At 62.1% G+C, this 111,455-nt stretch carries 107 protein-coding genes and 2 pseudogenes (2 of these 109 only partly in view); 47 read left to right on the top strand and 62 right to left on the bottom strand.

Annotated features, from left to right (window positions below):
- The 6 genes from bigR to PZN02_RS16040 all read right to left on the bottom strand — a co-directional run.
- A protein-coding gene (gene bigR, locus PZN02_RS16065) for a sulfite-sensing transcriptional repressor BigR (protein WP_280658946.1) crosses the window boundary here: on the bottom strand, positions 1 to 212 show its 5' portion. The gene continues 121 nt to the left of window position 1, outside the view; 212 of the gene's 333 nt are visible here — the first part of the coding sequence; its start codon is at positions 210 to 212; its stop codon lies beyond the left edge, outside the window.
- 11 nt (positions 213 to 223) lie between these two features.
- The gene (locus PZN02_RS16060) at positions 224 to 1,114 is read right to left on the bottom strand and encodes an MBL fold metallo-hydrolase (protein WP_280658945.1); all 891 of its coding nucleotides are present in this window, start codon (positions 1,112 to 1,114) and stop codon (positions 224 to 226) included.
- 291 nt (positions 1,115 to 1,405) lie between these two features.
- Positions 1,406 to 2,227, bottom strand: coding sequence for a sulfite exporter TauE/SafE family protein (locus PZN02_RS16055; protein ID WP_280658944.1), 822 nt, complete (start codon positions 2,225 to 2,227; stop codon positions 1,406 to 1,408).
- A 260-nt stretch (positions 2,228 to 2,487) separates the two neighbouring features.
- Positions 2,488 to 3,729, bottom strand: coding sequence for an extensin-like domain-containing protein (locus PZN02_RS16050; RefSeq protein WP_280658943.1), 1,242 nt, complete (start codon positions 3,727 to 3,729; stop codon positions 2,488 to 2,490).
- Positions 3,730 to 3,989: 260 nt separating this feature from the next.
- Positions 3,990 to 4,493 carry a Kazal-type serine protease inhibitor domain-containing protein gene (locus tag PZN02_RS16045; protein ID WP_425336293.1) on the bottom strand — a complete coding sequence of 168 codons (504 nt, stop codon included), beginning with the start codon at positions 4,491 to 4,493 and terminating at the stop codon, positions 3,990 to 3,992.
- Between the two features lie 322 nt (positions 4,494 to 4,815).
- Positions 4,816 to 6,627: a methyl-accepting chemotaxis protein gene (locus PZN02_RS16040; protein ID WP_280658941.1), complete on the bottom strand. Its 1,812-nt coding sequence runs from the start codon at positions 6,625 to 6,627 to the stop codon at positions 4,816 to 4,818.
- Positions 6,628 to 6,838: 211 nt separating this feature from the next.
- Here PZN02_RS16040 and PZN02_RS16035 point away from each other — a divergent pair, with 211 nt between their 5' ends.
- The gene (locus PZN02_RS16035; RefSeq protein WP_280658940.1) at positions 6,839 to 7,225 is read left to right on the top strand and encodes an acyl-CoA thioesterase; all 387 of its coding nucleotides are present in this window, start codon (positions 6,839 to 6,841) and stop codon (positions 7,223 to 7,225) included.
- Between the two features lie 8 nt (positions 7,226 to 7,233).
- Complete coding sequence (locus PZN02_RS16030; RefSeq protein ID WP_280658939.1) at positions 7,234 to 7,824, top strand: hypothetical protein; 591 nt, start codon at positions 7,234 to 7,236, stop codon at positions 7,822 to 7,824.
- A gap of 36 nt (positions 7,825 to 7,860) precedes the next feature.
- Here the strand turns inward: PZN02_RS16030 and PZN02_RS16025 are convergent, their stop codons facing one another.
- A complete protein-coding gene (locus PZN02_RS16025; protein WP_280658938.1) occupies positions 7,861 to 8,214 on the bottom strand; it encodes a DMT family protein in 354 nt (117 codons plus the stop codon).
- A 79-nt stretch (positions 8,215 to 8,293) separates the two neighbouring features.
- Positions 8,294 to 8,473, bottom strand: coding sequence for a hypothetical protein (locus PZN02_RS16020; protein WP_280658937.1), 180 nt, complete (start codon positions 8,471 to 8,473; stop codon positions 8,294 to 8,296).
- Positions 8,474 to 8,649: 176 nt separating this feature from the next.
- Here PZN02_RS16020 and uvrB point away from each other — a divergent pair, with 176 nt between their 5' ends.
- On the top strand, positions 8,650 to 11,598 hold the full coding sequence (uvrB, locus tag PZN02_RS16015) for an excinuclease ABC subunit UvrB (protein WP_280658936.1): 2,949 nt from the start codon (positions 8,650 to 8,652) through the stop codon (positions 11,596 to 11,598).
- 6 nt (positions 11,599 to 11,604) lie between these two features.
- Here uvrB and PZN02_RS16010 read toward each other — a convergent pair whose 3' ends face one another.
- Positions 11,605 to 13,122 carry an anti-phage dCTP deaminase gene (locus PZN02_RS16010; RefSeq protein WP_280658935.1) on the bottom strand — a complete coding sequence of 506 codons (1,518 nt, stop codon included), beginning with the start codon at positions 13,120 to 13,122 and terminating at the stop codon, positions 11,605 to 11,607.
- Positions 13,123 to 13,176: 54 nt separating this feature from the next.
- Between PZN02_RS16010 and PZN02_RS16005 the strand changes: the two genes are divergently transcribed.
- Positions 13,177 to 13,359: a hypothetical protein gene (locus PZN02_RS16005; RefSeq protein ID WP_280658934.1), complete on the top strand. Its 183-nt coding sequence runs from the start codon at positions 13,177 to 13,179 to the stop codon at positions 13,357 to 13,359.
- Between the two features lie 73 nt (positions 13,360 to 13,432).
- Here PZN02_RS16005 and PZN02_RS16000 read toward each other — a convergent pair.
- Positions 13,433 to 13,916, bottom strand: a pseudogene (locus PZN02_RS16000) (molecular chaperone DnaJ); the annotation flags it as partial.
- Positions 13,917 to 14,236: 320 nt separating this feature from the next.
- Here PZN02_RS16000 and PZN02_RS15995 point away from each other — a divergent pair.
- Complete coding sequence (locus tag PZN02_RS15995; RefSeq protein WP_280658933.1) at positions 14,237 to 14,944, top strand: hypothetical protein; 708 nt, start codon at positions 14,237 to 14,239, stop codon at positions 14,942 to 14,944.
- 339 nt (positions 14,945 to 15,283) lie between these two features.
- Here the strand turns inward: PZN02_RS15995 and PZN02_RS15990 are convergent, their stop codons facing one another.
- Positions 15,284 to 15,871 (bottom strand): J domain-containing protein, encoded by a 588-nt coding sequence (locus tag PZN02_RS15990; RefSeq protein WP_280661522.1) that lies wholly within the window; start codon positions 15,869 to 15,871, stop codon positions 15,284 to 15,286.
- Between the two features lie 531 nt (positions 15,872 to 16,402).
- Between PZN02_RS15990 and PZN02_RS15985 the strand changes: the two genes are divergently transcribed.
- Positions 16,403 to 16,615 carry a cold-shock protein gene (locus PZN02_RS15985; protein WP_280658932.1) on the top strand — a complete coding sequence of 71 codons (213 nt, stop codon included), beginning with the start codon at positions 16,403 to 16,405 and terminating at the stop codon, positions 16,613 to 16,615.
- A gap of 444 nt (positions 16,616 to 17,059) precedes the next feature.
- Here the strand turns inward: PZN02_RS15985 and dusA are convergent, their stop codons facing one another.
- The gene (gene dusA / locus PZN02_RS15980) at positions 17,060 to 18,199 is read right to left on the bottom strand and encodes a tRNA dihydrouridine(20/20a) synthase DusA (protein ID WP_280658931.1); all 1,140 of its coding nucleotides are present in this window, start codon (positions 18,197 to 18,199) and stop codon (positions 17,060 to 17,062) included.
- A 398-nt stretch (positions 18,200 to 18,597) separates the two neighbouring features.
- Here dusA and PZN02_RS15975 point away from each other — a divergent pair, with 398 nt between their 5' ends.
- A complete protein-coding gene (locus PZN02_RS15975; RefSeq protein ID WP_280658930.1) occupies positions 18,598 to 18,843 on the top strand; it encodes a hypothetical protein in 246 nt (81 codons plus the stop codon).
- Positions 18,844 to 18,866: 23 nt separating this feature from the next.
- On the opposite strand, the gene PZN02_RS15970 is transcribed toward PZN02_RS15975, so the two are convergent.
- Positions 18,867 to 19,295 (bottom strand): DUF4174 domain-containing protein, encoded by a 429-nt coding sequence (locus PZN02_RS15970; protein ID WP_280658929.1) that lies wholly within the window; start codon positions 19,293 to 19,295, stop codon positions 18,867 to 18,869.
- A 416-nt stretch (positions 19,296 to 19,711) separates the two neighbouring features.
- Between PZN02_RS15970 and PZN02_RS15965 the strand changes: the two genes are divergently transcribed.
- The 4 genes from PZN02_RS15965 (at position 19,712) to PZN02_RS15950 (ending at position 21,885) form a co-directional block, all read left to right on the top strand.
- Positions 19,712 to 19,951, top strand: coding sequence for a DUF982 domain-containing protein (locus PZN02_RS15965; RefSeq protein ID WP_225107129.1), 240 nt, complete (start codon positions 19,712 to 19,714; stop codon positions 19,949 to 19,951).
- 263 nt (positions 19,952 to 20,214) lie between these two features.
- Complete coding sequence (locus PZN02_RS15960; protein ID WP_136510096.1) at positions 20,215 to 20,421, top strand: hypothetical protein; 207 nt, start codon at positions 20,215 to 20,217, stop codon at positions 20,419 to 20,421.
- A 222-nt stretch (positions 20,422 to 20,643) separates the two neighbouring features.
- Positions 20,644 to 21,330 (top strand): fumarylacetoacetate hydrolase family protein, encoded by a 687-nt coding sequence (locus tag PZN02_RS15955; protein ID WP_280658927.1) that lies wholly within the window; start codon positions 20,644 to 20,646, stop codon positions 21,328 to 21,330.
- 24 nt (positions 21,331 to 21,354) lie between these two features.
- Positions 21,355 to 21,885, top strand: coding sequence for a gamma carbonic anhydrase family protein (locus PZN02_RS15950; RefSeq protein WP_280658926.1), 531 nt, complete (start codon positions 21,355 to 21,357; stop codon positions 21,883 to 21,885).
- 18 nt (positions 21,886 to 21,903) lie between these two features.
- Here PZN02_RS15950 and PZN02_RS15945 read toward each other — a convergent pair whose 3' ends face one another.
- Genes PZN02_RS15945 through PZN02_RS15935 form a run of 3 tightly spaced genes read right to left on the bottom strand, consistent with a single transcriptional unit; the run spans position 21,904 to position 24,030 of the window.
- On the bottom strand, positions 21,904 to 22,302 hold the full coding sequence (locus PZN02_RS15945; RefSeq protein ID WP_280658925.1) for a Fur family transcriptional regulator: 399 nt from the start codon (positions 22,300 to 22,302) through the stop codon (positions 21,904 to 21,906).
- Entirely contained in the window at positions 22,302 to 23,129 is an 828-nt protein-coding gene (gene znuB, locus PZN02_RS15940; protein ID WP_280658924.1) for a zinc ABC transporter permease subunit ZnuB, read from the bottom strand. The genes PZN02_RS15945 and znuB overlap by 1 nt, the downstream gene beginning before the upstream one ends.
- Entirely contained in the window at positions 23,122 to 24,030 is a 909-nt protein-coding gene (locus PZN02_RS15935; protein WP_280658923.1) for an ATP-binding cassette domain-containing protein, read from the bottom strand. The genes znuB and PZN02_RS15935 overlap by 8 nt, the downstream gene beginning before the upstream one ends.
- A gap of 149 nt (positions 24,031 to 24,179) precedes the next feature.
- Between PZN02_RS15935 and znuA the strand changes: the two genes are divergently transcribed.
- Positions 24,180 to 25,199: a zinc ABC transporter substrate-binding protein ZnuA gene (gene znuA / locus PZN02_RS15930; RefSeq protein WP_280658922.1), complete on the top strand. Its 1,020-nt coding sequence runs from the start codon at positions 24,180 to 24,182 to the stop codon at positions 25,197 to 25,199.
- Between the two features lie 139 nt (positions 25,200 to 25,338).
- Entirely contained in the window at positions 25,339 to 26,541 is a 1,203-nt protein-coding gene (locus PZN02_RS15925; RefSeq protein ID WP_280658921.1) for a GTP-binding protein, read from the top strand.
- A 651-nt stretch (positions 26,542 to 27,192) separates the two neighbouring features.
- Here the strand turns inward: PZN02_RS15925 and PZN02_RS15920 are convergent.
- Together PZN02_RS15920 and PZN02_RS15915 are read right to left on the bottom strand one after the other, a co-directional pair.
- The gene (locus PZN02_RS15920) at positions 27,193 to 27,573 is read right to left on the bottom strand and encodes an RcnB family protein (protein WP_280658920.1); all 381 of its coding nucleotides are present in this window, start codon (positions 27,571 to 27,573) and stop codon (positions 27,193 to 27,195) included.
- A 129-nt stretch (positions 27,574 to 27,702) separates the two neighbouring features.
- Positions 27,703 to 29,325 carry a glycoside hydrolase family 43 protein gene (locus PZN02_RS15915; protein ID WP_280658919.1) on the bottom strand — a complete coding sequence of 541 codons (1,623 nt, stop codon included), beginning with the start codon at positions 29,323 to 29,325 and terminating at the stop codon, positions 27,703 to 27,705.
- Positions 29,326 to 29,798: 473 nt separating this feature from the next.
- On the opposite strand from PZN02_RS15915, the gene PZN02_RS15910 reads away from it, so the two are divergent.
- Both PZN02_RS15910 and PZN02_RS15905 read left to right on the top strand, forming a co-directional pair.
- Positions 29,799 to 30,374 carry a TRAP transporter small permease subunit gene (locus PZN02_RS15910; protein ID WP_280658918.1) on the top strand — a complete coding sequence of 192 codons (576 nt, stop codon included), beginning with the start codon at positions 29,799 to 29,801 and terminating at the stop codon, positions 30,372 to 30,374.
- Positions 30,371 to 32,173: a TRAP transporter large permease gene (locus PZN02_RS15905; protein ID WP_280658917.1), complete on the top strand. Its 1,803-nt coding sequence runs from the start codon at positions 30,371 to 30,373 to the stop codon at positions 32,171 to 32,173. Before PZN02_RS15910 ends, PZN02_RS15905 begins: the two co-directional genes overlap by 4 nt.
- 491 nt (positions 32,174 to 32,664) lie before the next feature.
- Here the strand turns inward: PZN02_RS15905 and PZN02_RS15900 are convergent, their stop codons facing one another.
- The 10 genes from PZN02_RS15900 to PZN02_RS15855 form a co-directional block, all read right to left on the bottom strand.
- Positions 32,665 to 33,771 carry a TRAP transporter substrate-binding protein gene (locus tag PZN02_RS15900; RefSeq protein ID WP_280658916.1) on the bottom strand — a complete coding sequence of 369 codons (1,107 nt, stop codon included), beginning with the start codon at positions 33,769 to 33,771 and terminating at the stop codon, positions 32,665 to 32,667.
- 287 nt (positions 33,772 to 34,058) lie between these two features.
- Positions 34,059 to 35,087 carry an L-glyceraldehyde 3-phosphate reductase gene (gene mgrA / locus PZN02_RS15895; protein WP_280658915.1) on the bottom strand — a complete coding sequence of 343 codons (1,029 nt, stop codon included), beginning with the start codon at positions 35,085 to 35,087 and terminating at the stop codon, positions 34,059 to 34,061.
- Positions 35,088 to 35,270: 183 nt separating this feature from the next.
- Positions 35,271 to 36,407: a Gfo/Idh/MocA family protein gene (locus PZN02_RS15890; RefSeq protein WP_280658914.1), complete on the bottom strand. Its 1,137-nt coding sequence runs from the start codon at positions 36,405 to 36,407 to the stop codon at positions 35,271 to 35,273.
- A gap of 14 nt (positions 36,408 to 36,421) precedes the next feature.
- Entirely contained in the window at positions 36,422 to 37,183 is a 762-nt protein-coding gene (locus tag PZN02_RS15885; protein WP_280658913.1) for a sugar phosphate isomerase/epimerase family protein, read from the bottom strand.
- A gap of 58 nt (positions 37,184 to 37,241) precedes the next feature.
- Complete coding sequence (locus tag PZN02_RS15880; protein ID WP_280658912.1) at positions 37,242 to 37,940, bottom strand: D-lyxose/D-mannose family sugar isomerase; 699 nt, start codon at positions 37,938 to 37,940, stop codon at positions 37,242 to 37,244.
- Positions 37,941 to 37,945: 5 nt separating this feature from the next.
- Positions 37,946 to 40,420, bottom strand: coding sequence for a beta-mannosidase (locus PZN02_RS15875; RefSeq protein ID WP_280658911.1), 2,475 nt, complete (start codon positions 40,418 to 40,420; stop codon positions 37,946 to 37,948).
- A 108-nt stretch (positions 40,421 to 40,528) separates the two neighbouring features.
- Positions 40,529 to 41,614: an ABC transporter ATP-binding protein gene (locus PZN02_RS15870; RefSeq protein WP_280658910.1), complete on the bottom strand. Its 1,086-nt coding sequence runs from the start codon at positions 41,612 to 41,614 to the stop codon at positions 40,529 to 40,531.
- Positions 41,615 to 41,620: 6 nt separating this feature from the next.
- Positions 41,621 to 42,505, bottom strand: coding sequence for a carbohydrate ABC transporter permease (locus PZN02_RS15865; RefSeq protein WP_280661521.1), 885 nt, complete (start codon positions 42,503 to 42,505; stop codon positions 41,621 to 41,623).
- A gap of 52 nt (positions 42,506 to 42,557) precedes the next feature.
- A complete protein-coding gene (locus PZN02_RS15860; RefSeq protein WP_280658909.1) occupies positions 42,558 to 43,466 on the bottom strand; it encodes a carbohydrate ABC transporter permease in 909 nt (302 codons plus the stop codon).
- Between the two features lie 297 nt (positions 43,467 to 43,763).
- A complete protein-coding gene (locus PZN02_RS15855) occupies positions 43,764 to 44,999 on the bottom strand; it encodes an ABC transporter substrate-binding protein (protein WP_280658908.1) in 1,236 nt (411 codons plus the stop codon).
- A gap of 523 nt (positions 45,000 to 45,522) precedes the next feature.
- On the opposite strand from PZN02_RS15855, the gene PZN02_RS15850 reads away from it, so the two are divergent.
- Positions 45,523 to 46,584 carry a LacI family transcriptional regulator gene (locus tag PZN02_RS15850; protein WP_280658907.1) on the top strand — a complete coding sequence of 354 codons (1,062 nt, stop codon included), beginning with the start codon at positions 45,523 to 45,525 and terminating at the stop codon, positions 46,582 to 46,584.
- Positions 46,585 to 46,645: 61 nt separating this feature from the next.
- Here PZN02_RS15850 and PZN02_RS15845 read toward each other — a convergent pair whose 3' ends face one another.
- Positions 46,646 to 47,002 carry a YciI family protein gene (locus tag PZN02_RS15845; RefSeq protein ID WP_280658905.1) on the bottom strand — a complete coding sequence of 119 codons (357 nt, stop codon included), beginning with the start codon at positions 47,000 to 47,002 and terminating at the stop codon, positions 46,646 to 46,648.
- Positions 47,003 to 47,168: 166 nt separating this feature from the next.
- Between PZN02_RS15845 and PZN02_RS15840 the strand changes: the two genes are divergently transcribed.
- Positions 47,169 to 47,474 (top strand): antibiotic biosynthesis monooxygenase family protein, encoded by a 306-nt coding sequence (locus PZN02_RS15840; protein ID WP_280658904.1) that lies wholly within the window; start codon positions 47,169 to 47,171, stop codon positions 47,472 to 47,474.
- A gap of 26 nt (positions 47,475 to 47,500) precedes the next feature.
- Here the strand turns inward: PZN02_RS15840 and PZN02_RS15835 are convergent, their stop codons facing one another.
- Both PZN02_RS15835 and gndA read right to left on the bottom strand, forming a co-directional pair.
- Positions 47,501 to 47,767, bottom strand: a complete 267-nt coding sequence (locus PZN02_RS15835) for a hypothetical protein (RefSeq protein WP_280658903.1) — start codon at positions 47,765 to 47,767, stop codon at positions 47,501 to 47,503.
- A gap of 124 nt (positions 47,768 to 47,891) precedes the next feature.
- On the bottom strand, positions 47,892 to 49,322 hold the full coding sequence (gene gndA, locus PZN02_RS15830) for an NADP-dependent phosphogluconate dehydrogenase (protein ID WP_280661520.1): 1,431 nt from the start codon (positions 49,320 to 49,322) through the stop codon (positions 47,892 to 47,894).
- A 483-nt stretch (positions 49,323 to 49,805) separates the two neighbouring features.
- On the opposite strand from gndA, the gene PZN02_RS15825 reads away from it, so the two are divergent.
- The 3 genes from PZN02_RS15825 (at position 49,806) to PZN02_RS15815 (ending at position 51,542) form a co-directional block, all read left to right on the top strand.
- The gene (locus tag PZN02_RS15825; protein ID WP_280658902.1) at positions 49,806 to 50,645 is read left to right on the top strand and encodes an AraC family transcriptional regulator; all 840 of its coding nucleotides are present in this window, start codon (positions 49,806 to 49,808) and stop codon (positions 50,643 to 50,645) included.
- Positions 50,646 to 50,756: 111 nt separating this feature from the next.
- Positions 50,757 to 51,161, top strand: coding sequence for an SRPBCC family protein (locus tag PZN02_RS15820; RefSeq protein WP_280658901.1), 405 nt, complete (start codon positions 50,757 to 50,759; stop codon positions 51,159 to 51,161).
- A gap of 27 nt (positions 51,162 to 51,188) precedes the next feature.
- Positions 51,189 to 51,542, top strand: coding sequence for a VOC family protein (locus tag PZN02_RS15815; protein ID WP_280658900.1), 354 nt, complete (start codon positions 51,189 to 51,191; stop codon positions 51,540 to 51,542).
- Between the two features lie 554 nt (positions 51,543 to 52,096).
- Here PZN02_RS15815 and PZN02_RS15810 read toward each other — a convergent pair.
- Positions 52,097 to 52,555: a GNAT family N-acetyltransferase gene (locus PZN02_RS15810; RefSeq protein WP_342394703.1), complete on the bottom strand. Its 459-nt coding sequence runs from the start codon at positions 52,553 to 52,555 to the stop codon at positions 52,097 to 52,099.
- A 286-nt stretch (positions 52,556 to 52,841) separates the two neighbouring features.
- On the opposite strand from PZN02_RS15810, the gene PZN02_RS15805 reads away from it, so the two are divergent.
- Together PZN02_RS15805 and PZN02_RS15800 are read left to right on the top strand one after the other, a co-directional pair.
- Complete coding sequence (locus tag PZN02_RS15805) at positions 52,842 to 54,761, top strand: hypothetical protein (RefSeq protein ID WP_280658899.1); 1,920 nt, start codon at positions 52,842 to 52,844, stop codon at positions 54,759 to 54,761.
- A 31-nt stretch (positions 54,762 to 54,792) separates the two neighbouring features.
- On the top strand, positions 54,793 to 55,011 hold the full coding sequence (locus PZN02_RS15800; protein WP_280658898.1) for a hypothetical protein: 219 nt from the start codon (positions 54,793 to 54,795) through the stop codon (positions 55,009 to 55,011).
- A 195-nt stretch (positions 55,012 to 55,206) separates the two neighbouring features.
- Here PZN02_RS15800 and PZN02_RS15795 read toward each other — a convergent pair whose 3' ends face one another.
- The 13 genes from PZN02_RS15795 to PZN02_RS15735 form a co-directional block, all read right to left on the bottom strand.
- Positions 55,207 to 55,917 carry a PAS domain-containing protein gene (locus tag PZN02_RS15795; RefSeq protein WP_280658897.1) on the bottom strand — a complete coding sequence of 237 codons (711 nt, stop codon included), beginning with the start codon at positions 55,915 to 55,917 and terminating at the stop codon, positions 55,207 to 55,209.
- Positions 55,918 to 56,327: 410 nt separating this feature from the next.
- Positions 56,328 to 57,251 (bottom strand): lipid A biosynthesis lauroyl acyltransferase, encoded by a 924-nt coding sequence (locus tag PZN02_RS15790; RefSeq protein ID WP_280661518.1) that lies wholly within the window; start codon positions 57,249 to 57,251, stop codon positions 56,328 to 56,330.
- A gap of 11 nt (positions 57,252 to 57,262) precedes the next feature.
- A complete protein-coding gene (locus PZN02_RS15785; protein WP_280658896.1) occupies positions 57,263 to 58,291 on the bottom strand; it encodes a zinc-binding dehydrogenase in 1,029 nt (342 codons plus the stop codon).
- 108 nt (positions 58,292 to 58,399) lie between these two features.
- A complete protein-coding gene (locus tag PZN02_RS15780; RefSeq protein ID WP_280658895.1) occupies positions 58,400 to 59,683 on the bottom strand; it encodes a beta-ketoacyl-ACP synthase in 1,284 nt (427 codons plus the stop codon).
- Positions 59,684 to 59,696: 13 nt separating this feature from the next.
- Positions 59,697 to 60,899 (bottom strand): beta-ketoacyl-ACP synthase, encoded by a 1,203-nt coding sequence (locus PZN02_RS15775; RefSeq protein WP_280658894.1) that lies wholly within the window; start codon positions 60,897 to 60,899, stop codon positions 59,697 to 59,699.
- A gap of 2 nt (positions 60,900 to 60,901) precedes the next feature.
- The gene (locus PZN02_RS15770; protein ID WP_280658893.1) at positions 60,902 to 61,378 is read right to left on the bottom strand and encodes a 3-hydroxyacyl-ACP dehydratase FabZ family protein; all 477 of its coding nucleotides are present in this window, start codon (positions 61,376 to 61,378) and stop codon (positions 60,902 to 60,904) included.
- 225 nt (positions 61,379 to 61,603) lie between these two features.
- Positions 61,604 to 61,891: an acyl carrier protein gene (locus PZN02_RS15765; protein WP_280658892.1), complete on the bottom strand. Its 288-nt coding sequence runs from the start codon at positions 61,889 to 61,891 to the stop codon at positions 61,604 to 61,606.
- Positions 61,892 to 62,152: 261 nt separating this feature from the next.
- Positions 62,153 to 62,890: a glycerophosphodiester phosphodiesterase gene (locus PZN02_RS15760; RefSeq protein ID WP_280658891.1), complete on the bottom strand. Its 738-nt coding sequence runs from the start codon at positions 62,888 to 62,890 to the stop codon at positions 62,153 to 62,155.
- A gap of 50 nt (positions 62,891 to 62,940) precedes the next feature.
- A complete protein-coding gene (cbiB, locus tag PZN02_RS15755) occupies positions 62,941 to 63,924 on the bottom strand; it encodes an adenosylcobinamide-phosphate synthase CbiB (RefSeq protein WP_280658890.1) in 984 nt (327 codons plus the stop codon).
- Complete coding sequence (cobD, locus tag PZN02_RS15750) at positions 63,925 to 64,926, bottom strand: threonine-phosphate decarboxylase CobD (RefSeq protein WP_280658889.1); 1,002 nt, start codon at positions 64,924 to 64,926, stop codon at positions 63,925 to 63,927.
- The gene (locus PZN02_RS15745; RefSeq protein WP_280658888.1) at positions 64,923 to 66,227 is read right to left on the bottom strand and encodes a cobyrinic acid a,c-diamide synthase CobB; all 1,305 of its coding nucleotides are present in this window, start codon (positions 66,225 to 66,227) and stop codon (positions 64,923 to 64,925) included. Before PZN02_RS15745 ends, cobD begins: the two co-directional genes overlap by 4 nt.
- On the bottom strand, positions 66,224 to 67,066 hold the full coding sequence (gene cobA, locus PZN02_RS15740) for a uroporphyrinogen-III C-methyltransferase (RefSeq protein WP_280658887.1): 843 nt from the start codon (positions 67,064 to 67,066) through the stop codon (positions 66,224 to 66,226). The genes PZN02_RS15745 and cobA overlap by 4 nt, the downstream gene beginning before the upstream one ends.
- Positions 67,067 to 67,202: 136 nt before the next feature.
- Positions 67,203 to 67,658: a cobalamin biosynthesis protein gene (locus PZN02_RS15735; RefSeq protein ID WP_280658886.1), complete on the bottom strand. Its 456-nt coding sequence runs from the start codon at positions 67,656 to 67,658 to the stop codon at positions 67,203 to 67,205.
- A 683-nt stretch (positions 67,659 to 68,341) separates the two neighbouring features.
- Here PZN02_RS15735 and PZN02_RS15730 point away from each other — a divergent pair.
- The gene (locus PZN02_RS15730) at positions 68,342 to 69,127 is read left to right on the top strand and encodes a TSUP family transporter (RefSeq protein WP_280658884.1); all 786 of its coding nucleotides are present in this window, start codon (positions 68,342 to 68,344) and stop codon (positions 69,125 to 69,127) included.
- Positions 69,128 to 69,253: 126 nt separating this feature from the next.
- Here the strand turns inward: PZN02_RS15730 and cobO are convergent, their stop codons facing one another.
- From cobO to PZN02_RS15700, 6 genes are all read right to left on the bottom strand, one after another.
- Positions 69,254 to 69,898 (bottom strand): cob(I)yrinic acid a,c-diamide adenosyltransferase, encoded by a 645-nt coding sequence (gene cobO / locus PZN02_RS15725; RefSeq protein WP_280658883.1) that lies wholly within the window; start codon positions 69,896 to 69,898, stop codon positions 69,254 to 69,256.
- Between the two features lie 12 nt (positions 69,899 to 69,910).
- A complete protein-coding gene (gene cobN, locus PZN02_RS15720) occupies positions 69,911 to 74,170 on the bottom strand; it encodes a cobaltochelatase subunit CobN (RefSeq protein WP_280658882.1) in 4,260 nt (1,419 codons plus the stop codon).
- An 11-nt stretch (positions 74,171 to 74,181) separates the two neighbouring features.
- Entirely contained in the window at positions 74,182 to 75,246 is a 1,065-nt protein-coding gene (cobW, locus tag PZN02_RS15715; protein ID WP_280658881.1) for a cobalamin biosynthesis protein CobW, read from the bottom strand.
- A gap of 3 nt (positions 75,247 to 75,249) precedes the next feature.
- Positions 75,250 to 75,777, bottom strand: coding sequence for a bifunctional adenosylcobinamide kinase/adenosylcobinamide-phosphate guanylyltransferase (cobU, locus tag PZN02_RS15710; protein WP_280658880.1), 528 nt, complete (start codon positions 75,775 to 75,777; stop codon positions 75,250 to 75,252).
- Between the two features lie 631 nt (positions 75,778 to 76,408).
- Positions 76,409 to 78,166 (bottom strand): adenylate/guanylate cyclase domain-containing protein, encoded by a 1,758-nt coding sequence (locus tag PZN02_RS15705; protein WP_280658879.1) that lies wholly within the window; start codon positions 78,164 to 78,166, stop codon positions 76,409 to 76,411.
- Between the two features lie 105 nt (positions 78,167 to 78,271).
- Positions 78,272 to 79,744 carry a cobyric acid synthase gene (locus PZN02_RS15700; protein WP_280658878.1) on the bottom strand — a complete coding sequence of 491 codons (1,473 nt, stop codon included), beginning with the start codon at positions 79,742 to 79,744 and terminating at the stop codon, positions 78,272 to 78,274.
- A 247-nt stretch (positions 79,745 to 79,991) separates the two neighbouring features.
- Here PZN02_RS15700 and PZN02_RS15695 point away from each other — a divergent pair, with 247 nt between their 5' ends.
- From PZN02_RS15695 to PZN02_RS15675, 5 genes are all read left to right on the top strand, one after another.
- Positions 79,992 to 80,135, top strand: coding sequence for a hypothetical protein (locus PZN02_RS15695; RefSeq protein ID WP_280658877.1), 144 nt, complete (start codon positions 79,992 to 79,994; stop codon positions 80,133 to 80,135).
- Positions 80,136 to 80,438: 303 nt separating this feature from the next.
- Positions 80,439 to 80,681, top strand: a complete 243-nt coding sequence (locus tag PZN02_RS15690) for a hypothetical protein (protein ID WP_280658876.1) — start codon at positions 80,439 to 80,441, stop codon at positions 80,679 to 80,681.
- Positions 80,682 to 80,923: 242 nt separating this feature from the next.
- Positions 80,924 to 81,922 carry an ABC transporter substrate-binding protein gene (locus tag PZN02_RS15685; protein ID WP_280658875.1) on the top strand — a complete coding sequence of 333 codons (999 nt, stop codon included), beginning with the start codon at positions 80,924 to 80,926 and terminating at the stop codon, positions 81,920 to 81,922.
- Positions 81,923 to 82,293: 371 nt separating this feature from the next.
- The gene (locus PZN02_RS15680) at positions 82,294 to 83,202 is read left to right on the top strand and encodes an ABC transporter permease (protein ID WP_280658874.1); all 909 of its coding nucleotides are present in this window, start codon (positions 82,294 to 82,296) and stop codon (positions 83,200 to 83,202) included.
- Positions 83,195 to 84,241, top strand: coding sequence for a quaternary amine ABC transporter ATP-binding protein (locus tag PZN02_RS15675; protein WP_280658873.1), 1,047 nt, complete (start codon positions 83,195 to 83,197; stop codon positions 84,239 to 84,241). The genes PZN02_RS15680 and PZN02_RS15675 overlap by 8 nt, the downstream gene beginning before the upstream one ends.
- A gap of 71 nt (positions 84,242 to 84,312) precedes the next feature.
- On the opposite strand, the gene PZN02_RS15670 is transcribed toward PZN02_RS15675, so the two are convergent.
- Positions 84,313 to 84,723, bottom strand: a complete 411-nt coding sequence (locus PZN02_RS15670; protein ID WP_280658872.1) for a tautomerase family protein — start codon at positions 84,721 to 84,723, stop codon at positions 84,313 to 84,315.
- Positions 84,724 to 84,828: 105 nt separating this feature from the next.
- On the opposite strand from PZN02_RS15670, the gene PZN02_RS15665 reads away from it, so the two are divergent.
- The 3 genes from PZN02_RS15665 (at position 84,829) to PZN02_RS15655 (ending at position 87,531) form a co-directional block, all read left to right on the top strand.
- On the top strand, positions 84,829 to 85,698 hold the full coding sequence (locus tag PZN02_RS15665) for a LysR substrate-binding domain-containing protein (protein WP_280658871.1): 870 nt from the start codon (positions 84,829 to 84,831) through the stop codon (positions 85,696 to 85,698).
- A gap of 160 nt (positions 85,699 to 85,858) precedes the next feature.
- Entirely contained in the window at positions 85,859 to 86,878 is a 1,020-nt protein-coding gene (gene bmt / locus PZN02_RS15660) for a betaine--homocysteine S-methyltransferase (RefSeq protein WP_280658870.1), read from the top strand.
- A 305-nt stretch (positions 86,879 to 87,183) separates the two neighbouring features.
- Entirely contained in the window at positions 87,184 to 87,531 is a 348-nt protein-coding gene (locus PZN02_RS15655) for a hypothetical protein (RefSeq protein ID WP_280658869.1), read from the top strand.
- 330 nt (positions 87,532 to 87,861) lie between these two features.
- Here PZN02_RS15655 and PZN02_RS15650 read toward each other — a convergent pair whose 3' ends face one another.
- From PZN02_RS15650 to PZN02_RS15640, 3 genes are all read right to left on the bottom strand, one after another.
- A complete protein-coding gene (locus tag PZN02_RS15650; protein WP_280658868.1) occupies positions 87,862 to 89,868 on the bottom strand; it encodes a VWA domain-containing protein in 2,007 nt (668 codons plus the stop codon).
- Between the two features lie 2 nt (positions 89,869 to 89,870).
- Complete coding sequence (locus tag PZN02_RS15645; RefSeq protein ID WP_280658867.1) at positions 89,871 to 90,398, bottom strand: RNA polymerase sigma factor; 528 nt, start codon at positions 90,396 to 90,398, stop codon at positions 89,871 to 89,873.
- 76 nt (positions 90,399 to 90,474) lie between these two features.
- Entirely contained in the window at positions 90,475 to 91,224 is a 750-nt protein-coding gene (locus PZN02_RS15640) for a phosphodiester glycosidase family protein (RefSeq protein ID WP_280658866.1), read from the bottom strand.
- 161 nt (positions 91,225 to 91,385) lie between these two features.
- Between PZN02_RS15640 and PZN02_RS15635 the strand changes: the two genes are divergently transcribed.
- Positions 91,386 to 91,904: an Imm42 family immunity protein gene (locus PZN02_RS15635; protein ID WP_280658865.1), complete on the top strand. Its 519-nt coding sequence runs from the start codon at positions 91,386 to 91,388 to the stop codon at positions 91,902 to 91,904.
- A 137-nt stretch (positions 91,905 to 92,041) separates the two neighbouring features.
- On the opposite strand, the gene PZN02_RS15630 is transcribed toward PZN02_RS15635, so the two are convergent.
- Both PZN02_RS15630 and PZN02_RS15625 read right to left on the bottom strand, forming a co-directional pair.
- Positions 92,042 to 92,740, bottom strand: a complete 699-nt coding sequence (locus tag PZN02_RS15630) for a ferredoxin (protein WP_280658864.1) — start codon at positions 92,738 to 92,740, stop codon at positions 92,042 to 92,044.
- A 107-nt stretch (positions 92,741 to 92,847) separates the two neighbouring features.
- Positions 92,848 to 94,422, bottom strand: a complete 1,575-nt coding sequence (locus PZN02_RS15625; RefSeq protein WP_280658863.1) for a trimethylamine methyltransferase family protein — start codon at positions 94,420 to 94,422, stop codon at positions 92,848 to 92,850.
- 529 nt (positions 94,423 to 94,951) lie between these two features.
- Here PZN02_RS15625 and PZN02_RS15620 point away from each other — a divergent pair.
- The gene (locus tag PZN02_RS15620) at positions 94,952 to 95,650 is read left to right on the top strand and encodes a corrinoid protein (RefSeq protein WP_280658862.1); all 699 of its coding nucleotides are present in this window, start codon (positions 94,952 to 94,954) and stop codon (positions 95,648 to 95,650) included.
- A gap of 119 nt (positions 95,651 to 95,769) precedes the next feature.
- On the opposite strand, the gene PZN02_RS15615 is transcribed toward PZN02_RS15620, so the two are convergent.
- Positions 95,770 to 95,928, bottom strand: a complete 159-nt coding sequence (locus PZN02_RS15615; protein WP_280658861.1) for an entericidin domain-containing protein — start codon at positions 95,926 to 95,928, stop codon at positions 95,770 to 95,772.
- Between the two features lie 39 nt (positions 95,929 to 95,967).
- On the opposite strand from PZN02_RS15615, the gene PZN02_RS15610 reads away from it, so the two are divergent.
- Positions 95,968 to 96,588 (top strand): DUF1638 domain-containing protein, encoded by a 621-nt coding sequence (locus PZN02_RS15610; RefSeq protein WP_280658860.1) that lies wholly within the window; start codon positions 95,968 to 95,970, stop codon positions 96,586 to 96,588.
- Between the two features lie 14 nt (positions 96,589 to 96,602).
- On the opposite strand, the gene PZN02_RS15605 is transcribed toward PZN02_RS15610, so the two are convergent.
- Both PZN02_RS15605 and PZN02_RS15600 read right to left on the bottom strand, forming a co-directional pair.
- Entirely contained in the window at positions 96,603 to 96,866 is a 264-nt protein-coding gene (locus PZN02_RS15605) for a DUF2798 domain-containing protein (RefSeq protein WP_280658859.1), read from the bottom strand.
- Positions 96,867 to 96,913: 47 nt separating this feature from the next.
- Positions 96,914 to 97,789, bottom strand: a complete 876-nt coding sequence (locus PZN02_RS15600) for an NmrA/HSCARG family protein (protein WP_280658858.1) — start codon at positions 97,787 to 97,789, stop codon at positions 96,914 to 96,916.
- A 110-nt stretch (positions 97,790 to 97,899) separates the two neighbouring features.
- Between PZN02_RS15600 and PZN02_RS15595 the strand changes: the two genes are divergently transcribed.
- The 9 genes from PZN02_RS15595 to PZN02_RS15555 all read left to right on the top strand — a co-directional run bounded on the left by PZN02_RS15595 (position 97,900) and on the right by PZN02_RS15555 (position 105,658).
- A complete protein-coding gene (locus tag PZN02_RS15595) occupies positions 97,900 to 98,793 on the top strand; it encodes a LysR family transcriptional regulator (protein WP_280658857.1) in 894 nt (297 codons plus the stop codon).
- Between the two features lie 243 nt (positions 98,794 to 99,036).
- The gene (locus PZN02_RS15590; RefSeq protein ID WP_280658856.1) at positions 99,037 to 99,234 is read left to right on the top strand and encodes a hypothetical protein; all 198 of its coding nucleotides are present in this window, start codon (positions 99,037 to 99,039) and stop codon (positions 99,232 to 99,234) included.
- A gap of 236 nt (positions 99,235 to 99,470) precedes the next feature.
- Positions 99,471 to 99,653, top strand: coding sequence for a hypothetical protein (locus PZN02_RS15585; RefSeq protein ID WP_280658855.1), 183 nt, complete (start codon positions 99,471 to 99,473; stop codon positions 99,651 to 99,653).
- A gap of 525 nt (positions 99,654 to 100,178) precedes the next feature.
- On the top strand, positions 100,179 to 100,481 hold the full coding sequence (locus PZN02_RS15580; RefSeq protein WP_280658854.1) for a virulence factor: 303 nt from the start codon (positions 100,179 to 100,181) through the stop codon (positions 100,479 to 100,481).
- Positions 100,474 to 101,061 carry a methylenetetrahydrofolate reductase C-terminal domain-containing protein gene (locus PZN02_RS15575; RefSeq protein ID WP_280658853.1) on the top strand — a complete coding sequence of 196 codons (588 nt, stop codon included), beginning with the start codon at positions 100,474 to 100,476 and terminating at the stop codon, positions 101,059 to 101,061. Before PZN02_RS15580 ends, PZN02_RS15575 begins: the two co-directional genes overlap by 8 nt.
- Positions 101,058 to 102,149: a methylenetetrahydrofolate reductase gene (locus PZN02_RS15570; protein WP_280658852.1), complete on the top strand. Its 1,092-nt coding sequence runs from the start codon at positions 101,058 to 101,060 to the stop codon at positions 102,147 to 102,149. The genes PZN02_RS15575 and PZN02_RS15570 overlap by 4 nt, the downstream gene beginning before the upstream one ends.
- Positions 102,150 to 102,282: 133 nt before the next feature.
- Positions 102,283 to 103,251, top strand: coding sequence for a methyltetrahydrofolate cobalamin methyltransferase (locus PZN02_RS15565; protein WP_280658851.1), 969 nt, complete (start codon positions 102,283 to 102,285; stop codon positions 103,249 to 103,251).
- Positions 103,252 to 103,253: 2 nt separating this feature from the next.
- Complete coding sequence (locus PZN02_RS15560) at positions 103,254 to 103,589, top strand: hypothetical protein (RefSeq protein ID WP_280658850.1); 336 nt, start codon at positions 103,254 to 103,256, stop codon at positions 103,587 to 103,589.
- A gap of 20 nt (positions 103,590 to 103,609) precedes the next feature.
- Positions 103,610 to 105,658 carry an ASKHA domain-containing protein gene (locus PZN02_RS15555; protein WP_280658849.1) on the top strand — a complete coding sequence of 683 codons (2,049 nt, stop codon included), beginning with the start codon at positions 103,610 to 103,612 and terminating at the stop codon, positions 105,656 to 105,658.
- A 60-nt stretch (positions 105,659 to 105,718) separates the two neighbouring features.
- Here PZN02_RS15555 and PZN02_RS15550 read toward each other — a convergent pair whose 3' ends face one another.
- Positions 105,719 to 106,216: an Lrp/AsnC family transcriptional regulator gene (locus PZN02_RS15550; RefSeq protein WP_425336251.1), complete on the bottom strand. Its 498-nt coding sequence runs from the start codon at positions 106,214 to 106,216 to the stop codon at positions 105,719 to 105,721.
- Between the two features lie 165 nt (positions 106,217 to 106,381).
- On the opposite strand from PZN02_RS15550, the gene PZN02_RS15545 reads away from it, so the two are divergent.
- The 3 genes and pseudogenes from PZN02_RS15545 to PZN02_RS15535 all read left to right on the top strand — a co-directional run bounded on the left by PZN02_RS15545 (position 106,382) and on the right by PZN02_RS15535 (position 109,145).
- Positions 106,382 to 107,596 carry a diaminopropionate ammonia-lyase gene (locus tag PZN02_RS15545; protein WP_280658847.1) on the top strand — a complete coding sequence of 405 codons (1,215 nt, stop codon included), beginning with the start codon at positions 106,382 to 106,384 and terminating at the stop codon, positions 107,594 to 107,596.
- A gap of 155 nt (positions 107,597 to 107,751) precedes the next feature.
- A pseudogene (locus PZN02_RS15540) lies at positions 107,752 to 107,994 on the top strand (M20/M25/M40 family metallo-hydrolase); the annotation flags it as partial.
- Positions 107,991 to 109,145, top strand: coding sequence for a M20 aminoacylase family protein (locus tag PZN02_RS15535; RefSeq protein WP_280658846.1), 1,155 nt, complete (start codon positions 107,991 to 107,993; stop codon positions 109,143 to 109,145). The pseudogene PZN02_RS15540 and the gene PZN02_RS15535, both read left to right, overlap by 4 nt.
- 92 nt (positions 109,146 to 109,237) lie before the next feature.
- Here PZN02_RS15535 and PZN02_RS15530 read toward each other — a convergent pair whose 3' ends face one another.
- Positions 109,238 to 111,226: a BTAD domain-containing putative transcriptional regulator gene (locus PZN02_RS15530; RefSeq protein WP_280658845.1), complete on the bottom strand. Its 1,989-nt coding sequence runs from the start codon at positions 111,224 to 111,226 to the stop codon at positions 109,238 to 109,240.
- A 171-nt stretch (positions 111,227 to 111,397) separates the two neighbouring features.
- Here PZN02_RS15530 and PZN02_RS15525 point away from each other — a divergent pair, with 171 nt between their 5' ends.
- Positions 111,398 to 111,455 carry the 5' portion of a YjiS-like domain-containing protein gene (locus PZN02_RS15525; RefSeq protein ID WP_280658844.1) on the top strand. Its footprint extends 194 nt past the window's final position, so only the first 58 of its 252 coding nucleotides appear in the window; the start codon lies at positions 111,398 to 111,400; its stop codon lies off the right edge, out of view.

Below are 111,455 nucleotides of genomic sequence, written 5' to 3'. Positions count from 1 at the left end.
GCCTCGCGCAACACCGTCAGTTGCTGCGACAGTGTTGGCTGATGTATCCCCAGCATCTCTTCCAGTTCGCCGACGGAATGCTCGCCCTCGACGAGCGTGCACACGATCATCAGCCGGTTCTGGTTCGCAAGCGTCTTGAGCAGCGCCGCGGCATCGCCCGCTCGCGTGCTCATGTCGGGACGGACGTTTCGAAATTTCATTACCGTTCCCATGTTCACCTCCTTCAGCCCCACGTCGCTCCCTTGAGCGCGTTAAGCGGAAATTTCAGATAGCGGGCGCCATTCGCTTCCGGCTCCGGCAGGCGGCCGCCGCGAATGTTGACCTGCAGCGCATGAAGGATCAGCTTCGGCATCGGCAGCGTCTTGTCGCGCGCCTGACGCAGCTCGACAAATTGTTCCTCGGTCACGCCTGCGAGATGGAGATTGCAACGCTTCTGTTCGCCAACCGTGCTTTCCCAGCGCGGCTCGCGGCCGTTCGGCTGGTAGTCATGGCCGGTAAAGACCCGCGTTTCGTCCGGCAGGGCGAGGATTGCGCTGATCGAACGCCAGAGCTGACGCGCGTCGCCGCCGGGGAAATCCGCCCGCGCGGTGCCGCTATCCGGCATGAAAATCGTATCGTGCACGAAGGCGGCATCGCCAATGACATAGGTGACGGAAGCGAGCGTATGGCCAGGCGAATAAATTACGCCCCCCTCGATCGAGCCAACCGAGAAGCGCTCGCCGTCAACGAAAAGATGGTCCCATTGCGATCCGTCTGTCGCAAAGTCCGGCCAATTGTAGATGCACTTCCAGAGCTTCTGGACGCCGACTACCTCTGATCCGATACCGGTTGACGCGCCGGTCCTCTCCTTCAGATAGGCCGCGGCCGAAAAATGATCAGCGTGCGGATGGGTGTCGAGGATCCATTCGACCGTCAGGTCGTTCTCGGCAATGTAGTCGAGGATGCGATCGGCCTGCACGGTCGCTGTCGCTCCCGATTTCTCGTCGAAATCGAGGACCGGATCAATGATGGCGCAGCGCTTCGCCTGCGGGTCCGAGACGACATATTGAACGCTTCCGGTGCGGGCCTCGTAAAAGCCTTTGACATCTGGTCTTGCAGTCGCTGCTGCAGGCATCGTTGCCTCCATCTGGATCATTATACAATTACATATATTATATATTGTTAACGTCAACAAGCGGGTTCGAACTGCGGCGAACTCCGCGTTTCATGGAGTTCCGAGAAGCGGAATTATCGCACAGCTTCTGCCACACATGCGATGTCTGTCACGCGGCAATCGAGGATGCCGCGCAAACCTCGGGTCGGGACCGCCGCACAGACGAAATCATACAGTAATTCAAAAAATTACGGCCACGTGCTCACATCTGAAGACGCGCTGCAGCAAGCAAGCAGCGACGGCCGTGTCTGCCTACCCAAGAAGGCTGTAGAAGAACCGGGCGGCGATGAGCACCATGAAGATGCCGAAGCCCGCCTCGAGCTGTCGCCGGCCCATCGCGTGGGCAAGCCGCACGCCGAGCGGCGCGACAAGCAAGGTTATAGGGATGATCAGCGCCACGGCAATCCAGTTGATGAAGCCGGTCGAAAGCGGCGGAAGGCCCGGCGCACCCAGCCCCGCCCAGACATAGCCGAAGAGCCCCGGAATCGAGATCAGCACGCCAACGCCGGCGGAGGTGGCCACAGCCTGGTGAATTGGTCGGTTGTGCAGCGTCATGAAGGTGTTGTTGAGCACGCCGCCGCCGATCCCCATGAGACCGGAAAGAATGCCGATCCCGACGCCGACCAGCCATTTGATCGGGTTCTTCGGCAGGTCCGCGCCGATGTGCCAGCTCGCACGGTTGAAGATCATCCGGAACGCCAGGGCGAGCGCGATCACGGCGAAGATCAGACGCAGCGTCTCGCTGCCGACATGGGCTGCGATCACCGAGGCGAGGATTGCACCGAGCGGTACCGCCACGATCCAGCTGCGCAACAGGTCGATATCGACCACTCCGCGGCGGTAGTGCGACAGGAACGAACGGACCGAAGTCGGAACGATGATAGCAAGCGAGGTGCCGACGGAAAGATGCATCCTGACCGCGTCATCGATGCCGAGCAGGCCGAAAACCTGATAGAAGACCGGCACGAGGATCGCCCCGCCACCGATGCCGAAGAGGCCGGCGAGCACGCCGGCAACAACGCCGGACGCCGCCAGCGCCAGTGCAAACATCATCAATTCCGAGACAGGCGGCATGAAGAAACTCGATTTTGCTGGAATCCCGCGAAGAAGAATCCGAATCAGGGCTGCGTGCCTATCACTGTCATGAAACGGTGATGCTTTTCAATCACTTTGACCCCGCGTGGAGCCCTCGCTTCCCGTGATTTGCACTCCGGAGTCTCCCCCTATTCTCCGGTGTTTGGCCGGCTTTCCCCGCCGGCCTCTTTTTTTGCCTGCCAACAGTTCCAGGAAAAGTGCATAGCGGTTTTCCGTCCGGAACTGCGTAAATTCAGAAGTCAATCGCAATGCCGATAGCCGGACTTTCGCGTCCTCAGGTCGAAGTGGAAGTGGTCCTTGTGGAACGGATCGCTGCCGGGGCCGAGCACGGTGTTGAAATACTTGCAACTGTCGGAGCGCACGGCCTTCAGCAGGCCGCGTTCGCGGAACGCGAAGAAGCCCTTCCTGCGCACGTCGATCTCCTTGCCGTTCTTCAATACAAATTTGCCGACATCGATGGCATTGCCGCGCGCATGCTCGGACATCGGGTTGCCGCGGCGCGAATTCATCGTGCGGCAGGAATAGCCGCCGAGCGGCTTGATCGTCTTGACGCCGGACCAGTAGCGGTAGCGCGATGACGGAGCGAGTTCGTATTTGACCCACTTGGCGAAGGCTTCGGTCACCTGGCAATTCAGCGTTACCGCCGGCTTGACGGCGATGCCGCCGGAAAGGCCACCAAGCTCGATCGGATAGTCGATGCCGCAGGACGGTCCGTTGCTGATGCGCGGGACGTCGCGGAAGACGACGCCGAGCTTTTTCAGGCGCTGGCGGCAGGCAATTTCCGAGCGAGGCACCTCACCGGTAAATTCCGGTGCGGACATCGGATTGCGCACGCGCGGCAGGAAGGCGACCTGCTGTGGCTCCTGCGTGGGTCGGACACTCCGTTGCCGCTCGATGTAACGCGGCTTTTTCGCCTCCTCCGCAGAGCTCCGCTCCGGCGTCAGCGGCGGCAGGTCAGGGTCGTAGCCGAGGTTCGGGTCAGATGCGGGCGCTCGCCCCGGGGATCCGCCGAGTTGATGCACACTGTCCTCGCCGATGCCGGCGACCACCGGCTGACTGGCGTTGCCTTCGGCAATCTCGTTGCTCTGCTCTTCAGCTAGCCCGACGACTGGCTGGACCCCCAGCATGGCGTCCATGTTAACCCCTTCGGGTGGTATCGTTATTGGAACAGCGCTTGCCGTCTGCGTTTCGGCAGCCGGCATCGGCTGGCTGTCAATCATCGGTAGATCGCCGCCCGTCAGCATGCCGGGATTGGCGGTGACGACATTTCCGCTGGAGGCCGCAATCGGTTCACCTGAAGGATAGGCGGCCGCCATCTCCTGCCGTGGGCGGGCGTCGGTCCGCACCGGCACTATTGCGCTGACACGGGCGCCGCTGTCGACCCTGGCAGACGGCGCGAGCACGTCAGTCGTGCAGGCGACCAGGGAAGCGGACAGCACCATCGCAATCAACGGTCGATGGAGAAGAGAAACATACGCCATACTCACTGCCGCCTTCATCCACGACAAAACCGAAGTGTTGTCGATGCGCCATTCCCGAACCGTGGCTGCCGCCTGTGTCGCCAAGCGGGCGCACGGCCGGTAAAATCGGATCTCGGGCGGAGTTTATGCAAACACGGTAAATGAAGCCTTTCCGGAAGCATGCCAGATCCGGCGGAGAAACGCTGAGGGCCGATACGGAAAAGGCCCGCATGCATTCAAACGCGGGCCTAAGATTCTGGGTCAGCGTCCTTACCGGGATGTCAGCGGCATTCGCCGCCGTGCACAATCCTGGCCCCTTCGGCACGTGCCTCACAGGCATTCGGGAAGGTGCGCATGCGCCCGGCGCGCAGACCGCAGACGGGGGCGAATTCACGCGTGCAGGCCTGCTGCAGCGGCGGGCGGACGCTGCCGACACGGCATTCACCCGGCGCGATTACACTGAAACCTTCCGCACGTGCCGTGCAGGCATTCGGGAAGGTTTGCCTCCGTGCGCCGCGCTGGCCGCAGACGGGCGCGAATTCACGCGTACAGGCCTGCTGCACCGGCGGGCGGCTGGTGGCGCGGCACTCACCGCGATGCACGACCCGGAAGCCGTCAGCCCGCGCCAGGCAAGCATTCGGGAAAGTCCGCAGTCGGTTGCCGCGCTCCCCACAAACCGGCGCGAACTCCATCGTGCACATTGGCGGACCCGGACGTATGGGACCCGGACCGGGTCGCGGTTCCTCCACGACCACCGTGCACGCCGATAGGAAGCCGATCGCCATCAAGATGACAGCGGACGACCGCGAGATGAAAGGCTTGAGAAGCGACACAGGTATACTCCTCCGGATCTAACGCTTGGCAACTACGCAAGGGCGGACGGAAAAAACCAATCCCAGGAAAGTGTAACGTGCTTTGGCCCCAAGCGACCGGCCTGCCACGGCCAATCCCCGCTGCCACGCCATCTCACGCCGCCCGCGGCATTACGTCAAGTCCCGCGAGTCGCACGCCTTCGCATACAACCGTCGATAGGGTTGCGATCCGATGCAAAAAAGCCCGCGTCCGTGTGAACGCGGGCCAGTCTTTGCAAGCAGTCTTTTTTCTGTGTTAGGCCGCCCTACCGTAGGCCGTACGACGATTTTCCTGCAGGCGGAACTTCTCGAGCAGCGCCTTGAGTTCGCGACTCTCCTGTGCGAGCGTCTGGCTCGCGGCAGTGGTTTCCTCGACCATCGCGGCATTCTGCTGCGTCATCTGGTCCATGCTGTTGACAGCCGTGTTGACCTCCTGAAGGCCCGTCGCCTGCTCGCGGGCGGCCGTCGCGATCGAGGCCACCTGCTCGTTCACACGATTAACCAGGGTTTCGATCTCCATCAGGGCGTCACCGGTGGAACGCACGAGTTCTACCCCGGCGCCGACTTCCTTGACCGAGGCGCCGATCAAATCCTTGATCTCCTTGGCCGCACCGGCCGAACGTTGCGCAAGCTCGCGCACTTCTTGGGCGACGACGGCAAAGCCGCGGCCCGCCTCGCCTGCCCGCGCCGCCTCGACGCCGGCATTGAGCGCAAGCAGGTTGGTTTGGAAGGCGATTTCGTCGATGACGCCGATGATCTGGCTGATCCGGCTGGAGGACGCTTCGATACGTCCCATGGCGTCGATCGCATTGCGAACGATGCCGCCGGATTTCGCCGCGCTCGCCTTCGTCTCGTTGACCATGTCACGCGCCTCGTGGGCACGGTCGGAGGCATGGCGAACGGTCGAGGTGATCTCGTCGAGCGCTGCCGCAGTCTCTTCGAGGGCAGCCGCCTGCTGCTCGGTGCGGCGGGACAGGTTGTTGGCCGCCTCGGAAATATCCCCGGCGCTGCCGTGGACGACCTCGGTCGACTGCGAGATGGCGCCGATGACATCGCGAAGTGCCGCCACGGCCGTGTTGAAGTCCTGCTGCAGCTTGGCATATTCCGGAGCGATCTGTTCCACTTCGGCAGTCAGGTCGCCGCTCGCCAGCCGCTCAAGTGCAGCGCCGATCGTGTCCATCGCTTCCGCCTGCGCCTCGGAGGTCGCACGCTGGCGTTCCTCGTTGCCGCGGCGTTCCGCGTTCAGTCTGTGCTGCTGCTCCTCCTCGCGCGAGCGCAATTCGAGCCGCTCCCTAACCGAATCGCGAAGCACGACCAGCACCTTGGCCATCTGGCCGATCTCGTCTCCACGATCGGTTTCCGGCACGTCGGAGGAAAGATCCTCGTCGGCAATCGCACGCATCGAGACTTTCAGCTTCTCGACCGGCCGCACGACGCTGCGTACGATCGCCAGCGCCGCCATCAGGATTGCCAGCGCCGCTGCAGCGAGAATGCCGGCCATCTGCCAGGCGCGCTCACGGAACATCGCGGCGAGATCATCGGCATAGACGCCAGTACCAACCACCCAGCCCCAGGGCTCGAAGCCGGCCACATGCGAATATTTCAGCACAGGCTCGTCGGCTCCGGGCTTCGGCCAGTAGTAGTCGACGAAACCCTTGCCGTGGGCCTGCACCGTCTTGACGAATTCGACGAAGAGATACTTGCCGTTCGGGTCCTTGTTGGCGGTCAGGTCCGCCCCGTCAAGCTCCGGCTTGATCGGGTGCATGACCATGGTCGGATGCATGTCGTTGACCCAGAAATAGCCGCTGCCCTGATAACGCATCGCCTTGACGGCTTCGAGCGCACGCTTCTGCGCCTCCTCGCGCGAAAGCGTTCCTGCCGTCTCCTGCTTGTGATAGGCGCCGAACACCGTGATGGCGTTCTCGTTCATCGCCGCAAGCATGGCCTTGCGCTCTGCGACCAGCCTATCCTGCGCCTGCACGAGACCAAATGTCAGCGCCGCCGCCATTGTCAGCAGCGCAAACCCCACCAGCGCGTAGAGACGCGCCGAAATCCGAAATTTTCTCATCCCCAGCCTCCAATTTGAGGCTGCAGGATAGAAGCAGGTCTTTGCAAAGCCCCTAACAAAGGATCACTAATTTTTGCGGTACTCAATTAACGATTTGAAAATCACTGAAGCCATCACGGCGCTTTCGCTCCACGCGAAATTGTCGGCAGATACTCTTTTCTTGCCGACCGACCATGCGGTAGACCTTGTTCGACAACAGGGAGACAGGCTGATGACCGACGCGATCAAGCCGAACGGCGAGCTTACCTTGCGCACACTTGCCATGCCCGCCGACGCCAATGCCGCCGGCGATATCTTCGGTGGCTGGGTCATGGCCCAGATGGACCTTTCCTGCGGCATTCGCGCCGCCGAACGCGCCAGAGGCCGCGTGGTGACGGCTGCCGTCAAGGAAATGGCCTTCGCCCTGCCGGTGAAGATCGGCGATACGCTTTGCATCTATACCGATATCGTCAAGGTCGGGCGCACGTCGATGACGTTGAAGGTGGAGGCCTGGGCGCAGCGTTACCTCTCCCATGTCATGGACAAGGTCACGGACGCGATCTTCGTGATGGTGGCACTCGATTCCACCGGCAAGCCGACGCCGGTACCGGAAGAATAGGCAACCGGATGGATGCGCCCGCGCCAGATCCGGCGATCTTCTCCCATATTCGCATCGTCATGGGCATGATCATCAGCCTCAGCCTGGCGCGGCTCTTGAGCGGCGTGGCACTTTTTGTTCAGCACCCCGGCAAGACCAAGGTCTACTGGATCCACCTTGGCTGGGTGCTGTTCATGTTCGTATTCCTGCTGCATTTCTGGTGGTGGGAATACTACCTGCACTCGCTCGCGGTGATCGACTTCAGCGTCTACCTCTTTGTCATCCTCTACGCCTGCATCTACTTTTTCCTCTGCGTGCTGCTCTTTCCAACCTCGCTGGACGAATATGCCGGCTACGAGGAGTATTTCCTGTCGCGGCGGGCGTGGTTCTTCGGCTTCCTCGCGATCGCGTTTGCGGTCGACCTCCTCGATACGGCTCTCAAGGGCAAAGCCCATTTCGAAAGCTACGGCCTCGAATATCCGCTGCGCAACGCGGCCTACATCATCCTGTGCGTCGCCGCCGCCTGGACGCCGAACAGGCGCTTTCATGCGATCTTCCTCGTCGGTGGCCTGCTCTACCAACTGATCTGGATCTATCGCGCCTTCGACCTGCTTAGCTGACCGCGCTGAGGATGAGCGGCAAATTGCGAACCGACCTCACCCCTTGAAAATGAACGAGGCGCCGGCGGCGATCAGCGCGAAGCCGATGACATGGTGCCAGCCGATCGACTCCTTCAGCCAGAAGACCGAGAAGATGACGAAGATGGTGAGCGTGATCACCTCCTGCATCGTCTTCAGTTGCGCCGCCGAATAGACCGAGTGGCCGATGCGATTGGCCGGCACAGCCAGCCAATATTCGAAAAAGGCGATACCCCAGCTCGCGACGATGACGATGTAGAGCGGCGAGGACGTGAACTTCAGGTGACCATACCAGGCGAAGGTCATGAAGACGTTGGAGACAAGCAGAAGCAGCACCGGCCACACATAGGCGGGATTGATGGCGAATTGCATGAAGACCTCGGGGAAGAGCGCGAATCGTTTGCCCGAGGATGAGCCGATCGAGATCGCCACCGCAAGCGGTTCACCGTACTCAAACCGCGCTTTCTAGGGTCTCCCCGGATAAAAGCCCTTCCCAACCAATCTGGCCTGCGAGTTTCGCAGTCGCGAGCAATACGAGAAGTTCGCGGACATTCGCCAGAGCTTCGCCGCTCGGCGCCAGGGCGATTTCGTCGAAAGCTGTTCTGGCAGTGTCTTGCTGCGTTGCTTCCACCCTTGCCTCCGGAATCCGATCCCGAGCGATCTTGCACAGCCGATGTGGCGGCGCAATCGCCGCGTGCATGCGCCGGTAAACAAAGCCGGTCGTTCCGTCGGAAAAACACCCGTTTCGTTTCCCGTTTGTACTCATTCCCCCTTCACATTCGACCTGACTCTGTCCATATTCCGGCCATGGCCCAAAATCCGAAGAACTCCTCGAAGAAATCGTCAGCACCCAGCGGTTTCGAGGAAGCCCCGCAGGCGCCGCTTTCCGGCACGCCGCTGTCCGGCAATGTCTCCGACTGGGTGAAGCAACTCGAGGCGGAGGCGGAGGCAAGCACCTTCGAAAGCCAGCGCCAGCTCGCCTCCAAGGCGGGCAAGCATCGCAAGAAGGTGGAGTTTGCTGCTTCGAAGAAGACAGCCACGGGCAAGGCGGACAGCCCGCGCAGCGGCAAGGGCAAGGCCGAGACCGTCAGCGGAAAAACGGCACGCGGCACTTCCATGGGTGGCTCGACCGATCCGAAGACACGCGCCGCCGCGGGTCTCAATCCAGTCGCGGGCCTCGATGTCGCGCTGGAGGATGCCGACAAGCTGACGGCCGGTTCCGGCGTAACCGCCACCGTCGAGGCGCTCTCCAAGCTGATCGAGAGCGGCAATCCGCTGTTCAAGGACGGCAAACTCTGGACGCCGCACCGCCCGTCCCGGCCGGAAAAGTCCGAAGGCGGCATCGCCATCCGCATGCAATCGGACTACGAGCCTGCGGGCGACCAGCCGACCGCGATCGCCGACCTCGTCGACGGCCTCTCCTCCGGCGAGCGGAACCAGGTGCTGCTCGGCGTCACCGGCTCCGGCAAGACCTTCACCATGGCCAAGGTGATCGAGGCAACGCAGCGCCCGGCAGTCATCCTGGCGCCGAACAAGACCCTCGCCGCCCAGCTCTATTCCGAATTCAAGAACTTCTTCCCGGAAAACGCCGTCGAGTATTTCGTCTCCTACTACGACTACTACCAGCCGGAAGCTTACGTACCGCGCTCGGACACCTATATCGAGAAGGAATCCTCGATCAACGAGCAGATCGATCGCATGCGCCACTCGGCGACGCGCTCGCTGCTCGAACGCGACGACGTCATCATTGTCGCCTCGGTCTCCTGCATCTACGGTATCGGTTCGGTCGAGACCTATACGGCGATGACCTTCCAGATGAGTGTCGGCGACCGGCTCGACCAGCGGCAATTGCTCGCCGACCTGGTGGCGCAGCAATACAAGCGCCGCGACATGGATTTCCAGCGCGGCTCGTTCCGCGTGCGCGGCGACACCATCGAGATCTTCCCCGCCCACCTGGAGGATGCCGCCTGGCGGATCTCCATGTTCGGTGACGAGATCGACGCGATCACCGAGTTCGATCCGCTGACCGGCCAGAAGACCGGCGACCTGAAATCGGTGAAGATCTACGCCAACTCGCACTATGTGACGCCGCGCCCGACGCTGAACGCCGCCATCAAGGCGATCAAGGACGAACTGGTCTTTCGGCTCGAAGAACTGGAAAAGGCGGGCCGCCTGCTCGAAGCGCAGCGGCTAGAGCAACGGACTCGCTACGACCTTGAGATGCTGGAGGCCACCGGCTCCTGCCAGGGCATCGAGAACTATTCGCGCTACCTGACCGGCCGCAAGCCGGGCGAGCCGCCACCGACGCTGTTCGAATATATTCCCGACAACGCGCTGATCTTCATCGACGAGAGCCACGTCACCATTCCGCAGATCGGCGGCATGTATCGCGGCGACTTCCGCCGCAAGGCGACGCTGGCCGAATATGGCTTCCGCCTGCCCTCCTGCATGGACAACCGGCCGCTGCGGTTCGAGGAATGGGACGCGATGCGTCCGGACACGATCGCCGTCTCGGCGACGCCGGGCGGCTGGGAGATGGAACAGTCCGGCGGCGTCTTCGCAGAACAGGTGATCCGCCCGACCGGCCTTATCGACCCACCGGTCGAAGTGCGCTCGGCCAAGACGCAGGTCGACGACGTCCTCGGCGAAATCCGCGAGACGGCCGCCGCCGGCTACCGCACACTCGTTACCGTGCTCACCAAGCGCATGGCCGAGGACCTCACCGAGTACCTGCACGAGCAGGGTGTGCGGGTGCGCTACATGCACTCCGACATCGACACGCTGGAGCGTATTGAGATCATCCGCGACCTCCGCCTCGGCGCCTTCGATGTGCTGGTCGGCATCAACCTGTTGCGCGAGGGCCTCGACATTCCCGAATGCGGCTTCGTCGCCATCCTCGACGCCGACAAGGAAGGTTTTCTGCGTTCGGAAACCTCGCTGATCCAGACGATCGGCCGCGCCGCCCGCAATGTCGACGGCAAGGTCATCCTCTATGCAGACACGATCACCGGCTCCATGCAGCGCGCGATGGAGGAAACCGCCCGCCGCCGCGAGAAGCAGATGGCCTACAACCTCGAACACGGCATCACGCCGGAATCGGTGAAGGCGAAGATCTCCGACATCCTCGATTCGGTATACGAGCGCGACCACGTCCGCGCCGACATTTCCGGCATCTCCGGCAAGGGCTTCGCCGAAGGCGGACACCTCGTCGGCAACAATCTCCAGGCGCATCTCAACGCACTCGAAAAACAGATGCGCGACGCCGCCGCCGACCTCGACTTCGAAACCGCCGCCCGGCTCCGCGACGAGATCAAGCGCCTCAAGGCCGCCGAACTCGCCGCGCTGGATGATCCGTTGGCACGGGAAGAGGCGCGGTCGCAGGAAAGCGGCAAGCGGGGCAGCAAGGGCGCGCCCGGGCCAATCTCCCCCCCTGTGGGGGAGATGTCCGGCAGGACAGAGGGGGGTGCTTCCGGGAGCTATTTCACCAAGCCTTCGATCGACGACATGGGCCCTGGCACCGACACCGAACGCCCCCTCTTCCGCAAACCCGACCTCGACGAAATGGGCCGCGACGTGGCGGTCCCTGCCGGCAAAGAGCAATCGCTGTTCCGCAAGAACACGCTCGACGAAATGACCGTCGGCCGGACGGAAAAGCCGGTGACGGGCAAAGTACCGGAGAAGCCGTTAATCCGGGCGAATCCGGGTGTGGGGTCCAAGGGGCGCACGAAGGGGAAAACGGGACGGCCCGGGCGGTAATCCAAGCTAGTCGGTTAAAGAGCCACTTCGCTCCATCTTATGTAGAGCCGCTTTGAGGCTTTCTAAAACTGTGTCTTCAAGTTGTGCATAGAAGGGAGATTTCAGATCAACAAACGGTATTTTTTTGTTATCTATGTAATCCTGAAGCCGGCCATCTCCATCCTTTCGTTTGCTTCTCTGAAAGAATTCGCGATAACGCCTAGGGGTTATCCCGTAAAAGTGGGTAAACTCGACGGCAGGATAGCTTTTGTACTCGCCACGCTCTTGGCTATCTATATCAATAGAGTCTGCATGAAGCCGCGAAGCCAAGCTTTTGGGATACGGCTCTAGATATACAACCCTCTTTATGCCACTCGAAACGATGTGCTTTGCACACATGTGACAAGGGAAGGTTGTTGTATAGAGTATAGAATCTTGCAACGCGCCGCGAAGTCGCGCAGCATCTGATATAGCTGACATCTCTGCATGCACAATGCGTCCATACTCAAGAGCATCCATCAAACTTGAGTCATGCAGACTGTTGACCTGCTCTTCACTTAATTGGTCCCATGAAATCCCAACTTTTTTGACTATTTCCTCAAGTATCTCTTGTTTTCTTTTGTCGTTAGAGTCGACCTTTCTCCTGAACTCCCTGTCATCGAACTCATCATCAGGCCAATATGTTCCGCCCCCAGCCTTTGGCACCTCATTGGAGCCCATAGCAATAACTTCACCTTTTCGACTGAAAATCGCTGCTCCAACTTGCCGTGAAAGATCTGAGGTTCGCAACGCGGCCGACTTCGCCGCAAACATGCCATACTCGAGTTTTGTAGGCGTTATAACGTTCGAAGAGAAAAGCAGTTCAAGGAAACGGTTTAACTGATCAGTTAAAGAAGGTTCCCGCACGTCTCTGTTCAAAATTAAATCCGCGTCATGAAAGATTTTGGCTACCCGTTGCCCAAACTTCTCTTTAACTTGGTTTTCATCAATATCAACCAACTGCTCGGCACTAGAACGAAATGAAGTGTGACTCGCCTCCGCTGCGTCTTCCGCAAATTTTCGCGCGAGATAATCCACTCTAGAAGATCTCATTGAATAGACAGATATTTGAAAGAAAATCTTTCCATAGACAGACCTAAGTAGTTCTATCTCCTCAGGTCTCTTAAACTGATGAAGTATATATACGTTTTTCGTAAATTTCTCATTGTTTGGAGAGCTCTGCTTAATTCTCGTTTCGACAATCGTCTGTATTGTTAAAGCCGCCAAGACGGATGGATCGCTAGAAAATCGCCTGAGTTGGTTACCGTAGGAAATATGGCTCTCGTATCGCTTAAACAGAGGCTTTTCGATGAGCCGATCATCTGGCTTAATTATTTTCGCCATCTGCTTGAAAACGTCCGTGACGCGAAGTTCGTGCACTTGGTAGTCGACGGATAAGAAAAACTTCCGAATTTCGGCAATTGTATCATTAAGCGAAGTCCCTATTGGCGCAACGAGGCCAATCACAATTTCCGGAAATTCCAGGCGAGGTATCAACTGCGTCATGGATTGAAGTCTCGAATCGTGTAAGCTGACATTTGATCGCAAGGAGGGCACAAAATGGTTGCAAAATCAAACAAAGCTAATGCAACTCAAGCGGCAGCTCGGCGCTTAGAAAAAGTGATCGCCTCGCACAGGATTTACTTCTCGGATTGGCGCTCACATAAGTTCGACGAAGGCTCTTCATCGCGAGAAGCCGAGCGATCCAACCAACTTCGCCAGGATTCCCAAAAGAGCAAATAATCGGGCGGATACCGCTGCGAACGCGCCAAATACGGCGTACATTCGTAGGTGATGGATAAGTGGCGACGAGCTACTATACCGCTAATCCGCCGCGCGCCATCATCTCTATCGCCTCCAGTTCATAAGAATACCCTTCCAGCATCAAATACGCCTGCTCGATGGCTTCGATCTGCGCCTCGGCGATCGACTGGCTGCGTGCGCGCAGCATTGAGCCGAGCACGTCGGTCTCCGGCCCGCGGCCAAGGGGATCGCGGTGCTTGCGGACACGGGAGCGGTGGCGCTCGAGTTCGAGGATGTGGAAGCGGTTCTTGACGATGTCGCGGAGAGTTGCGGCGCATGGCGGCGACCGGATCGAAGTTGCGGCGCTCGTGCTATCGAGGCACGAACTCGTTAATCAGTGTCTCCAGCATCATCGACCCCCTAAAAATTCTAGGATCGGCGGGCTGCGGATCGTAGCCGGTGTCGTCATAGACCTTGCGGCGCAGCGAGTCCTTGTGCAGGTCGTAGGCCGTCTGCAGCTTGCCGAACTGCTCGGCATCAACGCCCAGACTTCCGTGCTATGCGTCAACAACGACGACGGCGAATTCACAAGGCCACACGCAGATATCCGAGCACCTGCAGCGCCGCGCGTCCAATCGGGCGCGCAACACTTTGAAATTGCTGCATGATTTTGCCCTTAAATCGATTCCGATTTAAGGAATCATGCAGTAGCGGCAACGAGTGTGAACCGGGTTATAGCGGACTGCGCGATCTTCCACCTATCATCTGAAAATCTCCGGCATTCCTCGTAGTAGCTTCCACCATAAAACCCCTAATTTTTTAAGGAACATTCCCGCCGATACGCAGTTCAGCCTCTACTAATTTAGGGAGGTGTAAAATGAAAATCCTAAATTCACTTTTCGCGAGCACCGGCCTGGCTATGATGTCGGCCGGGTTTTTAGCATCGACGGTAGTCCCGGCGTGGAGCCAAGACGTCGAGCGCCCCATACTTACCGCTGAGCAGTGTAGCCCCCTTACCGAGGCGAACTATCAGGTCTGCTGCATTGCTCGCAACAGGACTGAAATCCTGACAGCCACGGAAATCGAGCAATGTCCGCCGATGTCCACGGCCCTGACGGGTGCAGCCAGCCAGTCCACGGACCGCACCAATGGCCAGAACGGCGGCGGTCCCGGCGGTGGCGGTCCCGGTGGCGGCGGTCCCGGTGGCGGTGGTCCCGGTGGCGGTGGTCCCGGTGGCGGCGGCGATGACCCCGGCAATGGCGGCGGTGATCCCGGCGGTGGCGGTGGCGACCCCGGTGGCGGCGGCGGTGATCCCGGTGGCGGTGGCGGTGACCCCGGCAATGGCGGCGGTGACCCCGGCAATGGCGGCGGTGACCCCGGCAACGGCGGTGGTGATCCCGGCAATGGCGGCGGTGATCCCGGCAACGGCGGCGGTGATCCCGGCAACGGCGGCGGTGATCCCGGCAACGGCGGCGGTGATCCCGGCGGTGGTGATGCCAGCGAGCTAGGCAACGGCGACGTTGAACCCGGCGGTGGCGCTGGTGATCCCGGTGGTGATGCCAGCGAGCTAGGCAATCAGGATTAGGGAGATCAACCCAGCAAACCGCCACGCCAGATGAACAAGCAAGTCGCGCCGGCCCCTTGCGGCTGGCGCGAGTTCCTCGTCGCCCTCACCAAGAATGCAGTGGATCGGATCAGGTCCGTTCCGGGCTTGGCCAGGCAACCACACTGCACTCCGTCTTGAAACACACCCTCCGGCGTGCATCGCACTTCGCCAAAGGAAAGCCGCTTTGAAGCAGGTTGGGCCATAGCGATCGGCGCAACAACCGCCCGAAGCAGGATGCACGACAGAACGGCCGTCGAAATCATGCTCGTGCAGCCCAAGCGAGTTTATCGCTTCTAAATCAAAGCGACATCCTGCCCCCTACTCCGCCGCCCTCGCCTTCACCTCCAACGCCTCCAGCTCATACGAATACCCCTCCAGCATCGTATATGCCTGCTCGATCGCCTCGATCTGCGCTTCGGCGTTCTTGATTGCATCGGCGATCGACTGGCTGCGGGCGCGGAGCATCGAGCCAAGCACGTCGGTCTCCGGCCGGCGGCCGAGGCGGTCGAGGTGTTTGCGGACGCGGGAGCGGTGGCGCTCGAGTTCGAGGATGTGGAAGCGGTTCTTGACGATGTCGTCGGAGAGTTTGCGGCGCATGGCGGCGACCGGATCGAAGCTGCCGGGCTCACGCTCGTCGAGGATAAAATCGTTGACCAGCGCTTCGAGCATCATCAGGCCCTTGAGGTCCTTCGGATCGGCGAGCTGCGGATCGTAGCCGGTGTCGTCATAGACCTTGCGGCGCACCGGATCCTTGAGCAGGTCATAGGCCGCCTGCAGCTTGCCGAACTGTTCGGCATCGCCGCCGCGGTCGGGATGCGCCGTCTTGACCGCCTTTCGATAGGCGGTCCGGATCGCTCGCGCGTCGGCGTCGCGCTCAATTCCAAGGAGGACATAGGGATCGATCACGCCGGGCACCTGTTCTTCATCAATGCAATATTCCTCTCGGTTCAGACCTACCGGTTCGCTGCGCCGGCAGCAAGCCCATGGCGGTCGATCCGTGATCGCCACGCTCAGCCGAGCGTCGGGACGAAAATGTGGTCAGAAAGAGGCAATCCACGACAATTCCGGATCGAGGCGCGTTCGAGGAAGTGGCGCAAAAGGCTGCATGCAAGGCATTGCAGCTGGCGATCACCGCATCCTGAAACTCCGCTTGCCTTTTTTCGCGAAAGCTGCCACTCCTATCTTTGTTCGGGCGTTTTCAATCCCGGAGACTGGACTTTCGTTTGAGCCCGGCCATTCGCCGGGACCGCCGCAAGCGGCATCGTTGACGTCTTTTCCCCGATATCGTGACCACTCGACGCCTTTCAGTGCCGATAGCGCTGAAGACGACCCGTTCGCATCCCCCCGGGGGCGCGGACACTACCTGCGGCAGCCGATGCGTGTTATTGAAGCACTGGGTTGCGGCAAAAGACAGACTGAAGGAAAAGGACTTCTTCCATGGCCACCAAGGGCACCGTAAAATTCTTCAACCAGGACAAGGGTTTTGGTTTCATCACGCCGGAAGGCGGCGCGAAGGACGTATTCGTCCACATCTCCGCCGTTCAGGCCGCTGGCCTCGCAACCCTGCAGGACGGCCAGCAGGTCTCCTTCGACACCGAGCCGGACCGCATGGGCAAGGGCCCGAAGGCCGTCAACCTCCAGGCTATCTAAGCCGGACGTTTCGGTTGGAATTTGAAGAACGGCGCTTCGCAAGAGGCGCCGTTTTTTTGTTGGCGCCGTGCAAAGCCCCTCATCCGGCCTGCCGGCCACCTTCTCCCCGCGAGCGGGGCGAAGGGACTCGCGGCGGCCTCTTAAGTCCCCTCTCCCCGCGGGCGGGGAGAGGGCTAGGGTGAGGGGCAAGCGCCGAATCTGGACATCCATCGACGATGGTGCTCCGAAACGGCGCGGCCTCTCGCTGCTCCGTCAGTCCTATGCTCGGCACAGGAATCCAGCGCGCCCAAGTCCTTGGGCGCGCGAGATGCTTGGACGAAGGAAGCCGAGAGGACGTGTCTTTTCGGTATAAATGGAGACATTCACAGCGCGGACGCGCTGTGGCTGATTTCCTGTGACGGGCACAGGAATGAGGGCGGACTGGAAGAGCCAGGAGCTCCGCTCCTACTCCGCCGCCTGCCGTGCCGTTGCCGCCTCGAACACGGCGTCGAAGGCGGCGTGGATCACCTCCGGGCCGGCACCCTTGCGGGTGGCGTCGGCGGAGAGCAACTGGCGGTAGCGCCGGGCGCCGGGCCAGCCCTGGAAAAGGCCGACCATGTGCCGGGTGACATGGACCAGCCGGCCGCCGTTCGCAATGTGGGTCGCGGCGTAATCCGCCATGGCGTCGCGCACGCCGGCCCAGAAGTCGAGCGACAGGCGATGGTCGCGATCGTTGAAGGCATGCGGCTCGATCGGTTCGGGTGCCGCACCGGTCAGAGGATGGGCGAAATAGCCGTCGGCGGCGGTCAGCAGGCCGCTGTCATGGTAGGCGGCGCGGCCCAGCATGACGCCGTCCAGCGCCGGGCCGTTGCCGGCCCCGGCGGCAGGCTCGACAGCCGCGCCTTGCGGCAACAGGCGATGATCCAGATGCGAAAGCGCCTGATCCAGATTCTGAAGACCACCGTTGAGACCGATGAAAAGATTCTGATTTTCCGCCTTCAGACGATGGACGAGGTCATAGTCGAGCGGCGGAATCTCGCGGTTTTCGCGAGGGCTCAGACCTTGCAGCCAGGCCTTGCGCGCATGCACCCAGACGGCATCCGTGCCGGCATCCTTCACGCGGGCGACGAGGTCGCGCAGCGCCCGCTCCGGATCCTGGTCGTCGACGCCGATGCGGCATTTGACGGTGACGGGAATTCTGACGGCCGCCTTCATCGCCGCGACGCATTCGGCGACGAGCGCCGGCTCCTGCATCAGGCAGGCGCCAAATGTGCCCGACTGCACCCGATCTGACGGGCAGCCGACATTCATGTTGATCTCGTCGTAGCCGAAGCCTTCGCCGATCCGGGCGGCCTCCGCCAATTTTGCGGGATCATTGCCGCCAAGCTGCAAGGCGACCGGGTTCTCCGAGGCGTCGTGGCCGAGCAGCTTCTCGCGATCGCCCCGCAGGATCGCATCGGCGACGATCATCTCCGTATAAAGCAGCGCATGGCGCGAGAGCTGCCGCGCTAAGAAGCGGTAGTGCCGGTCAGTCCAGTCGATCATCGGCGCCACGGCGAAGACCGGCGCCTTGAAGTATCGGGAATTTCCCGGATTTTCAGCCATTGGCGACAATTCTCTCATGTTCTCTCGGGTTCGCATGACGCCCTCTGGCGCCGCGACGGATCGCTCGCGGCCGGCGCCATATCGGAGCGGCAGTGCAGAACTCCAGCGCCGCGCGTCTTTTGAGACGCGCAAAGGTCGCTGCAGCACTTTGAATCGCTGCATGATTTTATCCTCAAATCAATTCCGATTTGAGGAGTCATGCAGTAGGGCGAGCCCTTATACCGCGCGGATCCGGATAAGGCGAGACTGCCGCCCTGGCCGTTCGTGCGACGGAGGCTTCGAACCACGCGGCCGCTGCAACTATCTCGCGGTCGATCACGTATTTCCCAGCAGAAGGATTTACCGTGATGGAACCAGCCGGATGCTCGCGGAGTTCCTTTTCGGAGCGAGGAAGAACGATGGCTAAAGCACTTGCACAAAACATCTGCCCCGATCATCGCAACCGCGATCTCGAATGCCAACGCGCGATGGACGACGATTTCAAGCTGCTCATCGCCGTTGCCGAAAATGAAGGCTGGAGTTGGCAGGAGATCGCGCTGGCTTTGATGGAACTCACCGAGGACTATGTGGCGGCAATGCGCCTTGATGCCCAAATGAGGGAAGGCGCCTCGCTGGGAGTGCCGATTTCAAAGATGTTACATTGACCTGCCGCGCTCGAACTCCTGCGTCAGTTCTCCGACGGCTGACGTGATGGCCTGGCGCCGCCCCTGAACAGCGCGAAAAGCTCTGCCGGCATTTTCGGCTCGGTTGCGTGAAGTCTCACCGATCCATCCTTCCCCACAACCACAACGGTGAAGTCGCGAACCTCGTTGACGTCGAGGTCCTCGCGGATCTGGCGTGCGTCGAGGTCGCCGCCGGCTCCGTATAAGGGCACTGCGGAACCGCCCCTGACACGCAGGACGACGACATCGTTACGCGCAAGCTCGCGGCGCTTCGCAAGGAGCAGCTTTTCCTGATGCGCCGCTTTTTCGTTTGTCAGGTCGCAGAAGATAACGATGACGCGATTCTTCCATTCGAATTGGGCGAGACTGCTGCCGGCGTACTGCGAGAGGGAAGGTTCGCCAAGAATTTCGGCCACCAGTGATTTTGTCCACATTGTTCTTTCCTAACACGACAGAAGACCTCGCGCCGTCCCAACTCGGCGCGCGATCGACCACGATGAACTCCTTAGGGAATGCCACCCGGTTCGCCACCGTCCAGGGCAATCGTCCGGCCGCTCCCCTCAGAGTCTACGGAAACGAAACCCATGTGAAGCACGATGGTTCCTCCGGCGCACGAGGCCCCGCAAAATAGCGGACAAACCGGAATTCCTGCGCTACATTGAAGCGCTTGGCCTACAGCGCCGTGCGCTTGTCAGACGCGCAAAGGACGCTGGTGCACTGTGAATTGCTGCATATTTTATTCTTAAATCGGTTCAGATTTAAGGAAACATGCCGTGGGCGCGCGTCCGAGGAGTACGGAACCTGTGCCCATCTGACGACGTTGTCGTTCATGATCTCAAGGAGGAGAAGCATGCATCAAGTGTTGTGGAGCCATCCGATCGAGCTCGGTTTGACCCGTAACGACGTGCGCATGGTCAAGGGACCGTCCGACGCGCTGAGATGCCTGGCGGACCAGTGGCCCCACCGTGGACCTTACTACGTCGCCGCCCGCAGCGCCTGCCGCGCGGCAATCGAGGGTCGCCGTACCGTCGAGGAAGCCCGCAAGCTCTTTATTTCCGCCGCCAAGGAGGCGCATCTAGAGACGCATTGAGGCACCGGCGCTACGCGGCAGCCAGTTACCGGCTCCGTCTAATTGCGTACGATATCCGCTTCCGACCTAAGCGATCGCAGGCGGAAAGTGTTACTTTTCGTATCCGCATATCTCGAAATGACACAGAAATCTTCGCGAAACTGCCCGATTTCTGTCGCGAAGCGTTCATTTCTCTCAGTTATATTCTGAGGTGCCTCACAAAAACCAATTTCGGAGAGCTTTAGTCCACACCAAGGGGAAAAAAATAAGACGGGAGAGCCAGCATGAGCGAGAGTCATCTCTACCGCATAGTCGAAGTCAGCATGAAGCGCGAAAGCGGCCGCAAGGACATCGGTATCATGACAGTCCGACAGGCCCTTGAACTTCCCGAAGTACCCAGCCTCGAATACAGCCATCCGGAGCTCAACTCGCGCTCGGACGGCCGGTTTCTGACACGCGACCAGCTTAAAGCCTACGTGCGCTGCGCCTGATTGCAGCCGCCGTGTCGAACCATCGGCATAACTTTGCCTTTTGCGGCAGCCCTTCCGGCTGCTAACGTCCAGCTTCAGATTCGCCGCAGTGACGCGCATCTATCGATACGCAAGGTCGCTGCGGCGATTTTCGCCGCCGGGTTGATCGCGGTAGCAATTCAAAGTGCTACAGCGACCTTTGCGGGTCCAATCGGACGCGCGGCGCTGTAGAAGGGGACGATCATGGAAACAGTCATACCGCCCTCGCCGCCCGTGCTGCTGCCGATTTCCGGCAGCCTCGTGGGCTTTCCGGTCCGGCGCGTCTATTGCGTCGGCCGCAACTATGCCGCCCACGCGATCGAGATGGGGCATGATCCCGACCGCGAACCGCCCTTCTTCTTCCAGAAAAATCCGGACAATCTGCTGCCGCCTGGCGAGGAATTCCCCTACCCGCCGCGCTCCTTTGATGTGCACCACGAGGTGGAACTGATCGTCGCCCTGCGCAGCGGCGGCGCCGACATTCCCGTCGAGGAAGCGCTCAACCACGTCTATGGATACGCCGTCGGCATCGATTTCACGCGCCGTGACCTCCAGGCCGAAGCCAAGAAGGCCGGCAAGCCCTGGACTGCAGCCAAAGCTTTCGAGCATTCCGCACCGGTCTCGGAGATCGTGCCGGCCGAAGCGATCGGCCACCCGAGCAACGGCAATATCTGGCTGAAGGTCAACGGCGAAACGCGCCAGCAGGGCGATCTCGACCAGATGATCTGGAAGGTACCCGAGATCATCGCCGAGCTTTCAACGACCTTCACGCTTGCGCCGGGTGATGTCATCATGACCGGAACGCCTGCAGGCGTCGGCCCGGTTCAGCGTGGCGACGTCGTCACCTGCGGCGTCGATGGCATCGCCGCGCTCTCGGTCACTGTGATCTAACCTGGCGCCAGGGAGGAAACACGCATGCCGCTCTTCGCACTTGGACCGCTGCGGCCTCAAAGGCCGGCTGAAGGCAGCTATTGGATCGCCCCTGATGCCAACGTCATCGGCCAGGTGGAAATCGGCGAGGATGTCGGCATCTGGTTCGGTGCGACACTGCGTGGCGACAACGAGCCGATCCGCATCGGCGCGCGCACGAACATCCAGGAAGCCGTCATCATCCACGTCGACCCCGGTTTTCCGACGACCATCGGCGAAGGTTGCACCATCGGCCACCGGGCGATCATCCACGGCTGCTCGATCGGCGACAATTCGCTGATAGGCATGGGCGCAATCGTGTTGAATGGCGCGCAGATCGGCAGGAACTGCCTTGTAGGCGCCAATGCACTCATCACCGAAGGCAAGCAATTTCCAGACAATTCGCTGATTGTCGGTACACCAGCCAAAGTGATCCGCACGCTTGATGACGCCGCCGTCGAGAAGCTGAAGCGTTCCGCCGAACACTATGTGAAGAATTGGCAGCGCTATGCCGCCCAGTTCACGCGGCTGGACTGACGCTCACGCCGACACAAATCAGGCGGCGCAACTCTTGCAGTGGCCGCGGATCTCGATCGTCGTCTTTTCGGTCTTGAAGCTCTGTGCGCGCACGAGCGCCGAAAGGCGCTCCTCGATCGCCGCGTCGTTGAACTCCGTCACCTGGCCGCAGCCCTCGCAGATGGTGAAGGCGGTGACGCCGCGATCATGCTCGTGCTCATGCGGGCAGGTGCAGGCCACGAAGGCGTTCAGGCTTTCGAGCCGGTGGACGAGGCCGTATTCGAGCAGCTTGTCGAGCGCGCGATAGACCTGCAGCGGCGCGCGAAAACCCTGGTCGCGCAGCTTGTCGAGAATGGTATAGGCGCTCATCGGGCCTTCCGAATGGGCCAGCGCTCCCATCACCAGCGACTGGTTTTTCGTCAATTGCGGCGTGACCATCAATGATGCCCTCCATGCGAAGAATGTGATGCGCTTTCGAGCTGTCTGCCGATCGGCAGGAGACTCAGCACGAACAGCGCCAGCGCCGCAACCACGATAGACGGTCCCGACGGCGTGTCGAAGTGGAGCGAGCCAAAAAGGCCGCCGACGACGGCGAGCGCGCCGATCAGCGAAGCGAGAACGGCCATGATCTCCGGCGAGCCGGCAAAGCGGCGCGCGGTCGCCGCCGGTATGATCAGAAGCGACGTGATCAACAGGATGCCGACGATCTTCATGGCGATGGCGATCACCAGCGCCATCAGCAGCATGAAGAAGAGCCGTGTCCTCTCTGGCCGCAGGCCTTCGGCTTCCGCCAGTTCCGGATTGACGGTCGAGGCAAGCAGCGGCCGCCAGAGATAGACGAGCGCGAAGATCACCAGAATGCCGCCGCCCCAGATAATGTCGATGTCGGCCTCGGAGACGGCGAGGATATCACCGAAGAGAAAGCCGACGAGATCGATCCGAACCCAGGTCATGAAGGCGACGATGACGAGGCCGATCGACAGGGCCGAATGCGAGAGGATGCCGAGCAGCGCGTCCGTCGACAGCGCACCGCGCTTCTGCAGGAAGAGCAGCAGAAGCGAGACAACGGAGGCGACGATGAAGACGCTGACCATCAGATTGAGTTCGAGGAGCAGCGACAGCGCCACGCCGAGCAGCGCCGAATGGGCCATGGTGTCGCCGAAATAGGCCATGCGCCGCCAGATGACGAAGCAGCCGAGCGGGCCGGCGACCATGGCGATGCCGATGCCGGCAACGAGCGCGCGGATGAAGAAATCGTCAAGCATCGCGCTTCTCCGCCTGTTCGAAGCCCTGGAGTCGCGTGTGATGGCCGCAGCCGCAGTCCGGATCGTGATTGTGCACGTCCTCGGCTTCCTCGTGGTGATGATGCCCATCGCCCGGGAAACAGCTTTCGGTGATGCTGCCGTCGGCATGCAGCACGCGGCCGTCCGGCAGGTGCGTATGGTCGTGATGGTGGCTGTAGACCGCGAGCGTGCCCGCTGCCCGCCGGCCGAACAGCTTCAGATATTCCGGGCTCTGGCTCACCGCCTGCGGCGTGCCGCGGCAGCAGACATGTCCGTTGAGGCAGACGACAGTATCGGTCTCGGCCATGACGATGTGGAGATCATGCGAGATCAGCAGGATGCCGCAGCCTGTGCGGTTGCGGATCTGCTTGATGAGTTCGTAAAGCGCAATCTCGCCGGAGAAATCGACGCCCTGCACCGGTTCGTCGAGAACAAGCAGGTCAGGCTTGCGGGCGATTGCGCGGGCAAGCATTGCGCGCTGGAACTCGCCCCCCGAAAGATGCTGCACTTCCGCTTTTGCCATGTGCAGCATGCCGGTTGCGGCGAGCGCCTCCTCGATCTCGCGCCCCTTCAGCGGCCCGGTCAACGTCATCAGCCGCTCGACGGTCAACGGCAAGGTCCAGTCGACGGCAAGCTTCTGCGGGACATAGCCGACCTTGAGCCCAGCGACCCGCTCAACATGGCCCTCGTCCGGCTTCAGGACGCCGATCGCGGTCTTCGCCGTCGTCGATTTTCCCGAGCCGTTCGGACCGATGAGAGTGACGATTTCGCCGCGGCTGATCGAAAACTCGACGCCGCGCACGAGCCACCGCCCGTTCCGGCGGACCCCGGTGTTATTGAGGCTGACGAGCGGCCTCGTTTCTGGCGATCGGAGATTCAGCATCAAAAAATTCCGGATTGATGGTTGCCACTGGCTATCGCACACGTTATAGCATAACGCAATTGATGTAATAACATTACATGGCGAGCCTGCGCAACGCCGATGCGCAGAGGCTGCCCAACATTTTGAACCTGTAAAGCTCGGAGACCCCGATGAAATCGACGCCTGCCCTGCTCTTTGCATCCACCGTCCTTCTCTCCTCTCCCGCCTGGGCGGATGCACCCAATGTGGTGGCTTCCATCAAGCCTGTGCACTCGCTGGTCGCTTCGATCATGGAGGGAGTCGGAAAACCGTCGCTTATCGTCGAGGGCGGCGCCTCGCCACATACCTACAACATGAAGCCCTCGAATGCCGCGGCACTGCAGGAGGCCAAGGTGGTGTTCTGGGTCGGCCACGGCCTCGAGGCCTTCCTGGACAAGCCGCTCGAAGCGCTCGGCAGCGGCGCCAAAGTGGTGGAACTCGGCGAAGCGCCCGGCCTTGAGAAGCTGAAGTTCCGCGAGGGCGGCGCGTTCGAGGCGCACGCGGACGACGACGAAGGCCATGAAGGCGACAGTCACGGTGCCGAAGAAGCTGCCCATGACGGCCACGAGCATGAAGAGCACGCCGCCGAACAGGAGCCGGCTAACGATCATGACCACCATGCCGAGGGCGAGTTCGACATGCATATGTGGCTCGACCCGATGAACGCCAAGGCGATGGCCAACGAGATCGAAAAGGCGCTCGCCGAAGCCGACCCCGCCAACGCCGCCGCGTACGAGGCCAATCTGGACAAGCTCAACCAAAGATTGGATGCACTGGACAAACACCTCGCCGAGACTGTGGCGCCAGTCCAGGACAAGCCTTTTGTCGTCTTCCACGATGCCTATCAATATTTCGAGCATCGCTACAAGGTGCGGGTCGCCGGCTCCATCACGGTAAGCCCCGAGGTGCTGCCCGGCGCCGAACGGCTTTCCGAAATCCGTGCCAAGATCAAGGAGCTGGGCGCGACCTGCGTCTTCGCCGAACCGCAGTTCGAGCCGAAGCTGATCAACGTCGTCATCGAGGGCACCCCGGCAAAATCGGGAACCCTCGACCCCGAGGCCGCAACGCTTGATGCCGGTCCGGACCTCTATTTCCAACTGATGGAGAACATCGGCACATCCTTGAAATCCTGCCTCGCTTCGGCGAGCTAAAGCAGTTCTAGGTGTAACGGTTTTCCGTCCGGAATTGCGAATTCCAAAAGTCGTCCTCCCAAGACGGCGAAGGCGGGCTGCAAAGTCCGCCTTTTCTTTCCCGTGTTACTGTAACGATATAACATATGGACACCATGCAATGGAAAAACTCCCCGTCACCGTCCTTTCCGGGTTTCTCGGCGCCGGTAAGACGACACTGCTGAACCATGTGCTTTCCAACCGCGACGGTCTGCGCGTCGCCGTGATCGTCAATGACATGAGCGAGATCAACATCGACGCCTCGCTGGTGCGTGACGGCAGCGCCAATCTTTCGCGTACGGAGGAACAGCTCGTCGAGATGACCAATGGCTGCATCTGTTGCACACTTCGCGACGATCTCCTGCGCGAGGTGCGCAACCTCGCCGAACAGGATCGCTTCGACTACCTGCTGATTGAATCGAGCGGCATTTCCGAACCCCTGCCAGTCGCGATCACGTTCGACTTCCGCAATGAAAATGGCGAAAGCCTCGCCGACGTCGCCCGCCTCGACACGATGGTGACGGTGGTGGATGCAGCCAACCTGCTCGCCGATTATTCCTGCCTCGACTTCCTCGCCGACCGGGGCGAAACGGCGGGCGAAGGCGACATCCGCACGCTCGTCGATCTGCTGGTCGAGCAGATCGAATTCGCCGATGTGATTGTCCTCAACAAGGTGGGAACGGCGTCGGCGGAACAACTCGACGCCGCGCGCAAGATCATCGTCGGTCTTAACCCAGACGCGAAACTGATCGAAACCGATTTCGGCAAGGTGGAACTGCGCGAAGTGCTCGGCACCCGCCGCTTCGATTTGCTCAAGGCCGCGCAGCATCCGCTCTGGTACAAGGAACTCAACGGTTTCAAGGATCACGTTCCGGAAACGGAGGAATACGGTATCAATTCCTTCGTGTATCGCGCGCGCCAGCCCTTCGATCCGATGCGCTTCCAGACCTTCCTGAACCAGTCATGGCCGGGCGTGCTACGCGCCAAGGGCTTCTTCTGGTTGGCCACGCGCCCCTATCACGTCGGCGAGCTGAACCAGGCCGGACCGCTGGTGCGCACGGGCAAGATGGGGCTCTGGTGGGCGTCGGTGCCCAAGGAGCAATGGCCGCGCGACACGGACTTCCACAAGGCGATCGCCCCCTATATCGATCCGGTCTGGGGCGACCGGCGACAGGAGATCGTCTTCATCGGCGCCGATCCGATGGATGAGACGACACTTCGCGCCGGGCTCGATGCCTGCCTGATCAAGGAAGACGCCTTTCGGCCGGAGCGCTGGCGCGATCTGCCGGATCCCTTCGCGAGCTGGACGCAGCGGGCGGCCTGATGTCGGGCGTCCCGTCGCGACGCAAGCTCCGCTTCGTTTGCACGGCGTTGAACGCAGTGGGGCGGCCTGTGCCGATGTTCGATCCGTTCTTCGACGAGGAAGCGGCGGTTGCACCCTCGGAGGAGCAAGGACCGATCGAGCTGTCGCTTTTCGGTCCGCGCGAGCAGGAGAGCCTCCCGACTCTCCTCCGACCGCACACGGCGCCCTCTTTTCGAGGTCGGGCCTAGAGCCCTTCAGGGTTAAATGGAAGCAGTTCTGCCGGAGCAGGTTTTCGTCAGGGCAGAGGCGATCGGCGAAGGGGCGTACCCGGATGTATGTCCGAGCCGATCGCCTCTGAGCCTGGCGGAAAGATGCCCGGCCCTTCGGGTTGGCTGAAACGGGCCGCCTGATCGGCCGGCCGGCTTGGCCGTATGCTTTGGCTACGCCGCGCGCCGGCCGGTCGCCCATCCGACTCCGTTTGAGCCAACAGAACTGTTTCCATTTAACCCTGAAGGGCTCTAATGCATGGTTCCTCAAATCGGAATCGATTTGACGACAAAATCATGCAGCGATTGCTACAGCGACCTTTGCGCGTCTCAAGAAACACGCGGCGCTGTAGTCGGACGAGAACGAGGCGGCCTGCGGGCCGCCACCGCTCCAAGCTGCTGGGGATCAGTGCGCCGCGGCAAGCCCGACGATCACGCCCGTCGCGAGGCTGATCAGCAGGAAATCATTGTCGACGCGCACCCATTGCTGGCCGCGTGGCGGTGTGCGCAGCTTGTAACGGCGGTAGTCACGGACATAGGCCATGTGCCGGCGCTCTGCCGCGCTTAGCCGATGGCCGCGCGCCCAGCGATGCTTCTTGATGATCACCCGTTTTTCGACAGTCTTCTCGACGTGCCGATCGACCCGCTTGTCTACGTGGCGGTCGACTGACTTGGACCGGTAACGGTCATGCGCCTGCGCAACCTCGAAAGATCCGGACGGTTGGGCGAGAGCCATAGGGCTTGCCAGGAAGGAGCTGGCGACCAGGGCAATGATGAGACGTTTCATGAGGGGCTTCCTTTCGTTGTCTGCCCCTCGAAACTAGAGTTCCCTACATGAACCGTAGATGAAACGTCAGATTACATTTATGTAATGATAATCGTCGTTTATGATTGTTTCCTTATAAATTGAATTCATTCAGACAAGCGCCTGATAACGAAAATGATCGAAATCGGCCGGCAGTGCGCTGCCCGAAGTATCGAAGGCGAACATGCCGGCGAAGGCGCCGGTGAACGAGCCGTGCTCGCCCCGCCCGCCTTCGTCGGAAACCACGCCGGCGTCGAGCACCGGACCGATCGCCTGCCATGTGTCTCGCGCCGTCGCTCGCCAGAAGAACTGGAGATCGTTGTCGCGCACTTCCATCGCGAGGTGGATCGCTCCATCCGGAACCGCGACGCCGCTGCCTACCGGGAACTCCAGGCGGCCATGCGGAAAATCGCCGGGGCACGAGAGAATGGTGACGACCCGTCCGAGCTTCTCGTGCCAGGTGACGCCCAACGCATGGAACTTGTGCCTGTTGTAGTAAAGCGTCAGGCCGGCCACCTGCTGATAAGTCTCGGGTGCAAATTCGACGACGGTCTCGGCCCGGAACGAATGGTGCTCCTGCCGCCGCGCCACCAGCGCCTGCTCGAACCAGCTGCCGATGCTTTCCCGCCCGAACAGCCTAAGGTGCCCTTCCCGCCACGTCAGCGAAAAGATGCGATCGGCCACAGGCGTGCGCAGCCACTGGAACTCGAACGGGAGCTCGGCCTCGTCGAAATCGGTCTCGACCACGCCTGGTTGCGCGACGAAGCTCGTGCCTGCCGGCGCCGGAACGGTGGCGTCCGGGACCGTGCCGCCGTTTTCGAGGTACAGCCAGCCATCCTCGCGCCAGACGCATTTCTGCAGCGCCGTCTCGCGGCCGAGGGTGCAGCGCCGTTTCGGCGGCAGCGGGCGGCCGCAAAGGTGGGTGTGATAGGCCTGTCCATCCGGCGTCTCGACATATTGCCCGTGCCCTGCCCGCTGCAGCGCGGCTTCGGGATGGTCCTTCGAGGTGATGAGATGGGTATTCGGATGCAGCTCGTAGGGGCCGTCGATGGTGCGTGAGCGCGCCATGGTCACCGCATGGTCATAGCCCGTGCCACCCTCAGCTGTCGTCAGGTAGTACCAGCCGTTGCGCTTGAAGAGATGCGGTCCCTCGACCAGGCCGAGCGAACTGCCGGCGAAGATGTTCTTCACCGGACCGACGAGCCGGCGCGTGCGCTCATCCCACTCCTGCAGGAGAATGCCGTCGAAAGCCGGGCTCTTCGGCGCGCCGCCGAAGCTCTCCGAGCGGTGGTTCCACTGCATGTTGAGGAACCACTTGCGGCCATCGTCGTCGTGAAAGAGCGAGGGATCGAAGCCGGAGGAATTGACATAAACCGGATCGGACCAGGTCGCCTCCACGGCTTCGGCCGTGACGATATAATTGTGCGCGTCCTTGAAATTGCCGTCGAAGCGCTTGACGTCGGTATAGACCAGCCAGAACAGCCCGTCGGAATAGGACAGGCACGGCGCCCAAACGCCGCAGCTGTCGGGGTTGCCGCGCATGTCGAGCTGGCTTGCCCGCTCCAGCGGCCGGCGCACGAGCCGCCAGTTCACGAGATCGCGCGAATGGTGGATCTGCACGCCCGGGTACCATTCGAATGTCGACGTGGCGATATAATAGTCGTCTCCAACGCGGCAGATCGACGGGTCCGGGTTGAAGCCCGGAAGGATCGGGTTGCGGATAGTCGCGACCATAGCTTGCCTCTTCCCTAGATCACGATGATTTTGGGTCGAATCGACCCAAAAACCTTAAACGTGATCGATACTAATAAGTTAGAGCGGGATGCGGGCGGAAAACCGCTCACACTTTTCCTCATCCCGCTCTAGATTCTTGGCGAGCGCATCCAGCCCGAAACTCCGAACCGTTTCAAGACCCGTCACGCCGGTTCCTGTGCAGGAAGGAGCAGGCCGAATTGTCCTGCTCCCGAATCGCCTGAGCATGGGCGAAACCGGTGTCCATTCTGTGGAGAGCTCGCATGGAGCAAACGGCGATCCCCACGCCCACCTGCCTAAGTCTTGGGCATTTTCCGCTGCCCTGCATTCGACTTTCGTCTGAGACTGTCTCCCCATCCCGGAAAATCGGGCTTCGGACTTGAAAGGGGGCTTGAAATCGGCACTGTGACTGTGCTTGGCGAAAGATAAAAACAGCCATTGCGGGGAGGATCTTGATGAAACCGTTACTCGGCTTCAGCCGATTGATTGACACCATCACCGAGAATATCGGCAAGGCGGTCGGCTGGCTCATTCTGGTCGCCGTGCTCGTCAGCGCGGGCAATGCCGTCATCCGAAAAATCTTCAACATGTCGTCGAATGCCTGGCTCGAGGCGCAGTGGTATCTCTTCGGCGCAGCCTTCATGTTCGCTGCCGCCTATACGCTCAGCCAGAACGAACACATCCGCATCGACGTCGTCTACGGCAGTTTCTCGCGCCGTGTGCAGCACTGGATCGACCTCTTCGGTCACGTCTTCTTCCTGATGCCGTTCGTGCTGCTCATGCTCTATTACCTCGTGCCCTACGTCCGCATGTCCTATGTGTCGGGCGAAGGCTCGTCCAGCGCGGGTGGGCTGATCATTTGGCCGGCAAAGGCCATCCTGCTCATTGGCTTCATACTGCTTGCCCTGCAAGGTGTTTCGGAAATCATCAAGAAAATCGCGATCATGACGGGAAACATGGACGATCCCACCCCCTATGTGGCGGCGCACGCGCCGCTTGACGAAGCTGTAGGTCCGGAGGTGCGCTCGTGATTGAGTTCATTGCCGAAAACCTGGCACCGATCATGTTCGTATCGCTGATCGTGTTCCTGATGCTGGGTTATCCCGTCGCCTTCTCGCTCGCCGCGAATGGCCTCCTGTTCTTCATCATCGGCGTGGAACTCGCGCCGCTTTCGGATTCGATCAATCTCTCCTGGCCGTTGCTCAACGCATTGCCGGAACGATTCTGGGGGGTGATGTCCAACGACACCTTGCTCGCTATCCCCTTCTTCACCTTCATGGGCATCGTGCTCGAGAAATCGGGCATGGCCGAGGACCTGCTCGACACGATCGGTCAGCTCTTCGGCCCCGTCCGCGGCGGTCTTGCCTATGCGGTCATCTTCGTCGGTGCGTTGCTTGCGGCAACCACCGGCGTGGTCGCGGCCTCGGTCATCGCGATGGGGCTGATCTCGCTGCCGATCATGCTGCGCTACGGCTATGACCGGCGGGTCGCCTCGGGCGTCATTGCCGCCTCCGGCACGCTGGCGCAGATCATCCCGCCCTCGCTCGTGCTGATCGTCCTTGCTGACCAGCTCGGTCGCTCGGTCGGTGACATGTACGCCGGCGCCCTCATCCCGGGCCTCGTCCTGACGGGCCTGTACATGGGCTACGTCCTGCTGATGTCGTTCCTGAAGCGCGACTCGATGCCGGCGCTGCCGCTGGAGGCCCGCACGCTCGGTTCGGGCGTCACATCGCTTATCATCGCCCTGATCGCCGCGGCGGGCATCGCCTATGCGGCGCACCTCTACTTCTCGCCGACGCAAGGCGAGAACGCGGACATCCTCGGCGCGACGGTCGGCGTTGCGATCATCTACATGGTCGCTCTGATCGACCGCGCGCTCAAGATCAATGCGCTCTCCCGGCTGGCCCAGCAGGTCATCATCGTCCTCATTCCGCCGCTCGCATTGATCTTCCTCGTGCTTGGCACGATCTTCCTCGGCATCGCCACGCCGACGGAAGGCGGAGCCATGGGCGCGGTCGGTGCCCTGATCATGGCAGCGGCCAAGGGGCGGCTTAGTCTCGATGTCGTACGAGGAGCACTGACGGCCACGACGCGCCTTTCGGCCTTCGTGCTGTTCATCCTGATCGGTGCACGCGTCTTCTCGCTGACCTTCTACGGCGTCAACGGGCATATCTGGGTGGAACACCTGCTGACGGCGATGCCGGGCGGCGAAACCGGCTTCCTGATTGCGGTCAACCTGCTGGTCTTCTTCCTGGCCTTCTTCCTCGACTTCTTCGAGCTCGCCTTCATCATCGTGCCGCTGCTCGCTCCGGCAGCCGACAAGCTCGGAATCGACCTGATCTGGTTCGGCGTGCTGCTCGGCATCAACATGCAGACGAGCTTCATGCACCCGCCGTTCGGCTTCGCGCTCTTCTACCTGCGCTCGGTCGCGGCCAGGGTGCCCTACCTCGACAAAGTCACCGGCAAGATGACCCAACCAGTCACCACCGGCCAGATCTATTGGGGTGCGGTGCCTTTCGTCGGTATCCAGATCCTCATGGTGGCGCTGACGATCATGTTCCCGCAGATGGTTATGCACTACAAGGGAGGCGGCGCGGCCGTCGATCCGTCTACCATCAAGATCGAGGTTCCCGGGTTCGGAACGGGTGGCGGCGGACTGACGCTGCCGGACAACGGCGGCGGTCTTGGCCTTCCGGGCGGCCTGCAACTGCCGGGCGGCAGCCCACTCGACAACCCTCAGCAGCCGGCCCAGCCGGCCCAGCCGAACAACGCACCCGCCCAGCCGAACAAGCCGGCGACCGATCTCAGCGCACCGCCGTCGTTCAACTGACGCGGCAATCAGGCCTGAAAGTCACAAAGCAGGCCGGCCAACAACAACAAGGCCCGAATGTCGAAGTGGCATTCGGGCCTTTTCCGTTTGCTATCGTCCCTTACAGCGCCGCGCGTCTTATCAGACACCACGGTACACGACCGCAGCTCAATTGGTTTGGCGTATCCGTTTTTCGCCCTCATTCCTGTGCTTGTCACAGGAATCCAGCCAGCCCAAGTCCTTGGGCTGAAAAGACTCTTCCGTGCCGCAGACGCGGCGCTGCTGGATTCCTTTGACGAGCACAGGAATGAGGACAGGAGGAGATGCATTACCGTACCGGAACTAGCGAGGCAGAAGCTGGTTACTGTCGTGTACTGTGATCAGACGCGCAAAGAACGCTGTAGCGTAGAATGAGTTCTGTGGTTGCATGCCGGTATTTCGAAACCACCACAGCAAAGAAAAACCCCGGAGCCAAGCCCCGGGGTTTTTCGTTTCTGCGATGATGCAGCGGCTCAGACCTTGCCGTTCCGCTGCTGGATCATCATGAAAGTATCGTAGTTGTACTCGGCGATCTGTGCGTTGAGATAGTACTCGGCGCGGAAGGCCTTGATCGAGTCCCAGATCTTCTTGAAGGTGGGGTTCGCAGCTTCCATCTCCGCATAGACTTCGTTCGACTTGTCGAAGCAGGCGGACAGAATTTCCGGGCTGAACGGGCTGAGCTTTGCGCCGGCACCCACAAGGCGCTTGATGGCCGACGGGTTCAGGTAATCGTACTTCTGCAGCATGTTCGCGTCGGTCGCCTGGCAGGCAGTGCGCAGCAGCGACTGATAGTTCTTCGGCAGGCCGTCGAAGGCCGCCTTGTTGAACATCGCGTGCACCGTCGGGCCGCCTTCCCACCAACCGGGATAGTAGTAGTACGGCGCAACCTTGTAGAAGCCGAGTTTTTCGTCGTCATACGGACCGACCCACTCCGCCGCGTCGATCGTGCCCTTTTCGAGCGCCGGATAGATATCGCCGCCGGCGATCTGCTGCGGCACGACGCCGAGCTTTTCGACCACCCTGCCGGCGAACCCGCCGATTCGCATCTTCAGGCCCTGCATGTCCGCTACGGTCTTGATTTCCTTGCGGAACCAGCCGCCCATCTGCACGCCGGTGTTGCCGCCCGGGAAGCCGATGAGGCCCTGGGTGGCGAGGAACTCGTTGAAGAGATCGATGCCGCCGCCGTGATAGTGCCAGGCGTTCATGCCGCGCGCGTTGAGCGCGAAGGGCACGGCAGCGCCAAGCGCCCAGGTCGGGTCCTTGCCCCAGTAGTAATAGGCAACCGTGTGGCAGGCTTCGACGGTTCCGGCAGCCGCAGCGTCAGCGGCCTGCAGACCGGGAACGATTTCGCCGGCAGCGAAAACCTGGATCTGGAAATTACCGTCCGTCGCTTCGGAGACGTATTTCGATAGCACTTCACCGCCGCCGTAGATCGTGTCGAGCGACTTCGGGAACGACGAGGCCAAACGCCAGTTGATCTTCGGGTTTGCCTGCGCGATGGCCGGCGATGCGAGCGCCGTAGCGGCAGCCGCACCCAGGCCGCCAATGCTCGCGTGTTTGATGAATGAACGGCGATCCATAATTCCTCCCTATTTCCCGCCATGACGGTTGCGGCCGCTCTCCGCGACATCTCCCGTCGAACTCTTCCTCGGCCCGCTCCAGCGCGTCGAGGGCTCATTTCTCCTCGTTTTGCCGGCCGCGCACACGCAAAACGTCGCGCAAGCGGGACCGGCACCACTGCACCATACATATTCACTAATGCATGTCCAGCGACGGTTTTCCGGCGCTCTCTTCGACTTTTGTCTAAGGCGCCGGAGATAAGTCAATATTGCCTAAAATCGAGGCAAATCAATGAATTCGCTCTGTTTCAGAGCTCCGCCGACTTGGCCCACAGGTTGATATCGGCCTCGCGCGCATAGAGATCGATCTCGGCCAGTTCTTCCGCCGTGAAGCTGTCGTTCTCGAGCGCCTTGACGCAATCGACGATCTGCGCGGACCGGCTGGCACCGATCAGAGCCGACGTAATACGGTCGCCGCGCAGCACCCAGGCAAGCGCCATCTGCGCCAGCGTCTGGCCACGCCGCTCGGCAATGCCATTCAATTTGCCGATGTTTTCAATGATCGACGGGCGGATGAAATCCTTCTTGAGGAAGTGGTTCTGGGCTGCGCGGCTGCCCTCCGGGATCCCGTTCAGATACTTCGTCGTCAGCATGCCCTGCGCGAGCGGCGAGAAGACGATCGAGCCGATACCGAGGTCTTCCAACGTATCGACGAGGCCGTCGTCCTCCATCCAGCGGTTGAGCATCGAATAGCTCGGCTGGTGGATCAGGCATGGCGTGCCGAGATCCTTGAGGATTGCCGCCGCTTCGCGGGTTCGCTGCGAATTATAGGACGAGATGCCGACATAGAGCGCCCTGCCCGAACGGACGATATGGTCGAGCGCGCCGCAGGTCTCCTCGAGCGGGGTGTCGGGATCGAAGCGGTGGGAATAGAAGATGTCGACATAGTCGAGGCCCATGCGCTTCAGGCTCTGGTCGCAGGAAGCGATCAGATATTTGCGGCTGCCCCATTCGCCATAGGGACCCGGCCACATATCGTAGCCGGCCTTGGAGGAAATGATCAGTTCGTCGCGCAGACCGGCGAAGTCGGTGCGCATGATTTCGCCGAAAGCCGTCTCCGCCGATCCGGGCGGGGGACCATAATTATTGGCTAGATCGAAATGGGTGATGCCAAGATCGAACGCCGTGCGGCACATGTCCAATTTGCGCTCATGCGGCGTGTCGCCGCCGAAATTGTGCCAGAGGCCGAGCGAGATCGCCGGCAGCTTCAGCCCGCTCTTGCCGCAGCGGTTGTATTTCATCTTCTCGTATCGGTTTTCCGCCGGTTGCCAGGCCATTCTCGATTCCTCTGTTTCGGGTGGGTGTTTGGATACCCCTCCCCAACCCTTCGCCACAAGAGGGAGGGGTTTGTCATGCCCGATCTTTTGCCTTTGTGCGTCTGGCCCCTTGGGGGGCCTCGGCGAATGGGAAACGCCGCGGCCCTCTTTTCTTGGGTGTTCCTCGTACCGGGGATTTCTTATTCAGCGCAGCAGCGCCTGCGCCTCTTCGATGCCGAGAGCGGCCGGCTGCGTGCAGGTGGTCGAAAGCGTCACGAACCGCCCCTCTTCGCCCGACTTCAGGATCGACACCATCACGTCGACACCGTGAAGCGCGCGGTCGAGCGAGCAACGCGCATCGCGCCCATTGAGGATGGCGTCCGCCATGTCGGCGAGACCGGCCGTGCGGTAGTTGGCGATCGGCCCGGCCGGGTGATCCCAGTTGTTGACCGCAAAGGGATGCTCCCACATTTCGAGGGGCTGGATGTTCTTGTCGCGCCCACTCGCCTCGACCGTGCCGCCGAAGAAGTTGGGATCCGGCACGAAAAGCGATCCTTCGGTGCCATAGAGCTCCATGTGGGCGTGGCGGTGCGACCAGACATCCCAGCTTGCCGAAAGCGTGATCGTCGCGCCGTTCTGGAATTCGAGCAGCGCATGGATATTGGTCGGCGTCTTGACCGGGATGACCTCGCCGTTGCGCGGCGCGCTGGTGATGGTGCGCGTTTCGCTCGCCATCGAGGAAAGCGCGGCGACGCGCTTCACCGGGCCGATCAGGTTGATGAGGTTGGCGATGTAGTAAGGTCCGAGATCGAGCACCGGACCGCCGCCCGGCAGGAAGAAGAAATCCGGGTTCGGATGCCACATCTCCATGCCGGGGCTCATGACGTGGCAGGTACCAGAAGTGATCCGACCGATCTTTCCGGCGTCGATGTAGTCGCGGGCGAGCTGGTGCGCACCGCCGAGGAAGGTATCCGGTGCGCAGCCGACCGTTAGTTCCTTCGCCTTGGCGATCGTCCTGAGTTCCTCGCCCTGCTCCAGCGTCAGAACCAGGGGCTTTTCGGAATAGACATGTTTTCCCGCTTCGAGGATCGCCTTCGAAACGGGAAAATGCGCGTCCGGGATCGTCAAATTGACGATGATGTCCACCTCCGGATTGGCCAGCAGCGCCTCGATGCTCTGCGCCGTCACGTCATATTCTGCCCCCCGCGCCTCGGCCGCTGCCGGGTTGATATCGGCGCACGCGACCATTCTGATGCCCTTGAAGAGCGGCGCGAGCCTGAAATAGGTGGTGGAGATGTTGCCGCATCCGATGATGCCAACGCCAAGTTCCTTCGTCTTCATGTTTTTCCCGTCGCTCAATAGGATTGGATGGAAGCCAGCGAACGTTCGGCGAAGCGCCGGAAGTCGCTGGGGTTGTCATGTTCGGCGATAAAATATTTTACCGAGGTTGCGGAGAGCGCCTTTACGAGCCCCTTCCAGTCGATCGTGCCGTGGCCGACATCTGCCCAGCCGTCCTCATCCGTCTTCTCGCCCTTGGGGGCGATGTCCTTGACGTGGACGGCGGTGATGCGGCTGCCGTATTTCGCGATCCAGGCGAAGGGATCGGCGCCACCGCGCACGATCCAGGCGATATCGGCTTCCCAGGAAAGATCCGGGCCGCCGGCGAAGATGTGGTCCAACGGTATGGAGCCGTCTGCAAGGGCATGGAATTCGAAGTCGTGATTGTGCCAGCCGAAGTCGAGTCCCGCATCCCGGAAAGGCTTGCCCGCCGCTTGCAGCCGCGCACCGAAGGCGCGCCAGCCGGCCGCATCGCTCGGGCGCTGGTCCGGCATCAGGTAAGGGCAGTAGATTGCCCGGATGCCGAGCGCATTGGCGATCCGCAGCACCCGCGCCGGCTCCTGCTCCAGCATGTCGATCCCGAAATGCGCGGTAGGCATGGTGACGCCGTTGCGTTCGAGACCGCGCTTGAAATCAGCGACCTCTTCGTCGGTCAGCGATGCGTAAAGCGCACCGTAGCCCTCGACCTGGGTATAACCGGCCTTGCCGACGGTCGCGAGCACATCGGCGAGCGGTGGAAAATTGCGGGCGCTGTAGAGTTGGAAGCTGACGTCTTTCATCAAAAATTCTCCTCGTTGAGTGCGCAGGAATGAGTTGTTGAAAGTAGGTAAGGGCGTTTCAACCTGTTGCCTTCAGCCAGGTGTCGTAGTCCGAAACAAGCAGGTGGAGCGGATGTTCGTCCTCTTCGATTGCGGAAAAGCGGCCCACCAGCTCGCGGAAATAGTTGTCGGTAAGGTCGTCGTTGACGGTCGAGACTTCGCCCATCAACACGTCGCCTCCCTCCGCCCAAAAGGCATGCCAGTTTCCGGGCGGCAAAGTGACGCTCTCACCGGGTTCAAGCTGCAGGAGCTCCCCCGCCTTCTGCCGGCGCAGGCGCGCATCGCATGCCACTTCGACGTCGCTTTCCTCGTCGACTGAGCCATCGGGCAGCGAGTTGTACATCTCAAGGACCAGAGTGCCGCCGCCGCGATTGATGATGTCCTCCGTTTTCACCGCGTGACGGTGCAATGGATTGACCTGGCCCGCACGCGTGATCATCAGCTTCTCGGCATAGACCATGCCCTTGCCGGTGCCGAGATTGGCCGCGGCACCGTTCCTCAGGGTAAAAAGGACGAGGCCGAATTCGCCGAAGCGCCCCTTGCCGTAATCGGTGATGTCCCAGCCGAGCCGCGCCTCAAGGATCGTCGGGCTGTCGGACGCAACCCGCGTCTTCAATTCCTCCGGCGACCAGTAGGCAAAGGGGGGCAGCACGAAGCCGTGGCTACGCATGAAGGCGTCGCTTTCGCGGATGATCTCGTTGACGTGGCTGCGCCTCATCCGGCTCACCCTTTTCCCTGGCAGGATTCGAGGTCGTAGGCGATGAAGCTCGGCACGATGCCTTCGGCGAGCAGCACCTTCGGCGTGAAGCGGATCACCTTCGTCTCGCCGGCCGTCAGGTCGAAGGCATTGTCGGAATAACGCCCCTCGACATCCCCCTCGATCATTACGTGCAGCGCGAGACCGCTCGCCGAGACAATCACGTCGAAGGCGCCATCCAGTCGCGGCACGGTCTCCAGCGTCAGGCCGGACGGCGAAAGATCAAGCGCCTTGTAGGTGCCCTGGACATGATGCCCCTCGCCACGCATGCCGTTCGAGGCTTCAAACGACCAGAAAAGAAGAGCGCCTTCCGGGATGTCGCCGGTCCCGATGGTGACGAGCGTGGCAGCGCGGTCCGGCGCGCAGGCGCCGGCGGCCGCTGCAAGCGGGCGACGCTCGCCGTCAAGCGAAACGACAAAGGTCTGTAGTTCGACCGTCACCATCTCGGCGGTGTCGTTCACCATCGAGAAGGTGATCTCCTTGCGGTCCGCGGAAGGAATGGCGGCGACGGCGACCGGCTGGAAGAAGCGGCGGGCCATATAGTGCATGGCCTTCCAGTTGCCGCCGTAGTCCAGGCTCGACCAGGAGGCGACCGGCCAGGTGTCGTTGAGCTGCCAATAAAGCGTGCCCATGCAATGCGGTTTCAGCGACCGCCAATAATCGACCGCGGTGCGGATCGCGAGTCCCTGCTGGATTTGGCTCAGATAGACGAAGCTCGGGAAATCCTTCGGAAAGCGGAAATAGCGGAACATGGTCCCGGCGATCCGCTCGTTGCCGCCGGCATTCTTCTGATGCGCCTCCATCACCGGCGAGGCGATGTTGAGATCGCGTGTCTCGGCGAATTGCCGGACGATCGGCATCGAGGTGTAAGACTGGAAACCAAATTCCGAGCAGAAACGCGGGCGCACGGTGCGATAATTGTCGAACGACTTGTTCTCGTGCCAGACGGACCAGTAGTGCATGTCGCCCGCGCCGTCCGCATGCCATGCATCGCCGAAATTGAGGTGGCCGACAGACGGGCTCGAAGGCCACCAGATCGCTTCCGGGCAGGCGGCCTTCATGGCAGCCTCGACCGTGCGGTTCAGCCGGTCATAAGAGACGAGGTAACGGTCGCGATCCTTGCGGCTTTCTTCGAACCAGGTGAGCGCGCCGACAAGTTCGTTGTCGCCGCACCAAAGCGCAATCGACGGGTGGGACGACAGGCGTTTGACCTGGTAGTCCACCTCGGCCGCGACATTGTCGAGAAAGTCCAGTGTAGAGGGGTAGAGATTGCAGGCGAACATGAAGTCCTGCCAGACGAGCAGTCCCAGCCGGTCGCAGAGATCGTAGAACCAGTCCGGCTCGTAGAAGCCGCCGCCCCAGACGCGGATCATGTTCATGTTGGCGTCGACGGCGGATTGCAGGAGGTCCTCAACCCCTTGCAGCGTCACGCGCGACACCAGCGCATCCGCCGGGATCCAGTTCGCGCCGCGGCAGAAGACCTCGCGGCCGTTGATGCGGAAGGCAAAACGGCTGCCCGCCTCGTCCTTGTCGGTGACAAGCTCGATCGTGCGGAAACCGATCTGGCGCGTCACGCTCTCGTCCGGCAGTTCGACGTTAAGGACGGAAAGCGCCTGCTCGCCGCTGCCTGCCGGCCACCACAATCTCGGCTTTGCGACCGTGAACACGTGGGTGATCCGGGTCTCGCCGGCGGCGACCGCGCAGTCCAGGCGCTCCCGCATGCCATCGAGTTCGAAATGAATGGGTACGATGCCGGGTTCGCGGGCAAAGAGCGTGACGGTCACCTGCAGGTCGATCGAGCCGTCGGTAAGCCAGAGCTGACGTGTGGTGAGGTGTTCGATGCGCGCGGTCTCCAGCCGGCGAAGTGCCAGCGAGCCATAGATGCCGAGCGGCGCGATGGCGATGTTCCAGTCCCAGCCGAAGTGGCACTGGGGCTTGCGCAGCATGTTGCCGTTGGCAATCGGCGAATTCCCATCGTGATAGGGCACGTAGAAGGGCTGCGCCGCCTGCCGGCGCGCGCCCTCGGCAATCGAGGAGTGCAGCACGATGCGGAGGCGGTTCTCGCCGACGACGAGCGCACTCGATACGTCGGGGCGATAGCGGCGAAAGCAGTTTTCCGCCTGCAGCACCAGTTGATCGTTGACGAAGACCGAGGCGACCGTGTCGATGCTCTCGAAATCGAGATACCAGCACCCGTCGAGATCGTCCGCATCGATGGTGACCGTGCGCTCCAGAACCCAGTCCTTGTGCGCGACCCATTGCACATCAGCCTCGTTCCGGCCGGCATAGGGATCCGCGATGATGCCCGCCTGCTGCAACGCGCTATGCACATCGCCCGGAAGCGCGATGGTAAGCGCGTGGCTGTTGTCGGTCGAGGCAAGCAGCCAGTCACCGGACAAGTCGATGCAGATGGCGTCGCGGTTCAAGGTTTCGGGGGGCATTTCCTCAATCCATTTATGGAGCGGCGATCGAGGCCGACATCATTATCGTTTGTTGCGATTATCGTTTATTGCGGCCCGGACGGCGTCGCCCGGGCTCGATATTGGTTCTCAAAGACGGTTTTCGCTGGCAGCGTCGAAGATTGAGGCGACCCCCATGTCGAAAGAAAGGCGCACTGCGGTGCCGGGCTGGTAGCGCCGTTGGCCGGCGATGCGCACGGACATCGTTTGACCGGCAAAAGTCAGCCACAAAAGGTTGTCGGCGCCCATCGGCTCTTCGATGTCGACCACGGCCTGGTGCGTTGTATCTCCTGCCCCGGCCTCGTCGATCTTGACGTGCTCCGGCCGAAGACCAAGCACGACCTTCTGGCCCGGCTGTAATTTTGTCTGCGCGGGATAGGCGGTGACGTCGAAGGCGACGCCGTCGACCTGCACGACGCTACGGCCGTCCTTGGCGGCGACCTCGCCACGGAAGAAGTTCATCGACGGCGAACCAATGAAGCCGGCGACGAAGAGGTTCTCCGGCGCGTTGTAAATGGTCATCGGATCGGCGAGCTGCTGGATGACGCCACCCTTCATGACGGCGATGCGGTCGGCCAAGGTCAGCGCCTCGATCTGGTCGTGCGTGACATAGATCATCGTGTTCTTGAGAGACTGGTGCAGCCGCTTGATTTCGACGCGCAATTCCGATCGCAGCTTGGCGTCGAGGTTCGACAAGGGCTCGTCGAAGAGGAAGACATCGACGTCGCGCACAAGTGCGCGGCCGATCGCCACGCGCTGGCGCTGGCCGCCGGAAAGCTCGGCAGGCTTGCGCTTCAGAAGCGGCTGGATCTGCAGGATTTCCGCCGCGCGTGCGACACGCTTGTCGATTTCGGCCTGCGGCACCCTGGCAACCTGGAGCCCGAAGGAGAGGTTCTTCTCGACCGACATCTGCGGGTAGAGCGCGTAGGACTGGAACACCATGCCGATGCCCCGGTCCTTCGGCTCCTCCCATGTGACATTGCGGTCCTTGATGAAGATCTGCCCTTCCGAAACGTCAAGCAGGCCGGCGATGCAGTTCAAGAGCGTAGACTTGCCGCATCCGGACGAGCCGAGCAGGACAAGGAACTCGCCATGATTGATGTCGAGATTGAGCTTGTCGAGAACGGTGACGGCGCCGAAGTTCAGCGACAGGTCCCTGACTGAAACACTGGTCATGCTTGATTATCCTTTCACTGCGCCGGCGGCGATGCCGCGCACAAACAGCCGGCCGGAGACGAAGTAGATCGCCAACGGCACGAGCCCGGTCAGGAGGGTCGCCGCCATGTTGACGTTGTATTCCTTCACGCCCTGCACAGAGTTGACGATATTGTTGAGCTGCACGGTCATCGGGTAGTATTCCGGCCGTGTGAAAACCACGCCGAACAGGAAGTCGTTCCAGATGCCGGTCACCTGAAGGATCATCGCAACGACGAAGATCGGCAGCGACATCGGCAGCATGATCTTGAAATAGATCGTCCAGAACCCGGCGCCGTCGACGCGCGCCGCCTTGAAGAGTTCCTCGGGCAAGCCGGCGAAATAGTTGCGGAACAAGAGGGTCAGAATCGGCATGCCGAAGATCGTATGCACAATGATGAGACCGGTCAGCGTGCCGTAGACACCCATTTCCCTGAGCACGATCACGATCGGGTAGATCATCACCTGATAGGGAATGAAGGCGCCGACGATGAGGATGGTGAAAAACAGGTCGGCCCCTTTGAAGCGCCAGTTGGCGAGCGCGTAGCCATTGATCGAGGCGATCGCGATCGAGATGATCACCGAGGGAACGGTGATGCGCACCGAATTCCAGAACCCGCGCGAAAGCCCGTCGCAATTAAGGCCGGTGCAGGCCTGCGCCCAGGCCTTTACCCAGGGTTCGAAGGTGATTTCGACCGGAGGCGCGAAGATGTTGCCGACGCGGATTTCCGGCATGCCCTTGAGCGACGTCATGATCATCACGTAGAGCGGCAGCAGGTAATAGAGGGCGACCACGATCAACGTGCCGTATACGACGATGTTGCGGCGAGAGAGTGTCCGGCGCGGCTTGGCGCCACGCGGACCGGATGTGATCCTGTCGGGAACCGCTTCGTCCTCGGTAACCGTGCTGTTGTTGGCGACGAGATTAAGCACGCTTGCGACCTCCTCCGAATTCCAGATACGCCCACGGCACGATGATGATCGCGACCGTCACGAGCATCATGGTGGAGGCGGCAAAGCCCTGGCCCAGGTTCTGGGCCTGGAACATGTAGTCGTAGACGTATTTGGCAGGCACTTCCGAGGCGATGCCGGGGCCGCCGCTCGTCTGCGCTACGACGAGGTCGTAAACCTTGACGATGCCGCTCGCGATGATGACGAGCGTCGTGATGAAGACGCCGCGCATCATCGGGATGATGATAAGGACATAAGTCTTCCACATCGGGATGCCGTCGACCCGCGCAGCCTTCCAGATGTCCTCGTCGATGCCGCGCAGTCCGGCGAGCATCAGGCACATGACAAGACCTGTGCCCTGCCAGAGGGCCGCGATCAGAATGCCGTAGATGACAATGTCGGAATTATAGAGCGGATCGAAGTTGAAGCTCGTCCAGCCAAGGGACCGTACGATCGACTGTATGCCGTATTGCGGATTGAGCAGCCACTGCCAGACCAGGCCCGTGACGATGAACGACAGCGCGAAGGGATAGAGCATGATCGTTCGAAACGTGTTCTCGAAACGGATCTTCTGATCCATCAGCGCCGCCAGCACAAAGCCGATCACGAGACTGAAAACCAGTGAAAAAAAGCCGTAGATCGCGAGATTCTCGATCGAGACGAGCCAACGCGGTGCCGCCCATAGCCGCTCATACTGGTCGAGACCGACGAAGGAAAGCCGTGGCAGCAGCTTCGAGTTGGTGAAGGAATAGAGAACCGTCCAGGCTGTGCCGCCGACGAAGATGACCACGGCTGTCAGGATCATCGGAATAGAGGCGATCTTCGCATTCAGGTTCCGCAACCACTGATTCGGGCGAGCCGAGCCGCGTGTTTGGCCTGTCATGTTTGCTCCTCCGAAACTGCAATATATTCGGTGGGCGGTACTCGCAGCGAAACACGCCGCCACCTCACCGTGGTAATGGCCCCTGCTCGGCACTCCGTGTTCACGCGAACATATAATGAACGCTCAGAACACCTTGATCTGGAACATCTTATCCGCGTTCGCAATTCAGCTCGAAAGCGGGATGCTCCTTGCGCCGACGCCGGCAGACATCGTCACGGGTGCCCGGCGCGAACGCGTCGTGCCGAATGGGGCATGAGGGCGGCCCCGCGAATGCGCGGGGCCTTCAATTGGCATCTATTAGTCTGCCGCCGCGATGATCGCGGCGAAGCGCTTCTGCGCATCCTCCGGCGTCATCGACGGGTTTGCGAAGAACTCGGAGAACAGGTCCTCCTTTTGCTTCTGACTATCGGCAGACAGAAGCTGGTCGGTGCCCTTGATCACATTGCCCTTGGCAAGGATATCGAGCCCCTTCTTCATGCAATCATTGGCGGCTGCGAGGTCGACGTCGCCGCGCACCGGCAGCGAGCCCTTCTTCAGGTTGAAGGCAACCTGCGTCTCCGGCTTCAGCAGGGCCGATGCCAACGCCTCCTGCGCCTTCGCCTTTTCTTCATCCTCCAGCAGCGGGAAGTAGAATGCGTCGCCGCCGGTCGAGATCACCTCGTTGACGCCAAGCCCCGGAAGGCAGGTGTAGTCGACACCGGCCTTCTGGCCCGCAAGCTGGAATTCACCCTGGGCCCAGTCGCCCATGATCTGGCCGCCGGCCTTGCCAGTGATGACGAGGTTCGTTGCCTGGTTCCAGTCCTGGACATTGCTGCCTTTTGACATGCGGCGCGCGTCGTCGGCAGCGTTGAAGACCTTGGCGATCTCCGGACCTGCAGCCACTTCCTCGTCCTTCTGGGCGAACACCTTCTCGAACGTGTCTTTCCCGGCGATCGCCACCATCAGCACGTCAAAGGCACCTGCCGCCTGCCATGGCTGACCGCCGACGGCGAGCGGCACGATACCGGCCTTTTCCAGCGCCGGTGCTGCCGCGACGAACTCATCCCAGTTCTTCGGCACGGGAACGCCGGCCTGCTTGAAGGCCGCATTCGAAAGCCACAGCCACTGCCAGGAATGGATGTTGACGGGCGCGCAATAGATCTTGCCCTCGATGGTGCAGGACTCAAGCAGGCTTGCCGGCTTGACGATCTCCTTCCAGTTCTCGCGCGTGGCGAGATCCGTCAGGTCGCGCATCAGGCCCGACTGCACCAATTCCTCCGCCTGACGGCCGTGGTTGAACTGGGTAGCAGCCATCGGATCGCCGCCGGTGATGCGGCTGATCATGATCGGACGCGCGGTCCCGCCCGAGCCGGCGATTGCACCGTCGACCCACTTGTTGCCGGTCGCATCGAAAGCCTTGGCCAGTTCGGCGACCGCCGCGGCCTCGCCGCCTGAGGTCCACCAATGCGTGACCTCCAGATCGGCGGCGTTGGCCACACCGAATGGCAGGGCGACGGTTGCGGCCAATGCGGCGGCCATGGAACGCAATTTCATGAGTTCTCCTCCCTCACTGTAACGTTGCCGTAAAAACTTAGTTCAAACGATTTTCCGACGCAACACCCACAACGGATAATTCTAGATATTATTTTCAATTCGCCTAATACGTGTGTCTGACAGCTCTTCAAAGAGGATAACATCGATCCTCGGCTCAGTCGTGCGAGCCTCCAATTCTCGGCCATAACGCTTTGATTCAAAGGGATTCTGAACCGAAATAGATCGCGGAGCACTTGGGCGGCACTTCGCAAATGCAATATCTCGCTTCGCGACTGCAGGATTCAACCAGATGGTTATGTTCTTCGCAGTGCAGCAACGAAAATGCTCGACATCGCTACTGTATCGTTACAGATTTTGTTCCGCGACACAGCTCCGACAAATCTGGTCACCGGTCACAATTCGTATATAAGCCGGGAACCGAGACGGATCGGGCGTGTTCGCATCGAAGCTGCGAGTCAAAGCGGGCGCTTGACCGTGGCGGTTTGCGCAAAGGTCTCAAAAGGGGACGGGGCTGGTGACGGGGATGGACGGCAAGACGAAAAACAGGGCGGCGGCAGTGCCGCCGCCGGACGGCGCCAGGCCGACGCTGAAAACGATCGCCTTCATGACCGGTCTTGGGATCACCACGGTTTCCCGAGCATTGAAGGATGCGCCCGACATCGGCGCCGAAACCAAGGAAAGGGTGCGCCTCGTCGCCAAGCAGATCGGCTACCAGCCGAACCGTGCCGGCGTGCGCCTCAGAACCGGCAAGACCAATGTCATCAGCCTCGTGCTGACACTGGAGGAAGAGATCATGGGCATCACTAGCCCCATGGTCGTCGGCATCACCGAAATCCTCGCTGGCACCCAGTACCATCTGGTGGTTACCCCTTACAGTTCCACAAAGGATCCGTTGGGGCCGATCCGCTATATCCTCGACACGGGCGCCGCCGACGGCGTAATCATCTCGCGGACGGAGCCACACGACCCGCGTGTGACGCTGATGACCGAGCGCCACTTGCCCTTTGTCACCCATGGCCGCACGGAAATGGGGATCGTCCATCCCTTCCACGACTTCGACAACGAACGCTTCGCCTATGAGGCGGTGCGCCGGCTCACCGAGCGCGGCAGGCGCCGGCTGGTGCTATTGGAGCCGCCGCCGAACCTCACCTTCCATTCCCACATGCGCACGGGCTTCGAGCGTGGGCTTAAGGATTTCGGTGCGGAAGCGGTGAGCTTCCACCATGTCAACATCGACCACAGCCTCGTCGCCATCCGCGACGCCTTCGAGCAACTGATGCGCTCGGTTGACGCCCCGGACGGCATCGTTTCCGGCAGCGGTTCTGGCGCGATTGCGTTAATCGCAGGGATCGAATCTGCGAGCAAGAAGGTCGGCGACGATGTCGACATGGTCTCCAAGGTGCCGAGCGACTTCCTACGCTGGCTGCGCCCCGAAGTCATGACCATGTACGAGGACATCCGGCTTGCCGGTCGCGAGCTCGCCAAGGCTGTGATCGGCCAAATCGAAGGCAAGCCACCCGAAACGCTGCAAAGCCTCAGTCAGCCGGAATTCCAGCGGCCCATGTCGATATCGCGAAAGGCGTAGCTGAGACGGCCGACAGACCCCCCTCTGCGCCGTTTGCCTCGGGTTCGATTGTTGCGATGCCTTACTGCCCAGGAAGCGGCAGACATTCCATGATTTCCACGGCGTCGCCCGGGAAGATCGTGAAATGCGGATGTTTCTCGAACAGCCTTGCGGCAGCTTCGTGCGATTCCGCCTGAACGACCACATACCCCGTCATGCTGTTCTTGATGTCGGAAATCCCTTCCGGGGACACGCGCTTCGTCTTCCCGAGAGGGCTTCCCTGGTCGATGATGGAGGCCGCATTCGCCCTTCCCCATTCCATCCACGCCTCGACGCCCGCAACCTCACGCGCCTTGCGCTCTTCGTCGTCCATCTGCTTCCACTGCGATCTCGCGAGCGCGGCTTCCGTCCCTATGTAAATGGCCAGAAATCTCTTCATGGCTTCGATCCTCCTCATTTGGTTAGCCGCCCGCTCTTGCGGGCGATCATGCGTGAGAGTGCTGCGACCGGTGACATTTCGGCCGGCAATCTCGGCAAAATTGAGTGGTGGAACTACCGCCACCATTAATGGTATTCTTGCCTCCGAAAGATATGGGGGTAGCGTCATGACAGCATACAACGTGGTTCGCTTCCGTACGAAACCGGGGCTGGAGGACGAGTTTGAGACCTGGTTCCGCCAACTTCGTCGCGATTTCGAAGGATTGCGGAAAATGGCGCTCATCAAGACCGGCGAACGGTCCTATTGCTCGATCGGCGAGTGGGAAAGTTTCGATCACATCGTTGCAGCGCGGCCGAAAATGATCAGCAATCTCGACAAGTTCCGCCACTCCCTCGAGGGGCAGGGGGAAAGCATAGACGTCACGGATGCCGTTTCCGGTGAGGCGATCTACGAGAGCGCGCCAACCAAATAGCGCCACTGGCTGCGCGGGCGCAGTCATCACGCCCCGATAGTTGGCCAGTACTTGTCGTCGGTGAAATCACCGGGGATGGGATTGAGCTGCTCGAGTTTCTCGGCAACGAATTCGATCTGCATCTTTAGATATTGGGTGGACTTCGGGACCGGCGAGCCGGTTGCGAGGCTGCGAACCCGCCATTGCTCGTAGCCGGTCGCCTTTATGCGTCGCTCCGCCTCGGCGCGGATGGTCGGCCTGTCGGCGGACATGGCTTCATTGGCTTTACCGCCGTCGATCACTTTCAGTTTCATACCGGTTTTTGAGAGTTTTCTGAGTGGAACTCTGGCGCAATTCCGTGCGGAATTGCGTAGTTTCAAAAGCTTACGGGGGCGGCCGCGAAAGCCGCCCCATTTTTTACGCGAAGACCGATCCGCCTTAACCGTTCAGCCCACTCCCCCACGGACCGTGGTGGCTGTCGGCGCCATCGACGCGGTCGAAGCCGTGGGCGCCGAAGAAGTCGCGTTGCGCCTGGATGACGTTGGCCGTGCCACGGCCGCGCCGGTAGCTGTCGAAGTAGCCGAGCGCTGAGGCGAGCGCCGGCACCGGGAGGCCGCCGAGCACGGCGGCGGAAACGACACGGCGCAGTGCTGCGTCCGTCTCCTTGACCATCGCCGCAAAGGCCGGCGTCACAATCAGATTGGCGGCATCCGGCGCCTTGGTAAAGGCGGTGGTGATCTCGTCGAGGAACTGCGAGCGAATAATGCAGCCGGCACGCCAGATTTTGGCGATCGTCGGCATCGGCAGGTTCCAGCCGAACTCCTTCGAGGCGGCCGACATCACAGAGAAGCCTTGCGCATAGGCGCCGATCTTGGCGGCGAGCAGTGCGCTTTCGAGGTCCTTGAGGAACGCATCCCTGTCGGCCACCGTGAAGTCGCCGACCGGCGGCAGGCCGAGGATCTTCTCGGCTGCTTCACGCTCCTCCTTCATCGAGGAAATGCTGCGGGCGGCTACGGCGGCTTCGATGCCGGTCGCCGGAATGCCCATGTTCTGCGCCTCGATCACCGACCATTTGCCGGTGCCCTTCTGGCCCGCCTTGTCGAGGATCAGGTCGACGATCGGCTTGCCGGTCAAGGGATCGGCGGCGTTCAGCACCTTTTCGGTGATCTCGATCAGATAGGAGTTGAGCCGGCCCTTGTTCCAGGCGCCAAAGACCTCGCCGATCTCGGCAGCGCTCATCTTCAGCCCGTCGCGCAGGATGCCGTAGATTTCGGCGATCATCTGCATGTCGGCATATTCGATGCCGTTGTGGATCGTCTTGACGAAGTGGCCGGCGCCGTTTTCACCGAGCCAGGCGACACACGGGTCGTTCTCGTATTTCGCGGCGATCGAGGTCAGCACCTTCTCGACGCGGCGGTAGGACTCTTCCGTGCCGCCGACCATGATCGACGGCCCGTGGCGCGCGCCCTCCTCGCCGCCGGAAACACCCATGCCGATGAAGGTCAGCCCCGAGTCCTTCAGCGCCTCGAAGCGGCGCATCGTGTCGCGGAAATTGGCGTTGCCGGCGTCGATCATGATGTCGCCCTTGGCAAGATAGGGCTTCAGGATCTCCATCTGCTGGTCAATGGCTTCACCGGCCTTGATCATGATGATGATCGGCCGCGGCGGGCGGATCGCGGCGACAAACTCTTCGATCGTCTCGCAGGGAACGATCTGCTCCTTGAGCGCGCCGGCCTCGGCATAGAACTTGCGCGTCGCCTCGACCGTGCGGTTGAATACGGCGATCTTGTTGCCCTTTTCCGCGATGTTGAGGGCGAGGTTCGACCCCATGACGCCGAGGCCGATAAGCCCGATTTCCGCCTGTGACACGTGATTGCCTCCGTTGGAAAGAAGAGCCGCCGCGATCGGAACAGACACGCGGAGAGCCCCTCGATATTGATCTGCGCATGTTCGGCCCGCTCCGGGATGGGCGGCCAGGACATGCGGCGGCGGAGGTTCTTTTGGCACCCAAATCGATTTACGACAAGCCACTCCTGCGAAAATCAATCCATTTCAGGCTAGCCGTCGCCATGCTGACGACGCGTTTCCAGATCTTGTCGAGTGTCCAGAGACGGACGCAGCTTTGGCGACAGGCTGGGGGCGCATTGATGGGAATCCGAGAATGCTTTGCTATTCGAGCCGCGTTTTGCCGGATCTGACCGCGCCTAACCTTGATCTGCGTCAAGTATGCACCCTATTGCCGCACGGTGCGTCGAAACGTCCAAATCGCGCACCAATTGGATTTTGCCTGCACGCTTTGTGCCCGATTTCCGGTGTAAGGTTGGAGAAGCTTTGTACGACGGATCGTTTCGGATGAAGGAAATCCCGCAAGACCCGCCCGACTGTCCCGGGCTCGCCCAGAGCCGAGGCATCTATCGCGAGCAAGCGTCATCCGGCGCGTTGGCCGGCGATGTGAAGTGCTTCTGGACGCATCACCTGCACGAGCCAGCGCGTGTTGCGGTGGTACCGGATGGTTGCGTCGACATCATCTGGATTTCCGGCGGTCTTGCGGTCGTCGGGCCAGACAAGGTGGCGGCCTTTCCCCAGCTCGTCGCCGGCGAAACCGTCGTCGGCGCTCGCTTCCGCATTGGCTCGGCCGCCTCCTGGCTGCGCACCCCGCTCGACGGGATCACGGGCAAGACGGTTCCGCTCGATGCTTTCTGGGGCCGCGAGGCGCGTGTGCTGGAGGCGCAGATGGCGGAAGCGACGGATGCCGCGGCCCGGATTGCAGTTCTCCGGGCGGCTCTGCAAAGCCTGCTCCCGACTGTGAAGCCGCCATCGGCCGAGATCACCGCCTGTGTCTCGCTTCTCGAAAACGACCGGATAAGCTCCGTCGAGCCGATCCGCACGCTCGTTCAAGAGACAGGAACCAGCGAACGGACGCTGCGTCGTCGCTGTCGCGAGCATTTCGGCTACGGCGCCAAGACGCTCGACCGCATCCTTCGGCTGCTGCGCTTTCTCGTCGCCTGCGGAGCCCGGCCGCAATCCGCATTGGCGACGCTCGCACTCGACGCAGGCTATGCCGATCAGGCTCACCTCAGCCGCGAGGCAAGGGAACTGACGTCGTTGACCCCCGGCGATATTCAGAAGCAGCTCGCATATGTGATGCAGGACTTTAGAAAAGTTCGGCAACTTGCTTATCACGAACGATAATACGAACTGTCACGCGGCGGCGGACTGCCGAACAGCCGACCGTGTTTGGCCGTTTCGTTCAAGACGGCGCCCTCGGAACGTGGTAGCCGTGGCGCCAAAGGGAGTGAACGCATGGCAACCATGGCGGCAAAAATCATCCACACATCGATCGCGCGCGATTGGCGCGACGTCTATGCCTTCATGGCCGATCACGAGAAGATGCCGCTTTGGGCGGCCGGGCTTTCCACGGGCCTCACCCGCGACGGCGACGAATGGATCGCACCCGGTCCGCTCGGAAACGCGCGCGTGCGCTTTGCGCCGGACAATGATTTCGGCGTGGTCGACCATCTCGTGATGCTCGAAAGCGGGCTCAAGGTGCACAACGCGTTACGCGTCGTGCCGAACGGCGACGGCGCCGAGGTCATGTTTACCCTGCTCCGACAGCCGGACATGAGTGACGAGGAGTTCGCCGCTGATGCGACAGCCGTCGAAAAGGATCTCGCGACGCTCAAGTCCATCATGGAATCCGAGCGTTAAGCAACGAACAGGAGGAATTGGGACGCCATGAGCAACAAGGACAACGACCGCCGCATCGACTACATCGAGTTCAACGTGGCAAACATCGAAGCGAGCAAGGCCTTTTACGGCGGCGCCTTCGGCTGGACCTTCAAGGATTACGGGCCGGAATATTGCGAATTCGCCGACGGTCGCCTGACGGGCGGCTTCACGACACTTGGTCCCGTCCGGAGCGGCGGGCCGCTCGTCATCCTCTACGCCGACGATCTTCAGGACGCGGCACGGCGGGTCGAGGCGGCCGGCGGCAAGATCGTCAAGCCGATCTACTCCTTCCCCGGCGGCCGCCGCTTCCATTTCGCCGACCCGGACGGATACGAGCTCGCGGTCTGGTCGGCCCAGTAAAGAGGGGGCTACTCGCCGAACCGGATGAACAGCGCGCTGACGAGGCCGAAGACGACGATGCACTGTAGAATGAACATCGGCCACTCTGGTGACATCGATTTTTCCTCTCTACAGCGCCGCGCGTCTCGTTAGAGGCGCATAGGTCGCTGTAGAACTTTGAATCTCTGCATGATTTCGTCCCTAAATCGATTCCGATTCAGGGAATCATGCAGTAGCAGGACATGCGTTCTCGCGACGCATTCGACGCATAGCCGGGACGACCAGCCCCAGCGAGGGTTGATGATGAACCGAACCAACAACAATAGCGAGTCCGACGTATGGGTGACGCGCACAACAAAAGGCCCCGCGCCCTTGTACGCAGGCCCCTTGCCCACTCTGGCTCTCGAAGGACCCGCCGCCTATTCCTCGTCGCTGACGAGCGGACGAAGACCGCGAGCTGCTTGACGGGCGTGTCGCCGGCACATCAGCTTCGAACAGAAATGCCTTCGCAGCACGCTTGTCCGGCGTTCAGGCGAAACGCCCTGCTAATCCTCTCGCAACCAGCCCAATACAGCTCAAGCCAATTTGGAGTAGATATCGAGTTTGTCGCTGGAGACGAACCCATTACGACGGTAGAACTCGGATACTCTGCCCGAGCGTTGCGATACCAGCCATACTTTGTGACATCCCGCCGCCTTTGCCGCCTCGACGATGGCGCCAAGCAGTGCCGTTCCAACGCCGGCACCCTGCTCACCTGGAAGCACCGCAACCTCCTCCAAGTACAGCAACTGGCCTGCATGGTGTCTGTGCCGCGTGCCGATTGTAATCCCAATGACATTGTCTGCGTCCCGGGCCGCTAACGCTATTCGCTTTGGCGCGGCCAAAAGCTGCGAAACACGTTCAGTTGCGGCTTCGACGGGCCAGTCCTCATTCCAAGGGGGCGCGGCGTATGCGCGAGAAATGATGGTTGCTGCCGCTTCGAGGTCTGCCTCGTTCATCTGCGTGATCAAAAAAGACATGCGCTCAGATTTCATCAATGACCTTCCACAGTATGTCCCTCGTACATCAGCGATGTGAGCGTTTCGAACCGGAGGACTCCGCCGCCTGCGTCGATCGTGCTCAGCTTCCGTAATGCGCAAGAGTCGCAAACCTCTCGAAATCGTCGCGCAATTTGCTGCTGAAATCTACCCTAACGATAGCTTGTTCAGAAATGAACGCAGTTGTTGAAGTCTGCGCGCAGTTGGAACAAACTGCCGCTGATACACAGTCGGCCGCCGACCTGGGACATCTTCTACATCGGGTCGCGCCGTAAAGGACAAGATGGCTTTCTTTTTGCAGACCTTTGGGGGCTTGAGGCTCGTCGACTCGGAAAGCAACCACGTTGCTTTTCCCGAAAAGGGATTGCTGATTCTCGTTTATTTGCTCACAACCCCAAGCGGTTCTGCGTATCGACAGGAGTTGGCTACATTTTTATGGAGCAACGAGGATAAGGCCGTTTCGCTTTCGAACTTGCGTAAGACCGTTTCGAGAATAAAGACTCGCCAAAATGAACTCGGAGCGCAGTTCCTTTCCTTCACGGAAACCATGATTTACGTTGATCGGGGGTCTTTGTCCTCCGATGTCTTGTCGATTGACAAGGAGGGTGTGGCGGAGCCCGTTTCTCAGCTTATGCGCCTCACAGACCTATTGAAGCAGTCTTTCATCGGGACGGTTAACTGCGACAGCTGCGATTTTGACAGTTGGCTCGCGGAACGCAGAAATCACCACAAGCGTCTTCTCAAAGATTCGCTGGAAAGAGCGGCACCTTTGGCCCGCACCCAAGCGGAATCTGAAGTCGTCAAGGATGCGGCTATCCTCCTCTTCCGGGCCGAACCCGCGGATCCAGATACGCTCCGATTCCTCGTAAAAATATTTGGCGCGGAAAGAGAAGTTGAGGACCTGCGACGGTTTTTTGAGCAGAGGAGCAGTTCAATTTCGCGAGGCATCGATGCTCTTAGTTCTGCCATCGATAAGAAATCGGCAAAAATCCTCGCTAAGGCGCGAGCGCCCTCATCTGATGCCGGCAGATCCGGCATCAAAGCGGCAATTCCTCGCCTTGTGTTGCTGCCTCCGACCAATCAATCCAGCCGTCCCGACGCCGGCCTCGTCGCCGCTTCGTTGATCGAAGATATTACGATCGGATTTTGTGCCCTCAATAGCCTCCAGGTTATAGCCCCCCATTCGGCCGTTCGAATTGGCCACGATATGGAGGACCAGGTTGCGTTCTTTGAGAACCATTCGGTCACCTACGTTCTCGACACCCGGATCAGCAGCCTGGGAGACGAAGTGACGTTGTTCGCCCAGCTAATCTTCCTTCCCGATAGCGAGATTACTTGGGCGGAGAGGTTCGGCCTCGGTCATCTTGACCTTGTTCGCGATCGAAGAGTGATTTCGCGACGCATCGCACTTTCGGTTTCCAGTGAGATCGAGCGGCATGAAACGACACGCTCCTATCTTGAACTGAACCCGACTGCTTACCATCGATATCTTGTCGGCAGACCGCACCTGAATCGACTCACGCTTCCAAACTTGCGGCGTGCGCGCAAGGAGATGAAGGCTGCGCTGCAAGCAAGTCCCGATTTTGCACCGGCGCTGAGCGCCATGGCCCGAACCTACTCAAAGGAGTGGTTGTTAACGGCACGAGGCGATATCGATCTTTTGAAGACGGCGGAGACTTTCGCAGCGCAGGCGATGGGAGCGCGCGCGGACCTAGCCGATGGCTTTCGCGAATTTGGCGTTGCCAAATTGTTGCAAGGTGCATTCGATGAAAGCGCTGAAGCGATGGAATTGGCAGAGACGCTTGGTCCGCATTATGCGGATGTCATCGCCGACCACGCGGATACGTTGGTCCATTGTTCGCGCCCTGCCATGGCCTTGCAGAAGATTGAGCGCGCGATCGAGTTGAACCCTCTCAGCCCGGACGCTTATCTCTGGACCGCGGCGGGAGCCCACTACGCTCTCAGCCACTTCGAGGCGTCGCTGGATTATATCAGCCAGATGGAAGATCCGAGCTTAGCGGACAGGCTTTCAGCCGCCAGCTGGGCGATGTTGGATCACATGGATAAGGCGCGCTTTTTTGTTCGCAGAGTTCGCGAAGCCAATCCCGCTTTCGACGTCGACCGGTGGCTGGCCGCCGTTCCGACTAAGGAGCGATGGCACAAGGATCTCTACCGTGAAGGACTAAAGAAGGCAGGATTTTAGACCGCAGATCTGCAACAGGGGAAATTACGCAATGGCTAGAGTTGTCGTGATCAGGATAGCAGATGAGGAGGGGCTGTGGGTGATCGATCTGGATGCTCGGAGTGTCGTGCCTCTCGATCCGCCCAACGCAGGGGGGCTCAAGGCGGTGACGGACCATCGTGCGAGCGGCAAAATCGTAACGAAGGGCGTGGACGTGGCGGTGGTCGTTAAGTCCGCAGAGGCCGCATTCTCAGGTCACTATGATGGCTAGCCCGTAACCCAGCACAGCCCTTGAATTCCGGCAGCGCCATTGATCGACGGCGCTGCTGTTGTTGATGGATGACGCGGCTCAGGATCGAAGTCCATCATCCGTCGCTCCGCCGCTTTGCGTTTCTCTCGGCGTGGATTATCGATGTCCCGGAGGCATGACGCCGACATCGGCGCGCTACAGCCCTACCCTCAACGCTCAAGCGGCAATCGCTCTGCGCCGGTCCGCATGTTCCTGGATCACCAGAATCGCGCCGATCAGCTTGCCGTTGCTCGAGAAGCACGGCGTCATGCGACAGCGAACCACCACCGTGCGCGCGTCGACGGTCTTGGCGAAGGTGTAGTCGACGACTTCGCCGCCGAAGCAGCGGTCGAGATAGGCCTTCACACGCTGCTCGAAGCGTTGGAGACCGATGAACTCGACGATATGGCGGCCGATGAGATCCATCGGCCTGCTTTCCAGATGGCTCGCATTCGCCGGGTTGGTGTAGAGATAACGGTAGTCCGGCGTGATGACCGCGATCCGATCGGTGAGGCAGTCGAGAATCGCCTCGTTAAGCAGTCCCTCGTCGGCGAGCCCCTTGCTGGGCAATCTTGCGGGGCGCTCAAGGTCGAGACCGGCGAGATCTGCCAGTCCCGTCGCCGCGAAGTAACGATCGATCAACGATTGAAGCAACTTCGAATGGCGCAGCACGCAGGCTATGTCTGCCGCCTCGGCACGCAAGATATCGATAAGGAAGTGAAACTGCAGGCGGGCGTCTTCGACGCTCACGGCCTTCTGCTCGTAAACTGCCTTCAGGATGGGATCGAGCTCACGATCCAGAATCCCGATCAGATGTTCGTCCGCCACTTTCACGGCATACTGCAACTGCGAATACTTGAACCAGAACAGCTCAATCAGTGCGTTCAATTCGAATCCCCATTCCCCCCACGGCCAAGCCGCGTCGATGCACTTTAAGATAGACTTGTTGCAGACAGACTCAGATTTTGACGATTTTCCCCTCAATGCACGCGCAAACCGCGCTGCGCTCGTCACCAGAAGCGCTTGCAGTAGCCCCAAACCACAACGATGAGTTTACACGCATTGCGGTATCGTTCAACAGCAGAAAGCCCGAGCCATCGAGCCCAGGCATTCTCGGATGACGGCGATATGTTTTCCGTCACGTCCTCTAGTTGAAGATCGGTGCTGGCCCGCGTGCTGGACCGGGACCACGAACGGGTGGCGCGTTTTGGCGAGGCCCAGTTCGAGCCGCTGCTGGCCAAGTCGCAAGCGACGCTCCGCGGCGGGTGACACCGTGACGCACGTTTCCTGGAATTGCTCTAAAGACTGCGCTTGATGTTCCAGCGATCGTGATACCAGAGCCACTGGCCCGGATATTCACGGACCCAGCTCTCGACCTTGTCGTTCAGCATCTGCGCCGTCGCGTTGACGTCGACGCTGCCGTCCGTCCTGCGCGGGATCGTAATCGCCGGTTCGAGCTCCAACCGGAAGCGTCCGCCAGGCAGGCGGATGCAGCGGGCGGGATAGACTTCGCAATTAAACTGGCGCACGAGCTTGGCAAGCAGCGGGTTGGTCTGCACGTCCCGGCCGAAAAATTTTGTCTTCAATCCCTTGCGGAACTTCTGGTCGACAAGAACGCCGACACCGCCGCCGCGCTCCAACTGACGGGCAAGCGCGAAGGAAGAACCGGCATGGGACGGCACGAGATTGCCCATCCGCGCCTTGCGGAACTCGAAGACCTTATCGGCCATGTAGGGATTGTTCGGCGGGCGGAAGAGGACCGTGACGTCGAGACCGAAGGCTGAGCCCGCGACGGGCAGCATCTCGAAATTGCCGCTGTGGGCCGTGAAGACGATGAAGGGCCGCGGATTGTCGCGCAGGTCCAGAAACAGCGGAATGCCCGACACCTCCACCCTACCCGGCTCCGACCGATGGGGATCGAAATCGAAGAGCTGATCAAGGAAGACGTATTCCGCCGCCATGCGGCCCATATTGCCCCAGCTGTCGAGCGCGATCTCTTCGAGTTCCGCCTCGCTCTTTTCCGGAAAGGCGTTGCGCAGATTGGTGAGCGTCAGCTTGTAGCGCCCGGTCTTTGGGCCGATCCAGCGGGCGAAGCGGTCCATGAAGTTGATCGCCGCGTCTGCCGGAAAGAGCTTAAGCACCGTCAGCAGCAGGAATACGAGCTGCGCAATCAGCCATTGCCGAAAATGGTTGGCGGCCAGCACCAGCCGCGTGATCAGCATCCGCACGATGTTCAGTCCATCCGAAGGATGATCTTGCCGAAGACCTGTCGCGTTTCCATCCGCTCCAGCGCGCGGTCGATATCGTTGAAGCCGACTTCCGTATCGATCACCGGATGCACGAGGCCGCGGCCCATCTTCTGCATCGCGTTCGCCATGTTTTCCATGCGGCAGCCGAAGGAGCCGAGCAGCTTCAACTGCTGCTGGAAGAGCATCATCAGGTTCATGTCGGTCGATACGCCGGATGTCGAGCCGCAGGTGACGAGACGCCCTCCCCGTTTCATCGACAGCATCGAGCCCGCCCAGGTGTCCTTGCCGACATGTTCGAAGACGACGTCGACGCCCTTCTTCCTGGTGAGTTTGCGCACCACGCCCTCGAAGCGGTCGGTGCGGTAGTTGATCACATGATCGGCGCCGAGCGCCTTTGCCCTCTCGATCTTGTCGTCCGAGCCGACGGTCGTGATCACCGTGCAGCCGATCTTCTTTGCAAGCTGGATCGCCGCCGTGCCGATGCCGGAGCCGCCGGCATGGACGAGGATCGTTTCGCCGGGTTCGAGCTTGGCGTTGTCGAAGAGCATGTGTTCGACCGTGCCGAAGGTGACAGGCGCCAGCGCAGCACCGACGGCGTCAACGCCCGGAGGCGCTGGAACGAGCAGGCGGGCCGGAAGGTTCACCAGTTCTTGCGCGAAACCGTCGAGGTGGAAGCCGTGCACGCCGCCCACATGTTCGCAGAGATTGTCGCGACCCTCGCGGCAGGGGCGGCAGAGCCCGCAGGTGCGCGCGCCGTAGATCGAAACGAGCTGTCCGGGCAGGACATTGGCAACGCCGGGGCCGATGCTCTCGACCACGCCGGATGCTTCCGCGCCGATTACCAGCGGCATCTTGCGCTTGGCAAAGGCCATGCCGCGCCAGCCCCAGACGTCGATATGGTTGAGCGCGACGGCCTTGACGCGCAGCGTGACCTCACCGGGACCCGGCGCTTCCGGTTCCGGAAGGTCGGTGATTTCAAGCTTGCGGTCATCGAGCAGTTGCAGGGCGCGCATGGTCTTTCCTTCGCCGAAGGCGGCATCGATTCTAAATGTCTCGGGCGGGATGTGGGCGGAAACCGCTCACACTTTTCCTCATCCCGCTCTGTTTCGTTGACGGCGGGCTTACGCCGGCTCGGCGGTCATGACAAGGCTGGCGTTCTGACCGCCGAAGCCGAAGGAGTTCGACAGCACGGCAGTGACCTGCTGGCTGCGCTTCACGTTCGGCACGACGTCGAGAACGATCGCCGGGTCGGGATTCTGGTAGTTGATGGTCGGTGGCAGCGTGCCGGTCAGCATCGTTTGGAGCGAGAAGACCGCCTCGACCGCACCGGCGGCCGTGAGCGTGTGGCCGATCATCGACTTGTTGGACGAAACCGGAATCGACGGTAGGCGCTCGCCGAAGACGGACGACATCGACAGATATTCCATCTTGTCGTTCTCCGGCGTCGAGGTGCCGTGGGCATTGATGTAGCCGATGCCGCCCTCGTCGATGCCGGCGTCCTCGAGTGCGGCGCGGATCGTCGCGATCGCCGGGCCGCCATCCGGAGACGAGCGCGTGCGGTGGAAGAGGTCGGCCTTTTCGCCGCAGCCCTTGAGAATTCCATAGACGCGTGCACCGCGGGCAATCGCCGCTTCCAACGATTCAAGCACCAGCGTCGCAGCACCTTCTGCGATGACGAAGCCGTCGCGGTCCTTGGTGAAGGGTTTCGATGCCTTCTCTGGCGGGTCGTTCTGGGTCGAGAGCGCGGAGAGCAGCGAGAAGCGGATCAACGCCTCGGCACTGACCGAGCCGTCGGTTGCGACCGTCAAGGCGCGATCGGTGCGTCCCTGGCGGATCGCCTCGACACCGAGCTGGATCGCGGTCGCACCGGAAGCGCAAGCCGTCGAAAGCGTGACCGGCAGGCCGCGCGTGCCGAAACGGTCGGCAAGGCGCTCCGAGATCGAACCGAAAAGCACAGCCTCGTGAAACACAGGATCCGCCTTCTGCCGCATAGCAGCGAGAAAGCGGTTATAGGCATCGCCCGGCCGCTCCGATGGCGGCGAACGGTCGGCAAGCTCAAAGCGCGCGCTCCACTCCGGTTCGATCGGCGGAGCAGCGAGGAACAGCGGACCATTGAAATCGCCGGAAAGGCCGGCCTGCGCCAGGGCCTCCAGCGTCGTTTCGCGTGCCATCGCATAGGAGCGCTCAACCGCATTCTCGCCCGGCAGTTCGATGAAATCGACGGTGCCGCTGATGCGCGTCGAAAGGCCTTCGGTCGGGAAACGGGTGATCTTGTGGATGCCGGAAACGCCGCCGGAAAGCGCCGCCCAGTTGTCTTCGAGACCCTGGCCGAGCGAGGTGATGACGCCCATGCCGGTAACGGCGACGATCGGGCGGCCGAGATGATCCGTATATGCCTTGCTCATGGTTCGAGCCCCCTTATTCCGCTGAAAGCACGGCGACGCCTTCGCCGCGGGCGTGGCCGATGGTCGTCACGATTGCCGTCTTGGCCGGTGCCGTCATAACCGCCTCGGCATCGGGATCGAAGGGCGGGACCTTGGTGGCGTGGCCGAGCGAGAGCGCTGCGAGCGCCAGGCCCACCGGAAACTGTGCCTCGATGCCATGCCCGACGAGCCCGCCGTAAGCGCGGATCGGTCGTCCGGCGAGTTCCGTTTCAAGAAAGGCCCTCTCGCGCCGGGCGAGATCGTGGAAGCCGCTGGTGCCGGAAAAGACGACGCTCGACTGCGGCTCGAACGCGGCGGCCGGTGCCGTGAGATCAGCAAGACGTGCCTCGAGCCGGCCGTCCTGACGGCTGCCGCGATCGCCACCCACCGCCTCGATCGAGGCGTAGATGCGGGCGCCGCGCGCTTCCGCATATTGGCGCGATTCGAGCACGAGGAAGGCGCCGACCGAACCGAAGATCAAGCCGCCGCCGTGCTCCGGCTTGCGCGACCAAATCGGACACCAATCGCCAAGCGCACAGCCCTGGATGGCTTCGATCAGAAGGATGATGTCCATCCGCTCGGCCGAAAAAGCGCCGCCGACGAGCGTATGGGTCGACTGGCCGGCCTTGATGCGCGCAAACGCGGTTTCGAAGGCCGAAATGCCGGCGGCCTCCTCCCCCATGAAAGTGCGCGAAGAGCCAGTCACCTTGTGAACGATGGAAATATTGCCGGCGAGCAGGTTGGAAAGCTGGGCCAGAAAGAGCGTTGGACGCAGTTCCGTCGTCAGCTTCTCGTTCAGGAGCTGCTCGCGGTCGTTGCGCTTTAGTCCCTCGTCGACGATCAGCGAATCGACGTTGATGTCGCGCTCGCCGCCGCCGGCCGCAACGATCATGTCCATGCTGCCGCAGGCTTCGAGATTGTCCTTGAGCCCTGCGTCGTCGAGCGCGAGGCCCGCGGCGAAGACGCCGAGGCGCTGCCAGTTTTCCATCTGCCGCTGGTCGCCGCGCTTGGCGATCTGCTGGGACCAGTCGATTTCCGGCAGCGGATGCACCGGATAGGGCGCGAAGCGTTCGGTCTCGATGCGCACTTTCGGCGGTTCGACGGCGCTCAAGAGCGCGACATGCGGCTCGACGCCGACGCCCTGGCTCGTCACGATGCCGACGCCGGTGATCACCACGTCGTTTGCGGATTTCGTCATCTTCACTTCTCCGAACCGGCCGTCGCGGCCAACAGTCCAAGCTCCTCGGCGCGCTTGCGAACGATATCGCCGAGCGGCACCTGGTCGAACGGCATCGTCCTCAGTTTCAGCTGGGCGTCGCATATCTTCTTGCCGCCCGAGGTGATCTTCGCCTTGGTCACGGCAAAGCCGGACCCTTCATGCTCCAGCAACGCCTCGATCTCAAGCTCGGTGGAAGGCTCTACGAAGGTGCGCATCTTGGCGCCGTCGACCGACATCAGGAAGGGCATCGCCGCAAATTTCGTCGCGGCCAGCACGAGGAAGCCCGAGGCCTGCGCCATGGTCTCGATCAGGAGCACGCCCGGAACCAAGGGATAGCCCGGGAAATGCCCCTCGAACACGGGGCTCTTTTCCGGAACGACGGACCGTGCCGTCAGGCGGCCCGCCGCAATATCCACCGTTTCGACGCGGTCGATCATCTGGAAGTATTCAAGGAGCATTAAGGCTGATCCCCGTCTGGTTTCGGGCTGAAGTAAAAACGCCGATGCCGCCTGTCAAGCGCAGGAGGCGACAGGCGGCATCGTGAAACAGGTCGAACCGCGTCAGCGGAAGGTCAAGCAGGCCCTAGATCACGTGATTTTGGTTTGAAAAACCAAAATCATAAACGTGATCGATTCCAACAAAGTAAAGCGGGATGCGGGCAGAAAACCGCTTCACACTTTCCCTCATACCGCTTTAGCGGCCCGAAGTTCGTCGATCTTCGCACAGAGGTTCTTCAGCACGAAATATTCCTCGGTCGACACCTTGCCTTCGTTGACTTCCTGGGTCCATTGCTCGAGCGGGATCTTGATCCCGAATTCCTTGTCGATCGCAAAAACGATGTCGAGGAAGTCCAGGCTGTCAATGCCGAGATCATCGATCGTGTGGCTTTCCGGCTTGATCGTCTCACGATCGATCTCGCTGGTTTCCGCAATAATATCGGCGACCTTGTCGAATGTTGCTGTCACGCGCATACCTCTTGAAAATCGAGTCTTGGCGATCCCTATAGAAAAATGCACGGCAAAAGCCAATGCCTCTTGGCTTTTGCCGTGGCGATTGCTGCGGCGATTCAAAAAGCGGTGTTGCTAAACGGCGACCGAGTGGCGCCCGCGCCCGTTCGAACGGTGGGCGTCGAAGACGGCAGCAACCGAGCGGGCGAAGGGCCGGCCCCGTGCCGTGAGCTTGAAGACGCCAGCCTCGATCGTCGAAAGGCCGTCGGGATCGCAGTCAGCCCGCTATCTGTAGACGCCTGCCAAACGCGGATCATCGAGAAGAATTGCGTCCGGTTCTATCGGTCGCAGCCTTTCCAGACCTTGCCGATCGACCTGACCGACAGGAAACTGCGGGTACTCGGCACGGGGGATCGTCCGCGGTTGACCAACCATCACGGCAAGACGCATGCCGGCGTCACGCACGGCAGCGGCGCGTTCGGCGGTCGCATCACCCTGCCATAGTCTGAACCAGCTTGCTCCCGCTCGCCGCGCCTCTGGTGCAGAGTCTGGCTTCTCCAGGAAAGCAAGAACAGCGATATCCGCCATGATGTCTTGCGCAGCGCCGATAAGCCCGATGTCACGCAATCCAAGCAGCGTCCGCTCGACCGCATCCATGAGCACGATTTCGCCGATAATCTGCGGAAGGTGCCGTTCCTCCACCAGCTTGACGTCGAGCAGAATGCCCAATGGATGGGAAGCAGAAAGGGCGTCCCTTAAGGTCATTACCGCCGGCACCAAGCTTCGGAGTGTCGCTACGTCGAGATCTGCCACGGCACGCATGTCACCGCACAGCCGCCGAAGATCGGCGTCGTGCATGCACACAAGGGCTCCATCCCTTGTTCTGCGGACATCCGTCTCGATGGCATCGGCGCCGGCCGCCGCGGCCGCATTGAGGGCGCCGATGGTATTCTCCGCATCGAGAGCCGCGCCGGCGCGATGGGCGATGATGAGCGGCCTGGGTCTGGATGTCTCGTTCCACATGCAGTCACTACCCTGGGACAAACGGGATCGGAGAAATAGAAGAAATTAGACTAGAACAGCGACGCGACCAGAGCGGCGACAGCAAAGCCCAGCGTCATCGCCAAGCAGGCGCCATAAAAAACGGAAACTGCGTCATCGATATCCTCCGGCGTCGCGATCGATCGGCCGGGCTCGTTGATCATCGGCTCGTCGACCCTCACGGCGCCATAGGTCCGCGGCCCGGCAAGCTGGATATTCAGGGCCCCCGCCATCGCCGCCTCGGGCCAGCCGGAATTCGGCGAACGATGGAGGCCGTTGTCGCGGCGTGCGACATCCATCGCCGCCCGCGCTGCTTCCGCACCCTGCTTGAAATAGGCCCCGGCTGCAACCAGCAGGATCGAAAGGCGCGCAGCCGGCAGGTTGACGAGGTCGTCCAGCCGTGCCGAGGCCCAGCCGAAATGCAGATATTTCGGGCTCTTGTGGCCAATCATCGAATCCGCCGTATTCAGCATCTTGTAGGCGAACAGGCCCGGAAGCCCGGCGATTGCGTACCAGAGGGCGGGCGCGACGACGCCATCGGAGAAATTTTCCGCAAGGCTTTCGATGGCGGCCCGGCAGACGCCCGGCTCGTCGAGCGTCTTCGGATCGCGTCCGACGATCATCGACACGGCCGATCTGCCGCCTTCAAGCCCCTCTTGACGCAGGGCCTGCGCCACGCGCATCACGTGAACCGCGAGGCTCTTCTGTGCAAGAAAGACGGCAACGACGATGACTTCCAGCAGGAAGCCAACCGCGCCCAATACATCGAACAGGCGGTGAAAGACGACGCCGACTGCGATGCTTGCCAGCAGCAAAATCAGGATTACCGCCAGCCCCCTCATCTTCAGGGCGGCCGGTCCCGCGCTGCCGCGATTGAGCGCCTGATCGAATAGTCCGATCCCCTTGCCGAAAAAGACGACCGGATGCGTCACGCGCTCCCAGAGCCAGTCGGGATCGCCGATCAGACGGTCGATGACCAGTGCAACAACGAGGATGAGGAAAATTTCAAAGGTCAATTACACACCTGTCCGCTGCAAAGCTTCGGCGAGGCGCCGATCGCCGTTTTCATCCGGGGTGAGTCCGATCCTGAGCCAATGCGGGTTGTAGTCGAACTTGCGCGTCAGGACGTGCGCTTCGCAAAGCGCGGTGTGAAGTTCGCATGCCCGCTCGTTCTCGACCAGAGTGAAAAGGCCCGTGCCGCCCGCGATCTTCAGGCCGGCCGCACTGAGTACCATATCGAGCCCGGCCTTGCGCGCGGCAATCCCTCTCGCGGTTGCCTCGGTGTCTCCTTCCATGAGTTTCGCCGAAACGGCAAGCGCCGGGCCGGAAACCGCCCAGGGACCGAGCCATTCGCGGAACGCCGCGAGCACAGACGCACGAGCGATGACGAAGCCGAGCCTCAGGCCTGCGAGGCCGAAGAACTTGCCGAAGGAACGGAAGACAACAAGATTGTCGGAGGTCGCTGCATAGCGCGCGACGCTCGCATGCGGCTCGAGGTCGCCAAAGGCCTCGTCGACCACGAGCAAGCCGCCATGCGCTTTCATGGTCCCCGCCATGGCAAGGATTTCCTCCGGGGACAAGAGCCTCCCGGTGGGGTTGTTGGGATTAACGACGACCGCGAGACCATGCGCGGCGGCAAGATCGTCGGCGCGGCGGACAGGATCGACCTCAAAGCCTGCAGCGGAAAGCACGCGAGCGTATTCGCCATAGGTCGGCGCGAAGACGGCGACACGTCTTCCGGCGTCGACAAGCCGCGGCAGCAACTGGATCGCAGCCTGGGTGCCGGGCACCGGCAGGGGCATGGCGTCACCAGTGCCATAGTAGCGGCTCGCGGCAAGACGCGCCGCCTCCTCGACATGCCGGTCCGGAAGGCGATGCCAGACGCTGGGATCGATCTCCGGCAATGAAACCGGGCATGGGTTGATGCCGGTCGAAAGATCGAGCCATTCGGCCGGCGTACCACCGAAACGCGCGGCGGCCTCGGTAACCCCGCCGCCATGAAGGATGGGAGCGGTCATTTTCTGCCCGAGAGGTCGATGAGATGGATGAAGGAGCCGGCGACATTCCGGCGCCTGAGACCGGCCTGGCCGAGATCGTTGCCCGCAGCATCATGGACCGTGAAGAGCGGCTGGGCCGCCCCTTCGGATACAATGGTCGCATAGTGGAACTCGTGCGCCGTCATCGGTCCATCGAAAAATGCGTTGTCGAGCGGCGCGACGCGCCGGTAGCCGAGATGCCGCTTGCGCTCGGCAAAACTGGTCACCAGCGGCAAGAGGCCAAGCATTTGGTAACGTCTGCCATCCGCGGCGACAAGCCCTTCGCCGAGCGTCATGTAGCCGCCGCACTCGCCGAAGATACGCACGCCCGCCTCCGCGGCGCTTTGCAAGCCGCGGCGGAACTGCGTCGCCCCAGCCAGCTTTTCGGCGTGCAGCTCGGGATAGCCACCGGGAAGATAGATCGCGTCCACGCCGCCTTCGGGCGCTTCGTCGTGGAGCGGCGAGAAGAAAGAAATTTCCGCACCGTGCCCGCGCCAACCGGAAACGAGGTGCGCGTAGCAGAAGGCGAAGGCGACGTCGCGGGCAATGGCGATTCGCTGGCCGAGCGGCTTCAGCGTGGTGGCTTCGGACTTGGCCGGCTTTGGCAACAAGGGTGCTGCGGCAGCCAGGATCGCCTCGAGATCGCAATTCGCCTCGACGAGGTCGGCGGCATGGTCGATGAACGGTTCCAGGCCTCCGTGCTCGGCCGCCTGCACCAGGCCCAGGTGACGCTCCGGCAGCTTCAGCGTGCCCTCGTGGCGAAGCACGCCAAAAATCGGCACGCCGGCCCGGTCGAGCGCATCGCGCAGCATCATCTCGTGGCGGTCGCTGCCGACCTTGTTGAGGATGACGCCGACGACGCGGATATCATCGCGGTAATCCACGTAGCCGCGTACCAGCGCCGCAACCGAATGGGATAGACGGGCACAATCGACGACGAGAACCACCGCGAGACCAAGCGTCGCGGCGAGATCGGCCGGCGCGCCCGTGCCGTCGGCGGCGCCGTCGTAGAGACCCATCATCGCCTCGACGACAAGCGTGCGACCGCCGGCCACCGCCCGCCCGGCATTGGCGACAAGCAGTTCGGGGCGCATCGCCCAGGGATCATAGTTGAAGCAAGGTTGACCGCTTGCCGCGGTGTGGAAGGCCGGATCGATGTAGTCGGGCCCGGCCTTACCGGGGGCGATGAGGATCCCGCGCCGTTTCAAGGCCCGCATCAACCCGAGCGTCACCGTCGTCTTGCCCGAGCCGGAACTCGGGGCAGCAATCAGGAGACCGCTCATGCGCGATCCCGGAGAACACGGTTCGCGAACGGATCCGCCGCCGGCACGCGGCCATCGAGCGCGCCAAGCCAGTCGAGAGCCGCGCGCAGCCGGACGACCTCGCCGACGACGACGATTGCCGGCGGCTCGAGGCCGGAGGCCGCGACATCGGCTTCGGCGCGCGAAAGGGTCGTCTCCAGAACCACCTGCTCAGGCGTCGCGGCATTGCAGACGAAGGCCACCGGCTCCTCCGGCGATCGGCCACCGGCGATAAGATTGGCGGCGATCTGGCCGATATGCTTCATCGCCATGTACATGACGATCACGGGCGAGCCCTTCGCAATGCCTTCCCAGTTGATCCGGTCCGGCACGACGCCCGAGGAATCATGCCCGGTGAGGAATGTGACCGCATGGTTGACCTCGCGGTGCGTCACCGGAATGCCGGCATACGCAAGACCACCAATGCCGGCGGTGATGCCGGGAACGATGCGGAACGGAATACCATGCTCGACGAGCGTCAAGGCTTCCTCGCCGCCGCGGCCGAAGACAAAAGGATCGCCGCCCTTGAGGCGGAGCACGCGGTTCCCAGCGCGCGCCAGTTCGACGAGGCGCAGCGAGATATCGCGCTGCTTCGGCGAAGGCTTGCCGCCGCGCTTTCCGGCAAATTCGAGGGCAGCACCTGGCTTTGCAAGCTTCAGGCAATCGCCGTTCACAAGCGCATCATGGACGATGACGTCGGCTTGGCGCAACGCATTGGCAGCGTGCAGCGTCAAAAGCCCGGGATCGCCCGGCCCGGCCCCGACCAGCCAGACGGAACCGGGTTCGAGTTCGGGTAGACCGGCGAAAATTGCATCCGTCATGGCATAATCCTTGAGGTCTCGCTGGACAGCAGACCTGATTCAACCTGGCAGGCAGGTAATTCACTTTGATAGAAATCGACGATAGAGCATTGAATCTGCTCTTTAAACGAAACATACAGACAAGCGGATGAAGCCATCAAGCGGCCCCCGCACGCTTCGTTCGGATCGCGGCCTCTCCGGTTGCGCACGCGGGACCGGCGATTGCCGCTGTCGCGCGGGCCGAACGGATTTTCGGGACGATCAGCACCGCATCCGGGCCCGCCCCGGTGAGCGCAGCGCCTTCCGCCACGCCGTGACACCCCGTATGGGCAAAGACGATGTCCGAGGGGTTCTGCAGTCGCGCGGATTCCGCCTCCAGCGTGGGGGCGTCGAAGAAGCAAACCGGCGCGGACAAATGACGGGCGGCGGCATGGATCGCCGGCTCCTCGGCACGGGCATCGAGCGAGGCGACCAAATCGACATCACCCCGGTCCACGCCAGCCTCGGCAAGCGCCTGCTCCGCAAGTGCAATTACTTCCTCGGGCGCCGTGTTCCGCTCGCAGCCGAGGCCGAGTACAAGCTTGGCGACAATTGGTCCATTGACCGAAGGCATATGCTGTGCGGCTCCCCCGCAGCGCCGCGCATCCGCCTCGATGCGCAAAGCTGCTCTGTGATTTGCTGCGCAGCTTCCGGAAACCTCCGGATACGGGCAGCGGTCGGCGGTCCATACGAAGCGCCGGCCTGGGCAGATAGCCGCACCGGTCTGGACAGCACCGGATCAGGCCCCCTGTATGGGTCGGCCGCACCGGACGCTCTTACAGTCCGCTTGAAGCAGACGCCGTCGCATGATTGTCATTTTTACCGGAGCCCTTCCAGCCGGTCAAACCAGATCACGCCATCGCTGTGTCGCAATCGGCGCAGAGTGCCGGGGCGCAAGCGCGAACGTCGCAGCAATCGCTGCGTGTATCGACTACTGCATGATTCCCTAAATCGGATTCGTTTTGGGGAGAAAATCATGCAGAGATTCAAAGTTCTACAGCGACCCACGCGCCAACTAGACGCGCGGCGCTATAAGAGTCATTCACGACGCGGCGCTGGAACTATTCCGAACCCTCGATACTGATCGGAAGTCTTGGACACCTTGTCCTGGCTCATCAAACTGATCGGCGCCGTCCACATATCAACGCCAACGCAGGCCGCTCGTGCAAAAACGCGCAGTCCGCCCTTTGCATTTCCGCGCCGGCTCTGACACAAGGCAGAAGCAATTCTGCTGCCACTCCGCCTCCTGAGCCTCCCGTGCACGACCTCGCTCTTCACATCCTGCTCTTCCTCTTCGCTGCCGCCTTCATCGCGGGATTCATCGATTCGATCGCCGGCGGCGGAGGAATGATCACCATTCCCGCCATGCTGATCGCTGGCATTCCGCCGCTTGAAACGCTCGGCACCAACAAGCTGCAGTCGCTTTTCGGCTCCGGTTCCGCGAGCCTCGCCTATGCGCGACATGGCCATGTGAGCCTGAAAGAGCAGTTGCCGATGGCCGCAATGGCAGCGCTCGGCTCCATCTTAGGCGCCCTGCTCGCGACCGTCGTTCCTGCCGACGCGCTCAAGGCCGTTCTGCCTTTCCTGCTGATCGCAATCGCTGTCTATTTCGGCTGCAAGCCCAACATTGGCGAGGTCGAAAGGCATCACCGTATCTCGAAGCTCGCTTTCACTCTCAGCTTCGTGCCGCTCATCGGCTTTTATGACGGCGTCTTCGGTCCCGGGACCGGATCCTTCTTCATGCTCGGATTCGTCACGCTTGGTGGCTTCGGTATCATCAAGGCGACCGCCCACACGAAGTTCCTGAACTTTGGCTCCAATCTCGGCGCCTTCTTCGTTTTCCTTGCCTATGGCGTGGTGCTCTGGAAGGTGGGCCTGGTAATGGGCGCGGGTCAGTTCCTCGGCGCGCAGGTCGGCTCGCGCTTCGCGATGGCGAAGGGCGCGAAGATCATCAAGCCGCTGCTCGTCATCACCTCAATCGCGTTGGCGGCCCGGCTGCTTGCAGACCCGACGCATCCGCTTAGGATCTGGCTGGGGATGTGACGGTTCTGCGGCCGCGCTAAAACACCGTCAGCAGCAACGCGCCCGCAGCGAACAAGCCGGCCCGAGCCAGCTCATCCGGGCGAACACGGCCGGATGCCGCACCGCAGGGCTGCCAACTTTGAACCATCAGAATTCGACGCCCTTCTGCGCCTTGATACCTGACCGGAAGGGATGTTTGACGAGTTCCATCTCGGTCACCAGATCGGCGATCTCGATCAGATCTTCCTTAGCGTTGCGACCGGTCAGCACGACGTGCGTCATGTGCGGCTTTTCTTCTTTCAGGAAGCGAACGACCTCAGCGACATCGATGTAATCATAGCGCAGAGCGATGTTGATTTCGTCGAGCAGCACCATGGAGTTGCGCTCGTCGCGGATCAGTTCCTTGGCCTTTTCCCAGGCCTTTTCGGCCATCGCCACATCGCGGGCGCGGTCCTGCGTTTCCCAGGTAAAGCCTTCACCGAGCGTGTAAAACTGGCAGAGGTCACCGAAATGCTTCTCGATCAGGTCGCGCTCGCCAGTGTGCATGGCGCCCTTGATGAACTGCACGACAGCGCAGGGCATGCCGTGGGCGATGTGGCGGAAGATCATGCCGAATCCGGCGGTCGACTTGCCCTTGCCCTTGCCGGTGTGGACGATGATCAGACCCTTTTTGTCGGTCTTCGTCGCCATGATCTTTTCGCGCGCGGTCTTCTTCTTCGCCATCTTCATGGCGTGGCGGGCTTCGTCCTTTTCCGGCGCAACTTCGCCGCTGTTTACCGTTTCGTCGCTCATGGTGATCTCTCCCTATTCGTTTCCGGTACGCAGCCGACGGGCGGCAGGCTCTCCGGACAGACTGTTCAGTTCAAAGCGCGCCGAGTTGGAGCGCGGATTCCAGAGGCCGCGATCGATCGCCTCCAGGAAGCGTTCCGACATTTCGGCGAGCGCGGCCGGGTTCTTGTCGCGCAGGAAGTCAAGGACCGTCTCGTCGGTGATGAAAGCGTGGTAGGCCGCCTCGAAATGGTGGTCGCGGACAGCGCCGGTGGTTGCGGCGAAGGCAAACATGTAGTCGACCGTCGCTGCGATCTCGAACGCGCCCTTGTAGCCGTGGCGCATGATGCCATCGATCCATTTCGGGTTGACGACGCGGGCGCGCACGACGCGGCCGATCTCCTCTTCCAGTGAGCGGATCACCGGCTTCTCCGGGCGCGAATGATCGTTGTGATAGATCGCGGGGCGTGCGCCACTCAAATGCTCGGCGGCCGCACTCATGCCGCCCTCGAACTGGTAGTAATCGTCGCTGTCGAGCAGGTCGTGCTCACGGTTGTCCTGGTTCTGCACGACGGCCTCGATCGACCGCAGCCGTTCCTCGAAAAGCCCGCGCTCCGCCTTGCCGTCCTCGCCGGCGCCATAGGCATAGCCGCCCCAGGTGAGGTAGGCATCGGCAAGATCGCCGCGCTTGTCCCAGCCTTTCTCGTCGATCAGCGCCTGCAGGCCGGCCCCGTAGGCACCCGGCTTGGCACCGAAGACGCGATAGGAGGCGCGCCGCGCCGCATCCTTCGGCTCCACACCCTTCTCCTCGAGCCGCCTCGTCTCGGCACGCATGCGCGCGGCGATCATGTTGTCGGCGTTATCCTCTTCCAAAGCCCCGACGGCGCGGATCGCTTTGTCGAACAGAGCGATCTGCTCCGGGAAAGCGTCACGGAAGAAACCGGAAATCCTGAGCGTGACGTCGACACGCGGACGACCGAGCACCGCCAGCGGCACGATCTCGTAGCCGGTGACGCGGCGCGAGGTCATGTCCCAGACCGGCTTGGCGCCGATCAGCGCCAGCGCCTGGGCGATGTCGTCGCCACCGGTGCGCATGTTGGAGGTGCCCCAGGCTGTAAGGCCGAAGGACGACGGCCATTCGCCATGGTCCTGCAGATAGCGGCGGATGAGCAGCTCTGCGGATTTCTTACCGAGCTCGTAGGCCGCCGGCGTCGGTACGGCGCGGCTGTCGACGGAATAGAAATTGCGGCCCGTCGGCAGCACGTCGGGACGGCCACGCGTCGGTGCGCCGGACGGCCCGGGGGCCACGAATCGACCGTCGAGCCCGGTGAGCAGGCCTTTGATTTCCGCCTCCCCGGAGCCTTCTATCGAGGGTTTTAGGCGAGTGTCGATCTCGTCGAGCACGGCACGTGTGGCCGGCCAGTCAGCGGGACAGGCGATCTCGCCAGAGACCAGCTTCGCCGCGAGGAGTTCGATGCGCTCGACGGTATCGCCGGCGGTGCGCCAAGGTGCATCCGAGAGAGAAGCGAGGACCTTCGGTTTCGGACCGGTCCAAGGGGCGGACATAACGCAATCGAGGGGGTCGAAAGGTTGGGACTGCGGAGGCGTACCCCCCTCTGCCCTGCCGGGCATCTCCCCCACAAAGGGGGAGATTGGCAGGCGGCTGCCGGTCGGTTCCTCAACGCTGTTGGTAATAGATGCAGCTTCACCCGCCGGACGCACCTGGGGATGCTGGGCCACCAGATTCGCACCGCGTTGCTGGGCCGCTAACTTCGCCTCATGCGAGGGCGCCGCCGAGGTACGAGCGCTAGCCTCCCTGATCTCCCCCCTTGTGGGGGAGATGTCCGGCACGACAGAGGGGGGTACCTGCGCCGACGCCCCCAATCCCAGATCCGCCGCGATCGCCCGCTGCAAACTCTGGTCGCCGCCCTCGCCCAAGCCGCGCGGCACCCGCGCCAATGCCACAGTGAGGTCGGTCAGCAAACGCCCTTCCGGCGCGACGCCGAAGATGTGCAGTCCGTCGCGGATCTGCATCTCCTTCAAGTCGCAGAGATATGCGTCGAGTTTTTCCAGCGCCTTGTCGTCGCTGTCGGCTTTTTCAATCCCGGCATCGTGATCAAGACCGATGTCGCGGACGAGGTCGAGGATCTGCCGGCTCAACAGCCTGAGCCGCCGCGGGTCGCCGCCCGCCGCTTCGTAATATTCGTCGACTAGTGCCTCCAGGTCCTTGAGCGGCCCATAGGACTCCGCCCGCGTCAAAGGCGGCGTCAAGTGGTCGATGATGACTGCGCTGGTGCGGCGCTTGGCCTGCGTGCCCTCGCCCGGATCGTTGACGATGAAGGGGTAAAGATGCGGTGTCGGGCCGAATACCGCCTCGGGATAACAATTCTCCGAAAGCGCCAGTGCCTTGCCGGGCAGCCATTCGAGATTGCCGTGCTTGCCCATGTGGATGATCGCGTCGGCTTTGAAGACCTGCCGCAGGAAGGCATAGAAGGCGAGATAGCCGTGCGGCGGAACGAGGTCCGGCGCGTGATAGGTTTCCTTCGGATCGATGTTGTAGCCGCGCGCCGGCTGGATGCCGACGAGGACCTCGCCGAAGCGCGCGAGCGGCAGCGCGAAGGTGCCGTCGAGGAAGAACGGATCGGCTTCGGGCTCGCCCCAGCGCGCCGTCACCTCCTCCTGGATCTGCTGCGGAAGAACGCCGAGGAAATTCTTGTACTGCGCGAGCGAAATGACCTCGCGGATCTCGCGGTCGCGGCCTGCCGCATTGGTCGGCCCGGCCATCAGGAAACGCATCAGCGCGTCGCCATCCTCGGGACGATCGCCGACGGAATAGCCTTCCGCAGCCATCGCCTTCAGAACCTCGATGGTGCCGGCCGGCGTGTCGAGGCCGACGCCGTTGCCGAGGCGCCCGTCGCGGTTCGGATAATTGGCCATGACAATGGCGACACGGCGCGCTTCAGGCCTCGCCCGGCGCAGCCTCGCCCAGTTGGCGGCAAGCCGCGCGGCAAAGCGGACGCGATCGGCAAGCGGTTCGTGCCCAACGATGTTGGCCTCCACCGCCGGATCGTAGACGGATGCCGCCTTGAACGAGACGGCGCGGGAGAGAATGCGGCCGTCCACCTCGGGCAGCGCGACGTTCATGCCGAGATCACGCGCCATCAGCCCTTGCGGTGAAGCCTCCCAGGCCGCGCGCGAGGAACCGGAAAAGATCACCTGCAGCACCGGCGCGCCGGTCGATTCGAGCACCGTCGGCTGGCGATCGGCGCCGGGCGCGGAAACCGCAAAGCCGGTGGCGTTCATCACCACGTCCGGCGCGGATTCGGCGAAGATCGCCTGCAGCGTGCCGATCGAGACCTGATCCTTGAGGCTCGATACGAAAACCGGAAGCGCCCGCATGCCTTCAGCCGCAAGCGCCTCGATCAATGCCTCGACGGGTTTCGTTTCGCCGCTTTGTACGAGGGCGCGGTAAAAGCAGATGGCGGCAGTGGGTTTGCCGGCATCTGCTTGAGGCATACCCCCCTCTGTCCTGCCGGACATCTCCCCCACAAGGGGGGAGATCACGGAGGCAACCGTCTGCCCTTCGACGGGCACTGGGTTAGAGGGCTGCCCAGGTGTCGCTTTTGAGGGAGAAACGGGGCTTGGCCGCGGGTCAATCTCCCCCCTTGTGGGGGAGATGGCCGGCAGGACAGAGGGGGGTGTTCCCGGCAAGCTCGCTATCGCGCGCCACCGCTCAACACCGATCACACCCTCGCCCGGCCACCAGATGCCCGCCTTCAAAAGCGGCCGCGCCGGCTGCGGCTTCTCGCCGTCGGCAATCAGCGCCTCGGCATAGTCGAGGAAGAGCCCGGCATTGTCGGCGCCCCCCTCGGTCAAATAGGCCCAAAGGCGCTCGCGGTCCTGCGCAGACACAGTAGAAAACGGGTCGAGACCCGGGTCCGGCTTGTCGTCGCCGGGAAGCGCCGCGATCTGGAACTTGCCCATCACCGCCGCCGCATGCAGGGCCTCCAGCACGTAGCGGAAATAGCTGGCGCCGCCGAGCGGGCGCACGACGATGAGCTTCGCATGCCGCGCCGTGCGCTCGACATAGGTGTCGACCGACATCGGATGCATCAGATTCATCAGGCTAGCGATGCGCAGCGTTCTCGCCCCCACCCGCCGTCCGTGGGCTGCGGCAATCGAGGCAAGCTCGGTGTCGGCGGCCGAGAGGAACAGGATGTCGGCCGGGCTTTGCCCGAGATCGATCGCCTCGTTGCCATCGGCGATCGTGCCTTTCTGGGCGAGAAGCAGATGCATTTTCTATCCGATCACACCAGCGCCGAGATGGCAGCGCGTATGGCGGCCTCGTCCATCTCGTGGAGGCCGATGACGACGAGGCGTGTGCCGCGCGCTTCGCCCGCCGCCCAGGCCCGGTCGTAATACTGATCGATACGGCTGCCGACCGCCTGGATCAGGAGCCGCATTGGCTTGCCGGGGACGTCGGCGAAGCCCTTGAGGCGCAGCACGTCGTGCTCCGCGATCACGCCCTTCAGCCGGTCGATGAAGGCGGCCGGATCGCTGATCGCGCCGAGTTCGACGACAAAACTGTCGAATTCGTCGTGGTCGTGCTCCTCCCCGGCCTCATGTTCCATCTCGTGATGCGACCTGCGGTTGGCAATGTCGCCCTCGGTGCCGACGCCGAGGCCGAGCAGGATGGCGGCGGCCACCTGGCCATTCTTCGCCTCGATCATCATCGGCTTGCGGTTGATGCGGGAAGCTACCTCGTCGCGCACAGACTTGAGGCCCGAGGCGTCGATCAGGTCGGTCTTGTTGAGAACGATGAGGTCGGCAGCCGTCAATTGGTCCTCGAAGAGTTCTTCGAGCGGGCTTTCATGGTCGAGATTGTCGTCGTTGACGCGCAGCGCATCGACCTTGTCGTGGTCGTCGGCGAAGCGGCCGGCGGCAACCGCCGCGCTATCGACGACGGTCACGACGCCGTCGACCGTCACTTCGCTGCGGATGTCCGGCCAGTTGAAGGCGGCGACCAGCGGCTGCGGCAGGGCGAGTCCCGAGGTTTCGATGACGATGTGGTCGGGTCGGTTCTCGCGCTCGAGCAGCTTCGTCATGGTCGGGATGAAATCATCGGCGACCGTGCAGCAGATGCAGCCATTGGTGAGTTCGATGATGTCTTCCTCGGAGCAGGCCTCCGCCCCGCAGCCCTTCAGTACATCGCCGTCGACGCCGAGATCGCCGAACTCGTTGATGATCAGCGCAATACGCTTGCCGTCGGCATTCTGCAGCAGATTGCGGATCATCGTCGTCTTGCCGGCGCCGAGGAAGCCGGTGATGACGGTGGCCGGGATCTTGCCCTGCTGGGCCTTAGCGAGTGTCATGGATCAACCCTTCATTTTCAGCGGCAGTCCGGCCGCGACAAAGTAAACTTCGGCGGATTTCTCCGCGACGATCTGGTGGAGACGGCCGGCATGGTCACGAAAATCGCGCGCCATCCGGTTTTCCGGAACGATGCCAAGGCCGACCTCATTGGAAACGAAGATGAGACGCGCCCGCGCCTCGGGCAGGAATGCAGCGAGCGCCGCGAATTCGGCCGCCATGTCACGCTCTTCCATCATCAGGTTGGTGACCCAAAGCGTGAGACAATCGACGAGGATTGCGCGTGCCGGATCGTCGATGCGGCGAAGCAGCCCCACGAGATCGACCGGCTCCTCATGCGTCGTCCAGCCCTTGCCGCGCCGCGTGTCCTGGTGGTGACGGATGCGATCGCGCATCTCGTCGTCCCAGGCTCGCCCGGTCGCAACGTAATGCATCGGCAGCCCGGAGGCTTCGACGAGCTTTTCCGCGAAAGAGGATTTGCCGGAGCGGGCGCCGCCGAGCACGAGAATCGGTCCGGCATGGGGAATGATCATGCTGCCGGCCCCAGCGCACTGATGGCTTGCAGCGGAAATGAAAGGCCAACACGCCGACTGCGTGTTCGCAAGAGGAATTTTTGAGCCACGACAACCTCCGTGCTGGCATCGGGGAACGGTCTCCCCTTCGGGCGGAATGCCCTGACGGATGGCAGGTCTCCTGGCTCACGGCGTCACGACTTCGAAGCAGCTTGCGTTCAAGCGATCGCCTGAACGCGTGCTGCCGGAAGCCGAACGGGCCCGCCTCGCCTTCCCGGCATTCTCGGCATCATGAAAGGCGGACGATTCGTAGAAGAAGAGGCGTCCAGCCCGGCTGATCACGATGCCATGCCAGTGGCTTTTCCGGCCTGACGTCCAATCCCGCGAGACCGCCCCATGCAGCTCGTCAGGAAAAGGCGACAGACCCGATGGCGAACCCTGACCGTTCTACAGTCGCGGGGTCGGCTGTGATAAAGGCGCCCGGTGTGGGTCCGCCCTGTCACATTCCCATTTACTCCCCCGCTCCGCTCCCGGGCGGGGGAACCATCCATTCACGTTAATTATGAAGCGGCCCCGGCAAAGTCAACCGACGGCCTGCGACATACGCGGCCCTGAAAACGGAAAACCGTTACACACTTTTCCTGGAGTTCTATTAAGCAACGAGCGGGAATCCCGCCTTGCGCAGCCCGTCGATGAGATGTGCATAGTGGTTGGGATCCACGTACGGCGTGAGGATCTTCCAGTAATGCGCGATGTCCGCCGGCACATTGGCCATGATTTCCGGAATGAGCTCGCGCGCCTCCTCGTCGCGGCCAAGCTGTCCGAGGCTGGCGAGAAGCACGACCCGGTTGAAATAGGCCCGGCGGAATGAAACGCCGCGCTCCGAATAGTGCAGCGCCTCCTCGTAATTGCCGAGATGATAGTGGGCAAGTGCGATGTGGTTGAGGAACAGATAGGTCATCGGATCGTGCGGGCTGAGCCTCAGAGCCATGTGGAGCGGGTCGAGCGCCTCGGCGAAATGTCCCGCGAAAATCCGGGCCCAGCCGAGTCCCATATGCGCGAGCGCCAGGTTGGGGTTCAGGTCGATCGCCCGCTGCGCCTCTTCCACGGCCGCGGGCGCACGGTGCGCCACGAAATGGGCAAGGCACATGGCGTAGTGCGAATAGGGGTCGCGCTCTTCCAGAGCGACGGCACGCTCGGCCGCCGCATAGAGTTCGGCACTGTCACGATCGACATCGTCGCTGAAGCCGTGGAAGCAACGCGCGTAAAGCGTACGGGCGAGCATCATGTGTGCGCGGCCGAAATCAGGATCGAGAGCGATCGCCCGGCGATGCCACATTATCGCTTCGTTGAAATGCTCGGCGGTGTCCTGCGCATTGTGCAGCCACGTGCCGCGCATGTGGCATTCATAGGCGTCGAGATTGTGTGTCGGATTCAGAAGAGCGCGCCGGCTCTCGCCCAAAAGGATTTCGGGTTCGATCGCGCCGACGACGTTCTGCGTGAGTTCGTCCTGGATGGCGAAGATATCCGCGAGTTCGCGGTCGTAGCGCTGGGCCCAGAGATGGACGCCGGTCTCGGCTTCTATGAGCTGGCCGGTCACGCGCAGGCGCGTCCCGGCCCGTCGCACGCTCCCCTCGACGATATAGCGCACGCCGAGATCGCGGCCGACCTGCTTCACGTCGACGGCGCGCCCCTTGTAGGCGAAGGACGAGTTGCGGGCGATGACGAAGAACCAGCGGTAGAGCGAAAGTGCGGTGATGATGTCCTCGGTCAGCCCATCGGCAAAATACTCCTGCTCCGGGTCGCCCGACATGTTGACGAAGGGAAGGACGACGATCGAGGGCTTCTCCGGGAGGACGAGCGGCCCGCCAAGTGCCCCGGCCTCGACCGGGTCCTCGCGACGCCAGTCGACCCTGTACACCGGCACGGGACGCGGAATGTTCTTGAGGTTGCGGTCGCCAAGGTGAACCAGGGGGAAATCGAGCTTGCCCTCGATCTGGTCGTGAAGCGCGCCCGAAATACAGATTCCTCCCGGCAGCGCGACTTCCTGCAGCCGGGCCGCGACGTTCACGCCGTCGCCAAGAAGATTGTCGCCTTCGACGACGACATCACCGAGGTTGAGCCCGATGCGGAACTCCATCCGGTGGTCGGGAGGAAGATCGGCATTGCGGCGGTACAGCACACGCTGGATGGCGACCGCGGCGCGCACCGCCTGCACCGCACTGTGGAACTCCGCCACGACGCTGTCGCCGGCCGAACCAAAAATGCGCCCGCCATGCTCGGCGACGAGATCGCGGATCGCGGCGCTGTAGGTGTTAAGCGTCGCAAGCGCCCCTTCCTCGTCGGCAGCGACAAGCCGGCTGTAACCAGCGACGTCGGCGGCAAGGATCACTGCGAGCTTCCGTTCCACGAGGACAGCCGCTCCTGCGGCGCATAGCCAGGACATTTTAAGGGTAGCTTAAATGCCGGAGGTGGAGAAGCAACATTTGCTACCGAGCGACACCGCGCTCAGGGTTCACGCGGTCCTCTGCCCGCCGCAGAGCAGCCGGTCCAGCCAGGCAGGGTCGAGCACCGCCTCAAGTTCGCCGGCGACATCGTCGAGCGCCGCATCGACCGACCGGCGATAATTGCCGCCGCCACCTTCGAGGCCAAAGCTCTTGAGCAGAGCGGCCCGATAGGCGTCGCTGCCGAATAGCCCATGCAGATAGGTGCCCATCACCTTGCCGTCGGCGGACATCGCCCCGTCACGGCGACCGTCGATCGAGACCGGTGCGCGGTCGCAATCGGCGCCCATGGTCTTGCCGAGATGGATCTCATAGCCGTCGAGCGGGACGTCATGTTCCAGCGACCAGGCGCGGCTGTTGCGCACGGTCTTTTCCGGCGCCATTTCCGTTTCGACCGCAAGCAGGCCGAGGCCGGGGATCTCGCGTTCGCTGCCTTCGATCCCGAGCGGATCGGTGACGCGGGCGCCGAGCATCTGGTAGCCGCCGCAAATCCCGATCACCCGGCCACCGCGCCGCAGGTGGCGCTCGAGGTCCCGGTCCCAGCCCTGGGCGCGAAAATCCTTGAGGTCGGCAATCGTCGATTTCGAGCCGGGGATGACGATCAAACCAGCATCGTCGGGAAGCGGCGTGCCAGGCCGGACGAAGACGAGATCGACGTCCGGCTCGGCCATCAGCGGATCGAGGTCGTCGAAATTCGCGATCCGCGACAGGACGGGCACTGCGATCTTCAGCGCCCTGCCGCCACCGCGCGCGAGCTTTTCCAGTACGACCGAGTCCTCGGCAGGCAGCCGCGCGGCGCTTTTCAGCCACGGCACCACGCCGAAACAGGGCCAGCCGGTGAAACGGTGAACCGCTTCGATGCCATCGTCGAAGAGCGTCACGTCGCCCCGGAACTTGTTGATGAGATAGCCGCTCACCATGCGCCGGTCCTCTTCCGGCAGGATCGCATGCGTGCCGACCAGCGACGCAATGACACCACCGCGATCGATGTCGCCGACAAGCACCACCGGCACGCCAGCGCGCGTGGCAAAGCCCATATTCGCGATGTCGCCGGCTCTCAAATTGATTTCCGCCGGAGAACCTGCGCCTTCGACGATGACAAGATCGGCACCGGTGGAGACCAGTTCGAAACTTTCCATCACCGCGCTCATGAGCTTCGGCTTCAGCGCCTGGTACTCCCTGCCCTTCGCCTGGCCCGCCACCTTGCCCTGCAGGATGATCTGGCTGCCGATGTCCGATTGCGGCTTCAACAGCACCGGGTTCATGTGGACGGAGGACGGCACGCGCGCGGCCAGCGACTGCAGCCACTGCGCCCGCCCAATCTCGCCGCCGTCATCGGAAACGGCGGCGTTGTTCGACATGTTCTGCGGCTTGAACGGCCTGACCTTCAATCCACGATTGGAGGCGAGCCGGCAGAGCCCAGCCACCAATACCGATTTTCCGACATCCGAGCCGGTCCCCTGCAGCATGATCTTCTGTGTCATGCGACCTCCCGTAACATCGAAACCATCGCCGGCAAAGGCCTGTTTTCGACGGGTTTCAACCTCATTTCGCCATGCGCGATCACGGCCCGTTTCCGCCACTCGCGAAGCTTGTTCGAAATCGCGACGGGACTAGCGGAATTGCGACATGCGATGGCGACATTGGCATTCAAATTCCACCCGCTCGCGCCTATATCGACGGCATCGAAACAACCCGGGCGAGGCCCCGGACTCCCAAGGTAGAAAAGCCATGCTGTTCATCTTCAGCAAACCCAATTTCGTTCAAATCGCCTGGAACTCCAAGGCGCCGTCGAGCCAGTCCCGCGTGCGCAATATCGAGATGGATGCCCCTCGCGGCCCGCTCGGTTTCATCCGCACGTCCAACATTGGATAATCAGGCGCTTTCCCGCTGCGAGCCGCTCCTTTCGGGGCGGCTTTTTTGTTGCCGTTTGCCGCTTGAGTGAGCCTACAATGCGAAAGCCGCACCCGACCTCCTGCGAGGGGATGCGGCCGCCAAAAATAACGCATGGTCTCTCCGGCACAACAAACCGGAAATCGCTGCACTCTTCGAGTTCAAGAGTGCCTCCCCTGCCATTGCAGGGGGCGCGGGATGTTCCAGGTCCGGTACGCAGCACCTGATCCGGACCTGCGGCAGTCGCCCGCCGCAGGCAAACAATTAGCCTGACATCGTTACCGGATGGTTATTGATGCCTTAAGCAATCGTGAATCGCGATCTTTTTTGAATTTTTTGCGCGACATCCTCGGGCGAATACCGGACGCAATCGCGACAGGAAACGTCCCGATTGAAACAGGCTCAGAGGAGATGCGGCCCCCCGAGCCGCATTTTGCGGCAATTTTGTCGCAAATGCTCAAATTTGCGGCCAGACGGCAAGAAGCGGCACGCGCGACGACGGCGTTGTTCGACACGGCATCCGATTGAAGAGGTTGATTTCTCTTCGGGAATACTTAGGCTTGCCACAGCGGTGAAGAGGAGATCCGGCCGGCGACAGGGTTCAGCGGCAAGGATTGGAAAGAACTCCCCCACTGCCGCAGCGGGGGCATGATTTGGCCTTCCGATGTCGAACCTTAGGCTGCTCACTGAGTAATCAGGTGTCGGGACAGCGGTAATCACTGCGGCACCCTCGATCGTTGGCTGCAAAAAGACTGGGAGGTCTTGCAAACATGAAGAAGCTCCTCGCGTCCACTTTTCTCGCCGTGGGCCTTTATGCCGTGGCGGGCTCGGCGCAAGCCGCGGAATGCGGCGAAGTCAGCATTGCCGAAATGAACTGGGCCTCGGCGGGTGTCGCCGCCCACGTCGACAAAATCATTCTCGAAAACGGATATGGTTGCACCGTGGAGCTCGTCACCGGCGACACGATGCCAACCTTTGCCTCGATGAACGAGAAGGCGCAGCCCGACATGGCCCCGGAACTCTGGGTCAACGCCGTGCGTACACCGCTTGACGCAGCGATCAAGGAAGGCCGGCTGATCCAGGCCGCGCCGCTGCTCAGCGAAGGCGGTGTCGAGGGCTGGTGGATACCCAAGTTCCTCGCCGATGCGCACCCGGACATCAAGACCGTGCAGGACGCTCTGAAACATCCGGACCTCTTCCCTGCGCCGGAAGACCCGTCCAAGGGCGCGATCCACAACTGCCCCTCCGGATGGAACTGTCAGGTCTCGACCGCCAATCTGTTCAAGGCGCTCGAAGCCGACAAAGCGGGATTCGAACTGGTCGACACTGGATCGGCCGCCGGCCTTGATGGCTCCATCGCCAACGCCTTCGAGAAGAAGACCGGCTGGCTCGGCTATTACTGGGCCCCGACCGCCATTCTCGGCAAGTACGAAATGACCCGCCTCTCCTTCGGCGTCGACCATGACAAGAAGGAGTGGGACGCCTGCTCCGCCGTTCCCGATTGCCCGAACCCGAAGGTCAATTCCTATCCGGTCTCGGACGTCTACACGGTCGTGACGAAGTCCTTCGCGGAGAAGGCCGGCGTCGCCATGGACTACGTCAAGGTGCGCAAGTGGGATAACGGCACGGTCAACAAGGTTCTGGCCTGGATGGACCAGAACCAGGGTACCAACGAGGACGCGGCCAAGCACTTCCTCCAAGAGTTTCCCGAGATGTGGACCCAATGGGTCAGTCCCGAGGTGGCCGAGAAGGTCAAGGCAGCGCTCTGACGAGACGCGTCGCAGCGACGGCAGCCGGATTCCCGGCCGCCGCGCGCCGCGCGCCTCGGCAAGCGATTGCCCGCCTGACTGGGCTGCCTACAGCGCCGTGCGCCTTTTCGGACGCACAAAGGTCGCTGTAGCACTTTGAATTGCTGCATGTTTTTGTCCTTAAAATCGGCTCCGATTTAAGGAAACATGCAGTGGAGCGGCGAAGTGCTCCCGCTAACGTCGCAAACAGTACAGCGGGACCGTCGTTTCGCTGTCACATTTCTCGCGCCGGGACACTAAGAGGTCACGAGCAAGTCTGCGCAGGATGGCCGCGTGCGGTCGTTCCAAGACGCAGCCGGCGGCATAAGACTTCCGGCCGGAAGGGGGAAAAAATGGCTATCTGCAGTTTCTTGCCGCAACTGCTTTGCAAGTTCCCGGCCATCGACGATGGCACAATTCGCATGGCGCGCAAGAGCGTCGACGACGGGTTTAAGGGATTCGTGCGCAGCTATGGCGATGCGATCGACGCAGTGGTCCAGCCATTGCAATGGTTCCTGAACTACCTGGAACGGGCGTTCGTCAGTTCGCCCTGGATCCTGATACTTATTATCATGATCGCCATCGTCTATCTCGGCAGCCGGAATTCAAGGATCACCATCGGCACGGCGCTGTCGATGGTGGCGATCGGGCTCGTCGGGCTCTGGAACGACACGATGATCACGCTCGCCATGGTCACCGTCTGCACGCTGATCTCGATCGTGATCGGCATCCCGATCGGCATTACGATGGCCCGCTCCGACCGTGTGCAGTCCTTTGTCAATCCGATCCTCGACGTCATGCAGACGATGCCGAGCTTCGTCTATCTCATTCCGGTGGTGATGATCTTCGGCATCGGCAAGGTGCCGGGCCTGATCGCCGTCGTCATCTATGCCGTGCCGCCAATGATCCGCCTCACCAATCTCGGTATCCGGCTCGTCGACAAGGAAGTGCTGGAGGCCGCCGACGCCTTCGGCTCCTCCGCCTGGCAGAAGCTGAAGAACGTGCAGATGCCGCTGGCGCTGCCGACCATCATGGCCGGCATCAACCAGACGATCATGATGTCGCTGGCAATGGTCGTCGTCGCCTCGATGATCGGCGTCGGCGGGCTCGGCAAGAACGTGCTCCAGGCGATCGCCAACCAGTTCTTCACCGTCGGTTTCCTTAACGGCTTTGCCCTTGTCGGCATCGCTATCATTTTCGATCGTACCAGCCAGGCCTTCGGAAGGCGGCTGCAAAAGCACTCGGAGGTTGTTCATGGCTAGTCACGCAATCGAGGTGAAGAACCTCTACAAAATCTTCGGCCCCCGCGGCGAGGACTTCGTCGATGTCGTCAAGAAGGGCATGGGCAAGGCCGAACTCAACGAGAAGCACGGTCACGTGCTCGGCCTGCAGGACATCAATATCCTGATGCCCGGCGGCTGCATCACTGTGGTCATGGGTCTGTCCGGTTCCGGCAAGTCGACGCTGATCCGTCACATCAACCGGCTGATCGACCCGACCGCCGGCGAGGTGCTCTATGACGGCACCGACGTTTGCAAGATGAACGAAACCGACCTTCGCCAATTCCGTCGCCACAAGACGGCAATGGTGTTTCAAAAATTCGCGCTCCTGCCGCACCGCACCGTCCTCGAGAACACGATATACGGCCTGGAGATCCAGGGCATCGAGCGGCGCGAAAGTGAAAAGCGGGCGCGCGGCTGGATCGAGCGCGTCGGCCTCCAGGGTTTCGAGAACCACTATCCGAACCAGCTTTCGGGCGGCATGCAGCAGCGCGTGGGCCTCGCCCGGGCTCTTACCAACGACGCCGACATCCTGCTGATGGACGAGGCCTATTCGGCACTCGACCCGCTGATCCGCGTCGACATGCAGTCGGTGCTGCTCGACCTGCAGAAGGAACTGAAAAAGACCGTCGTCTTCATCACCCACGACCTCGATGAAGCGCTGAGACTCGGCGACAAGATCGCGATTCTGCGCGACGGCCGCGTCGTACAGCAGGGCACCGGCCAGGACATCGTGCTGTCGCCGGCGGACGACTACATCACCGCCTTCGTCAAGGAAGTGAACCGTGGCCGCGTCGTCCATGTCGAGACGATCATGCGGCCGCTCTCCGGCAATCCGGAGGGCGTATCGCTTCCGGCCGGCACGGTTCTCGAAGCGGCTGCCCGCACGATGACCGGCGCGCACGTCTCCGCGGCCCACGTCGTCGATGAGAACGGCCGGCCGATGGGCGCGATCGACCTGCAGACGATCATCGCCGCCATGGTGACGCCGACGAGCCACACCGACCGTCAGGCGGCGTAGGCCGGATCGCATCGCATACAAATAAAATGGGCGCTCTCGCGAGCGCCCTTTTTCCTACTCGGTTTGCGCCGCTACGCAGCCGGCTTGAGCTTGCCGCTGATGAAGCGGAACTCCTGCGTCTTGCCGCCATAGCCATAGGCGGCTGCGGCGACCTCGTGAACGAGCACATAACTCTCCGGATGGACCTTTCCAAGGAGTTTCCCGAAGGCGTCGTAGATCGCTTCGATGTAAGCGGCCATTTCCTGCTTGGTGTTGGTGCCGTCCACGACCTTGATATCCAGCCAGAAGCTGTTGGTCTCCTGCGACGCGATCGACTTTCCGCCGGCAAACCAGTGCTGGGGGTCGACATAGCCGACCGCAACCGCGGTGACAGTCGGATCCTTGCGCAGGTGCGCTTGCGTCTGTTCGCTGACTTCTGCCGCGATCCTTGCGGACAGTTCCGGGTCAGGACGCCCCGTGACGGTGACGTTGATGATGGGCATGGCAAGCTCCTTTCGACTGCAGTTGTTCTTCAGTTTCAGCCTGCCACCACTGACACATCAATAAAATCAAATTGTCTTGCATCAATACTTCGATACAATCGAAGCATGAATGTCATCGATCCCGATCTCCTGCGCACATTCCTCGCCTTCGCCGAAGGCGGTTCGCTTTCCCGCGCCTCGACCGCCGTCAATCGGTCTCCCTCCGCCGTGACGGCGCAGATGCAGCGCCTCGAAACGCTGATCGGCGAACCGCTTCTGGCGCCGGCCGGGCGCGGGCGCACGCTGACGCCGGTCGGCGAGGAACTCGTGGGTCACGCCCGCCGCATCCTGGAAGCCCATCGCGATGCCTGGCTCAGCCTCCGGGGCGCACGCGCCGACGGGCGGATCTCGCTCGGCAGCACGCAAGATTTCGCCGATACGACGCTGCCCGACCTCTTGCGCCGCTTCGCCCGCAGCCATCCGCGAGTTCGCCTGGATCTCCGGATCGGCAGATCGAAGGAACTGACGACGGCCTTCGATCAGGCCCAGGTCGACATTCTGCTCGCCATGCGGCAAGCGCCTGCGCCCGATGAACTGCTCGTGCTGAAAGAAGAGATGATCTGGCTTTGCGCCGACAAGGGACTGGCGACGATCGACGCGGAAGTGCCGCTGGCCGTGCTCGACCCGCCCTGTGGCTTCCGGGCAGCGGCGATCTCGGCGCTCGAAGCGGCCGGGCGCCCCTTCCGGATCGCGGCGACGAGCCCGAGCCTGTCGGGCCTGCGCGCGGCGGTCATGAGCGGCATCGCCGTCACGACGCGCACGGCACGGTTCCTGGGGCCGGGAATAGAGCCAGCGCCCGCGCATCTCGACCTGCCGCCCCTGCCCGCCGCCGAATTCAGCCTGCGCTTGCGTGCACATGCGGACAAGCCTGCGGCGGATCTCGCCGCTCTTCTGGCGGATGATTTGCCGTCGAGAGCCACCCGGACGGAAGCGTGACAGCTCCATTTAAAGCGCCACAGCGTCCCTTGCGCGTCGGATAAGACGCGGCGCCGTAGATCGGCTTCCGACTTTTCCGCCGCATGGCGGCAAAGTCGGTTGCAATCACATAAAGATATCTTTATATGTTGTTGCAATCTCATTCAGCCGGGAAAAACCGATGTCCGCTTCCGCCAATGCCCTTTCCGATCTCCTTGCCCAGAAGGGCGTTCTGCTTGCCGACGGCGCGACCGGGACGTCGCTCTTTGCCATGGGGCTCGAAGCCGGCGAAGCGCCGGAGCTCTGGAACGAGGCAAAGCCGGAGAACATCACCAAGCTGCATCAGGACTTCGTCGATGCCGGCGCAGACATCATCCTCACCAATTCCTTTGGCGGGACGCGCCATCGGCTGAAACTGCATCAGGCCGAGGATCGCGTCCATGCGCTGAACAAGCGCGCCGCCGAAATCGCCCGCGCCGTGGCCGACAAGGCGCCGCGCAAGGTCATCACTGCCGGCTCCGTCGGCCCGACCGGCGAACTCCTGATCCCGCTCGGCGCGCTTTCCTATGAAGATGCTGTTGCAGCCTTCGCAGAACAGATCGAAGGCTTGAAGGCGGGTGGAGCGGAAGTCGCCTGGATCGAGACCATGTCCTCGCCGGACGAAATCCGCGCGGCGGCCGAGGCTGCCACCAAAGTCGGCCTGCCTTACGTCTATACCGGCTCGTTCGATACCGCCGGCAAGACGATGATGGGTCTCCACCCCAAAGACATTCACACCGTCGCCGGCGATATCGGTGAGGGCCCGGTCGCCGTCGGCGCCAATTGCGGCGTCGGCGCCTCCGACATCCTGTCTTCGCTGCTCGACATGACCGCGGCAAAGCCGGAGGCGACCGTCGTCGTCAAGGGCAATTGCGGCATTCCGGAATTCCGCGGCTCCGAGATCCATTATTCCGGCACTCCGCCGCTGATGGCGGAATATGTGCGGCTCGCGGTTGACGCCGGCGCGAAAATCATCGGCGGCTGCTGCGGCACCTCCTGCAACCATCTCGCCGCGATGCGCCTCGCGCTCGACAATCATGCGAAGGGCGAACGCCCGACGCTCGACATCATCGTCGAAAAGATCGGGCCTCTTCGCAACAAGACGGCCGGCAAAGGCGCCTCCGCACCGACCCGCGAACGCGGTGGCCGCCGTCGCGCCTGAGACTGCCAAACTGGGCAGCACGAAACGACGAGCGCTCCGGAGCGGAATGCCCGGAGCGTTTTTCTTTGTGATCCGGCAAGGGTCAGGCGCCGCGCCCTGTCGCGCTAGGCGTCGTGCCCCGTAGCGATATTTTGCGGCCGAAACCGGCGCAGTCGGCCGCGCACATCGGCAATATCAGGCTGCCAGTGGTTTTTTCGGCCGCAAGGGCACGCTATCACCGCCGCAGCGATCGTTGCCGGCAACGCTTGCAGGCGCCGGGTTGCTGTCCTATCCCGGAGGCGTTTCGATTCGACGGGAGACGATTCATGAGGGCCGGGCCAGCCGCCTTTCCGGACAGGGACACGACCGCCGCCAAGCTTTCGAGCTTCAGCGAAGCGGATCAGGCTTTCATCAAGCTGCTGATGGAGAATCCGGAGCAGGACGAAAACCTCATGGAGGGCCTGCACTGTCATCTCGACCTCGCCGCCGAGGCCCGCTTCCTGAACGCGCTGAAGCTGGAGAAACTCGGTGAATGGCTCGGCAACGAGGCGCCCGCCCGGCTGCAAATGCGCCTCATGGAAGCAGCGCGCTCCAGCCAGCACCCGGCCTACCAGGCGTTCCGGGCGGGGCTGGCGAAATCCGGCGGCCTGCAGCGGGCTTACCCGAAGGCTTGAGCGCTGCGAAACCTGATCGGATTGAAACGGCGAAGATCGGGTGCAGATACCCCCCTCAGGCCTGCCGGCCATCTCCCCCACAAGGAGGGAGATCGGCAAGACGCAAGTTCCTCAATCCCTCTCCTCGGACCGCGCCAGCCTCTCAGCCGGAGATGGAGCTGGCGCATAGGCGGCGCCTCTAGCGAATCTCCCCCCTTGTGGGGGAGATGGCCGGCAGGCCAGAGGGGGCTGCCTCGATTGGCCGTGCTGAGATGCTTTCTATCGCGACCGAGGTCGGACTTCGCTCTAACGGCAACGCTCCTCATCGAGCCCAGAGGCAGGCGGTCGCGGCTACTCTTTAGCGCCAGAAAGCCCCTTCGCCAGCCGCACCAGATTGACGAACTCCCCGCGGTATCCGAACGGGTCTGCCCCCTTAGAGCCCGCCGCAAGATCAGCGATCGCCGTATAGGAATAGCCCGAGAGCGCCGGGTTTCCCGCAAGCCTCTGGCCGAAGGCGGCGACGGCGGTGGAGAATTGGACGTCGGCCGCAGCTTCCGCGAGCGACGGCACGGCATTCTCCTCAGTGACCGGCGTGGTGATCAACTCGCTCTTGTCGCCATCCGGCTTCTTGTAGCGGATCTTGAGATAGGCGAGTTCGCCCGAATGCGCAGTCGCATTCGCTGCCGGCTTCTCCGCCGTCGCATAGCGCAGGTCGTCGTTGAGAACCGCCGGGCTGCCCTTCGGCGTCACTTCGTAGATTGCGGTGACGCTGTGGCCCGAGCCGACATCGCCGGCGTCCACCCGGTCGTTGTTGAAATCCTCGCGTTTCAGCGCCCGGGTCTCGTAGCCGATGAGGCGATACTCGGCGATCGCTGCCGGATTGAACTCCACTTGCAGCTTGACGTCCTTGGCGATCGGGAAAAGCGACGAGCCCGCCTCCTCGACCAAGGTCTTCTGGGCTTCGGCAAGGGTATCGATATAGGTGGCAACGCCGTTGCCGTTCTGAGCGATCGCCTGCATCAGCGCATCGTTGTAGTTACCGCGGCCGAAGCCGAGCACCGAGAGAAAGATGCCGCTCTTGCGCTTTTCCTCGATCAGCCGCTTCAGCTCCTCGTCGCTCGACGGGCCGACATTGAAGTCACCGTCGGTCGCCAGCAGGATGCGGTTGACGCCGCCCTCGACGCGAGTTTTTTCGGCCAGCGCGTAGGCCGCGTCGATGCCAGCAGCGCCGGCTGTCGAACCGCCTGATGTCAGCGTGTCGATCGCCGCCAGGATCTTCGTCTTGTCCTTGACCGCCGTCGGCTCGAGCACGGTGCCGGCGTTTCCGGCATAGGTGACGATCGACACCGTGTCTTCCGGCTTCAGCTTGTCGACGAGCAACCGGAAAGCGTTCTTCAACAGCGGCAGCTTGTCCGGCTCATCCATGGAACCGGAAACGTCGATCAGGAACACGAGGTTGGCCTTCGGCGCCTCCGCCGGCACGGCCTCATAGCCCTTGATCGCCACATGCATCAGGCGCGTGCCCGCGTTCCATGGGGTCGGCGTGACGGTGACCGTCGCCTTGAAAGGTTCCGCGGCCGAGGTCGGGCGCGGCCAGTCGTAGGGGAAATAATTGACCATCTCCTCGACGCGCACGGCTTCGGGATTGGGCATCTCGCCCGCCATCAGCGAGCGGCGGACGAAGGAATAGGAGGCCGTATCAACATCGGCGGAGAAGGTCGAAACCGGCTCGGTCGCGACACTCTTCACCGGATTGGCATCGGCGTTGGCGAAGCGCTCACGGTTCTCGACCGGCGGCGGAAGAATGTCGCCCGGTGTCGTCGGCGCCGGCATGATCTCCATGCGCCCGCGCGCCGCAAAGCCGACCGTTCCGCCGAGCGTGCTCATGGGAGCGGCGGTATCGGCGGCCGATCGGCTCGCCATCGCGTCAGTTTGCGCGGCCGCCGGCGCTTCGCTTTCCACCTCCTCAGCAATTTTTGCAGCGCCCTGCGCCGGCTGCGAGCGGGCAAGCGGCGTGGCGTTGTTCGCGACCGGCTTTGGTTCGGTCCTCGCCGCGATCTGGGTTTCTTGTGTGGACGGCGGGTTGCTGCGGACCAATTCAAGCGTGAGGAAGGCGGCGGCGGGCACGACGATGAGTGTTGCCAGCGCCGATCCGGCAAGCAGTTTCCGGTTCATGATGGGGCTCCATATCCGGTTGAGGATGGAGCTTGGACGAAGCGATGGTGCCGATCCTTGGGTGGCACTCGAATTTTCCGCCGTATCATAGGCTTCCATAGCCGCGGCGAGAGCGCGCGCCCGCGCTTCGCTCGAAGGCGTCGGCGGCAGCTTTCCGGCAAGCTTTTCGAAATCGTCAGTCATGATCACACAGCCTCCTTGCCGAGCATTGTCCGCAAACGCTTGCGCGCCTCATGGACATGCCAGGAGATCGTCGCCTCGGAGCAGCCGAGCACGTCTGCCGCTGCGGCATGGCTCAAGCCTTCGGCGTAAACGAGCAGGACGGCATCGCATTGTTTCCCCGGCAGTGCCCGGACTGCCGTCCAGAGCGCTTCCTGCCGGTTCTCGTCCTCTCCGTCCGGTGTGCCCTGCGCCGCTTGATCCGACGCATAGGCTGCAATCTTGCGCTCGTCGTGCACTCGACGGCGGCGATGGTCGCGCGCGGCATTGAGCGTCAGCGTATAGAGCCAGGTTCGAAAACGGCTCGTGCCACGAAAGCCGCGGATCGCGGAGCCGAGCCGAATGCAGACATCCTGCGCGATATCCTCCGCATCGGTCACGTTGCCGGACCAGCGCCAGGCAACCGCGTGGACGAAATCATAGTGGCGCTCGACCAGGAGGCCGAACGCCTCCCTGTCGCCCCTCACCGCCCTTTCAACGAGTTCCGCGTCCAAGTCCGTGCCCGCTCTTGACCTGTTTCCCCGTTAGACGTCCGCCAGTCGCCATTCCTTGGGTCCAGTCGAAAAAAAATTATCGCGGGAACGAAGCGACGACGGCGATGATCGGACCGAGAGGGAACAGCCGATCGTGGCGATTGATCTCCGGCGCATAGAGGCTCGAAATCGTGCCGTCGAGAAAGAGCGCATTCGGGCAATCGAGTGCGTCGCGAAACAGCGTCGCGAAATCATGAAAGCGCACCGGCCGCTTCGACACCGCGAAGACGACCTCACCCGTAGTCGTCACGCCAACGCCATTGCGCGTTTTCAGGCTGTCGCTGTTTGGTAGGAAACGCGGATGCAGCGCCCCGTCGATCACCAGCATCGGCCCCGATTGGGTGGCAAAGCGCGGCTTGATAGCGGCGGCGCGATAGGCCTCCGCCGCCATAACGCCCGCCTTGCCGTCGCCGATGTAAAAGACGCCGTTCGGCAACAGGTGGAAATTGCCCCAGCCGGAATTGGTGTTGAGCGGCGCCCGCTCCACGCCCTCTTCCACATGCAGGCCGACGGGCGAGAGATCCTCGTGATACATGCCGCCGTTCACGGCGAAGACGAGATATTCATCGCGATGACGCAGTTCGAGCGACAACGCCTTGAAGGACTTGAATGGCACGCCCGCCTGGTCCTTGTTGTAGAGCCGAATGTCGCTCGCCGCCGGATCGAAGGAGCAGACGACATAGTCCTGTCCGAGGTGGTTCACGTCGCGGCAGGCAGCAAACGCAGGGGCTGCAAGGGCGGAAAGAATCGCGGCGCCAGCAAGGAAGAATTTCGGGAACAGCGGCATTGGTCCAAAACGTAAATGGAATCGTCACGTGAAGCATCGCATAGATTGCGGCGAAATTGATGCATCCTGCCGGTGGGTTGAGTAAGCCGCGCTGCAACATTTGGATGGTGAGTACTGTGATTATTGGAGATCCAGGGTGTTTTGCGCTTGAAAGCGAAATTATGCAGGCCTATCCGCATCCGAGCCAAATGGCACTCGGCTTCTTCATCATCCACGTTGGTGGAAATGCGTACGGCGTTCGCGAATCGGACGCCTCGATGCTTGGCTGCTCGTTTCAGGAGGTTGGCGATAGGCTCGTTCGTAAAGGCAAGCACCGCATGGCGCTCGGCCCGGAACACGACGGACGCTCGATTGCCGCGGCCTATCTTGCCGCATTCTATCGTGAGGAGCCCGAACACAACGACTTTCTCGGCCTCTCCCTGACCGCATTCAGCGAGGCTCTAATTTCGAACGCAATCATCTGGGTACCGGACGGCGACGAAGCGTTCGATGACGGCAGTCATGTCCTTCAGTTCGATATCGGGGACAAGGTTCGCATCATAGCGTTCAAGAACACCGAAGATCCTGCCGACATGCCTGATACACTTGTCGAGCAATGGCTCGATGCCGATGATTTCTATGACGTGCTTGAGCGGTGGAAATGGCTTTTCAAGCGGCAATGGGAGCGCGCCCTTGCATAAGCGCTCTACAGCGCCGCGCGTCTTATCAGACGCGCATAGGACGCTGTAGCACTTTGAATTTGCTGCATGTATCCTTATATCGGTTACGATTTAAGGATACATGCAGTAGCGTTTTTTCGCATACACCCTCGCGCCATCTAAAAACTGAGCGCCGCCATATGGAAACGGAGTTGCACAGCCGGGTAGCGATAGTGCCGCCCCACGGGGCAGGCATCGCGTGAAAGGCAGCCGTGAGCGAGACAGCCGCCCGCCCCCGCCTCGGATCTCAGATGCATGCGGCAGCGCGCGACGTCAAAGGCGCCGGACGCCACGGCATCGGCCGGACAGGCGGAGATGCACGGCTTTTCCACACAGGCGTCGCAGGGATGGCCAGCTGGAACCGCTCCCGTCTGCGGCAGTACCCGATCAAAGCCAAGCGCGCCGCGGTAACCGTGCCAGAGGCCATATTCTGGGTGAATGAGAATACCGAGCGGCGAAGGCTTCAGCCCTTCGGCACGCATCGCCCATTGCTGGAAGGGCTGCCAAGGCGGATCGGAGGGGAAATAGGTCGTCGCGCCGGCCGCCTCGCCTATCGGATGCATCACCTGCTTCGACCATTTGTCGAGCGGATCGGCTCCGCCGCGGTCCGCTTCGCGCTCCCTCCACCAGGTAAAAGGCTCCCAGAGCGAGCCGCCGATATTGCCGATGAGCACGACGCTCGCGGCGGGCTTGCCATCCGCGAGCATCGGGCCGGCCTCGCCATCGGCAAAGTTCACCGTGCCACGCAAAAAAAGACCGTGCGGCGCGAGCGCCGCACGGATCGTTTCAAGCAGTTCGTCCGCCGATGGAACCGTCATTTCGGTTTCGGCCCGTGTAGTTCGTAATGCGGGCGCCAGACGTCCTTCTGGATCATGTCGGCCACCTGCGCCCTACCGCCTTGCTCCCTGGCTCTCTCGGGAGCCTTTCAGGTGAAGGCGTCCGGCATGGAGTCCTTGCGCTTGGCGATATAGTCCTTCAGCGCCTCGTCGATTGCCGGATCGAGATAAGGCGCCTCGTAGTGTTCGAGCCAGCTGCGGGCCAGCGCATTGGCGCGCTGCTCGATCCGCTTCTCGCCTTCGATTTCCCACTGCTCGAAGGAATTGTTGTCGGCGAGCGGCGAACGGTAGAAGGCCGTCTGGAAGTTGGCCTGCGTGTGGGCGCAGCCGAGATAGTGGCTGCCCGGTCCGACTTCGCGGATCGCGTCGAGCGCCTGGGCGTTTTCGGAAAGGTCCACGCCTTCGGCCATCTTCTGCATCATGCCGAGCTGGTCCTGGTCGATCATGAACTTCTCGTAGGACGAGACGAGGCCACCTTCCAGCCAGCCGGCTGCATGCAGCACAAAGTTGGTGCCGGCAAGCAGGGTCATGTTGAGCGTGTTCGCAGACTCGTGCGCCGCCTGGGCATCCGGAACCTTGGAGCCGCAGAGCGAGCCGCCGGTGCGGAACGGCAGGCCGAGACGGCGGGCAAGCTGCGCCGCGCCATAGGAGACCAGCGACGGCTCCGGTGTGCCGAAGGTCGGCGCGCCCGACTGCATCGAAATCGAGGCAGCGAAGGTGCCGAAGAGCACCGGCGCGCCCTTGCGGATGAGCTGCGTGAACGAGGCACCCGCGAGCACTTCAGCGAGAATCTGCGTCAGCGTGCCGGCGACAGTGACCGGGCTCATCGCGCCGGACAGGATGAACGGCGAAAGCACGCAGGCCTGGTTGTGGCGTGCATAGACCTTGAGCGCGCCCACCATGGTCTCGTCGAAGACCATCGGCGAGTTGGCGTTGATGAGGTTCAGCGTCACCGTGTTGTTCTCGACGAAATCGTCGCCGAAAACGATCTTCGCCATGGCGATCGTGTCTTCGGCGCGCTCAGGCGCGGTGACCGAGCCCATAAACGGTTTGTCGGAATATTTGATATGGCTGTAGACCATATCGAGATGACGCTTGTTTACCGGGATGTCGACCGGCTCGCAGACCGTGCCGCCGGAGGAATGCACCGACGGCGCCATATAGGCGAGTTTCACAAAATTGCGGAAATCCTCGATCGTCGCGTAACGGCGGTTGCCGTCGAGGTCGCGGACGAAGGGCGGGCCGTAAACCGGCGCGAACACCGTCGCCTTGCCGCCGATATGGGCGTTGCGCTCGGGATTGCGCGCGTGCCAGGTGAAGTCCGACGGCGCAGTCTTCAAAAGCTCGCGGCAGAGCCCCTTCGGGAAGTGAACGCGCTGGCCGCGCACGTCGGCGCCGGCGGCCTTCCAGAGATCGAGCGCTTCGGGGTCGTCGCGGAACTCGATGCCGATCTCCTCGAGCACCGTGTCGGCGTTGCGCTCGATGAGCTGCAGGCCTTCCTCGTCGAGCACCTCGTATTCACGAATCTTACGCTGGATATAGGGTAGAGACGGTCCCGGACCGCCGCCGGTGCGCGATGCCCGGCGCGCCGCCGCCCCACGTCCCTCACCACGCGCGCGGCGTCCGCCGCCTTCAACCGCGCCCTGTTCTGTCACGTCGCTCATTCGCTCATTCCTCTCCCGCCGCGCCTTTCTGGCTCTCCAAGGGACGCGGCAACGCTTTGATTAAGTGGCGCATATTCCTTCCGAAGGCCGATACCAACGGTCGAAACCATGCGCCGGGATCGATTTTGGGCTAATGCTACCAAGCCGCCGAACCGGTACGGGTCTCAATGCGCCAACGCGTGGCGCATCTCAGACACTCAACCTTGAGATCCGTCAAGGGCCGACAGAGCCCCAGAATCTGCGCCACGCCCACCAAAATTCTTGTGCGAACTTGATACAGCCGAATGTAACATCTTGAACTGTTGCAGAATTTTACCGGGCACCTGATTCCGTACGCGGCTGAGATGCGGTAGGACTATGGAACCGCGGACGAACCACCGGCGCCGTCGCTTTTCATCATATGCGACGTCGCTTTCAAAAAGAGTTTTTTAGGTTTGGACCGCTAAGGATGGACAACGCGTCCGGATCGTGCCCGATCGAGCCAGATCACCGCGAAGACTACCGTGCCAGGAACCGAGGAACCCCTAATATGGCAGACGATGAAATCATTCTCGCGGACCTTTCCGACGAGGAACTCGTGCAGCAGATGCATGACGACCTTTACGACGGTCTCAAGGAGGAAATCGAGGAAGGGACGCGAATCCTCCTCGAACGGGGCTGGACGCCTTACGACATCCTCACCCAGGCGCTCGTCGAGGGCATGCGCATCGTCGGCATCGACTTCCGCGACGGCATTCTCTTCGTGCCGGAAGTTCTGCTGTCGGCCAACGCGATGAAGGCCGGCATGTTCATCCTGCGTCCGCTGCTTGTCGAAACCGGCGCACCCAAGCTTGGCAAGATGGTCATCGGCACCGTCAAGGGCGACATCCACGACATCGGCAAGAACCTTGTGGGCATGATGATGGAAGGCGCCGGCTTCGACGTCGTCGATCTCGGCATCAACAATCCGGTCGAGAACTATCTGGAAGCGATCGAACGCGAACAGCCGGATATCCTCGGCATGTCGGCGCTCTTGACGACGACCATGCCCTACATGAAGGTCGTTATCGACACGATGAAGGAAAAGGGCATGCGCGACGACTACGTCGTTCTCGTCGGCGGCGCGCCGCTCAACGAGGAATTCGGCAAGGCCGTTGGTGCAGACGCCTATTGCCGCGATGCCGCCGTCGCCGTCGAGACTGCCAAGGACTTCATGAAGCGCAAGCACAACCGACTGGCGGCCGGCTAAGACTTAAGGGACTTTCAAAAAAGAAGCCGGCTGCTTGGATGAAGACTGCAGCCGGCTTTCCTATATTCAGGGGCAGCGAGGAATGGCGCCACTCTCAGGCGCGCTGCCCGTCGGAGCCGTCAGTTGGCGGCCTTGGCGACCCTGTGGCCGGCCCCCTGTGTCGCGTTCACGGCGTTTGCAGTATCCTGACCCAAGCCGCGTATCGTGTTGGCGCAGGAACTCAGGGTTGCCAGCGCCACCAGGACAGCGGCGATCGTCGCCAGAGCTTTTGTTGTCATGACCATGATTCCTTCATGTTGCTGCAAGGCGGAATAAAGATGGAAAACAGACCGTCGGCAAGAGAACGTGCACAACCGAAGAAAGTTCACGTCATTGGTTGTGGAGCGATCGCGCGCGAAATCCTTGCCATCTGCGAGGCCAACGGGCTCGAGCACATCGATCTCCATTGCCTGCCCGCCATCTGGCACAACACCCCGGAAAAGATCACACCGGGCCTGCGCGAGGCGATCGCGCGGGCGCGTGAAGAGGGCTTCGAGCGCATCTTCATCGCCTATGCCGATTGCGGCACCGGCGGTGAACTCGACCGGCTTTGCGAGGAGGAAGGCGTGACACGCATCCCCGGCCCGCACTGTTATTCCTTCTTCGCCGGCAACGCCGATTTCGCCAAGCGCTGGGACGACGACCTCAGCGCCTTCTTCCTCACCGACTTCCTCGCCCGCCAGTTCGAGGCCTTCGTCATCGAACCGCTCGGCCTCGACCGGCATCCCGAACTGCGCGACATGTATTTCGGCCACTACCGCAAGCTCGTCTACCTCTCGCAGGTGGAGGATAAGGCGCTACAGGAAAAGGCCCGCCGCGCCGCCGAAAGGCTCGGCCTCGAATACGAATATCGCTTCACCGGCTATGGCGATCTGACGCAGTCGCTGATCGACGCTTGAGATTTGGATCGAATTCAGGCCCGCTGCTCGACGATCGCCCCAACGATCCGGCGAACGACGGGAAGCAGCAGCAGCAGGCTGGGGAAGGCAATGAGCCAGGACGCGGCCCAGGCGTGGGGCCAAGTCGCGGCGAACTGATCCCTCCCGGCATTCATCAGAGTCGATACCGCTGACACGATTCCGGACATGAGCACCGAGAGTATCAGTGGCATGACGATGACCGCGTAGCGCGAGGGAAGTTTCTTTATCCTCAGTGAATTGCGCACAAGTGTAAGCATTCGAAAATCCTTTTCGTTGGTTCTGAACGTCGGGTGGATAAATCTGCTTATGCGGCTTGCTGCGCGAGTTCCTCTACATAGCTTCGCAGCGTTCGCGGCTCGCGACCGAGCGCTGCTCGGAGCGTCAGGCTGTTTCCGCCGAGACCGTAAAGCGCATAATGCTCGTGCACCTTGGACAGGAGGGCCAGTTGCCGATCGCTGTAGCCGTGGCGCGCGGCTTTCGCCCATGCCTCGAAGCTTGGCTCGCCGGCGACGATCGGACGCCCGAGTGCCTCCGACATGAGCGTCGCGATTTCTTCCCGGCTCGGCCGGCCTTCCGCAGCGAGCTCCAGCGTCGCATAGGACAAGCGGTCGCTCGTGAGCGCTATGGCCGCAACCTCCGCCACATCCCGATAGTCGACGCGCGCGACCTTCGCGGTCTTCGGAAAGGGTTCGGAAAAGACGCCGGTTTCGATAATCGACGGCCAGGCCGATGCAATGTTCTGCATGAAGTTGACCGGGTGCAGGATCGTGTAGTCCAGCGTGGAGGAATAAAGCGCATCCTCGACCGGTATCTTGCTGGCATGATTCTTGAGACGCGTGTTCGTCGGCTGAGCAACCGAGGAGAAGACAAACTTCCGGACGCCTGCCCTCCTCGCCGCCTCTATCAGCGTGATGCCCAGCGCAGCCTCGTCCGGCGCGAGGGCGGGTCCGATGTGAAAGACGCCATCGACGCCACGCACGGCTTCATCGAGGCTTTCCCGATTTCGCAAGTCACCGATGACCGCCTCCGAAATGCCTGAGCCTTGCGCGGCGTCAACCTTGGCCGGATCGCGGATGAGAGCGCGGAGCCTTGCTCCCCGACGGGCGAGTTCCGGTACGACTAGACCTGCGAACCTGCCGGTTGCTCCGATCACGAGCACGGTCGGATATGTAGCGGTCACCTTGTATGCTCCTGGTACGAGTGCTTCTGTCACTGGGAAGATATGATCTTGCCATTCTGTGAGACAATATTGACAATGCGAGACACACTATCTCGCAAACCGGTAAAATCATGGACAGGTTGGAAGACTACGAGGCCTTTCTGGCGATCGTAGAATATGGAAGCCTCACGACTGCCGCGCGACACCTTAACCGGTCGCTTCAGTCGGTGAGCCGTTCGCTGGCTACCCTTGAGGCGTCGGTCGGCGTCGAGCTCGTACATCGAACGACCCGCCGCTCGACGCCGAGTGAGGCGGGCATGACCTTCTATCAACGCATCAAACCGGCAATCGAGGAACTTGAGCAAGCAAAGCTCGAAGCCGCGAACCGTCGGATACAACCGTCCGGCATTCTCCGGCTCGGCGCCCCGGTGCTGTTCGGGCCGGAATTCCTGATGCCGATCGTTGCTCGCTACATGCACCGCTATCCCGAAGTCGAGGTGGACCTGCTGCTATCGGATGCCTTTGTGGACCTGGCGGCGGAAAGCATCGATCTGGTAGTCCGCATCGGCGAATTGCCGGACTCGAACCTGCGGGCGAGACGACTTGGGAAACTGCGGCGCGTGGTCTTCGGCGCGCCCTCCTACCTCGATCGGCATGGCCGCCCGCGCCACCCTTCCGAGCTCGCCAATCATCATTGCATCCTGCGTACTGTCGGCCAACGCTTCGGTGAGTGGATGTTCGAAATCGACGGAAAACCGCGCGCGGTCAAGGTTACCGGTCCCTTGCGTGTCGATTCGATGATTTCGATCTATGCAGCCGTATCTCAGGGTCTTGGGCTTGGCTATTCTCCCCTGTGGCAGATCAGGCGGCTGGTCGATGAAGGACAGGTCGAAATCGTACTTGAGTCATTCGAGTCGGTACCGGTGCCGATCCATGCTCTCTGGAAGGAGGGGCGATCGATGCCCGCCAAGGTTCGCGCCTTTCTCGACATGCTGGCGGCGGAACTCGATCTTCGCGACCTCTGAGCAAGTGGGCGGATACAGTGACCGCGGATCCTCCGTCGAGCCTCTCGGCTCCCTGGATACACCTATGCTTAAGCCTCGTGCGCTAACGGTTGGCCTCACGGCGACTGCGCCGCGTATGTGGCGGCGGAGGCAGGCCGATCGAACTTCCTTGCGGCATGGGTACCATCCGCCGCGCTGGACCTGTGTTTGCAATGGCTTGCGACGCCGAATCTGGTAAAGAAGTGAGAAAGTGGGGAGAACGCAATGTCACAAGAGCGCTATGAACTCGTTCTCGATCCGACCGACCATTGGACGGTGTGGGACAATGTGACCGGCGTGCCGGTGGTGTTTGCCGATCAGATCCTTGGAGGTCTCACCGAAGAAGACGCAGAGGCCGCCCTCAGGGTGCTGGTCGAGCTTGACCGAAATCGCGCGGCGACAGCCGTCGTGGATGCGGCGTAGCCGTAAACCGGCCGCTTTCCCGCCCGGCCTCCGGCCGGCGAGCATTCTTGGGGTGACAAACCTGCCCTTCCTACTGGGCGCCTGCCCGTAAGACACGGTCCGTGGCGCTTCCGAAGGCTTTGCCTGTTTGCGTGACCGGCGATCATCGGGCGCGCCACCGCTCCGCGCCATGTTTTTGACCAGCAAGTGGCGGAACATTACACGCTTCGCCACAACCTCCATGATTGGAGAAGACCATGGACCGCAAATCTCTCGTCGTCGCGATTGCGACAGCGCTCCTGGCGGTCGCGGGATGCACGACCAGCCAAACCACGCAGAATACAGCCCCTCCTCCGCCCAGTCAGGCCGGCAGCGCGGGTTCCTCGGGAGGTGGCGGCATGGGCGGCGGCGGCCAAGGAGGCGGAAGCTCGGGCTATTGACGGCGCCGCTGCGCTCTCCTGCATGCCTCCTTAAATCGCCCCGATTCGAGGATAAAAACATGCATCAATTCAAAGCGCTACAGCGTCCTTCTCGCGTCTGACACGGCGCGCGGCGCTGCGGGATCCGGCATCACTCCATGAGCGCCAAGACGGCGAACACGAGGATGGCGACGATGATCGCCAGCACCACGATTGATAGCAAATTCGCGTCGCGCATGTTCAGAGCCCTCAAGCTCTAAACGAGCGAGGCGGCCCGCTGTTCCTTGGCGCCCTGTCCCGTGCGCGACGGTACTCTTCCGCGCGACGCGCACGGTCGCCAATTTTTTCCATAGCGGTGTACCGGCCGGCCCGAACCCGGTGTCGCCACCGCCGAAAGCAGGCGCGCAGGGCCAATCGCGACGAATGCGCATCCTATCGGATACACGATTGGGGAGCGTCGTTTTTGGACATATCCGACGTCGTGGCAAGGTGAGCGACGGCGGATGGACATGCGCATTGTCGGGTCTAGAGGAGAACAGGAATCCTATGGCAGATCGCATCATCGTCTACTGGCGCGACATTCCCGCCCAGGTCATCATCAAACAGGGTCGCAAAAGCGCCAAACGTGAACTGTCGCTCCGCTTCACCGAGGCGATCGACATGTGCGCGATGCGCACCGGCGCCGCCGAGACCGACGACTACCTTGCCGAATGGCGCAAGGCCGATCCGGTTCCGGTCTCCGACGACCTGGAAGCGGAGGCCGACAAGGCGGCGGCGGAACTGGAAGCCACCTATGACAGAGAGCGGCTGGTCGCGCTCGTCAAGGCCGGAGGCCGGGACAATGCCTGACCCGAAGGTCGTAACCGGCAACGCCCAGCCCGCCAAAAAGGCGGCGACGGGCGCATATACGCCGACGAACGTGTCGCCGAGCCGCCGCTCGCGCCACAAATACACCGTGCGGCTCTGGGCTGTGCGCCACTCGCGCTTCCTCGAATGGTTCTACAACCGCTTCGCCGACGTGTTCCTGCTGCTTCATCCGCTGTGGAACGCGATCGGCTACGGCCGCGTCGAACGGCCGGTGACCTTCGTCGAGCGTCACGTCAAGGGCTTCCTCTTCGACTGTCGCATGTGCGGCCAGTGCGCGCTGTCCTCTACCGGCATGTCCTGCCCGATGAATTGTCCGAAGCAGCTCCGGAACGGCCCCTGCGGCGGCGTGCGGGCCAACGGCAATTGCGAGGTTGAGCCGGACATGCCCTGCGTCTGGGTGCAGGCGTGGAAGGGCTCGCAGAACATGGTGAAGGGTAACGCGATCATGAATGTGCAGAAGCCGGTCAACCAGTCGCTGCGCGAAACGTCCTCCTGGTTGCGGGTGACGGCGGAAGCCGCGGCCGCCCGCGAAGCAGCGAAGAAGGAAGGCCAGCAGCAATGAGCCCGGATATCAATCCTCACGATCCGAGCGCCCCGCTCGATCCCCTGCCCGGCCATTCCTCGCGCGGACGGCTGGAGCGTGTGCTGCGCCGCGGCGAATTCGCCGTGACCGCCGAACTCAACCCGCCGGACAGCGCCAATCCCGAGGACGTTTACGAGCGCGCGGCGATCTTCGACGGCTGGGTGGACGGCATCAACGCGGTCGACGCCTCCGGCGCCAATTGCCATATGTCGTCGGTCGGCATCTGCGCGCTTCTGACGCGAATGGGCTATGCGCCGATCATGCAGATCGCCTGCCGCGACAAGAACCGCATCGCCATCCAGGGCGACGTGCTCGGCGCTTCCGCCATGGGCGTGCAGAACATCTTGTGCCTGACCGGCGACGGCGTGCAGGCCGGCGACCAGCCGGGTGCAAAGCCGGTCTTCGACCTCGACTGCATGTCGCTGCTCGAGACGGTCCGCATCATGCGCGACAATTCGAAGTTCCTCTCCGGCCGCAAGCTGACGACGCCGCCGCACGTTTTCCTGGGCGCCGCGATCAACCCCTTCGCGCCGCCTTACGATTTCCGCCCATACCGGCTCGCAAAGAAGATCGAGGCCGGCGCGCAGTTCGTGCAGAGCCAGTACTGCTTCGACGTGCCAATGTTCCGCGAGTACATGAAGAAGGTGCGCGACCTCGGCCTGCACGAGAAGTGCTTCATCCTCGTCGGCGTCGGGCCGATGGCCTCCGCCAAGACTGCCCGCTGGATCCGCTCCAACGTGCCGGGCATCCATATTCCCGACAGCGTCGTTGCGCGCCTCGAGGGCGCGCAGGACCAGAAGAAGGAAGGCAAGCAGCTCTGCATCGACATCATCAACGAGGTGAAGGAGATCGAGGGCGTCTCGGGCGTCCACGTCATGGCCTATCGGCAAGAGGAATATGTCGCTGAGATCGTCCATGAATCCGGCGTGTTGAAGGGCCGCAGACCGTGGAAGCGCGAAGGTCTGCCGAGCGATGCGATGGTCGCCGAGCGGCTCGAACATCTCCGCGAGGGCATCGAGGAGAACCAGGAGCAGATGGCGGAGGCCGCGGCACACCACCCGCACTAAGACGTTCGGGCGCGAAATCGCGCTGCCCCACATTCGATATCAGAGGAAAACCGGCGTTTCGGCCCGTCCGGCGCCTTACAAACCAAGACGGGGCCTATTACATAGCCCCACGCTCAGGATCAAAGGATCTTACATGACCCGCACCATCGTCGCTTCCGCCACCCGCGAAATCGTCATCGGCTTCGACCAGCCCTTTTGCGTCATCGGCGAACGCATCAACCCGACCGGCCGCAAGAAGCTCGCCGCCGAGATGATCGAAGGCAATTTCGAAACCGTGATCAAGGATGCGCTGGAGCAGGTCGCCGCCGGCGCCACCATGCTCGACGTCAACGCGGGCGTGACGGCTGTCAACCCGAACGAGACCGAGCCGCCGCTGCTCGTCAGGACGCTGGAGATCGTCCAGGGCCTCGTCGACGTACCGCTGTCGATCGACAGCTCCGTCACCGCCGCGATCGAGGCTGGCCTGCGCGTCGCCAAGGGCCGTCCGCTGGTGAATTCGGTCACCGGCGAAGAGGAGAAGCTGGAAGCGATCCTGCCGCTCGTGAAGAAATACGACGTACCGGTCGTCGCGATCTCCAACGACGAGACCGGCATTTCCATGGACCCCGACGTCCGCTTCGCCGTCGCCAAGAAGATCGTCGAGCGCGCCATGGATCACGGCATCAAGCCGCACGATATCGTCGTCGATCCGCTCGTCATGCCGATCGGCGCCTTGGGCGATGCGGGCCGGCAGGTCTTTGCCCTGCTTCGTCGTCTTCGCGAAGAACTGAAGGTCAACACCACCTGTGGCCTCTCCAACATCTCCTTCGGCCTGCCGCATCGCCACGGCATCAACGCCGGCTTCATCCCGATGGTGATCGGCGCCGGCATGACCTCGGCAATCATGAACCCCTGCCGTCCGCAGGAAATGGAAGCTGTGCGCGCAGCCAACGTCTTGAACGGCACCGACGCGAACTGCACCAACTGGATCATGACCTATCGCGACCACAAGCCAGCCGAGGGCGGCCATGCCGTGGCAGCTGCTCAACCGGCTGCCGCCGGCGGCGGTGGACGTCGTGGTGGACGTGCAGCCCGCGCCGGTGCTGGCGCAAGGGCGGAATAATCATGGCAAAAGGCGCCTCCATCGTCAGGGATCTGACGGCACTCTGGTTCCAGGCGCCGATGGTCATCGCGGCGCGCACGCAGGCGATGACAATTGCCGCCATGACCGGCTCCGCGACCGACTACGTGGAGGCGAGCCGCATGGTGACGGAGAAGATGGCGGCGGCAGCCGAAAGCGTCGTCGCCGCCCATGTGGCGCTGCTTAAGGAAGGCATGAGCGCGGTCGCAGCTCTTGCCGGCGGCAAGTTGCCGGCGACCGGCCACAGGCGGGTGACGGCGGCGGCGCTGCGCCCTTATGCCAAGCGCGTGCGGGCCAATGCCCGCCGGCTCTCGAAGTAATCCGCTGGCGAGGCAGAAAGATGCTGAACGTGTCCTCGAAGGAAAACAAGGACGATCCGCTGGTGCTGTTCATGCCCTCGGGCAAGCGCGGGCGCTTCCCGGTCGGCACGCCGATCCTCGACGCCGCTCGTTCGCTCGGGGTCTATGTCGAAAGCGTGTGCGGCGGGCGCGCGACCTGCGGGCGCTGCCAGGTTTCCGTGCAGGAAGGCAACTTCGCCAAGCACAAGATCGTCTCCTCGAACGACCACATCTCGCCGATTGGTCCGAAGGAGCAGCGCTACGCCAGCGTACGCGAACTGCCGGATGGCCGCCGTCTTTCCTGCTCCTCCCAGATTCTCGGCGATCTCGTCATCGACGTGCCGCAGGACACCGTCATCAATGCCCAGGTGGTACGGAAGGCCGCAACCGACCGGGTGATCGAGCGCAATGCCGCCGTCCAGCTTTGCTATGTCGAAGTCGACGAACCGGACATGCACAAGCCGCTCGGCGATCTCGACCGAATGAAAGCAATGCTCGAAAAGGACTGGGGCTGGAAGGATCTGCTGATCGCGCCGCACCTGATCCCGCAGGTGCAAGGCATCCTGCGCAAGGGCAACTGGGCCGTCACTGCCGCGATCCACCGCGACATGGATTCCTCGCGTCCCTTCATCGTCGGCCTCTGGCCCGGCCTCAAGAACGAGGCCTATGGCGTCGCCTGTGACATCGGCTCGACGACGATCGCCATGCATCTGGTGTCGCTCCTCTCCGGTCGCATCGTCGCCTCCTCGGGCGCGTCGAACCCGCAGATCCGCTTCGGCGAGGATCTGATGAGCCGCGTCTCCTACGTGATGATGAACCCCGACGGCCGCGAGGCGATGACCAAGGCGGTGCGCGAGGCGGTGAACGGCCTGATCGGCAAGGTCTGCACCGAGAGCGAGGTCGACCGCCACGACATCCTCGACATGGTGGTCGTCGGCAACCCGATCATGCACCACCTGTTCCTCGGCATCGACCCGACGGAACTCGGCCAGGCACCCTTCGCGCTCGCCGTCTCCGGCGCGCTGCAATATTGGGCGCACGAGATCGACATCGAGGTCAATCGCGGTGCGAGGCTCTATACGCTGCCCTGCATCGCCGGCCATGTCGGGGCGGACGCCGCCGGTGCGACACTTTCGGAAGGCCCACACCGGCAGGATAAGATGATGCTGCTCGTCGATGTCGGCACCAATGCCGAGATCGTGCTCGGCAACCGGCAACGCGTCGTCGCCGCGTCTTCACCGACCGGTCCGGCCTTCGAAGGTGCGGAAATCTCCTCCGGCCAGCGCGCCGCCCCCGGCGCGATCGAGCGCGTGCGCATCGACCCCGAGACGCTGGAGCCGCGCTTCCGCGTGATCGGCGTCGACAAGTGGTCGGATGAGGAGGGCTTTGCGGAAGCCACCGCCGCCGTCGGCGTCACCGGCATTTGCGGCTCGGCGATCATCGAGGTCGTCGCGGAAATGTATCTGACCGGGATCATTTCGCAGGATGGCGTCGTCGACGGCGCCATGGCCGCGAAAAGCCCGCGCATCGTGCCGAACGGCCGCACTTTCTCCTATCTTCTGCATGAGGGCGACCAGCGCATCACCGTCACGCAGAACGACATCCGGGCAATCCAGCTTGCCAAGGCGGCGCTCTATGCCGGCATCAAGCTCTTGATGGAAAAGCAGGGCGTCGAGCATGTCGACACGATCCGCTTTGCCGGCGCCTTCGGCTCCTTCATCGATCCGAAATACGCCATGGTGCTCGGCCTCATCCCGGATTGCGACCTTACCGAGGTGAAGGCGGTGGGCAACGCCGCCGGCACCGGCGCGCTGATGGCGCTCCTCAATCGCGGCCACCGCCGCGAGATCGAGGAAACGGTGAGGAAAATCGAGAAGATAGAGACGGCTCTTGAACCGAAATTTCAGGAGCATTTCATCAACGCCATGGCGATGCCGAACAAGGTGGATGCCTTCCCGAAACTCGCCGAAGTGGTCACGCTTCCCGCGCGCAAGGTGCTGGCGGACGATGGCGAAGGCGGCGGGCGCAGAAGGCGCCGCAGCCGCGAGTAACGCCGACAAGTATTCCCATCTGATTTTAAGTGTTCGCAACGCAATTGAGTCGTGGAGAAATCATCCCGGTGCTCGATCACCGAGCGGCACCGTCAGCCCGACCTTCACCCGGTCCATGGCGACGAAGGTGCGGAATTTCTTGACGTTGTGGTTGCCGAAGAAGAGGCGCCGCGTCAGCGCCTCGTAGTCGGCCATGGTCGCCACGACGATGACCAGGATGAAATCCGCCTCGCCGGTGACGTAGTAGCATTGCTGCACCTCCGGTGCGGCCGAAAACTCCACCTTCGCCGCATCGATCAGTGCGGCCGTTTCGCTGATCACTTCCACCTCGACGAAGACCGTGATCGGCTGGCCGACCTTGGCCGGATCGACAATGGCGCAATTGGCGGCAATCACGCCCGCCTCCTCCATCCGTTTGATGCGCCGCTGTACCGCCGGCGCCGAGAGATTGACCGCCTCGCCAATCGTGCGTTGCGGCGTGGCATTGTCCTTCTGGAGGATCTTCAGGATCGCCAGGTCGAAGGCATCGAGGGCGATTTCGGGAGTGGTTCTTGCCAACGGAAGAGGCCTCATGAAACAAACTTGCATTTTAACGCTCGGAATACAGCGCAATTTTCGCGCTGTGTGCAATATATATTCGCCGACCTGAGAGGTTTGAGACCGGATGCGGGCGGAAAACCCCGCACACATTCCTCACCCCCGCGACAATGAACGAGGGCGGCCATGTTTCTGCTGAATAGCCATCCCCACCATAACAGCCCGCTCGACCCCGTCGATGCCGAAACACTCGGAGAAGGCGGGGCCGATACGGTCGAGCGCTTCCTCGCGCATCGCGCCAATCATGCCGAGACGCCGCTGCATGCATTGCCGGCGCTCGCTCGCGAACTCAGCGTCGGCGCGGTCCATGTCAAGGATGAGGGCCATCGGCTCGGTCTCGGCAGCTTCAAGGCGCTCGGCGGCGCCTATGCGGTGATCCGGCTGGTGCTGGAAGAGGCGGAACGGCGCCTCGGGCGGGCGGTCGATATCGCCGAACTGCATTCGCCGGAGGCGAAGGCCGTGGCGGCGTCGATGACGTTCGCCTGCGCGACCGACGGCAATCACGGCCGCTCGGTGGCGCAAGGGGCCGAGCTTGTGGGCGCGAAGGCGGTCATCTTCGTTCACGGCGGCGTCAGCGAGGCGCGCGTGGCGGCGATCTCCCGCTTCGGCGCCGAGATGGTCCGCGTCGACGGCACCTACGACGACACTGTTGCCGAAGCGGCGCGGGTCGCGGCCGAGAACCGCTGGACGATCGTCTCCGATACGTCCTGGGCGGGATACGAGCGCATTCCCGGACTGGTGATGCAGGGCTACACGGCAATGGTCCGGGAGGCGCTGCGCCGACTGCCGGAACCACCGACGCATGTGTTTGTGCAGGCGGGCGTCGGTGGCGTCGCCGCAGCCGTCAGCGGTCACCTCGCGCTGACATTCGGCGACCGGCGGCCGACCTTCACCGTTGTCGACCCGGTGCGTGCCGCCTGCATCTTCGAGACGGCGCGTGCCGGGCATCCCGTGAAGATCGCCCATGGCGAGCCGACGGTGATGGCCATGCTCGAATGTTACGATCCCTCGCTTGTCGCCTGGCGGGTGCTCAAGCACGTCGCCGACGTCTTCATGACCGTCGATGAACAGGACGCCATTGCCGCGATGAACCGGCTGGCGCGCCCGTCCGGCAACGATCCGGCGATCGTCGCCGGAGAAAGCGGTGGCGCGGGACTGGCGGGGCTTGTGCGGGCGGCGACCACCCCCGCCATCCGGGCAGCGGTCGGCCTCGATGAAACCTCGCGCGTCCTGCTCTTCAACACCGAGGGCGCCACGGATCCGGAGCGCTATGCCGAGCTCGTCGGCATGACCCCGGCGGAGGTCATTGGTCGCCGGCAGGCGCAAGGGGTGACGGCATGAGCGCCCTTTCCATCAATGCGGAGCGGCTGCTCAGCCGCATCCGCGCCCTCGGCGAAATCGGCCGCGACGGCGATAGCAGGCTGACCCGGCTCGCTGCCTCGGACGCCGACACGGCCGGTCGGGATCAGCTTGTCCAGTGGCTCCGCGAGGCGAACCTGGAGATCGCCGAGGAGGCAGCCCGCGGGCGCGACCTCGCTTCGAAACGCATGACCTCCGGCGCCGGCCGTGACGCGCAGATGATCGCGCGGATCGCGCCGGCGGCAATGATTTTCGTGCCCAGCGTTGGCGGCATCAGCCACAACCCGCGCGAATATACGCCCGACGCCGATCTTGTCGCCGGCGCCAATGTCCTGCTCGATGTCATCCAACGCCTAGCCGCTGAAGGAAAGTTCCAATGACCGATCTCACGATGCTCGAAAGGGAAATGACGGGATGGCGGCGTGATCTCCACGCCCATCCGGAGTTCGGTTTCGAGGAGAAGCGGACCTCCGCCTTCGTCGCGGCGAAGCTCAGGGAGTTCGGGCTTGATGTCGCCGAAGGCGTTGGCGGCACCGGCGTCGTCGGCACACTCCGTCGCGGCAGCGGCAACCGAGCCATTGCGCTTCGCGCCGACATGGACGCGCTGCGCATTCCGGAACAGGGAGTGGCCGAGTATCGCTCGCAAAACCCGGGCGTGATGCATGCCTGCGGCCACGACGGTCACACGACGATGTTGCTCGGTGCCGCAAAGCTACTCGCCAAAGACGGCGGCTTCGACGGCACCGTACGCTTCATCTTTCAGCCGGCGGAGGAATGGGGCAAGGGCGCCCTCGCCATGCTCGACGATGGCCTGATGGAGCGATTTCCGTTCGAGGAAATCTACGGGCTGCACAACATGCCGGGGCTTCCCGTCGGCCATTTCGAGACCCGTGCCGGCGCCATGATGTCGGCGGAAGACACTTTCGAAATCATCCTCAAGGGCGTCGGCGGCCATGCTGCGCGTCCGCACGCCGGCAACGAAGTGCTGGTGGCCGCTTGCGCCCTCGTCACCAACCTGCAGACGATCGTCTCGCGCCGCTTGAGTCCAGCCGATATCGGCGTCGTCTCGGTCACGGAGCTTATTACCGACGGCACCCGCAACGCCCTGCCCGGCCTTGCCCGCATCCTTGGCGATGCACGCAGCTTCCGGCCGGAAGTGAGTGCCGAGATCGAGAAGCAGATGCGCGTGATCGCGGAGGGCACGGCGCTGACCTACAACGTCTCCGCCGAAGTGACTTATACGCGCGAATTCGTGCCCCTCCTCAACGACGCCGCCCTGGTCGGGGAAGCCTTCGCCGCCGCAAGGACCGTGTTCGAACCGGATCGTATCGCCACGGCCCGTGAACCGATGACCGGCTCGGAGGATTTCGCGCGCTTCCTCGAGCACGTCCCCGGCTGCTTCGTCTTCCTCGGAAACGGCCGCGATTCCGCACCGCTGCACAATCCGACCTACGATTTCAATGATGCCGGGCTGATTCACGGGGCCCGTTTCCATGCCGCGATCGTCAAGCAGCGTCTGCCGGCGAAATAGAACTGGGCGCCGCCATAGGCTATTTCGACAAGCGCCGGGACCGCTGCGAGCGCGAGCCGTGCGACATGCGACTGATAGGCGTGCCCAGCGTCCTAACCCTCCGGCATGCCCGCCTTCTTCATGCCTGCCGCCATCGTCTCGCGGAAACGGCTGACGTCACGCAGCGACGGAAGCGCGAGATATTTGGCGATCGTGTAGTCGGGCTGAATGGCGAGAAACCGCTCGGCCGCCCAATGGGCGATCTTCATGTCGTCGTTCATGGCGGCCCAGGCAGCCAGTTGACGATAGGCCCAGGTGACGTTGGGATTGCGCGTGACCACGTCCCGCGCGATCGCCACCGACTCCGAAAACCGGCCGGCGAGCGCGTAGGCAGCCCCTAGCCCCATGCGCATGTTGAAGACGAAGGGATCGAGCGGGCTCAGCCGCATCGCCCGCTCGAACCGTTCCTGCGCCTCGGCCGCCTGGTCCTGATAGATCCCGACCCAGCCGAACCGGGTCCAGGCCCAGGCATTGTTCGGATCGAGCGCCAGCGCGCTCTCGATCAGCGCGGCCGCCCTTTGCTGATCGCCAGAAAGGCTGACCGCCGCCCCGCAGGCGGTCAGCGCCGTCGGGTCGTCCTCGACCAGACCGGATGCCCGATCGACGGCATCAAGCGTCGCCCGCAACTCGGCGGCCTGGTCTGGCGACCAGAGATAGGTGATGTTCAGCGCGTGGCACCAGGCAAGCAGCGCATGCGCGCGGCCATATTTCGGGTCGAGCTGCAGCGCTTCCTGAAGCGTCTTCATCGCCTCCGCGATGGCCACGGCATTCTGCCCCCAGAGTTTCGGGAAGGCACGCATCACCAGGTCGTAGGCTCTGAGATTTGCGGGCGGCTTGCGCGTCGCGGATTCAATCTCCGCGTGGCGAACGGCCGGATGGATGGCGCCGGCGACCTGGGCCGCGATCCGGTCCTGGAACTCGAACAGGTCCGCGCTCGCCCCCTCGTAGCGATCCGACCACAGTTGCTTGCGCGACTCCGCATCGACCAGTTGCACGGAAATGCGCAGACGGTCACCACCGCGCCGAACCGTGCCCTCCACCACATAGGAAACGCCGAGCTCGGCCCCGACTTCGCGCACATCGATGAAGCGGCCCTTGTAGGTGAAGGCCGACTGGCGGGCGATCACGAAGAAATCGCGAACGCGCGACAGCGCCGCGGTGATCTCCTCGACGACACCATCGACGAAATAGTCGTCCTCTTCGCTGCTCAGATTGTCGAACGGCATGACGACGACGGAGGGCTGCTCCCTTTCGCGTGGCACCGTGGCATGGGCGTCCTTTTGCACGGCCGTGACGGATGGCTGCGGCGGCGGCGCCTCCAGAGGCGTCTCGATCAGTGCCCGTGTCGCCGCTTCCGGCTCGACACCGAGTTCGCGCTGTAACGCTTCGCGGCAGAGGAGGTATTGCCGCATGGCGGCATTCGCCTGCCCGCGATGCTGGTAGATACGGATCATGGCGCGGTGCGCTTCCTCGGCGGCGGGTTCGGAGGCCAGCAGCCGCTCCGCCAGGCGCTCGCAGGCCTGGTCGCCCGCCGTGTCGCCGCCAGCCTTCAGATCGCGGCTCAACCGCTCGACGAGCTGCAGCGCCTTCTGCCGGTAGTTGCTGCGGTGCGGCTGGAACGATTGTTCGAGCTCGTCGGGAATCGAGGTCTCAGAGAGGAGATCGCCGCGATAAAGCTCCGCCGCAGCCGCAAGGTTACCGATCCCGCCCTGTTCGATCAGGTGATCGAAGACCCAGAGGTCGGCCTCGCTTGAGCCGGCGGCAAGGGCGACCGTCTCAAGGTCGGACTCGATCTCGATCGCTGCGCGATTGCCGGCCGGGAAAGCGTGCCTGATGTCGACGAGCGCCTGGCGCAGGCTGTTGCGCGCCTGCGCCTCGCCACGCCCCGGCCAGAAGCTATCGGCCAGCAAGGCTCGTCGCACGCCCCGGCGTCCTGCCAACACCAGGGCGGCAAAGACGAGCGCGGTCTTGCGCGTCGTGAACCGAACCGGTTGATCCGACGGCGAAACGACGGTGAGCTCCCCGAGCAACCGAATGCGCATGCGCTGGCTCCGTTTCACAAAATACGGGCCACGTTAGCATCGATTGCGTTCGATTTAACGCAGATTTAGCGCTTGTCCCCTTCGGCCTCACCTGCATTTCACTCCCGCCTGAACAGCGGTAAAACGCGGCCATGGCAACTTGCGTCCATCAATTCGAAGATGGAGGCCGAGATGGCTACCGCAGACTATCACTCCGGATACGCAACCCACACCGGCGATATCGTTCACG

The sequence above is a fragment of the Sinorhizobium garamanticum genome, from assembly GCF_029892065.1.
Lineage (GTDB): Bacteria > Pseudomonadota > Alphaproteobacteria > Rhizobiales > Rhizobiaceae > Sinorhizobium > Sinorhizobium garamanticum.
Note: the sequence above shows the minus strand (reverse complement) of the source record. Positions and strands in the feature narration are given on the sequence as shown.

What these genes read in the sequence shown, in the direction of transcription:
- PZN02_RS16060 (WP_280658945.1), bottom strand. Translation starts at nt 1,114, where the DNA reads ATGCCTGCAGCAGCGACTGCAAGACCAGATGTCAAAGGCTTTTACGAG.
- PZN02_RS16055 (WP_280658944.1), bottom strand. Translation starts at nt 2,227, where the DNA reads ATGCCGCCTGTCTCGGAATTGATGATGTTTGCACTGGCGCTGGCGGCG.
- PZN02_RS16050 (WP_280658943.1), bottom strand. Translation starts at nt 3,729, where the DNA reads ATGGCGTATGTTTCTCTTCTCCATCGACCGTTGATTGCGATGGTGCTG.
- PZN02_RS16045 (WP_425336293.1), bottom strand. Translation starts at nt 4,493, where the DNA reads ATGGCGATCGGCTTCCTATCGGCGTGCACGGTGGTCGTGGAGGAACCG.
- PZN02_RS16040 (WP_280658941.1), bottom strand. Translation starts at nt 6,627, where the DNA reads ATGAGAAAATTTCGGATTTCGGCGCGTCTCTACGCGCTGGTGGGGTTT.
- PZN02_RS16035 (WP_280658940.1), top strand. Translation starts at nt 6,839, where the DNA reads ATGACCGACGCGATCAAGCCGAACGGCGAGCTTACCTTGCGCACACTT.
- PZN02_RS16030 (WP_280658939.1), top strand. Translation starts at nt 7,234, where the DNA reads ATGGATGCGCCCGCGCCAGATCCGGCGATCTTCTCCCATATTCGCATC.
- PZN02_RS16025 (WP_280658938.1), bottom strand. Translation starts at nt 8,214, where the DNA reads ATGCAATTCGCCATCAATCCCGCCTATGTGTGGCCGGTGCTGCTTCTG.
- uvrB (WP_280658936.1), top strand. Translation starts at nt 8,650, where the DNA reads ATGGCCCAAAATCCGAAGAACTCCTCGAAGAAATCGTCAGCACCCAGC.
- PZN02_RS16010 (WP_280658935.1), bottom strand. Translation starts at nt 13,122, where the DNA reads ATGACGCAGTTGATACCTCGCCTGGAATTTCCGGAAATTGTGATTGGC.
- PZN02_RS16005 (WP_280658934.1), top strand. Translation starts at nt 13,177, where the DNA reads ATGGTTGCAAAATCAAACAAAGCTAATGCAACTCAAGCGGCAGCTCGG.
- PZN02_RS15995 (WP_280658933.1), top strand. Translation starts at nt 14,237, where the DNA reads ATGAAAATCCTAAATTCACTTTTCGCGAGCACCGGCCTGGCTATGATG.
- PZN02_RS15985 (WP_280658932.1), top strand. Translation starts at nt 16,403, where the DNA reads ATGGCCACCAAGGGCACCGTAAAATTCTTCAACCAGGACAAGGGTTTT.
- dusA (WP_280658931.1), bottom strand. Translation starts at nt 18,199, where the DNA reads ATGGCTGAAAATCCGGGAAATTCCCGATACTTCAAGGCGCCGGTCTTC.
- PZN02_RS15975 (WP_280658930.1), top strand. Translation starts at nt 18,598, where the DNA reads ATGGCTAAAGCACTTGCACAAAACATCTGCCCCGATCATCGCAACCGC.
- PZN02_RS15970 (WP_280658929.1), bottom strand. Translation starts at nt 19,295, where the DNA reads ATGTGGACAAAATCACTGGTGGCCGAAATTCTTGGCGAACCTTCCCTC.
- PZN02_RS15965 (WP_225107129.1), top strand. Translation starts at nt 19,712, where the DNA reads ATGCATCAAGTGTTGTGGAGCCATCCGATCGAGCTCGGTTTGACCCGT.
- PZN02_RS15960 (WP_136510096.1), top strand. Translation starts at nt 20,215, where the DNA reads ATGAGCGAGAGTCATCTCTACCGCATAGTCGAAGTCAGCATGAAGCGC.
- PZN02_RS15955 (WP_280658927.1), top strand. Translation starts at nt 20,644, where the DNA reads ATGGAAACAGTCATACCGCCCTCGCCGCCCGTGCTGCTGCCGATTTCC.
- PZN02_RS15950 (WP_280658926.1), top strand. Translation starts at nt 21,355, where the DNA reads ATGCCGCTCTTCGCACTTGGACCGCTGCGGCCTCAAAGGCCGGCTGAA.
- PZN02_RS15945 (WP_280658925.1), bottom strand. Translation starts at nt 22,302, where the DNA reads ATGGTCACGCCGCAATTGACGAAAAACCAGTCGCTGGTGATGGGAGCG.
- znuB (WP_280658924.1), bottom strand. Translation starts at nt 23,129, where the DNA reads ATGCTTGACGATTTCTTCATCCGCGCGCTCGTTGCCGGCATCGGCATC.
- PZN02_RS15935 (WP_280658923.1), bottom strand. Translation starts at nt 24,030, where the DNA reads ATGCTGAATCTCCGATCGCCAGAAACGAGGCCGCTCGTCAGCCTCAAT.
- znuA (WP_280658922.1), top strand. Translation starts at nt 24,180, where the DNA reads ATGAAATCGACGCCTGCCCTGCTCTTTGCATCCACCGTCCTTCTCTCC.
- PZN02_RS15925 (WP_280658921.1), top strand. Translation starts at nt 25,339, where the DNA reads ATGGAAAAACTCCCCGTCACCGTCCTTTCCGGGTTTCTCGGCGCCGGT.
- PZN02_RS15920 (WP_280658920.1), bottom strand. Translation starts at nt 27,573, where the DNA reads ATGAAACGTCTCATCATTGCCCTGGTCGCCAGCTCCTTCCTGGCAAGC.
- PZN02_RS15915 (WP_280658919.1), bottom strand. Translation starts at nt 29,325, where the DNA reads ATGGTCGCGACTATCCGCAACCCGATCCTTCCGGGCTTCAACCCGGAC.
- PZN02_RS15910 (WP_280658918.1), top strand. Translation starts at nt 29,799, where the DNA reads ATGAAACCGTTACTCGGCTTCAGCCGATTGATTGACACCATCACCGAG.
- PZN02_RS15900 (WP_280658916.1), bottom strand. Translation starts at nt 33,771, where the DNA reads ATGGATCGCCGTTCATTCATCAAACACGCGAGCATTGGCGGCCTGGGT.
- mgrA (WP_280658915.1), bottom strand. Translation starts at nt 35,087, where the DNA reads ATGGCCTGGCAACCGGCGGAAAACCGATACGAGAAGATGAAATACAAC.
- PZN02_RS15890 (WP_280658914.1), bottom strand. Translation starts at nt 36,407, where the DNA reads ATGAAGACGAAGGAACTTGGCGTTGGCATCATCGGATGCGGCAACATC.
- PZN02_RS15885 (WP_280658913.1), bottom strand. Translation starts at nt 37,183, where the DNA reads ATGAAAGACGTCAGCTTCCAACTCTACAGCGCCCGCAATTTTCCACCG.
- PZN02_RS15880 (WP_280658912.1), bottom strand. Translation starts at nt 37,940, where the DNA reads ATGAGGCGCAGCCACGTCAACGAGATCATCCGCGAAAGCGACGCCTTC.
- PZN02_RS15875 (WP_280658911.1), bottom strand. Translation starts at nt 40,420, where the DNA reads ATGCCCCCCGAAACCTTGAACCGCGACGCCATCTGCATCGACTTGTCC.
- PZN02_RS15870 (WP_280658910.1), bottom strand. Translation starts at nt 41,614, where the DNA reads ATGACCAGTGTTTCAGTCAGGGACCTGTCGCTGAACTTCGGCGCCGTC.
- PZN02_RS15860 (WP_280658909.1), bottom strand. Translation starts at nt 43,466, where the DNA reads ATGACAGGCCAAACACGCGGCTCGGCTCGCCCGAATCAGTGGTTGCGG.
- PZN02_RS15855 (WP_280658908.1), bottom strand. Translation starts at nt 44,999, where the DNA reads ATGAAATTGCGTTCCATGGCCGCCGCATTGGCCGCAACCGTCGCCCTG.
- PZN02_RS15850 (WP_280658907.1), top strand. Translation starts at nt 45,523, where the DNA reads ATGGACGGCAAGACGAAAAACAGGGCGGCGGCAGTGCCGCCGCCGGAC.
- PZN02_RS15845 (WP_280658905.1), bottom strand. Translation starts at nt 47,002, where the DNA reads ATGAAGAGATTTCTGGCCATTTACATAGGGACGGAAGCCGCGCTCGCG.
- PZN02_RS15840 (WP_280658904.1), top strand. Translation starts at nt 47,169, where the DNA reads ATGACAGCATACAACGTGGTTCGCTTCCGTACGAAACCGGGGCTGGAG.
- PZN02_RS15835 (WP_280658903.1), bottom strand. Translation starts at nt 47,767, where the DNA reads ATGAAACTGAAAGTGATCGACGGCGGTAAAGCCAATGAAGCCATGTCC.
- PZN02_RS15825 (WP_280658902.1), top strand. Translation starts at nt 49,806, where the DNA reads ATGAAGGAAATCCCGCAAGACCCGCCCGACTGTCCCGGGCTCGCCCAG.
- PZN02_RS15820 (WP_280658901.1), top strand. Translation starts at nt 50,757, where the DNA reads ATGGCAACCATGGCGGCAAAAATCATCCACACATCGATCGCGCGCGAT.
- PZN02_RS15815 (WP_280658900.1), top strand. Translation starts at nt 51,189, where the DNA reads ATGAGCAACAAGGACAACGACCGCCGCATCGACTACATCGAGTTCAAC.
- PZN02_RS15810 (WP_342394703.1), bottom strand. Translation starts at nt 52,555, where the DNA reads ATGAAATCTGAGCGCATGTCTTTTTTGATCACGCAGATGAACGAGGCA.
- PZN02_RS15805 (WP_280658899.1), top strand. Translation starts at nt 52,842, where the DNA reads ATGGCTTTCTTTTTGCAGACCTTTGGGGGCTTGAGGCTCGTCGACTCG.
- PZN02_RS15800 (WP_280658898.1), top strand. Translation starts at nt 54,793, where the DNA reads ATGGCTAGAGTTGTCGTGATCAGGATAGCAGATGAGGAGGGGCTGTGG.
- PZN02_RS15790 (WP_280661518.1), bottom strand. Translation starts at nt 57,251, where the DNA reads ATGCTGATCACGCGGCTGGTGCTGGCCGCCAACCATTTTCGGCAATGG.
- PZN02_RS15785 (WP_280658896.1), bottom strand. Translation starts at nt 58,291, where the DNA reads ATGCGCGCCCTGCAACTGCTCGATGACCGCAAGCTTGAAATCACCGAC.
- PZN02_RS15780 (WP_280658895.1), bottom strand. Translation starts at nt 59,683, where the DNA reads ATGAGCAAGGCATATACGGATCATCTCGGCCGCCCGATCGTCGCCGTT.
- PZN02_RS15775 (WP_280658894.1), bottom strand. Translation starts at nt 60,899, where the DNA reads ATGACGAAATCCGCAAACGACGTGGTGATCACCGGCGTCGGCATCGTG.
- PZN02_RS15770 (WP_280658893.1), bottom strand. Translation starts at nt 61,378, where the DNA reads ATGCTCCTTGAATACTTCCAGATGATCGACCGCGTCGAAACGGTGGAT.
- PZN02_RS15765 (WP_280658892.1), bottom strand. Translation starts at nt 61,891, where the DNA reads ATGCGCGTGACAGCAACATTCGACAAGGTCGCCGATATTATTGCGGAA.
- PZN02_RS15760 (WP_280658891.1), bottom strand. Translation starts at nt 62,890, where the DNA reads ATGTGGAACGAGACATCCAGACCCAGGCCGCTCATCATCGCCCATCGC.
- cobD (WP_280658889.1), bottom strand. Translation starts at nt 64,926, where the DNA reads ATGACCGCTCCCATCCTTCATGGCGGCGGGGTTACCGAGGCCGCCGCG.
- PZN02_RS15745 (WP_280658888.1), bottom strand. Translation starts at nt 66,227, where the DNA reads ATGAGCGGTCTCCTGATTGCTGCCCCGAGTTCCGGCTCGGGCAAGACG.
- cobA (WP_280658887.1), bottom strand. Translation starts at nt 67,066, where the DNA reads ATGACGGATGCAATTTTCGCCGGTCTACCCGAACTCGAACCCGGTTCC.
- PZN02_RS15735 (WP_280658886.1), bottom strand. Translation starts at nt 67,658, where the DNA reads ATGCCTTCGGTCAATGGACCAATTGTCGCCAAGCTTGTACTCGGCCTC.
- cobO (WP_280658883.1), bottom strand. Translation starts at nt 69,898, where the DNA reads ATGAGCGACGAAACGGTAAACAGCGGCGAAGTTGCGCCGGAAAAGGAC.
- cobN (WP_280658882.1), bottom strand. Translation starts at nt 74,170, where the DNA reads ATGCATCTGCTTCTCGCCCAGAAAGGCACGATCGCCGATGGCAACGAG.
- cobW (WP_280658881.1), bottom strand. Translation starts at nt 75,246, where the DNA reads ATGACACTCGCTAAGGCCCAGCAGGGCAAGATCCCGGCCACCGTCATC.
- cobU (WP_280658880.1), bottom strand. Translation starts at nt 75,777, where the DNA reads ATGATCATTCCCCATGCCGGACCGATTCTCGTGCTCGGCGGCGCCCGC.
- PZN02_RS15700 (WP_280658878.1), bottom strand. Translation starts at nt 79,744, where the DNA reads ATGACACAGAAGATCATGCTGCAGGGGACCGGCTCGGATGTCGGAAAA.
- PZN02_RS15695 (WP_280658877.1), top strand. Translation starts at nt 79,992, where the DNA reads ATGCTGTTCATCTTCAGCAAACCCAATTTCGTTCAAATCGCCTGGAAC.
- PZN02_RS15690 (WP_280658876.1), top strand. Translation starts at nt 80,439, where the DNA reads ATGGTTATTGATGCCTTAAGCAATCGTGAATCGCGATCTTTTTTGAAT.
- PZN02_RS15685 (WP_280658875.1), top strand. Translation starts at nt 80,924, where the DNA reads ATGAAGAAGCTCCTCGCGTCCACTTTTCTCGCCGTGGGCCTTTATGCC.
- PZN02_RS15680 (WP_280658874.1), top strand. Translation starts at nt 82,294, where the DNA reads ATGGCTATCTGCAGTTTCTTGCCGCAACTGCTTTGCAAGTTCCCGGCC.
- PZN02_RS15675 (WP_280658873.1), top strand. Translation starts at nt 83,195, where the DNA reads ATGGCTAGTCACGCAATCGAGGTGAAGAACCTCTACAAAATCTTCGGC.
- PZN02_RS15670 (WP_280658872.1), bottom strand. Translation starts at nt 84,723, where the DNA reads ATGCCCATCATCAACGTCACCGTCACGGGGCGTCCTGACCCGGAACTG.
- PZN02_RS15665 (WP_280658871.1), top strand. Translation starts at nt 84,829, where the DNA reads ATGAATGTCATCGATCCCGATCTCCTGCGCACATTCCTCGCCTTCGCC.
- bmt (WP_280658870.1), top strand. Translation starts at nt 85,859, where the DNA reads ATGTCCGCTTCCGCCAATGCCCTTTCCGATCTCCTTGCCCAGAAGGGC.
- PZN02_RS15655 (WP_280658869.1), top strand. Translation starts at nt 87,184, where the DNA reads ATGAGGGCCGGGCCAGCCGCCTTTCCGGACAGGGACACGACCGCCGCC.
- PZN02_RS15650 (WP_280658868.1), bottom strand. Translation starts at nt 89,868, where the DNA reads ATGACTGACGATTTCGAAAAGCTTGCCGGAAAGCTGCCGCCGACGCCT.
- PZN02_RS15640 (WP_280658866.1), bottom strand. Translation starts at nt 91,224, where the DNA reads ATGCCGCTGTTCCCGAAATTCTTCCTTGCTGGCGCCGCGATTCTTTCC.
- PZN02_RS15635 (WP_280658865.1), top strand. Translation starts at nt 91,386, where the DNA reads ATGCAGGCCTATCCGCATCCGAGCCAAATGGCACTCGGCTTCTTCATC.
- PZN02_RS15630 (WP_280658864.1), bottom strand. Translation starts at nt 92,740, where the DNA reads ATGACGGTTCCATCGGCGGACGAACTGCTTGAAACGATCCGTGCGGCG.
- PZN02_RS15625 (WP_280658863.1), bottom strand. Translation starts at nt 94,422, where the DNA reads ATGAGCGACGTGACAGAACAGGGCGCGGTTGAAGGCGGCGGACGCCGC.
- PZN02_RS15620 (WP_280658862.1), top strand. Translation starts at nt 94,952, where the DNA reads ATGGCAGACGATGAAATCATTCTCGCGGACCTTTCCGACGAGGAACTC.
- PZN02_RS15615 (WP_280658861.1), bottom strand. Translation starts at nt 95,928, where the DNA reads ATGACAACAAAAGCTCTGGCGACGATCGCCGCTGTCCTGGTGGCGCTG.
- PZN02_RS15610 (WP_280658860.1), top strand. Translation starts at nt 95,968, where the DNA reads ATGGAAAACAGACCGTCGGCAAGAGAACGTGCACAACCGAAGAAAGTT.
- PZN02_RS15605 (WP_280658859.1), bottom strand. Translation starts at nt 96,866, where the DNA reads ATGCTTACACTTGTGCGCAATTCACTGAGGATAAAGAAACTTCCCTCG.
- PZN02_RS15595 (WP_280658857.1), top strand. Translation starts at nt 97,900, where the DNA reads ATGGACAGGTTGGAAGACTACGAGGCCTTTCTGGCGATCGTAGAATAT.
- PZN02_RS15590 (WP_280658856.1), top strand. Translation starts at nt 99,037, where the DNA reads ATGTCACAAGAGCGCTATGAACTCGTTCTCGATCCGACCGACCATTGG.
- PZN02_RS15585 (WP_280658855.1), top strand. Translation starts at nt 99,471, where the DNA reads ATGGACCGCAAATCTCTCGTCGTCGCGATTGCGACAGCGCTCCTGGCG.
- PZN02_RS15580 (WP_280658854.1), top strand. Translation starts at nt 100,179, where the DNA reads ATGGCAGATCGCATCATCGTCTACTGGCGCGACATTCCCGCCCAGGTC.
- PZN02_RS15575 (WP_280658853.1), top strand. Translation starts at nt 100,474, where the DNA reads ATGCCTGACCCGAAGGTCGTAACCGGCAACGCCCAGCCCGCCAAAAAG.
- PZN02_RS15570 (WP_280658852.1), top strand. Translation starts at nt 101,058, where the DNA reads ATGAGCCCGGATATCAATCCTCACGATCCGAGCGCCCCGCTCGATCCC.
- PZN02_RS15565 (WP_280658851.1), top strand. Translation starts at nt 102,283, where the DNA reads ATGACCCGCACCATCGTCGCTTCCGCCACCCGCGAAATCGTCATCGGC.
- PZN02_RS15560 (WP_280658850.1), top strand. Translation starts at nt 103,254, where the DNA reads ATGGCAAAAGGCGCCTCCATCGTCAGGGATCTGACGGCACTCTGGTTC.
- PZN02_RS15555 (WP_280658849.1), top strand. Translation starts at nt 103,610, where the DNA reads ATGCTGAACGTGTCCTCGAAGGAAAACAAGGACGATCCGCTGGTGCTG.
- PZN02_RS15545 (WP_280658847.1), top strand. Translation starts at nt 106,382, where the DNA reads ATGTTTCTGCTGAATAGCCATCCCCACCATAACAGCCCGCTCGACCCC.
- PZN02_RS15535 (WP_280658846.1), top strand. Translation starts at nt 107,991, where the DNA reads ATGACCGATCTCACGATGCTCGAAAGGGAAATGACGGGATGGCGGCGT.
- PZN02_RS15530 (WP_280658845.1), bottom strand. Translation starts at nt 111,226, where the DNA reads ATGCGCATTCGGTTGCTCGGGGAGCTCACCGTCGTTTCGCCGTCGGAT.